General features: G+C 61.3%; 97 protein-coding genes, 2 tRNA genes, 1 pseudogene and 1 riboswitch (1 of these 101 running past the window's edge). Of the genes and pseudogenes, 52 read left to right on the forward strand and 48 right to left on the reverse strand.

Features of this window, described 5'->3' with window-relative positions; translation table 11 throughout:
• Positions 1-253, reverse strand: a 253-nt coding sequence (locus BN1133_RS13245) for a TraB/GumN family protein (protein WP_197273678.1), incomplete at its 3' end; no start/stop codon positions are given.
• A 57-nt stretch (positions 254-310) separates the two neighbouring features.
• On the opposite strand from BN1133_RS13245, the gene BN1133_RS13250 reads away from it, so the two are divergent.
• On the forward strand, positions 311-643 hold the full coding sequence (locus BN1133_RS13250) for a DUF1904 family protein (protein ID WP_050666988.1): 333 nt from the start codon (positions 311-313) through the stop codon (positions 641-643).
• Between the two features lie 3 nt (positions 644-646).
• Here the strand turns inward: BN1133_RS13250 and BN1133_RS13255 are convergent, their stop codons facing one another.
• Both BN1133_RS13255 and BN1133_RS13260 read right to left on the reverse strand, forming a co-directional pair.
• Positions 647-1,477 carry an SDR family oxidoreductase gene (locus BN1133_RS13255; protein ID WP_050666989.1) on the reverse strand — a complete coding sequence of 277 codons (831 nt, stop codon included), beginning with the start codon at positions 1,475-1,477 and terminating at the stop codon, positions 647-649.
• Between the two features lie 90 nt (positions 1,478-1,567).
• The gene (locus BN1133_RS13260) at positions 1,568-3,016 is read right to left on the reverse strand and encodes an OprD family outer membrane porin (RefSeq protein WP_050666990.1); all 1,449 of its coding nucleotides are present in this window, start codon (positions 3,014-3,016) and stop codon (positions 1,568-1,570) included.
• A gap of 542 nt (positions 3,017-3,558) precedes the next feature.
• On the opposite strand from BN1133_RS13260, the gene phoB reads away from it, so the two are divergent.
• The 9 genes from phoB to BN1133_RS13305 all read left to right on the forward strand — a co-directional run bounded on the left by phoB (position 3,559) and on the right by BN1133_RS13305 (position 10,966).
• Positions 3,559-4,248 (forward strand): phosphate regulon transcriptional regulator PhoB, encoded by a 690-nt coding sequence (phoB, locus tag BN1133_RS13265; RefSeq protein WP_050666991.1) that lies wholly within the window; start codon positions 3,559-3,561, stop codon positions 4,246-4,248.
• 9 nt (positions 4,249-4,257) lie between these two features.
• Entirely contained in the window at positions 4,258-5,565 is a 1,308-nt protein-coding gene (gene phoR / locus BN1133_RS13270; RefSeq protein ID WP_050666992.1) for a phosphate regulon sensor histidine kinase PhoR, read from the forward strand.
• 166 nt (positions 5,566-5,731) lie between these two features.
• Positions 5,732-6,706 carry a PstS family phosphate ABC transporter substrate-binding protein gene (locus tag BN1133_RS13275; protein WP_050666993.1) on the forward strand — a complete coding sequence of 325 codons (975 nt, stop codon included), beginning with the start codon at positions 5,732-5,734 and terminating at the stop codon, positions 6,704-6,706.
• 121 nt (positions 6,707-6,827) lie between these two features.
• Complete coding sequence (locus tag BN1133_RS13280) at positions 6,828-7,640, forward strand: M48 family metallopeptidase (protein ID WP_050666994.1); 813 nt, start codon at positions 6,828-6,830, stop codon at positions 7,638-7,640.
• 35 nt (positions 7,641-7,675) lie between these two features.
• Positions 7,676-8,122: a GNAT family N-acetyltransferase gene (locus BN1133_RS13285; protein ID WP_050667159.1), complete on the forward strand. Its 447-nt coding sequence runs from the start codon at positions 7,676-7,678 to the stop codon at positions 8,120-8,122.
• A 94-nt stretch (positions 8,123-8,216) separates the two neighbouring features.
• Positions 8,217-9,125 carry an ROK family protein gene (locus BN1133_RS13290; protein WP_050666995.1) on the forward strand — a complete coding sequence of 303 codons (909 nt, stop codon included), beginning with the start codon at positions 8,217-8,219 and terminating at the stop codon, positions 9,123-9,125.
• 25 nt (positions 9,126-9,150) lie between these two features.
• Positions 9,151-9,870 carry a copper homeostasis protein CutC gene (locus BN1133_RS13295; RefSeq protein ID WP_050666996.1) on the forward strand — a complete coding sequence of 240 codons (720 nt, stop codon included), beginning with the start codon at positions 9,151-9,153 and terminating at the stop codon, positions 9,868-9,870.
• 67 nt (positions 9,871-9,937) lie between these two features.
• Positions 9,938-10,549 carry a BamJ family beta-barrel-assembly machinery protein gene (locus BN1133_RS13300; protein WP_050666997.1) on the forward strand — a complete coding sequence of 204 codons (612 nt, stop codon included), beginning with the start codon at positions 9,938-9,940 and terminating at the stop codon, positions 10,547-10,549.
• Between the two features lie 93 nt (positions 10,550-10,642).
• Positions 10,643-10,966, forward strand: a complete 324-nt coding sequence (locus BN1133_RS13305) for a DUF2845 domain-containing protein (RefSeq protein ID WP_153006721.1) — start codon at positions 10,643-10,645, stop codon at positions 10,964-10,966.
• Here the strand turns inward: BN1133_RS13305 and BN1133_RS13310 are convergent.
• Positions 10,963-11,169 carry a DUF1107 family protein gene (locus BN1133_RS13310; protein ID WP_050666998.1) on the reverse strand — a complete coding sequence of 69 codons (207 nt, stop codon included), beginning with the start codon at positions 11,167-11,169 and terminating at the stop codon, positions 10,963-10,965. The two genes, BN1133_RS13305 and BN1133_RS13310, sit on opposite strands and share 4 nt — an antisense overlap.
• Before the next feature lie 163 nt (positions 11,170-11,332).
• Here BN1133_RS13310 and yfcD point away from each other — a divergent pair, with 163 nt between their 5' ends.
• The 3 genes from yfcD to BN1133_RS13325 all read left to right on the forward strand — a co-directional run bounded on the left by yfcD (position 11,333) and on the right by BN1133_RS13325 (position 13,366).
• The gene (yfcD, locus tag BN1133_RS13315) at positions 11,333-11,836 is read left to right on the forward strand and encodes an NUDIX hydrolase YfcD (protein WP_050666999.1); all 504 of its coding nucleotides are present in this window, start codon (positions 11,333-11,335) and stop codon (positions 11,834-11,836) included.
• 3 nt (positions 11,837-11,839) lie between these two features.
• A complete protein-coding gene (locus BN1133_RS13320; RefSeq protein ID WP_050667000.1) occupies positions 11,840-12,313 on the forward strand; it encodes a peroxiredoxin in 474 nt (157 codons plus the stop codon).
• A gap of 87 nt (positions 12,314-12,400) precedes the next feature.
• A complete protein-coding gene (locus BN1133_RS13325; protein ID WP_050667001.1) occupies positions 12,401-13,366 on the forward strand; it encodes a calcium/sodium antiporter in 966 nt (321 codons plus the stop codon).
• A 51-nt stretch (positions 13,367-13,417) separates the two neighbouring features.
• On the opposite strand, the gene BN1133_RS13330 is transcribed toward BN1133_RS13325, so the two are convergent.
• Positions 13,418-14,569: a type III PLP-dependent enzyme gene (locus tag BN1133_RS13330; protein ID WP_050667002.1), complete on the reverse strand. Its 1,152-nt coding sequence runs from the start codon at positions 14,567-14,569 to the stop codon at positions 13,418-13,420.
• Positions 14,570-14,985: 416 nt separating this feature from the next.
• A riboswitch (glycine riboswitch) is annotated at positions 14,986-15,089 on the forward strand.
• Between the two features lie 103 nt (positions 15,090-15,192).
• Between BN1133_RS13330 and BN1133_RS13335 the strand changes: the two genes are divergently transcribed.
• Both BN1133_RS13335 and BN1133_RS13340 read left to right on the forward strand, forming a co-directional pair.
• On the forward strand, positions 15,193-16,569 hold the full coding sequence (locus tag BN1133_RS13335; protein ID WP_050667003.1) for an alanine/glycine:cation symporter family protein: 1,377 nt from the start codon (positions 15,193-15,195) through the stop codon (positions 16,567-16,569).
• A 130-nt stretch (positions 16,570-16,699) separates the two neighbouring features.
• The gene (locus BN1133_RS13340; protein WP_050667004.1) at positions 16,700-17,818 is read left to right on the forward strand and encodes a GGDEF domain-containing protein; all 1,119 of its coding nucleotides are present in this window, start codon (positions 16,700-16,702) and stop codon (positions 17,816-17,818) included.
• Positions 17,819-17,820: 2 nt separating this feature from the next.
• Here the strand turns inward: BN1133_RS13340 and BN1133_RS13345 are convergent, their stop codons facing one another.
• The gene (locus BN1133_RS13345) at positions 17,821-18,069 is read right to left on the reverse strand and encodes a YciN family protein (protein ID WP_050667005.1); all 249 of its coding nucleotides are present in this window, start codon (positions 18,067-18,069) and stop codon (positions 17,821-17,823) included.
• 62 nt (positions 18,070-18,131) lie between these two features.
• Positions 18,132-19,508, reverse strand: a complete 1,377-nt coding sequence (locus BN1133_RS13350) for an MATE family efflux transporter (protein ID WP_050667006.1) — start codon at positions 19,506-19,508, stop codon at positions 18,132-18,134.
• Positions 19,509-19,630: 122 nt separating this feature from the next.
• Between BN1133_RS13350 and BN1133_RS13355 the strand changes: the two genes are divergently transcribed.
• Entirely contained in the window at positions 19,631-20,491 is an 861-nt protein-coding gene (locus BN1133_RS13355; protein WP_050667007.1) for a helix-turn-helix transcriptional regulator, read from the forward strand.
• Positions 20,492-20,532: 41 nt separating this feature from the next.
• On the forward strand, positions 20,533-22,227 hold the full coding sequence (locus tag BN1133_RS13360) for an NAD-dependent malic enzyme (RefSeq protein ID WP_050667008.1): 1,695 nt from the start codon (positions 20,533-20,535) through the stop codon (positions 22,225-22,227).
• A 70-nt stretch (positions 22,228-22,297) separates the two neighbouring features.
• On the opposite strand, the gene BN1133_RS13365 is transcribed toward BN1133_RS13360, so the two are convergent.
• The 6 genes from BN1133_RS13365 to BN1133_RS13390 form a co-directional block, all read right to left on the reverse strand.
• Positions 22,298-23,263 carry an alpha-L-glutamate ligase-like protein gene (locus tag BN1133_RS13365; protein ID WP_050667009.1) on the reverse strand — a complete coding sequence of 322 codons (966 nt, stop codon included), beginning with the start codon at positions 23,261-23,263 and terminating at the stop codon, positions 22,298-22,300.
• Between the two features lies 1 nt (position 23,264).
• Positions 23,265-24,800, reverse strand: a complete 1,536-nt coding sequence (locus BN1133_RS13370) for an inactive transglutaminase family protein (protein WP_050667010.1) — start codon at positions 24,798-24,800, stop codon at positions 23,265-23,267.
• 3 nt (positions 24,801-24,803) lie between these two features.
• On the reverse strand, positions 24,804-25,586 hold the full coding sequence (locus tag BN1133_RS13375; protein WP_449500898.1) for an ATP-dependent zinc protease family protein: 783 nt from the start codon (positions 25,584-25,586) through the stop codon (positions 24,804-24,806).
• A gap of 61 nt (positions 25,587-25,647) precedes the next feature.
• Positions 25,648-26,625, reverse strand: a complete 978-nt coding sequence (cmoB, locus tag BN1133_RS13380; RefSeq protein ID WP_050667012.1) for a tRNA 5-methoxyuridine(34)/uridine 5-oxyacetic acid(34) synthase CmoB — start codon at positions 26,623-26,625, stop codon at positions 25,648-25,650.
• Entirely contained in the window at positions 26,622-27,353 is a 732-nt protein-coding gene (gene cmoA, locus BN1133_RS13385) for a carboxy-S-adenosyl-L-methionine synthase CmoA (RefSeq protein WP_050667013.1), read from the reverse strand. The genes cmoB and cmoA overlap by 4 nt, the downstream gene beginning before the upstream one ends.
• 183 nt (positions 27,354-27,536) lie before the next feature.
• Positions 27,537-28,397: a DUF72 domain-containing protein gene (locus BN1133_RS13390; protein WP_050667014.1), complete on the reverse strand. Its 861-nt coding sequence runs from the start codon at positions 28,395-28,397 to the stop codon at positions 27,537-27,539.
• A 97-nt stretch (positions 28,398-28,494) separates the two neighbouring features.
• On the opposite strand from BN1133_RS13390, the gene BN1133_RS13395 reads away from it, so the two are divergent.
• From BN1133_RS13395 to BN1133_RS13405, 3 genes are all read left to right on the forward strand, one after another.
• Positions 28,495-28,746, forward strand: coding sequence for an FmdB family zinc ribbon protein (locus tag BN1133_RS13395; protein ID WP_050667015.1), 252 nt, complete (start codon positions 28,495-28,497; stop codon positions 28,744-28,746).
• A 32-nt stretch (positions 28,747-28,778) separates the two neighbouring features.
• Positions 28,779-30,545 (forward strand): aspartate--tRNA ligase, encoded by a 1,767-nt coding sequence (gene aspS / locus BN1133_RS13400; protein ID WP_050667016.1) that lies wholly within the window; start codon positions 28,779-28,781, stop codon positions 30,543-30,545.
• A gap of 87 nt (positions 30,546-30,632) precedes the next feature.
• Positions 30,633-31,373, forward strand: a complete 741-nt coding sequence (locus BN1133_RS13405; RefSeq protein WP_050667017.1) for a YebC/PmpR family DNA-binding transcriptional regulator — start codon at positions 30,633-30,635, stop codon at positions 31,371-31,373.
• 64 nt (positions 31,374-31,437) lie between these two features.
• Here the strand turns inward: BN1133_RS13405 and BN1133_RS13410 are convergent, their stop codons facing one another.
• From BN1133_RS13410 to adhE, 5 genes are all read right to left on the reverse strand, one after another.
• On the reverse strand, positions 31,438-32,862 hold the full coding sequence (locus BN1133_RS13410) for a carbon starvation CstA family protein (protein WP_050667018.1): 1,425 nt from the start codon (positions 32,860-32,862) through the stop codon (positions 31,438-31,440).
• Positions 32,863-32,980: 118 nt separating this feature from the next.
• Entirely contained in the window at positions 32,981-33,688 is a 708-nt protein-coding gene (btsR, locus tag BN1133_RS13415; protein WP_050667019.1) for a two-component system response regulator BtsR, read from the reverse strand.
• Positions 33,685-35,355 carry a sensor histidine kinase gene (locus BN1133_RS13420; RefSeq protein WP_050667020.1) on the reverse strand — a complete coding sequence of 557 codons (1,671 nt, stop codon included), beginning with the start codon at positions 35,353-35,355 and terminating at the stop codon, positions 33,685-33,687. Before BN1133_RS13420 ends, btsR begins: the two co-directional genes overlap by 4 nt.
• 223 nt (positions 35,356-35,578) lie before the next feature.
• Positions 35,579-36,811: a cyclic di-GMP phosphodiesterase gene (locus BN1133_RS13425; RefSeq protein WP_050667021.1), complete on the reverse strand. Its 1,233-nt coding sequence runs from the start codon at positions 36,809-36,811 to the stop codon at positions 35,579-35,581.
• A gap of 98 nt (positions 36,812-36,909) precedes the next feature.
• A complete protein-coding gene (gene adhE, locus BN1133_RS13430) occupies positions 36,910-39,588 on the reverse strand; it encodes a bifunctional acetaldehyde-CoA/alcohol dehydrogenase (protein ID WP_082178011.1) in 2,679 nt (892 codons plus the stop codon).
• Between the two features lie 681 nt (positions 39,589-40,269).
• Between adhE and BN1133_RS13435 the strand changes: the two genes are divergently transcribed.
• The 7 genes from BN1133_RS13435 to BN1133_RS13465 all read left to right on the forward strand — a co-directional run bounded on the left by BN1133_RS13435 (position 40,270) and on the right by BN1133_RS13465 (position 47,945).
• Positions 40,270-40,905, forward strand: a complete 636-nt coding sequence (locus BN1133_RS13435; RefSeq protein ID WP_050667023.1) for a YchE family NAAT transporter — start codon at positions 40,270-40,272, stop codon at positions 40,903-40,905.
• A gap of 279 nt (positions 40,906-41,184) precedes the next feature.
• The gene (locus BN1133_RS13440) at positions 41,185-42,798 is read left to right on the forward strand and encodes an ABC transporter substrate-binding protein (RefSeq protein ID WP_050667024.1); all 1,614 of its coding nucleotides are present in this window, start codon (positions 41,185-41,187) and stop codon (positions 42,796-42,798) included.
• Between the two features lie 95 nt (positions 42,799-42,893).
• Complete coding sequence (gene oppB, locus BN1133_RS13445; RefSeq protein ID WP_050667025.1) at positions 42,894-43,814, forward strand: oligopeptide ABC transporter permease OppB; 921 nt, start codon at positions 42,894-42,896, stop codon at positions 43,812-43,814.
• A 14-nt stretch (positions 43,815-43,828) separates the two neighbouring features.
• A complete protein-coding gene (gene oppC, locus BN1133_RS13450; RefSeq protein ID WP_050667026.1) occupies positions 43,829-44,737 on the forward strand; it encodes an oligopeptide ABC transporter permease OppC in 909 nt (302 codons plus the stop codon).
• A gap of 9 nt (positions 44,738-44,746) precedes the next feature.
• Complete coding sequence (oppD, locus tag BN1133_RS13455; protein WP_050667027.1) at positions 44,747-45,727, forward strand: ABC transporter ATP-binding protein; 981 nt, start codon at positions 44,747-44,749, stop codon at positions 45,725-45,727.
• Complete coding sequence (gene oppF, locus BN1133_RS13460; protein WP_050667028.1) at positions 45,724-46,719, forward strand: murein tripeptide/oligopeptide ABC transporter ATP binding protein OppF; 996 nt, start codon at positions 45,724-45,726, stop codon at positions 46,717-46,719. Before oppD ends, oppF begins: the two co-directional genes overlap by 4 nt.
• A gap of 278 nt (positions 46,720-46,997) precedes the next feature.
• Positions 46,998-47,945, forward strand: a complete 948-nt coding sequence (locus tag BN1133_RS13465) for a TerC family protein (RefSeq protein ID WP_396021082.1) — start codon at positions 46,998-47,000, stop codon at positions 47,943-47,945.
• A 32-nt stretch (positions 47,946-47,977) separates the two neighbouring features.
• Here BN1133_RS13465 and alr read toward each other — a convergent pair whose 3' ends face one another.
• Complete coding sequence (alr, locus tag BN1133_RS13470; protein ID WP_050667030.1) at positions 47,978-49,204, reverse strand: alanine racemase; 1,227 nt, start codon at positions 49,202-49,204, stop codon at positions 47,978-47,980.
• Positions 49,205-49,353: 149 nt separating this feature from the next.
• Between alr and BN1133_RS13475 the strand changes: the two genes are divergently transcribed.
• Positions 49,354-49,830: a methyltransferase family protein gene (locus BN1133_RS13475; RefSeq protein WP_050667031.1), complete on the forward strand. Its 477-nt coding sequence runs from the start codon at positions 49,354-49,356 to the stop codon at positions 49,828-49,830.
• Here the strand turns inward: BN1133_RS13475 and BN1133_RS13480 are convergent.
• From BN1133_RS13480 to BN1133_RS13535, 12 genes and pseudogenes are all read right to left on the reverse strand, one after another.
• Entirely contained in the window at positions 49,827-50,156 is a 330-nt protein-coding gene (locus BN1133_RS13480) for an MGMT family protein (protein ID WP_050667032.1), read from the reverse strand. The two genes, BN1133_RS13475 and BN1133_RS13480, sit on opposite strands and share 4 nt — an antisense overlap.
• Positions 50,157-50,244: 88 nt before the next feature.
• On the reverse strand, positions 50,245-51,798 hold the full coding sequence (locus tag BN1133_RS13485; protein WP_050667033.1) for a methyl-accepting chemotaxis protein: 1,554 nt from the start codon (positions 51,796-51,798) through the stop codon (positions 50,245-50,247).
• Positions 51,799-51,915: 117 nt separating this feature from the next.
• Positions 51,916-53,466 (reverse strand): methyl-accepting chemotaxis protein, encoded by a 1,551-nt coding sequence (locus BN1133_RS13490; protein ID WP_050667034.1) that lies wholly within the window; start codon positions 53,464-53,466, stop codon positions 51,916-51,918.
• Positions 53,467-53,629: 163 nt separating this feature from the next.
• Entirely contained in the window at positions 53,630-55,495 is a 1,866-nt protein-coding gene (locus BN1133_RS13495) for a beta-N-acetylhexosaminidase (RefSeq protein WP_050667035.1), read from the reverse strand.
• Positions 55,480-56,361 (reverse strand): glucosamine kinase nucleotide-binding domain-containing protein, encoded by an 882-nt coding sequence (locus BN1133_RS13500; RefSeq protein ID WP_050667036.1) that lies wholly within the window; start codon positions 56,359-56,361, stop codon positions 55,480-55,482. Before BN1133_RS13500 ends, BN1133_RS13495 begins: the two co-directional genes overlap by 16 nt.
• Positions 56,354-58,060, reverse strand: coding sequence for a glycoside hydrolase family 9 protein (locus BN1133_RS13505; protein WP_050667037.1), 1,707 nt, complete (start codon positions 58,058-58,060; stop codon positions 56,354-56,356). The genes BN1133_RS13500 and BN1133_RS13505 overlap by 8 nt, the downstream gene beginning before the upstream one ends.
• Before the next feature lie 7 nt (positions 58,061-58,067).
• Positions 58,068-59,060, reverse strand: a complete 993-nt coding sequence (locus BN1133_RS13510) for an ABC transporter ATP-binding protein (RefSeq protein ID WP_050667038.1) — start codon at positions 59,058-59,060, stop codon at positions 58,068-58,070.
• 11 nt (positions 59,061-59,071) lie between these two features.
• Entirely contained in the window at positions 59,072-60,082 is a 1,011-nt protein-coding gene (locus tag BN1133_RS13515) for an ABC transporter ATP-binding protein (RefSeq protein WP_050667039.1), read from the reverse strand.
• Positions 60,079-60,990, reverse strand: coding sequence for an ABC transporter permease (locus BN1133_RS13520; RefSeq protein ID WP_050667040.1), 912 nt, complete (start codon positions 60,988-60,990; stop codon positions 60,079-60,081). Before BN1133_RS13520 ends, BN1133_RS13515 begins: the two co-directional genes overlap by 4 nt.
• A 1-nt stretch (position 60,991) precedes the next feature.
• Positions 60,992-61,975, reverse strand: a complete 984-nt coding sequence (locus tag BN1133_RS13525; protein WP_050667041.1) for an ABC transporter permease — start codon at positions 61,973-61,975, stop codon at positions 60,992-60,994.
• Between the two features lie 113 nt (positions 61,976-62,088).
• A pseudogene (locus BN1133_RS13530) lies at positions 62,089-63,774 on the reverse strand (ABC transporter substrate-binding protein).
• Positions 63,775-64,140: 366 nt separating this feature from the next.
• Positions 64,141-67,506 carry a hybrid sensor histidine kinase/response regulator gene (locus tag BN1133_RS13535; RefSeq protein WP_153006722.1) on the reverse strand — a complete coding sequence of 1,122 codons (3,366 nt, stop codon included), beginning with the start codon at positions 67,504-67,506 and terminating at the stop codon, positions 64,141-64,143.
• Positions 67,507-67,789: 283 nt separating this feature from the next.
• Here BN1133_RS13535 and BN1133_RS13540 point away from each other — a divergent pair.
• Both BN1133_RS13540 and BN1133_RS13545 read left to right on the forward strand, forming a co-directional pair.
• Positions 67,790-67,865 (forward strand) — tRNA-Gly (locus BN1133_RS13540).
• A gap of 18 nt (positions 67,866-67,883) precedes the next feature.
• Positions 67,884-67,957: transfer RNA gene (locus tag BN1133_RS13545), tRNA-Cys, on the forward strand.
• Between the two features lie 50 nt (positions 67,958-68,007).
• Here the strand turns inward: BN1133_RS13545 and BN1133_RS13550 are convergent.
• Positions 68,008-68,289 (reverse strand): hypothetical protein, encoded by a 282-nt coding sequence (locus BN1133_RS13550; protein ID WP_050667043.1) that lies wholly within the window; start codon positions 68,287-68,289, stop codon positions 68,008-68,010.
• A gap of 213 nt (positions 68,290-68,502) precedes the next feature.
• On the opposite strand from BN1133_RS13550, the gene BN1133_RS13555 reads away from it, so the two are divergent.
• Entirely contained in the window at positions 68,503-68,703 is a 201-nt protein-coding gene (locus BN1133_RS13555) for a YbfA family protein (RefSeq protein ID WP_050667044.1), read from the forward strand.
• A 373-nt stretch (positions 68,704-69,076) separates the two neighbouring features.
• Here the strand turns inward: BN1133_RS13555 and mltF are convergent, their stop codons facing one another.
• Entirely contained in the window at positions 69,077-70,531 is a 1,455-nt protein-coding gene (gene mltF, locus BN1133_RS13560; RefSeq protein ID WP_050667045.1) for a membrane-bound lytic murein transglycosylase MltF, read from the reverse strand.
• Between the two features lie 181 nt (positions 70,532-70,712).
• Here mltF and purL point away from each other — a divergent pair, with 181 nt between their 5' ends.
• A complete protein-coding gene (purL, locus tag BN1133_RS13565) occupies positions 70,713-74,600 on the forward strand; it encodes a phosphoribosylformylglycinamidine synthase (RefSeq protein WP_050667046.1) in 3,888 nt (1,295 codons plus the stop codon).
• A gap of 42 nt (positions 74,601-74,642) precedes the next feature.
• Here purL and BN1133_RS13570 read toward each other — a convergent pair whose 3' ends face one another.
• A complete protein-coding gene (locus BN1133_RS13570) occupies positions 74,643-76,973 on the reverse strand; it encodes a putative bifunctional diguanylate cyclase/phosphodiesterase (RefSeq protein WP_050667047.1) in 2,331 nt (776 codons plus the stop codon).
• A gap of 262 nt (positions 76,974-77,235) precedes the next feature.
• On the opposite strand from BN1133_RS13570, the gene uhpT reads away from it, so the two are divergent.
• On the forward strand, positions 77,236-78,636 hold the full coding sequence (gene uhpT / locus BN1133_RS13575) for a hexose-6-phosphate:phosphate antiporter (RefSeq protein WP_050667048.1): 1,401 nt from the start codon (positions 77,236-77,238) through the stop codon (positions 78,634-78,636).
• A 49-nt stretch (positions 78,637-78,685) separates the two neighbouring features.
• Here uhpT and BN1133_RS13580 read toward each other — a convergent pair whose 3' ends face one another.
• Positions 78,686-79,900 (reverse strand): pyridoxal phosphate-dependent aminotransferase, encoded by a 1,215-nt coding sequence (locus tag BN1133_RS13580; protein WP_050667049.1) that lies wholly within the window; start codon positions 79,898-79,900, stop codon positions 78,686-78,688.
• A gap of 359 nt (positions 79,901-80,259) precedes the next feature.
• On the opposite strand from BN1133_RS13580, the gene BN1133_RS13585 reads away from it, so the two are divergent.
• Positions 80,260-80,478 (forward strand): DUF1653 domain-containing protein, encoded by a 219-nt coding sequence (locus tag BN1133_RS13585; RefSeq protein ID WP_224159665.1) that lies wholly within the window; start codon positions 80,260-80,262, stop codon positions 80,476-80,478.
• A 43-nt stretch (positions 80,479-80,521) separates the two neighbouring features.
• Here BN1133_RS13585 and serA read toward each other — a convergent pair whose 3' ends face one another.
• From serA to BN1133_RS13605, 4 genes are all read right to left on the reverse strand, one after another.
• Positions 80,522-81,754: a phosphoglycerate dehydrogenase gene (serA, locus tag BN1133_RS13590; RefSeq protein WP_050667051.1), complete on the reverse strand. Its 1,233-nt coding sequence runs from the start codon at positions 81,752-81,754 to the stop codon at positions 80,522-80,524.
• A 203-nt stretch (positions 81,755-81,957) separates the two neighbouring features.
• A complete protein-coding gene (rpiA, locus tag BN1133_RS13595; protein WP_050667052.1) occupies positions 81,958-82,614 on the reverse strand; it encodes a ribose-5-phosphate isomerase RpiA in 657 nt (218 codons plus the stop codon).
• Positions 82,615-82,702: 88 nt separating this feature from the next.
• On the reverse strand, positions 82,703-83,293 hold the full coding sequence (locus BN1133_RS13600) for a 5-formyltetrahydrofolate cyclo-ligase (protein ID WP_050667053.1): 591 nt from the start codon (positions 83,291-83,293) through the stop codon (positions 82,703-82,705).
• A gap of 69 nt (positions 83,294-83,362) precedes the next feature.
• Positions 83,363-84,688: a Na+/H+ antiporter NhaC family protein gene (locus BN1133_RS13605; RefSeq protein ID WP_050667054.1), complete on the reverse strand. Its 1,326-nt coding sequence runs from the start codon at positions 84,686-84,688 to the stop codon at positions 83,363-83,365.
• A gap of 758 nt (positions 84,689-85,446) precedes the next feature.
• Between BN1133_RS13605 and dapB the strand changes: the two genes are divergently transcribed.
• The 5 genes from dapB (at position 85,447) to katG (ending at position 95,188) form a co-directional block, all read left to right on the forward strand.
• Positions 85,447-86,259 (forward strand): 4-hydroxy-tetrahydrodipicolinate reductase, encoded by an 813-nt coding sequence (gene dapB, locus BN1133_RS13610; RefSeq protein ID WP_050667055.1) that lies wholly within the window; start codon positions 85,447-85,449, stop codon positions 86,257-86,259.
• A 594-nt stretch (positions 86,260-86,853) separates the two neighbouring features.
• Positions 86,854-87,990, forward strand: a complete 1,137-nt coding sequence (gene carA, locus BN1133_RS13615; RefSeq protein WP_050667056.1) for a glutamine-hydrolyzing carbamoyl-phosphate synthase small subunit — start codon at positions 86,854-86,856, stop codon at positions 87,988-87,990.
• A 21-nt stretch (positions 87,991-88,011) separates the two neighbouring features.
• Positions 88,012-91,236, forward strand: coding sequence for a carbamoyl-phosphate synthase large subunit (gene carB / locus BN1133_RS13620; protein ID WP_050667057.1), 3,225 nt, complete (start codon positions 88,012-88,014; stop codon positions 91,234-91,236).
• Between the two features lie 158 nt (positions 91,237-91,394).
• A complete protein-coding gene (locus BN1133_RS13625) occupies positions 91,395-92,543 on the forward strand; it encodes a DUF1615 domain-containing protein (protein ID WP_050667058.1) in 1,149 nt (382 codons plus the stop codon).
• A 458-nt stretch (positions 92,544-93,001) separates the two neighbouring features.
• A complete protein-coding gene (katG, locus tag BN1133_RS13630) occupies positions 93,002-95,188 on the forward strand; it encodes a catalase/peroxidase HPI (protein ID WP_050667059.1) in 2,187 nt (728 codons plus the stop codon).
• A gap of 53 nt (positions 95,189-95,241) precedes the next feature.
• Here katG and BN1133_RS13635 read toward each other — a convergent pair whose 3' ends face one another.
• On the reverse strand, positions 95,242-96,687 hold the full coding sequence (locus tag BN1133_RS13635; protein WP_050667060.1) for a hypothetical protein: 1,446 nt from the start codon (positions 96,685-96,687) through the stop codon (positions 95,242-95,244).
• Between the two features lie 9 nt (positions 96,688-96,696).
• A complete protein-coding gene (locus tag BN1133_RS13640; RefSeq protein ID WP_050667061.1) occupies positions 96,697-97,158 on the reverse strand; it encodes a CesT family type III secretion system chaperone in 462 nt (153 codons plus the stop codon).
• Between the two features lie 488 nt (positions 97,159-97,646).
• On the opposite strand from BN1133_RS13640, the gene BN1133_RS13645 reads away from it, so the two are divergent.
• Positions 97,647-99,620 (forward strand): methyl-accepting chemotaxis protein, encoded by a 1,974-nt coding sequence (locus BN1133_RS13645; protein ID WP_050667062.1) that lies wholly within the window; start codon positions 97,647-97,649, stop codon positions 99,618-99,620.
• A 37-nt stretch (positions 99,621-99,657) separates the two neighbouring features.
• On the opposite strand, the gene BN1133_RS13650 is transcribed toward BN1133_RS13645, so the two are convergent.
• The gene (locus BN1133_RS13650) at positions 99,658-100,665 is read right to left on the reverse strand and encodes a sterol desaturase family protein (RefSeq protein ID WP_050667063.1); all 1,008 of its coding nucleotides are present in this window, start codon (positions 100,663-100,665) and stop codon (positions 99,658-99,660) included.
• A 158-nt stretch (positions 100,666-100,823) separates the two neighbouring features.
• Between BN1133_RS13650 and BN1133_RS13655 the strand changes: the two genes are divergently transcribed.
• The 9 genes from BN1133_RS13655 to BN1133_RS13695 all read left to right on the forward strand — a co-directional run bounded on the left by BN1133_RS13655 (position 100,824) and on the right by BN1133_RS13695 (position 107,361).
• Positions 100,824-102,404: a CHASE4 domain-containing protein gene (locus tag BN1133_RS13655; RefSeq protein WP_050667064.1), complete on the forward strand. Its 1,581-nt coding sequence runs from the start codon at positions 100,824-100,826 to the stop codon at positions 102,402-102,404.
• 101 nt (positions 102,405-102,505) lie between these two features.
• Positions 102,506-102,763 carry a BufA1 family periplasmic bufferin-type metallophore gene (locus tag BN1133_RS13660; protein WP_050667065.1) on the forward strand — a complete coding sequence of 86 codons (258 nt, stop codon included), beginning with the start codon at positions 102,506-102,508 and terminating at the stop codon, positions 102,761-102,763.
• Positions 102,764-102,809: 46 nt separating this feature from the next.
• Entirely contained in the window at positions 102,810-103,652 is an 843-nt protein-coding gene (bufB, locus tag BN1133_RS13665; protein WP_050667066.1) for an MNIO family bufferin maturase, read from the forward strand.
• Entirely contained in the window at positions 103,636-104,415 is a 780-nt protein-coding gene (locus tag BN1133_RS13670) for an HvfC/BufC N-terminal domain-containing protein (RefSeq protein ID WP_050667067.1), read from the forward strand. Before bufB ends, BN1133_RS13670 begins: the two co-directional genes overlap by 17 nt.
• Positions 104,399-104,857 (forward strand): DoxX family protein, encoded by a 459-nt coding sequence (locus BN1133_RS13675; protein ID WP_082178012.1) that lies wholly within the window; start codon positions 104,399-104,401, stop codon positions 104,855-104,857. Before BN1133_RS13670 ends, BN1133_RS13675 begins: the two co-directional genes overlap by 17 nt.
• Positions 104,858-104,940: 83 nt before the next feature.
• Entirely contained in the window at positions 104,941-105,606 is a 666-nt protein-coding gene (locus BN1133_RS13680; RefSeq protein ID WP_050667068.1) for a DedA family protein, read from the forward strand.
• A gap of 183 nt (positions 105,607-105,789) precedes the next feature.
• A complete protein-coding gene (locus BN1133_RS13685; RefSeq protein ID WP_050667069.1) occupies positions 105,790-106,431 on the forward strand; it encodes a DedA family protein in 642 nt (213 codons plus the stop codon).
• Positions 106,432-106,525: 94 nt separating this feature from the next.
• Positions 106,526-106,786, forward strand: coding sequence for a Rossmann-fold NAD(P)-binding domain-containing protein (locus tag BN1133_RS13690; RefSeq protein ID WP_050667070.1), 261 nt, complete (start codon positions 106,526-106,528; stop codon positions 106,784-106,786).
• The gene (locus tag BN1133_RS13695) at positions 106,783-107,361 is read left to right on the forward strand and encodes an O-methyltransferase (protein ID WP_050667071.1); all 579 of its coding nucleotides are present in this window, start codon (positions 106,783-106,785) and stop codon (positions 107,359-107,361) included. Before BN1133_RS13690 ends, BN1133_RS13695 begins: the two co-directional genes overlap by 4 nt.
• Here BN1133_RS13695 and BN1133_RS13700 read toward each other — a convergent pair.
• The 6 genes from BN1133_RS13700 to BN1133_RS13725 form a co-directional block, all read right to left on the reverse strand.
• Positions 107,358-108,716, reverse strand: a complete 1,359-nt coding sequence (locus tag BN1133_RS13700; protein ID WP_050667072.1) for an ATP-binding protein — start codon at positions 108,714-108,716, stop codon at positions 107,358-107,360. The two genes, BN1133_RS13695 and BN1133_RS13700, sit on opposite strands and share 4 nt — an antisense overlap.
• A complete protein-coding gene (locus BN1133_RS13705) occupies positions 108,707-109,381 on the reverse strand; it encodes a response regulator (protein ID WP_050667073.1) in 675 nt (224 codons plus the stop codon). The genes BN1133_RS13700 and BN1133_RS13705 overlap by 10 nt, the downstream gene beginning before the upstream one ends.
• A 135-nt stretch (positions 109,382-109,516) precedes the next feature.
• On the reverse strand, positions 109,517-110,041 hold the full coding sequence (gene fldA / locus BN1133_RS13710; RefSeq protein WP_050667074.1) for a flavodoxin FldA: 525 nt from the start codon (positions 110,039-110,041) through the stop codon (positions 109,517-109,519).
• Positions 110,042-110,082: 41 nt separating this feature from the next.
• Complete coding sequence (ybfE, locus tag BN1133_RS13715; RefSeq protein WP_050667075.1) at positions 110,083-110,376, reverse strand: LexA regulated protein; 294 nt, start codon at positions 110,374-110,376, stop codon at positions 110,083-110,085.
• 12 nt (positions 110,377-110,388) lie between these two features.
• A complete protein-coding gene (locus BN1133_RS13720; RefSeq protein ID WP_005347875.1) occupies positions 110,389-110,610 on the reverse strand; it encodes a DUF2788 domain-containing protein in 222 nt (73 codons plus the stop codon).
• A gap of 55 nt (positions 110,611-110,665) precedes the next feature.
• Complete coding sequence (locus tag BN1133_RS13725) at positions 110,666-111,436, reverse strand: alpha/beta fold hydrolase (protein ID WP_050667076.1); 771 nt, start codon at positions 111,434-111,436, stop codon at positions 110,666-110,668.
• A 259-nt stretch (positions 111,437-111,695) separates the two neighbouring features.
• Between BN1133_RS13725 and seqA the strand changes: the two genes are divergently transcribed.
• From seqA to BN1133_RS13740, 3 genes are all read left to right on the forward strand, one after another.
• A complete protein-coding gene (seqA, locus tag BN1133_RS13730; RefSeq protein WP_050667077.1) occupies positions 111,696-112,202 on the forward strand; it encodes a replication initiation negative regulator SeqA in 507 nt (168 codons plus the stop codon).
• A 25-nt stretch (positions 112,203-112,227) separates the two neighbouring features.
• The gene (gene pgm / locus BN1133_RS13735; protein ID WP_050667078.1) at positions 112,228-113,877 is read left to right on the forward strand and encodes a phosphoglucomutase (alpha-D-glucose-1,6-bisphosphate-dependent); all 1,650 of its coding nucleotides are present in this window, start codon (positions 112,228-112,230) and stop codon (positions 113,875-113,877) included.
• Between the two features lie 110 nt (positions 113,878-113,987).
• Positions 113,988-114,371: the beginning of a phosphoethanolamine transferase gene (locus BN1133_RS13740; RefSeq protein ID WP_050667079.1), read on the forward strand. It continues 1,233 nt past the right edge of the window; the window shows 384 of its 1,617 coding nt (coding positions 1-384); it begins with the start codon at positions 113,988-113,990; its stop codon lies beyond the right edge, outside the window.

A 114,371-nucleotide genomic window follows, 5' to 3' on the forward strand; every position in this document is an offset into this window, starting at 1 on the left:
GGCCCATGGTGGCCAGATCTTCGGGGGGGATGCGAGTGAGATCCACCTCGACCACCAGCTGCCGGCTCTGGCGCCAGGCTGCCTCGACGGGGGCGGGAAGGGGGTAGAGCGCCGGGGTCCCCGCATGGACAGAGCCGAGCAGCCAGAGGGTTTGATCGCCCTTCTCGAGGCGGTAGAAGGCGGGATCGGCCAGCAGCAGGTGGGACCAGGTCAACAGGGGCAGCAGCAGCCACAGACGCAGGGATTTGATCATGAAAAACCTTATGTTGCACACTGGGGGCGCCTCACACTAACACAAAGGGAAGTTTGTATGCCTCACCTGCGTTGCCGCGCCATGTCCCAACCGGATGTGGAGCGACTGAGCCTGACCCTCATCACAGAGCTTTCGGCTCTACTGGGGGCCGACCCGGCCCACTTCACCCTGGAGCGGCTCGAGAGCACCTTCGTGGCCGACGGCTGGCCCGTCCATGGCTCTCCCATGGTGGAGGTTCACTGGTTTGCCCGCCCTCAGGAGCAGCAGGATGCGGCGGCGCGCCTCATCACGACGCGGGTGCGTGACATCGTGGGAGAGGGGGTCAAGATTGCCGTGCTCTTCTTCCCCCTGGCGCGCCACGCTTACTACAGCGATGGCGCTCATTTTTGACACTCAGGCCGCCTTGGCCAGCAACCGATCCAGTAGCCGGGTCGGCAGCAGGCGCCGCAACCAGGAGAAGAGACGGGTCGGGAAGGTGACCGGGTAACGGGCTCTGGGGCGGCGACTCGAGAGGGCATGCACCAGGGGCGGGATGCAGGATTCGGGGGGCAGGGTGAAGCGTCCGCTCGGTCCCTCCCGCTCCAGCCGCTCCAGGGTCTGGCGATAGGCTTTTTTGTGGCGGCTCCCCTTCACATCGATATGACGCAGGAAGGCATCCCGGGCATGCTCACGAAAACGGGTGTCGATAGGGCCCGGTTCGATGAGGCTAACGTGGACGCCGCTGCCAGCCAGCTCGAGGCGCAGGGTGTCGCTGTACCCCTCCAGGGCGAACTTGCTGGCGTTGTAGGCGCCGCGAAACTTCATGGCCACCAGCCCCAGCACAGAGCTGTTTTGTACGATACGCCCCTCTTTGGCCTCGAGCATGGCCGGCAGTACCAGACGGATCAGATGGTGCCAGCCGATGAGGTTGGTCTCGAGCTGATCACGCAGGGCCTGGGTCGGCAGATCCTCCAGCGCCCCTGGCTGGCCATAGGCGCCGTTGTTAAACAGGCCATAGAGGCGTCCACCGGCGAGGTAGAGCGCCTCGGCCGCCCCCTCATCGATGCTGGCGGGATCGCTTAAGTCCAGACGCAGGGCGGTGAGCCCCTCCTTGCGCAGGCGGGCCGCATCCTCTTCCGTGCGGGTCGAGGCAATCACCGAGAAGCCGTGAGCGCGCAGGGCGCGGGTCGCGGCCAGACCAATGCCGCTGGAGCAGCCGGTGATGAGTACGTAACGGTTGGCCATCATGGGGTCCTTGAGATGAAGAGGGCTCAGGGTAGCGCAAAATGAAACCGGGCCACAGGGGCCCGGTTGGATTGCATGGCGTTCGCGCAATTACATGATGGTGAACGGCATGATGACGTGGAACTTGACGTCATGCTCGGAGGCGAAGATGTTCGGATAGTGAGTCCAACCACCGCCCTGAGTGATGTCGTTGTTGTAGTCGGTGTAGTGCAGCTTGAACAGGGTGCCCTTGAGCTTGCCATCCTGCACGGTATAGCTGACGTCGAAGTTGACGGCCCACTCGGTGTCTTCACCGTTGGCGGCCTTCTTGCCCTGGCCATCCTCGATATCCCAGCCGTAGGCACCGGAGACACCCACGGACCAGCCCGGAGCGCCCACCAGATCATCCAGGGAGCGGGTCACGCCGGCAAACAGGGCCTTCTCGTTGTTGGCGTTCCAGTCGGAGCGGGAATCCCACCAAATCTCGTTGGCGCCCTGGGAGTTGGCGTAGCCACGGGTCAGACGGGGCAGATAGTTACCCTCGGCACCCTCGGCCTTGGTCCACATTCCTTCCAGACGGAAACCGTAGTGGCCGGCATTCCAGGCGGCGGTCAGAGCCTGCTGCCATGCCAGACCGTCGTAGGTCTCGATCTTGCTACCACCCTTCTCATAGGTGTCGGTCTCGGAGCCGTAGAACTGGTAGCTGGTGGAGAGGCCACCGAGCACGTCAAACTTGTGAGCCAGTTTGAAGTGGTAGCTGTCCATGTAGCCTTCGGACTGACCGAAGGCGGCGGTCACGGCGGTGCCGTTTTCGAAGGTGTAACGAGCGGCCAGACCGTGGATATAGTCGATGACGTTCTCGGAAGCGAACGGATCCATCCATGCCTTGGCACGGGAGAACTTCTGGGTCTGCTTGTACCAGGGAGCCTTGTACTCGTCAGCGATGGCATAGGTCAGGTAGAGACCGCCGAAGTTACCTTCGATCTGGCCACCACGGTAGGTACCCGGTTGATAGGACCAGTTGACGCCCATGATACCCGGAACATAGAGCTGGGTCAGACCACCCTTGGCGGTGATGGCACCGTCCATGAATTTCAGCTTGAGGGCTGCGTTGGAGAGGCTGACGCCACCTTCGGGGGAGCCATCGGCGTAGTTTTCACCCCACTTGCCACCGGCGAAGGAGAACTCGTTTTCCTGATTGACCGGGTGATTCTCGGTCACGGCCAGGTCATAGGCACCAAAGCCGCCCAGATCCAGACCGACGGTGTCCCAGGCATAGCCGGAGTTGAAGTTCAGAGCCATCTGGGTGGTGGCGTGGCTCAGGTTGGATTGGTACTTGCCTTCCTTGTTTTTGGCAGTGGGGTCACCGTCGATACGCTGACGATCACGCTGGAAGTAGAAGAGGCCACCGGTGATCTTGGCATCGTTCACAAACGCTTCATAAGACTTGCCGTATTCCGGGCTCATCATATCCTGGGCGGCCACAGCCAGACCCGGGGCCACCAGTGCGGCAACGACAGCGGCGCTCAAAGCGGCACGCTTGAAGATCACTCTTTCCATTGATAATGCTCCTGATTTTATGGACTTAGCATTTTTCGGGCGGCCGGGTCACAGCCCGCCGCTCGGTGATGGCATCTGGCCTTTCGGCCTGCTCTTTATCTTGTTTATGTCGCTCTCCCGGGTCTTGGCCCCCGTGGATGCAAACACTTCATCGATTCTCTTTAATCTCGTTCCGAACTTGGCCTTCGGACACCTCAAGAGTACTTTCGCACCGCGAAATATCAATCGCCTGATGGCCTCAATTTTCAAAAGTATGACAGAGTGCAAAAAAATCAGACCTTCCCGGGGAACTTTCGTGAACAGGCCGCGATAAAAGGGCTGGCAACGTTTTCCAGTGCGCCTTTTTGTCGTCTTTGGTCGCTTTTTTACCCTTTGCCAGGCGCACTCTTGGTGCCGGGCAGGGTTAAAATAATTTGCACTCAAAAAAAACAATGGGATGGCGCCGGGTCCCCGAATGGGGAGCTTGTCCCCCAAGTCATAAAAGTGTCATAAAAGGTTCCAATAATTGGCGCACGTTTCTTAACGCGGGAGAGTAGAGGGAAATGGCAAAGCGAATTCTGGTGGTCGAGGATGAGGCCCCAATCCGCGAGATGCTCAGCTTCGTGCTGGAGCAGAAGGGATATGATGTCATCGAGGCCCAGGACTTCGACGATGGGCTGGTCAAGTTGAAAGAGCCCTATCCCGAACTGATCCTGCTGGACTGGATGTTGCCCGGTGGCAGTGGTATCCAGTTTCTCAAGCAGCTCAAGCAAGAGGAGCTGACCCGTCAGATCCCGGTGGTGATGCTCACCGCCCGTGGTGAGGAAGAGGACAAGGTGCGCGGTCTCGAGGCCGGTGCCGACGACTACATCACCAAACCCTTCTCCCCCAAGGAGCTCACCGCCCGCCTGCATGCCGTGATGCGCCGGGTGTCGCCTACCTCGGTGGAGGAGGCGATCGAGGTGCAGGGGCTGCGTCTTGACCCCCTCTCTCATCGGGTCAGCGTGGAGGAGAAGCCTCTCGACATGGGGCCAACCGAGTTCAAACTGCTCCATTTCTTCATGACTCACCCGGAACGGGTTTACAGCCGTGAGCAGCTACTCAACAATGTGTGGGGCACCAACGTCTATGTGGAAGACAGGACGGTTGATGTGCATATCCGCCGCCTTCGCAAGGCCATCGAAGAGACGGGCCACGACCGCCTCATCCAGACCGTGAGGGGGGCGGGCTACCGCTTTTCGACCCGGCTGTAGGAACACGCCATGTTGCAACCGTACAGTTGGCGCCGTCAGCTCTGGCGCATGATTGGGTTTTATATCCCCTTCGCCCTGCTTGGCTGGCTGCTCGACCACGTGGCCGCAACCCTGTTGGTTGCGACCACCCTTCATCTCGTCTGGCACTATCAGCAGCAACACCGGCTGGCCCACTGGCTGTGGCATGATCGCAGCCTGGTGCCCCCCTCCGGCAGCGGTAGCTGGGAGTACATCTTCAACGGCATCTACAAGCTGCAGCAGCGTCAGCGCGGCCGCCGCCGGGAGCTGGCGGGCCTCATCCGCCGCTTTCGCGAGGGGGCCGAGGCGCTGCCCGATGCGGCCGTCGTCTATCGGGAGGATGGCTCCATCCTCTGGTGCAACAAGTTGGCGGAGAAGATGCTCGGCTTTCGCTGGCCCGAAGATGCCGGTCAGCACATCGGTAACCTTATTCGCGCGCCGGCCTTTACCGCCTACCTGGCCAGGGGGGACTACGAGGATCCCCTCGAGCTGCACTCACCGGTCAACGACGACAAGTTGCTGGAGTTTCGTATCATGCCCTATGCCCTGGATCAGGCGATCCTGGTGGCCCGGGATGTGACGCGTCTGCGCAGCCTCGAGAAGACCCGCAAACACTTCGTGGCCAATGTCTCTCACGAGCTGCGTACACCGCTTACCGTGCTCAAGGGATATCTGGAGATGACCGAGGAGCTGCCGGCTCCCGGTATGTGGGGCAAGGTACACAGGGTGATGCATGAGCAGACCCTGCGCATGGACAATCTGGTCAACCAGTTGCTCACCCTGTCGCGTATCGAGGCGGCGAGCGAGGTGGATCTGGCCAGGGTGGTGGATATACCGGCCATGCTGGCCCTGCTCGAGCAGGAGGCCAATGCCCTCTCCGGAGAGCGGGCCCATCTCATCCGCTTCCAGGTCCAGCCCGACTTGAGGGTGCACGGGGATCCGGATCTGCTGCGCAGTGCCGTTTCCAATCTGGTCTATAACGCGGTGCACTATACCCCGCCCGGCAAGGGGATTCTGGTGGAGTGGCGGCGTCAGGGGCAGTATGCCCTGTTTGCCGTGACCGATGAGGGGGAGGGCATTGCTCCCGAGCACCTCTCGCGCCTTACCGAGCGTTTCTACCGGGTGGATCGGGCACGCTCGCGCCACACCGGGGGGTCGGGATTGGGGCTGGCCATCGTCAAGCATGCCCTGAGCCATCACGATACCCATCTGGAGATAGAGAGCCGACTCGGCCGGGGGAGCCGTTTCAGCTTCCTCATGCCTCCCCAGCTGATTGCCGATCAGCGTAAGAGCGCCTGACCAACCATACAGAGGGCTGCCCGGGCAGCCCTCTCTCTTTCGTGCGTTGACCGATAATGGCTTGGCATGTCATGAAAGTGTCACAGATTGTCCATATCTTTGTCATGGCACGGCCAGATACTGGCGCCGTCTTGGAACAGACCCTCGTTACTTTTGGAGAGATTGGATGAAACTCAACAAATTGGCTGGCGTTATTGCTGTCTCTGCCGTGACCCTGTTTTCTGCCCACAGCATGGCAGCAGGTGTCGACAAAAATCTGCAGGAGTATCAGCCTGTTAGCGGTATTTCCGGTAACTTGTCTTCAGTTGGATCTGACACCCTGGCCAACATGATGACCCTGTGGGCCGAAGAATTTAAGCGCATGTATCCGAACGTCAACGTTCAGATCCAGGCCGCCGGCTCCTCCACCGCCCCCACCGCCCTGACCGAAGGGGTCGCCCAGTTTGGCCCCATGAGCCGCGAGATGAAGGCCGGCGAGATCGAGGCCTTCGAGAAGCGTTTTGGCTACAAGCCGGTCGGGATCCCGGTCGCCGTGGATGCCCTGGCGGTGTTCGTCAACAAGGACAACCCCGTCAAGGGGCTGACCATGGAGCAGCTCGACGCGATTTTCTCCAGCACCCTCAAGTGTGGTGGTGCCCAGCAGGCTTCCCGTTGGGCCGATGTGGGCCTCGAAGGGGGTTGGGCGGCCAAGGATATCCAGCTCTACGGTCGTAACTCCGTCTCCGGTACCTATGGCTACTTCAAGGAACACGCCCTGTGCAAGGGTGACTTCAAGAGCGGTGTGAACGAGCAGCCGGGCTCTGCCTCCGTGGTGCAGTCTGTCTCCTCCTCCCTCAATGGCATCGGTTACTCCGGTATCGGCTATGTCACCTCCGGTGTGCGCGCCGTGCCCCTCTCCAAGGATGGCAAGAGCTTTGTCGAGGCGACCGAGCAGAACGCCCTGACCGGCAAGTATCCGCTCTCCCGCTTCCTTTACGTTTACGTGAACAAGCACCCCAACAAGCCCCTCTCTCCCATGGAGCAAGAGTTCATCAAGATGATCCTCTCCAAGAGCGGCCAGACCATAGTCGCCAAGGATGGTTATATCCCGCTCCCGGCCAAGGTGGTCGAGCGTGACCTCAAGACCCTGGGTCTGATGTAAGATCTGTGCTGTCAAAAGCGGGCCCGTCGGGCCCGCTTTTTATTTATCCACTCCCTGATGACTTGCGCAGCGCCCCCCCTTTTTTGACAATAGAGTGAAGTCGTTTCCCAAAGGATGCTTCATGTCGCTCACCACCCGCTCTGTTCGTCTGCTCTCCTTGCTGTGCGGGGCCACCCTGCTGGCCGCGTGTGCCCAATCCCCGACCGGACGCAGTCAGATGCTGCTCTACTCCCCCCAGCAGATGAACCAACTGGGCGCCAGCTCCTTCGAGGAGATGAAAAAGCAGGCGAAGATCAGCACGGACAAGAAGGTAAACGCCTATGTGCAGTGTGTCGCCGGCGCGGTGACTGCCCAGGTGCCGGCCCACTACGGCATCAAGAGCTGGGAGGTGGTGGTGTTTGACGATAAACAGGTCAATGCCTTCGCCCTGCCCGGAGGTAAAATCGGTGTCTATACCGGGTTGCTCAAGGTGGCGGCCAATCAGGATCAGTTGGCGACCGTCATCGGCCACGAGATCACCCATGTGCTGGCCCAGCACTCCAACGAGCGCCTCTCCCGCAGCCAACTGGCCGGTATCGGTCTGGCGGCGGCCGACGTGGCGCTTGGCTCCAGCGAGTATGGGGGGGCCACCATGGCGGCGCTGGGACTGGGGGTACAGGTGGGTTATCTGCTCCCCTATGGCCGTGCCCAGGAGAGCGAGGCCGACAAGATGGGGCTCGATCTGATGGCGAGTGCCGGTTTCAACCCTGCCGAGTCGGTTGCACTGTGGCAGCGCATGAGTGCCCAGAGCGGTGGCAACAAGCCGCCACTGCTGCTCTCGACCCACCCGAGTGACACCCAGCGTATCGAGGCGCTGCAGGCCGACCTGGCCCGGGTTGATCCCATCTATCAGCAGGCCCGTGCCGCAGGCAGGAGCCCCCAGTGTCGGAAATAAGCCTGCGCATCGCCCGTCTCGAGGACGTGGCGGCCATGGTCCGGTTACAGCGTGCCAGCTGGCGCATGGCCTATGGCAGCGTGCTGGGTGAAGACGTGCTCGAGCAGATGGATGAGGCGGCCCACCACAGGGTGTGGGAGCGTCGCCTCACCGAGACCGACCCCCGCCCCATGTTGATCTGCCTGGAGGAGCAACCGGTCGGGCTGCTCTACTGGCAGCAGGAAGGGGATCTCGCCTGGCTGCGCGCCTTCTACCTCGATCCCGACATCTGGCGTCAGGGGTTGGGTCGTCGTCTGTGGCAGGTGGTGATGGTGCAGATGCGCCGGGCCGGTTGTCGTGAGGCGCGCCTCTGGCTGCTCGGTGGTAACCGCATCGGTGCCGGTTTCTATTTCAAGCACGGGTTTCGTCCAACCGGTGAGCGCCGAACCCTGCAGACACTCGGACGAGACTGTGTGCAGCATCAACTGGCTCGCCCCTTGTGACCCCGTTTTACGCCCCTCGTCACTTTATTTTTTTTGCGAATTAATACAATAGAGCCTCTTGAGGATTGGGTTGCTCCATATCAGGGAGGAAGGCATGTATTACGGATTCGATATCGGTGGCACCAAGATAGCGTTTGCCGCTTACGATGGCGGCCTGGCACTGCGCCACGAGCTGCGTCTGGCGACCCCTAAGGACGACTACGAGGGACTGCTCGATCTGCTGGCCGAGCAGGTGCGCCAGGCCGATGTGCGCTTCGGGGTTCGCGGCTCGGTGGGGATCGGCTTCCCCGGTATCATCAACGCCCAGGATGGCAGCGTGGTGGCCGCCAACCTGCCCGCTATCAATGGTCGCCATCTGGGGAGGGATCTCGGCGCCAGGCTGGATCGTCCGGTAGCCGTCGACAATGACGCCAACTGTTTCCTCTGGTCCGAAGTTCAGGAAGGCAGCGCCGACGGCGCCGCCTCGGCCCTTGGCATGACCATAGGCACCGGCATTGGTGGCGGTATCTACCTCAATGGCCGCATTCATCAGGGCCGTAACTGGCTGGCCGGCGAGATAGGACACTACCCGTTGCCGGGCACTCTGCTGCTGAAATATCCGGATCTGCCCCGCCTGCGCTGTGGCTGTGGTCGTCTCATCTGCTTTGAGACCCTCGCCTCGGGCAGCGGCCTGGAGCGCCTCTATCACCATCACACCGGTGAGCGCCAGAGTGGTCAGCAGATTGTGGCCCGCCTTGAGGCGGGGGAGGCCGCGGCTCGGGCGGTGATCGACGGTTGGCTCGACGTGCTGGCCGCCGGGCTGGCTTGTGCCCTCTCCACCCTGGATCCCGAGGTGGTGGTGCTGGGGGGGGGACTAAGCGGGCTACCCATCCTCTATGAACAGCTGCCCTTGCGCCTGCCCGGCCATCTGCTGCCCGGGGTGGCGCTGCCGGCCATTCGCCAGGCCCGCTTCGGCGGGGCCGGCGGGGTTCGTGGGGCAGCTCTCCTTAACCTGACCAGATGAGAGCGGGCCATACCCGCACCAAGCCATGACGAGACTCGAAGTTTGTATCGATAACCTTGAATCCCTGCACACGGCCCAAGCGGCCGGAGCAGATCGCATCGAACTGTGCAGTGCCCTGGGGCTGGGGGGGCTCACCCCCTCCCATGGCCTGATGCAGCTGGCTGCCCGCCTTGCCCGTGTCCCTGTCTACGCCATGATACGACCCAGGGCCGGGGATTTTTGCTTCTCCGAGGAGGAGATGGCGCTGATGGAGCTGGATATCGCTGCGGCCCGCTCGGCCGGTCTGCAGGGGGTGGTGGTGGGGCTGCTCGACGAGCGAGGCCGGGTGCCGGGTGAGCGGCTCAGGCGTCTGGTGCAAGCCGCGGGTCCGCTTGGCGTGACCTTTCACCGGGCCATCGATCTCTCGAGTGACTGGCGCGCCGATCTTGAGATCATCATAGCCGCCGGCTGCGAACGCATCCTGAGCTCGGGCCAGGCGGCCAGCGCCGAGGCGGGGCTGGTGACCTTGCGCGAGATGCAGGCCCAGCTCGCCGGGCGGGCCAGCCTGATGCCGGGGGCCGGGGTCAATGGGGACAATGTGCTGCGGATCCTGGCCGAGAGCGGGGCCGCTGAGGTGCATATGTCCGGCATGGGCTGGCGTGGCAGCGCCATGGCGAGGGGCGTATCCATGGGGAGTGCCGACGATGGCCGCATCAATGTCACCGATGCCGGCAAGATCGCCGCCGTGCGTCGACTGCTCGGCTGACACGACAGGGGGCGTCGGCTCTGTTATCATCGGCCCCTCATTTACCCTCGAGACAAGCGAGAGCGACATGTCCCAATACAACACCACCGAACAGAAGGCCAGCTACGGCGTCGGCCGTAACATGGGCGAGCAACTGGCCCAGCAGGCGTTCAGCGGTCTGGATATTCCGGCCCTGCAGCAAGGTCTGGCCGATGCCCTGAACGGCCTCGAGTTTGCCGTCAGCCGCGACGAGATCAACGAAGCCTTCGGTATCATCACCGAGCGCATGCAGGCCGAGCAGGAGGCCACCGCCAAGGCCGCCGCCGCCGAGGGTGAGACCTTCCTGGCTGACAACGCCAAGCGTGCCGAGGTGCAGGTGACCGACTCCGGCCTGCAGTATGAAGTGCTGGTAGAGGGTAACGGTGAAACACCGGTTGCCGGTCAGTCCGTACGTGTTCACTACCACGGTACCTTCACCGATGGTCGTGTCTTCGACAGCTCCGTCAGCCGTGGCCAGCCGGCCGAGTTCCCGGTGACCGGTGTCATCAAGGGTTGGGTTGAGGCGCTGCAGCTGATGCCGGTGGGTTCCAAGTGGAAGCTCTACATCCCGCAGGATCTGGCCTATGGTGCCCGCGGTGCCGGCTCCATCCCCCCCTACTCTGCACTGGTCTTCGAAGTCGAGCTGCTGGATATCCTGTGATCCACACCAAGCGGTAGACCCTGACGGCGGCCCCTGTGGCCGCCGTTCTTTTTGGGGTTATAGTGGTCATCATGACAGCAAGGGGAGGGGATGATGAGAGAGTGTCTGTTGGTGTTCTGGCTGCTGGGTATGGTGCCAGCGGCGCTGGCCGATACGGTGCGTTGCAAGGATACCCTGATCACGGAGGGGGACAGCACGGCCCTGCTGCTGATCAAGTGCGGCGAACCCCTCCTCAAAGAGGATCTCACCCGTTTCGAGGAGAACGGCTTCGGGGCGAAGATCACGGTCAAATACGGCGAGCGCTGGACTTATAACTTTGGCAAGCAGCGTTTCATGCAGATGGTGACCGTGGTCAACGGCGAGGTTGTCGAGATCGAGAATGGCCCGCCGGGAGAGTCGTCGCGAGCCATCCCTTAGCAGGGGGCGAGACCCGGGCGCAGGGTGCGCAGCAACTGGTTGATCTGGCCGGCCAATGCCCGCTGCTCGCGCTGCCCTTCGAGCCTGACGCGCCCGTCGCAGAAACGAAATTCACCCACCGACTCCACCGCGAAGGCACCCCGGTGGAAGCTTTTTACATAACGGGCGATCTGAACCGGTGAGAAGCGTTTGAAAATTTTCATCTGTTCCTCGACAGTTTGATTAGTCATTCTCACTATAACAGTATCAGATGACGGTAAGATGAACGGTCTCGTCGCCCTTTGTTAATCATTCATGGGGAGATGTCGCCTGCAGAATAATGGCTTTATACTGCAACTCTTTTCATGCAGTCAGGAATAATCAGGGATGGAACTGGTCGAGGTGGTGGACGAGCAGAACAGGGCTGTGCGGGTTGCTCCCAGGGACGAGATCCGGCGGGATAATCTGGCTCACAGAGCCACCTATATCCTGGTGCGGCGAAGCGATGGCCGGGTGGTGGTACAGCGTCGGACCCTTTGCAAGGATTTTTGTCCCGGTATGCTCGATGCCTGTTGCGGCGGTGTGGTGAGTGCCGGTGAGCAGTATGACGAGAGCGCCCTGCGCGAACTGGCCGAGGAGCTGGGGGTGCAGGGGGTGCCTCTGCACGGTTTTGGTACCTTCTACTCACGCAGTGACCTCTACCATGTCTGGGGGGGGCTCTATCTGTGCACCTATGATGGCGAGCTGACGTTGCAGGCCGAAGAAGTTGAGTCTATCGAGGAGCTCACCCTGGAGCAGATTGCCGCCCGGGCCGGCGAATTCACCCCGGACTCCCTCATTGCCATCGCCGAGCTGCGCCGACGCGGCGCCTTCACCCAACTCAAGGAGTAGCCCATGATCGCCATCGGAAGCCGATTGCCAGAGCACGATTTCACCTTTATTACCCCGGAGGGGAAGGTCACCCGTAGCAGTGCCGATCTCTTCGGCGGCAAGCGCGTCGTGCTGTTTGCCGTGCCGGGGGCCTTCACGCCGACCTGCTCCAACGCCCATCTACCGGGTTATGTGGTCAAGGCGCAGGCGTTTGCGGCTGCCGGGGTCGATAGCCTCTGCTGCCTCTCGGTCAACGATGCCTTCGTGATGGCAGCCTGGCAGCGGGAGCAAAACGCCGAGGCCATCACCATGCTGGCGGACGGGGATGGCGCCTTCGCCAGTCAGTTGGGGCTGGCCAAGGAGACGGGCACCTTTGGTGGTCTGCGCGCCCAGCGTTTCGCCCTCATCGCCGAGGATGGCGTGGTGACGGCACTGCGGGTCGAGGCGCCGGGCAAGTTCGAGGTGTCGGATGCCGAGAGCCTGCTGGCCCTGCTGTAATTTAAACGCCGACCGTTTACACTAACGGCAACTTGTGAGGCCTGCAGTCAGCAGGCCATTTTTTATGCGTAGAGGATGTAAAACGAGATGACCTTGTCCCTGTTGGCCATCGTAGCCGGACTGGCCCTGCTGGTGTGGAGCGCGGATAAATTTGTGGATGGGGCGGCGGCGACCGCCCGCTATGCCGGTATGCCTCCCTTGCTTATCGGCATGGTGATCATCGGCTTTGGCACCTCGGCCCCCGAGATGGTGGTGTCGGCCCTGGCCGCTTCTCAGGGCAACCCGGGCCTTGCCCTGGGCAATGCCTATGGCTCCAACATCACCAATATCGCGCTCATTCTGGGTCTGACGGCCCTGATCAGCCCCATTGCCGTCGCCTCTCAGGTGGTACGCAAGGAGATCCCCGTCCTGCTCGGTATCACACTGCTTTCGGGGGCGCTGCTGCTCGATGGGCATCTGGGGCGCGGGGATGCCCTGATCCTGATCGTGGTGTTCTTTGTGTTGATGGGCTGGTCCATCTGGCAAGGGATGACGGGTCGTGGGGATGCCCTCGATGCGGAGGTGAGCGAGGATATCGAGAGCGAGGGGATGAGCCTCAAACGTGCCCTCTTCTGGCTGGTACTGGGGTTGGTGCTGCTGGTGGGCGCCTCTCGCCTGCTGGTGTGGGGGGCGGTCGAGGTAGCCCATAGCCTGGGGATCAGCGATCTCGTCATCGGCCTCACCATAGTGGCGGTGGGCACCTCCTTGCCGGAGCTCGCCTCGTCCCTGATGGCCATCAAGAAGAAGGAGCACGACCTGGCTCTTGGTAACGTGCTGGGCTCGAACCTCTTCAATACCCTGGCGGTTGTGGGGATTGCTGCCGGCATTCACCCGCTGGATGTGGATCCGGCGGTGCTCTCGCGGGACTGGAGCGTCATGATGGGGCTGACCCTGGTGTTGCTGTTTATGTGCGTGGGCCGCAAGGGACAGGGTCGCATCAATCGGGCCGAAGGGGGTTTGCTGCTGGCCGCCTATGTGGCTTATACCCTCTGGTTGCTGGGCACTCAGTTCTGAGTCTTGGCAATAGAAGAAGGGGAGCCATCGAGGCTCCCCTTTTCGTTGGGGTCAGGCGACGGCGGTGAGTCGCAGCTCTTGCTGGCTCGAGTCGATCACCAGGATGTCGGCCTTGGGGAAGAAGTTGAAGGTGGAGGCGGAGGCCCAGGTGTAGGCACCCATGACGCGGCCGACCACCAGGTCCCCTATCTCCAGCTCGGGCAGCGGGATCTCATCGCGGATCACATCCACGCTGTCGCAGGTGGGACCGGCCAGCACGCTGCGGTGCGGATCGCCACTGACATAGGGCACACTCACCGGGTAGGTGACGTGGTCGTACATCTGGCCGTTGTAGCTGCCATAGAGGCCATCATCTAGGTAGTACCAGATCTTGTCGCCGCGATGGGCCTTGCCCATGACGCTGGCCACCGAGGTCATGGCCGGGGCCGAGATGAAGCGGCCGGGCTCGGCAAGCTTCTGCACCGTGGCGGGGAGCCTGGCCAGGGCATCACGAATGGGGGCGCAGAAGCCGTCGATATCGAACTCCCCCCCCTCATAGTCGACCGGGAAGCCGCCGCCGACATCCAGCACCCAGGGCTTGAGGCCGAGATCCCACGCCTGCTCCAGGATGGCGCGGCAGGCATCGATGGCCTGCACGTGGCGCCTGGGGTTGGGCACCTGGGAGCCGACGTGGAAGGAGAGCCCCATGACCTTGAGCCCCTTGGCCTGGGCCAGCTGCATCAGGGGCAGGGCCTGCTCCGGGGTGCAACCGAACTTCTTGGAAAGGTCCACCTTGGTCTCGGGGTTGGGGAAGCTGATGCGCAGCAGCAGTTTGACCTCGTCCTTGTAGGGGAGAAACTTGTCGAGTTCCCAGGGGTTGTCATAGACAAACACGGTGCAGCCGTACTCCAGGGCGTGGCGAATATCGCCGTCACGCTTGATGGGGTGGGTATGGATGCAGCGCCCGGGGCGTACCCCCTGGCTCTTGACCAGATCCACTTCGCCGTTGGTCGCGAGATCGAAACAGGCTCCCTCTTCCTTGAGCACCTCGACCAGCGCGGGGTGGGGAAGGGGTTTGAGTGCATAGTGCAAACGCACATCGGGGAGGGCGGCGGCCAGTGCCCGGTACTGTTTGCGGACGCTGGCCTTGTCGAGGAGCAGCAGAGGGGAGCCGTGTTGTTCAATCAGTTGGCGGTAATCCAGAGCCTGAGAGGTCTCGTTCATTGTCGTGTCATCATCCTTAGGGGGCGCAGTGCCCAGTCCAGTCACAGTGAACCGGCGGCGGCCGGCTCAGGCGCGAACCAAGCTCGCGTGGGTGCTTGGTTATGCGCGTGATTATGGTCTCATTGCATTTTTGTGCAATATGCGTGGGTGGGTATGTTGTTGAGTTTTTCTGATTGAGACGACAGAGGAAACTGCATGGTTTCCGGGGGAGGCTGATGCCAGGTTGTGTGATTGTTAATGAAGGTAAACAAGACGAAAAAGCCGGCATGAATGGGAGACAGTTCACGTTTTTTTGATTACCATGCGCCGGCCTAATCCAAATTTAGTTCGGATGAAGGTGGCAGGAGAGCGATGGGAAACCATCCACCGAAGAAGTGAATCTTTCAGGTACCGGGCAACCGGTGTGGACTGCCACTGGACGATACTCTGGAGAGACCCGTTAAATCGGGCGCCGAAGGAGCAAGGCTGCCGACCCGTGCGGCAGCCGGAAACTCTCAGGCAAAAGGACAGAGGGGATGGGATGGTTGTACCCGGGCTTTGGCCCTTCGCATCGCCTCTGCGATCGTATTGCTATTGGGAAGATCATCCTTCTCCTCCTTAATTTTTCTGTTTAAGGAGGATGCATGTCATCAATTCAAGCGGCCTTGTTGGCCATCGACAGTTTCATCTGGGGGCCTCCCCTGCTTATCTTGCTGGTCGGTACCGGCATCTATCTCACCGCCCGTCTCGGACTGTTGCAGGTCTTGCGGCTGCCCCTTGCCCTGCGTCTGGTATTTGGCCGCGATCAGGGACAGGGCAAGGCGGGGGATGTGTCGAGTTTCGCGGCGCTGTGTACCGCTCTCTCCGCCACCATAGGTACCGGCAACATCGTCGGGGTCGCCACCGCCATCAAGCTAGGCGGTCCGGGTGCCCTGTTCTGGATGTGGATGGCCGCCTTCTTTGGCATGGCGACCAAGTATGCCGAGTGTCTGCTGGCGGTGAAGTACCGGGTGACCGATGCCAATGGCCAGATGGCCGGTGGCCCCATGTATTACCTCGAGCGTGGTCTCGGCTCCAGGCCGCTGGCCAAGCTGTTTGCCCTGTTTGGCATCGGAGTGGCCTTCTTTGGTATCGGCACCTTCCCTCAGGTCAATGCCATCTCCGACGCCATGACCCTGTCGTTTGCGGTGCCCCGTGAGGCGACCGCCGTAGTGCTGACCCTGCTGGTCGGGCTGGTGACGCTGGGGGGGATCCGCTCCATCTCCAGCGTGTCGAGCAAGGTGGTGCCCTTCATGGCCCTCTTCTATATCGTCTCTTGCCTCGGGGTATTGGTGGCCAATGCCTCGGCACTGCCTGATGCGGTCTCCCTGGTGCTCACCTCGGCCTTCACCGGTCAGGCGGCGACCGGCGGATTCGTCGGTGCCGGCGTGATGCTGGCAATCCAGTCCGGGGTGGCGCGCGGTGTCTTCTCCAACGAGTCGGGCCTTGGCTCGGCCCCTATCGCAGCGGCGGCGGCCAAGACCGACTCTTGCGTCGAGCAGGGGCTGGTTTCCATGACCGGCACCTTCTTCGACACCATCATCATCTGCACCATGACCGGCCTCACCCTGGTGGTGACCGGGGTGTGGAGCGGCGATCTGAGCGGTGCGGCCATGACGAGTGCTGCCTTCGCCCAGGGACTTAACCCCCATGTGGGCCAGTACCTGGTGAGCATAGGCCTGCTCTTCTTTGCCTTCACCACCATCCTCGGTTGGAACTACTATGGTGAGCGCTGCACCGAGTATCTGTTCGGGGTCAAGGCCATCAAGCCCTATCGCCTCACCTATCTGGCGCTGGTGGCCAGCGGCGCCTTCCTCCACCTGGATCTCATCTGGTTGCTGGCAGATATCGTCAATGGCCTGATGGCGGTACCCAACCTCATCGGTCTTATCGGCCTGCGCCATGTGGTGGTGGCCGAAACCCGGGCCTTCTTTGCCCGGCGCGATAGCGCTGAGCCGGAAGGGGAGACTCAAACGGCCTGATTTCTAGAGCGAGCCCGGTTTCGACCGGGCTCACTGCATGATTTAACTCTCGGATTACTGACTCCTTGCATGATAATCTGGCCGGACCGGATTAGAATGACCCCTTTCGACGAGCGGTGTGAGGTTGTCTGTGCTGAGGATGTCCGAGATATGGAGTGCCAGGAATCACTCCGAAGACTTCACCATGACTCGTATCGAGTTTATGACGGTGCGGTTTCGCTGGCTGGTGTGCCTGCTGATGGTCGGCTTGCCGGCCTGGTCTGTGGTGGATTGGTTGACCCTCAGTGCCGGGCAGTATGCCTTCTTGCTCAAGGTCAGGATGACCACCTTTCTGGCTCTCTCTCCCTTAATTCCCTTTTCGTTTTTCATTAACTACCGCCTCTCGCGAATGCGGGCGGCCCTCGGTTACCTGATGAGCGTCATGCTCGCCTTCGCCCTGATCTGCATGGCGGGGCTCGGTCACGTCGAGGGGCTGCAGATGGGTTATACCGTCTTTCCCTACCTGATGATCAGTCTGTTTGCGGTCTTTCCCATCCCTCTGATGATCGGTTTTGGTGTTGCCCTCTTCATCTTCTGTGTCCTGTTGCTGGGGCGCAGCATACTGCTCGATCAGGCGCTCTTTGGCATGGAGACCCTCAACCAGCTCTGGTTGCTGCTGCTCTTTACCCTCACTGCCGCCTGGGTGCAGGCGGGCCAGCTCAACATGTTGCTGCGCCTCTACCGGGAGTCCACCACGGACGAGCTGACCGGCATGATGAACCGTCGCCTCTTGATGAAACAGCTGGAGCAGGCCAGGGCCGCCCTGATGAGCCGGGATCGCCCCTTCGCCCTGCTGCTGCTCGATCTCGATCGCTTCAAGCGGATCAACGACAACTATGGCCACCTGGCCGGGGATGCGGTGCTTCACACTGTGGCGACCACCCTCGGAGAGCAGCTCGAGAAGCAGCATGTGCTCGGCCGCTACGGGGGAGAGGAGTTCGCCATCCTGTTACCCCGTTGTGCGACCCTGGAGCAGGCACGGCAGATTGCCGAGCGTCTGCGCCTGTCGGTGGAGGCGAGGGCGGTCAAGAGCCCCGCTTCCGATGAGATGATCGAGGTGACGGTGAGTATCGGGGTGGCGCTGGCCAAGCGGGGGGAGGGGGTGCAGGCGCTGCTCAACCGGGCCGACGAGTGTCTCTACCAGGCCAAGATCAACGGGCGAAACTGTGTGGTGGTGACACCGCCATCGAGCCAGTCGATGGCGGTCTGAGATCAGGCGAGACGGTACTTGTCAGAGAGCTGGTGAGCCAGATACTTGAACATGTTGAAGACCGCCATGGTCTTGGGAGTGGGGGTGCCATCTTCGGCGAGGAAGTACTCCCCCTTGAACACCAGCACATCGCCCCGCTGCTCGACATCGTCGGCCTGCATGCCGTGGATGAAGTCTTCATGTTCACGGATCATTTGATTGGCGATGGTGAGCAGCGCCTCCCGACCGATAGATTCTCTTTGCGTATGCATACAACTCTCCTCATGGTGCGAGGCCGAGGATGATAGCGCAGTCGTGAGCCCTGTGCATCGGGTTACTCCAGGATCAGGTTGCGCAACCAGCGGCGGCGCCCGATGCGGCGCAGCACCAGCAGACACTTGGCGATCTCCTCGAGCAGCACCAGGGCGACCACGGCCGGCAGTGGCCAGCCCAGCCAGACGGTGAGGGCGGCCAGGGGCAGACCGATGCACCACATGCTGACGATGTCGATGAAGATGGTGTAGTTCACATCACCCCCAGAGCGCAGTACCCCGACGATCCCCACCATGTTGAACACCTTGACCAGCATGCCGATGCAGACAATGGCCAGCACCTGGCTGGCCAGAGAGCCCGGATCGCTGTGCAGATTGCCGATGGCACCGAGTAGCGGTGCTTGCAGCAGCCAGACGACAGCCCCCACCAGCAGGGCGCCAAAGGGAGCGAGCAGCAGAAAGAGCTGGGAGTGCTGCCAGGCGCGCTGGTACTCCTGAGCGCCCAGCTGGTGACCGAGCAGGGTGGCGCAGGCCACCGCCAGACCAAAGAAGAGGGAGATGAGGATCCCCTCCAGGGCACCCAGGGTGGTCATGATAGCGAGCTCGTCGACCCCCAGATGCGCGTAGAGAAAGCCGTAGAGCATCATGCCAAAGGCCCACAGTCCGTCGTGCAGCAGCAGCGGCAGGGCGATGAGGGCAAAGCGGCGCGTCTCGACCCGGGTCAGAGCCCGGTGCCAGTCGGCCCGGGTCGGTAGCAGATCCCGGCGGGCACGCCAGAGGTAGACCAGCAGCAGCACCGTTTGCAGGCAGCGTGACAGCGTGGTGCCCCAGGCCGACCCCGCCACCCCCATGGCCTCGAATCCCCAGTGGCCGAAGATAAGGGCATAATTGAGCAGTACGTTGGCGAGGATGGCGACGAGGCCGATTCGGGTCGGCGCCGCGGCCTGACCCACGGCGCGCAGGGCTGACTCCAGCGGTACCACTATGGCGGTACAGAGCACAGAGCCCCCGGTGATTAGCAGGTACTGCACCGCCAGAGGAATGAGTCGGGGGTCGTTGGTTGCATGGCGGATGATCCACTCAGGGTGGGTGAGATAGAGCAGGGCGAAGGGGAGTGTCACCAGCATGGCGCCGAGCAAGGCCAGGGCGAGGGAGCGGCGCACACCGGCCAGATCCCCGCGACCGAAGTATTGGGCCGCCAATACCGAGACCCCGCCACACAGGCCGGCGATCACCAAGAGGTTGAAGAAAAAGATCCGGTTGCCAAGACCCACCGCCGCCACCTCTGTGGTGCCGAGCTGGCTCACCATCATGATGTCGATGAGGCCGAGCAGGGAAAACATCATGGATTGTAGCGATACCGGCAGCGCCAGTCGCCACAGACGCCTCATGAAGTCGCGGTCGGTGGTTTGTTTTAAAATTGCTTGCCAATGAGTCATTAAGAACAACCGGATCGAAAAAAGTGACTTTCAGTGCTTATATGATAAGGAACTGTGTGGATGGAGACGCTGTGGCAGACTCTCCATTTTATTGTTTGAAACTATCATTGTGAGCGAGGGCTATGGCATTTTTACGAGAGTGTCTCGACATAGCACCCACCTGTGTGGAGCGGATGGTGGGGCGTGAGGGCTACCCTTTGCTGGGGGAGGCCGGGCTCTTCCTGACCGGGCTATCGGAGCTGCGGGATCACTATCTCATTCGCCGCAACCGCCCCGATTTTCATATCTTGCTGATGAGTCATGATGAGGGAGGGGCCCTGTTGTTGCCCGAGGGGGCTCAGCCTATCCCTGCCGGCAGCCTGGTTTTTCTGCCTGCCAGGGTGCCGGGAGGGCTGGCCCTGACCGGTGCCAGCTGGCAGACCAGCTGGGTGCTGCTCGACGATGTGCCACGCTGGCACCATCTGCATCGACTCGGTCATCTGGTCCGTCACAGCGATCAGGTCGAGACGCTGCATCATCTGCTCGCCCTGCTGCATGGAGAGCGGCCCGATTCCCCCCTGCTACCGGATCTGCTCACCCTGCTGCTGAGCGTCATCGAGCGCTCGCTCAAGGAGGAGGGACAGGAGGCACCGGAGCGCCGGTTGCACCATCTGTTTCGGGTGGTGGAGGGGCGCCTGGCCGAACCCTGGAGCGTGCGTACCCTGGCGGCCTTGCATCCCTGCTCTGTGCCTCATCTTCACCGCCTCTGCCAGCTATGGCTCGGCTGTGGTCCCATGGCTCACCTCACCCGGCTGCGCATGGAGAAGGCGAAGCAGTGGCTGCTCTACACCGACTGGTCCTTGAGCGAACTGGCGGCTCGGGTCGGTTACAGCGATGGGGCCAACTTTGCCAACCGCTTTCGTCGCCACACGGGTGTGACGCCGGGCGAATTTCGCAGGAGTGGCCGCCTCCCGGTCTGCAAACCCTTTGAAATTGAGGAGTGAAGCCCCTAGGATCGGCGGGCAACCACAGCAAGGTGAACACCATGTTTGAAGATAATAATCAGAAACGTCCCCTCTATATTCCCTACGCCGGTCCGGCACTGCTCGAAACGCCCCTGCTCAACAAGGGGAGTGCCTTCACCGCCGAGGAGCGAGCCTCCTTCAACCTCGAAGGATTGCTGCCGCACAACATCGAGACCATAGAGGAGCAGGCGGAGCGCGCCTATCGCCAATATCAGGCGTTTGGCAACGACATGGACCGTCATATCTATCTGCGCAACATTCAGGACACCAACGAAACCCTCTTCTACCGCCTGTTGGCGAATCATCTCAAGGAGATGATGCCGATCATCTATACCCCGACCGTGGGACAGGCGTGCCAGGAGTTTTCCAATATCTATCGCCGTGCCCGCGGCCTGTTTATCTCCTACCCGGATCGGGAACGGATCGACGATCTGCTGCAAAATGCCACCAAGCAGAACGTCAAGGTGATCGTGGTGACCGACGGGGAGCGGATCCTGGGTCTGGGGGATCAGGGGATCGGCGGCATGGGGATCCCCATCGGCAAGCTCTCCCTCTACACCGCCTGTGGCGGCATCTCACCGGCCTACTGCCTGCCGGTGGTGCTGGATGTGGGTACCAACAACCAGCAACTGCTCAATGACCCCTTCTACATGGGGTGGCACAACCCGCGCATCACGGGGGAAGAGTACGCCGAGTTCGTCGATGCCTTTATCCAGGCGGTCAAACGCCGCTGGCCGGATGTGCTGCTGCAGTTCGAAGACTTCGCCCAGACCAACGCCATGCCGCTGCTCGGCCGCTACAAGGACGATCTCTGCTGCTTTAACGACGACATCCAGGGCACCGCCGCCGTGACCCTGGGCAGCCTCATCGCCGCCTGCAAGGCCTCCGGTGCCAAGCTCTCCGAGAAGCGGGTCGCCTTCCTCGGCGCCGGCAGCGCCGGCTGCGGCATCGCCGAGCAGATCGTGGCCCAGATGAAGGCCGAGGGGCTGAACGACGGTGAGGCCCGGGCCCGGGTCTTCATGGTGGATAGATTCGGCCTTATCACCGACAAGATCCCCAACCAGCTCGAGTTTCAGCGCCGGCTCTCCCAGCCGCTGGAGCGGGTCGCCGACTGGCCGGTGGGGGATAACATCTCCCTGCTCGAGGTGATGGAGCATGGCCGTCCGGATATTCTCATCGGTGTCTCCGGTCAGCCGGGTCTCTTTACCGAGGAGGTGATCCGCACCATGCACAAGCACTGTGCCCGTCCCATTGTCTTCCCCCTCTCCAACCCCACCTCCCGGGTCGAGGCGACCCCGGCGGATATCCTGCGCTGGACCGACGGTCAGGCCCTGGTGGCCACCGGCAGCCCGTTTGCGCCGGTGGACGTGAAGGGCAAGCTCTACCCCATCGCCCAGTGCAACAACTCCTACATCTTCCCGGGGATTGGATTGGGGGTGCTGGCGAGCGGTGCCAAGCGGGTGACTGACGCCATGCTGATGTCGGCCAGCCGTGCCCTTGCCGAATGTTCGCCGCTCGCCAAGGGAACCGGTGAGTCCCTGCTGCCGGATCTGGCGGATATTCAGCAGGTCTCCCGTCACATCGCCAAGATGGTGGCCAAGACGGCCATGCTGCAAGGCAAGGCGGTACAGACCCCGGATGAGGTGATCGACAAGGCGATCGAAGCCAACTTCTGGCACCCCGAGTACCGTCGCTATCGCCGCACCTCTTTCTAAGGGCGGCATAAAGAAAAAACCGGCACCCGTCAGGGTGTCGGTTTTTTTATGGCGGTAGCCTGCGCCGGGATCAGTCGTCGAAGACGCCGAAGTGCTCCTTGGAGAAGGCGATGCGCTGGGCCACATTCATCTTGCTGCTGCCCAGACGCTCCACCGCCTTGAGGTTGGGCACCAGGCCACGACCGTTGGCGATCTGGATAGAGAGACCCGGGCGGGCGTTGAGTTCGAGCAGCATGGGACCGCGTTGCTTGTCGAGCACCATGTCGGTGCCGATGTAGCCGAGCCCCGACATCTCGTAGCAGGAGGCGGCCAGGGTCAGCAGGGTATCCCAGTGGGGCACCTTGAGCTCATAGAGATCGAGGCCGGTATCCGGATGGTGGCGAATGGGCTGGTTGAACTGCACGGCGCGCAGGGCCCGGCCGGTACGCAGGCACAAGCCCACCCCCACGGCGCCCTGGTGGAGGTTGGCCTTGCCGTCCGAGGCGGCGGTGGAGAGGCGCATCATGGCCATCACCGGGAAACCCTTGAAGATGATGACCCGCGAATCGGGCACCCCTTCAAAGGAGTAACCATCGAACACGTCATCGAAGTTGATGAGGTCTTCGACCAGCACCTTGTCGGGCTTTCCCCCTAGGGAGTAGAGACCGGCCAGGATGTTGGAGATGTGACGCTCCAGGTCCGGCACCGTCTCGGCCTTGCCGTTGGGTTTGTAGTAGAGGCCATCCTCGTGGCGCAGGATCACCAGGATCCCCTTGCCCCCGGAGCCGCGTGCCGGCTTGATACAGAAGCCGGGCCAGTCACGGACCATGTCGGCAATCTGGCTCACCTCGTGCTGCTCACTGATGGTGCCGATAAGTTTCGGCACCGTCACTCCCGCATCCAGCGCGATCCGCTTGGTCTGCAGCTTGTCATCCACCAGCGGGTAGAGGCGGCGCGGGTTGTAGCGGCTGATGTAGGAGTGGTTGCGCTTGTTCATACCGAGGATGCCCGCTTCCGAGAGCTTCCAGGGCCAGGTGTACTTTTCCCAGAACGCCATCTTAGTGCTTGTCCCCGTTGCCCTTGCCGGCACTCATCTCATCCACCAGCGGCTTGAAGCGCTTGAGCTCGCTTAGCTTGTAACCGGTGTAGTTACCCATCAGCAGTACGGTGGCCATCAGCACCAACTGCAGGCCGAGGAAGTTGAAGGTGAGGTGACGAATGAGCTCGTTATCCATGGCGAGATAGGCGATGACCGCCACCATCAGGGAACCGCCCCCCTGCTTCATCACCTCTTTCGGGCCCTCTTCCTCCCACAGGATCGACATCCGCTCGATAGTCCAGGAGAGGATGATCATGGGGAAGAAGGTGATCTTCATGCCATCGGTCAGCCCCAGCTTGAAGGCCAGTGCCGAGAAGATGCCGATCATCGAGATGACCATGATGATGACCGCCGATATCCGGGCCACCAACAGCAGGTTGAGCCTGGAGAGATAGGAGCGGATGACCAGACCCGTGCCGACGATGAGCAAGAAGCCCACCAGGCCGGTGAAGAGCTGGGTCTGGATAAAGGCGACGGCAATCAGCACCGGCATGAAGGTGCCGGAGGTCTTGATGCCGACGAGTACCCGCAGGAACACCACCATCAAGACACCGATGGGGATGAGCAGCAGCCCCTTGAACAGGGTTTGCTCCTCGAGCGGCAGGCTGTGGATGGAGAAGTTGAGCCAGTCCGATTTCTCGTACTTCTTGGCCAGGGCCACGCTCACCGGCTGCTCCTGCTCAATCATGGAGAAGGTGACGCGAGAGTTGTGACCGCCGGTTACATCCAGCAGGGCGCCCGAGTTGTACTCCCACAGCAGCAGATTATTGGGTTGTCCCTGCTGGCCCGTCTTGGGATCGAACAGCAGGAAATCCTTGCCCTTGAACACCTGCAGATAGTCCACCAGCTCCTGGCGGCGACGACCGTCTTCCAGCTTCAGGGCGTGTACCACCCGGGCCGGAACCTCGGCATTGTTGAGCAGTTGGGCTATCAGGGTGGCACGGCGCTTGTGGTTTTTCAGCAGCTCGGCGTTCTGACTCTGGTTGTCCATCTCCTTGATGATCTCGCGAGTCAGGGTATAGGCATCGGCGGAGCGCTCCTGGGCCCGCTCGAGGATCTGGGCCATGGCGGTGGCATAAGGCTCGCTCTCGATCTCCTTCTCGATGGCCGGAGGTTGGGAGATCGCAGCCGGCTTGGCAAAGCTGTCGGCCATCATATCGACGCGATAGTAGAGCTCCTGACGACCGGTGGCCGAGCGAATCGACCACTCGGCGCGGGCATCCCCGTCTTTTTCCACAAACGAGAGACCATAGCCCGGGCTGGCGGCGTTCTCGTTCATCAGGGTGAAGCCCTTCTGGGTGCCGGGGATGGCCAGAGAGGCGATCACCGGCTCACCGGTGGCATCAAATTCCAGCTTGGCCTCGATAGACCAGATCTGACGCTTCTCCCCCGGAGTCAGGGGAACGTCCAGCGCAATATGGTGATAGATGGTCATGCCCAGGCCGACCAGATAGAGCAGGGCGACCAGCAGATAAAACGGCTTGCGAGAAACCATGGATTACTTCACATCCTTGAGCTGGGGTTTGGGCTGGATATATTCGCGGGCCACGTCGACCACGGCGATGTCTTTGAGGTACTCACGGCCGAGCAGCACGGGGAAGGCCATGTCGCTGCGATCCTTGAGGGTGAATTCGGCCTTCTCGGTCATGTCGCCCAGACGAACGGCCAGCCGCACCACGGGACGGCGATCCAGCTCGTCGGCAGAGGCCTGACGCACCCGAACGTGACGCACCAGCGGTGCCTCGATCTGGATGCGGTCATCCATCTCCTGGTGACTCAGGTAGAAGCGTACCCAGTTCTTGCCGTTGCGCTCGAAGATGGTGATGTCCTGGGCGCTGATGGAGGAGGTGGTGGCGCCCGTGTCAACCCGGGCCTGGAAGGCGTCGTTGGCGGCATCCACCCAGAGCCACTCGGCTTCGCCGACCAGCAGTTTGCCATCCAGAGTATGGCCCTGGGCGGGGGCGGGACACTTGGCAGTGGGGATCACCACCGGCTTGGGTTCGGTGCCCGGCAAGTTATCGAGCTTGTCGTCCACCTTGCTGACGGTCTGTTTCATACGCTTGAGGTCGCTGGTCAGTTGAGCAATGAGATCGGATTGCTGCTGGATCAACTGCTTCTGCTGCTGCATCAGGTTGGACTGGAGCCGCTGCTCGCTCAGGGAGAGCTCGCTCTTGATCTCGGCCAGAGTGGCGGGCGGCGTCTGGGGGGCCTTCTCCATGGCCACACAACCACCCAAGGTGAACAGGGAGAGCAGGGTCATGCCTTTGATTGTGCTGTTCATGTGCTTCATTTTATTGGGCTTCCAAGAATGGAGTCAGTGTAACTGTCCTTGAGTTCATCGGCTAGTCTTTGGCCTTGCGGGCGATCAGTACGGCCCGTTTCGGGGCCGGGTAACCCTCCACCGTCAGGGTGGGGTTGGCAGGGTCTAGATAGTCACCAAGGGACTCATTAATCATCCAGTCGGTACGACGTTGTTCGTCGGTGCTGGTCACATTTTCATCGACGATGCGTACGTCGACGAAGCCACAGCGCTCAACCCAGCGCTTGAGGGCCTGGCTCGAGGGGATAAACCAGACGTTGCGCATCTTGCCGTAGCGATCTTCGGGCACCAGCACCTGATGCTCGTCACCATCGATGACCAGCGTCTCGAGCACCAGCTCACCCCCGTCCACCAGCTGACTGCGCAGCTGTTCGATGTGCTCGATGGGGGACTTGCGGTGATAGAGCACCCCCATGGAGAAGACGGTATCGAAGGCGCGCAAGGGAGGCAGCTCCTGAATGCCGAGCGGCAGCAGGTGGGCGCGCTGGTCGCCGCCAAGGAAATGGCGAATAGCTTCGAATTGACACAGGAACAGTGGGCTAGGATCGATGCCGACGGCCAGCTTTGCCCCTTCACCCACCATGCGCCACAGGTGATAGCCACTGCCACAGCCCACGTCCAGCACATGGCGACCGGCGAGCGGCGAGAGATGGGGCAGCACACGCTCCCACTTCCAGTCGGAGCGCCACTCGGTGTCTATGTGGATGCCGTGGACTGTGAAGGGTCCCTTGCGCCAGGGCATGAGTTGGCGCAGCAGGCTCTCTACCTTCTTGCGCTCCCCGTCGGCGAGACTCTGTGCATCGCCGACGCTCACGGCGTGGGCCAGGTCCATGGACGTTGCCGGCACCCGGGGCAGCTTGGCCAGGGCGCGCTCCCAGCGCGGCAGATCCCCGTGTTGATTGTCGTGGCGCCAGGTGTGGAGCTGGGCCGGCAGGGTGTGCAACCAGTGGCTGAGACGGGTCTTGGCGATCAGCTGATAGAAGTTGGCAAAGTCGATCATGATTGCTTGATGGCTACCAGGGAGCCGAAGTTGAAACATTGGAACCAGAGATCCACGTGGCTGAAACCGGCCTCCAGGAGGCGTGCCTTGTGGGTCGGAATGGAATCGGTGCGCATCACGTTCTCCAGCGCCGTGCGCTTTTGACTGATCTCGAGTTCGCTGTAGCCGTTGGCGCGCTTGAAATCCAGATGCAGATCGATGAGCAGGTCGTTGACGGCGTCGTCTTCGAAGCGGAACTTCTCGCTCAGCACCAGCAGGCCACCCGGCACCAGACCATCGTGGATGTGCCGGAGCAGGGTCAGACGCGCTGCGGGTTCGAGAAACTGCAGGGTAAAGTTGAGCACCACCACGGAGGCGTTCTCGATGGGGGTCTCGCAGATGTCCCCCTGCACTAGCTCCACCGGCAGCCCCTTGAAGGCGGCCAGATGCTTGCGGGCGCGCTCTATCATGGGGGCGGAGAGATCCACCGCCGTGATGGTGCAGCCTTCGGCGCTGACATGGCGGCGCATGGACTGGGTTGCGGCCCCGAGGGAGCAGCCCAGATCATAGAGTCGGGTGTGGGGGCGGGCGTAGCGGGCGGCCATCATGCCGATGGCGGAGATGATGTTGCTGTAGCCCGGGATGGAGCGCTGGATCATGTCCGGGAAGACCTCTGCGACCTGTTCGTCGAAGCAGAAGTCCCCGAGCCGGTCGATCGGAGCGGCAAAAATCTGATCTTTGGAGTGCATGTTGTGCAGCCTGGTTGCCGCAAGAGGGCAACCCATGTTCGGGTAATGTGCGCAGTCCTGCCCACCTCGGGATCTGTCCCGGTAAAGGATGGGCAACGGGGCGCATTTTAGAGGATTGAACCCGGTTTGTCTTGGGAGGTGACCGGGCTCACAGTAAAAAAAGTGCTGCCCGTGACCGCCTCGTCACAGGTCGAGACGCCCTTGCCGCACCGAATCGTTTTCCCCCACGAACGGGGGGAGGGGGTGCCCGAGGAGCTGTGCCACCTCTCGTGCCAGTATCGGGGCATGGGCGTTGTCGGCGGTGTGGATAAAGAGGTAGAGGGACTTGCCCTCATCGAGCCACTGGCGCCAGCGCGGCAACCAGGGCTGCAGGAAGGGGTGGTTGTCGGCGGGATGGGGTAAACCGATGAAACGCACCACGGGGGCGTCGGCGGTGGCCAGCAGGTGCACCGGCAGCCTTGGCTTCTTGCCCTGGGCATCGATCATGGCCGCACTCTTTGCCGCGACACTGGCTGCCACCGAGAAGAGCGGACGGCTGTCGAGCATGATGCGATTGACCCCGCGCGCCATCAACAGGCGGTTGAGGGCTCGCTCGGCTTCCCCCTTGGCGAAGAATGCCGGGTGGCGCACCTCGACCGCATAGGCAAAGTCGGCCGGCAGGCGAGCGAGGAAGGCCTCTAGCCGTGGCAGGCTCGCTGGCCCGAAGCCGGCCGGCAGTTGCAGCTTGAGCAGACCGAGGCGTGCGTGCAGGGGGGCAAGCAGTGCGATGAAGGCGCTCGCCTCCCGATCCACGTCGAGCAGGTCGCTCTGGTGGCTGATGGTTTGGGGAAACTTGAAGGTGAAGCGAAAATGATCACCCGTGGCGTCATGCCAACGCCGTATTGTCTGCGGGGTGGGAGTGGCGTAGAAGGTGGTGTTGCCCTCGATGGCATTGAACACCTGTGCGTAGTCGGCCAGATGGTCGGCAGGACGGGTGGCGCGACCGAGCAGCTGGCCGGGCCAGGCGGGGTGACTCCATTGGGGCAGACCGAGATAGAGTGGCATGGGACGATTCACGATGGGAGATGCATCGGGCCATTTTACCCGGAGCGGGCTTTTCCTCTATAATGTGCCCCCTTTTGTTACCAAATTCTTGTGACCCATGCCTATCTACGAATATCGTTGCGATGACTGTGGCCATGAATTGGCAAAACTGCAAAAGCTCTCCGATGCCCCCCTGACCGATTGCCCCGCTTGTCACAAGAGCGCCTTGGTCAAACAGATCTCCGCCGCCGGCTTCCGGCTCAAGGGGTCGGGGTGGTACGAGACCGACTTCAAACCGGGCAAGAAAAAGAATCTGGCCAGCTGCGAGACAGACGGTGCTTGCCAGTCGTGCCCGGCGGCTCAGGGTTAACCGTCTCTCATTATTTCCGAAGGAAGAAGTCCATGCGCACACATTATTGCGGACAGGTCAACGAGGCCCATGAAGGGCAGACCATTACTCTCTGTGGCTGGGTGCACCGCCGTCGCGATCTCGGTGGTCTCATCTTTATCGACATGCGTGACCGTGAGGGGCTGGTTCAGGTCTTCTTCGATCCGGACAGGCCCGAGGCCTTTGCCCTGGCCTCCGAGCTGCGCGGCGAGTTCTGTATCCAGGTCAAGGGTGTGGTCCGTCTGCGTCCTGAGTCCCAGCGCAACGGCGAGATGGCCACCGGTGCCATCGAGGTGTTCGGCCACGAGCTGACCATCATCAACCGCGCCGAGCCCCTGCCGCTGGACTTCAACCAGGTCAACAGCGAAGAGGTGAGCCTCAAGTATCGCTACCTGGACTTGCGTCGCCCCGAGATGGCCAGGTTCCTGAAGACCCGTGCCAAGGCCAGCGCCTTCGTGCGCCGCTTCATGGACGAGCACGGCTTCCTCGACATCGAGACCCCGATGCTGACCAAGGCCACCCCGGAAGGGGCTCGTGACTACCTGGTACCGAGCCGTGTGCACAAGGGCAAGTTCTACGCCCTGCCCCAGTCCCCGCAGCTGTTCAAGCAGCTGCTGATGATGTCCGGCTTCGACCGTTACTATCAGATCGTCAAGTGCTTCCGCGACGAAGACCTGCGTGCCGACCGCCAGCCGGAATTCACCCAGATCGACGTGGAGACCTCCTTCATGACCGCACCCCAGGTGCGCGAAGTGATGGAAGAGATGATCCGCAAACTCTGGCTGCACATCCTGGACGTGGATCTGGGCGACTTCCCCATCATGACCTTCGACGAGGCGATGCGCCGCTATGGCTCCGACAAGCCGGACCTGCGTCTGCCCATGGAGCTGGTCGATGTGGCAGATCTCTTGTCTGCCGTCGAGTTTGCCGTGTTCGCCGGCCCGGCCAACGATCCGAAAGGCCGTGTGGCTGCCCTGAAGGTGCCGGGCGGCGCCGAGCTCTCTCGCAAGCAGATCGACGACTACACCAAGTTCGTCGGCATCTATGGTGCCAAGGGTCTGGCCTGGATGAAAGTCAACGAGGCCGCCAACGGTCTCGAGGGCGTGCAATCCCCGGTAGCCAAGTTCCTCTCTGACGCCATCGTGCGCGAGATCCTGGCCCGTACCGGTGCGGCCAACGGCGATATCATCTTCTTCGGCGCCGACTCCAGGAAGGTGGTGTGCGATGCCATGGGCGCCCTGCGTCTGAAAGTGGGCCGCGATCTGGGCCTGCTGGAGAACAGCTGGAAGCCCCTGTGGGTCATCGACTTCCCCATGTTCGAAGAGGATGGCGAAGGCGGTCTGGCGGCCATGCACCACCCCTTCACCTCTCCGCGCGACATGAGCGCGAGCGAGCTCAAGGCCAACCCGCTGGCGGCTTATGCCAACGCCTACGACATGGTCATCAACGGCTATGAAGTCGGTGGCGGCTCGGTGCGTATCCACAACGGCGAGATGCAGTCTACCGTGTTCGATATCCTGGGCATCGCCCCGGACGAGCAGCGCCAGAAGTTCGGCTTCCTGCTCGACGCGCTCAAGTACGGTACTCCGCCCCACGCGGGCCTGGCGTTTGGTCTGGACCGCCTCAGCATGCTGCTGACCGGCACCGAGAACATCCGCGACGTCATCGCCTTCCCGAAAACCACGGCGGCCGCCTGTCTGATGACCGACGCCCCGAGTTTTGCCAACCCGGCCCAGCTGGGCGAGCTGGCCATCGCCAGCACGGCCCAGGCCGACGAGTAAGGCACGTGGCCGCGCATTGCGCGGCCCGTTCAGTGGTTGCTGAACGATTAAATCATTGAAATTCAAAGAGTATAACGGAGAGTTTATATGGCAGGTCACAGTAAATGGGCCAACATCAAACACCGTAAGGCGGCTCAGGACGCCAAGCGTGGCAAGATCTTCACCAAGTTGATCCGTGAGATCACCACCGCAGCCCGCATGGGCGATGCCGACCCTGCCAACAACCCGCGTCTGCGCGCCGCGGTGGCAGCTGCCCTGTCTGGCAACATGACCCGTGACACCATCAACCGTGCCATCCAGCGCGGCGCCGGTGGTGGTGACGGTGAGCAGCTCGAGACCATCGTCTACGAAGGCTACGGCCCGGCCGGCTCAGCTGTCATGGTGGAGTGCCTGACCGACAACCGTAACCGTACCGTAGCCGAAGTGCGTCACGCCTTCAGCAAGTGCGGCGGCAACCTGGGTACCGACGGCTCCGTCGCCTATCTGTTCACCAAGAAGGGGGTACTGACCTTCGTGGGTGCCGATGAGGATGCCCTGATGGAAGCGGCCCTGGAAGCGGGCGCCGACGATGTGGTGAGCGAAGAGGATGGCACCATCGAGGTGTACACCACCCCGAACGACTTCGGCACCGTGCTCGATGCCCTGGAAGCCGCCGGCTTCAAGGCCGAGAACGCCGAAGTGACCATGATCCCCTCCACCGAAGCCGAGCTGGACGCCGAGACCGCGCCCAAGCTGATGCGCCTCATCGATATGCTGGAAGATCTGGACGACGTGCAGGAGGTGTACCACAACGGCTCCATCTCCGACGAGATCGCCGCCACCCTGTAAGGGAAGAGGCGAAGAGAAGCAAAGAGGGCTGCCCATGGGCAGCCCTCTCTTTTATGGCTGGATATCAGGCGTTTTCCTCTTCCCGGGCCAGGGCGGCCGGTCGGAACTTCACCAGGAAGGCGGTGGTGATGGCCAGGGTGGAGCCTACTCCGATCAGAGTGGAGAGGGTCATCCCCAGGCCGAAGCCGATGGGGGCGTTGGCCAGATAGGTGATGCACACAGTGGTCATGAACATGGCCGGCAGGGTGCAGATCCAGTGCAGTTTGCCCTCCTTGATGAGGTAGGCCGCCGCCGTCCACAGCATGATGACTGCCGTGGTCTGGTTGGCCCAGCCGAAGTAGCGCCAGATCACCCCAAATTCAGCCTTGGAGATGATAAAGCCGATGATAAACATGGGGATGGCGATGAGCAGTCGCTTGGCCATCGGCTTCTGGGTCAGGTTCAGGAAGTCGGCGACGATGAGGCGGGCGCTGCGAAACGCGGTATCACCCGAGGTAATGGGCAGGATCACCACGCCGAGGATGGCCAGGATGCCACCGACACTGCCAAGCAGGCTGGTGGAGACCTCGTGTACTACGGCAGAAGGGCCGCCATTGGCCAGCGTGGCGTTGAGGGCATCGGTGCTCTCGTAGAAAGAGAGGCCCAGGGTACACCAGATGAGGGCGATGATCCCTTCACCAATCATGGCGCCGTAGAAAATGAAGCGGCCGGATTTTTCGTTCTGCATGCAGCGCGCCATCAGCGGGGACTGGGTGGCGTGAAAGCCGGACACGGCGCCGCAGGCGATGGTGATGAAGAGCAGGGGCCACAGGGGCAGCTCGGTCGGGTGCAGATTGGAAAAATCCATCCCTGTGTTGTAGAAACCCTTGCCCGAGGCGATGAGGCCGATGATGAGGCCGACCGACATGAAGACCAGCAGGGCGCCGAAGATGGGGTAGAAGCGACCGATGATCTTGTCGATGGGGACTATGGTCGCGAGGATGTAGTAGGCGAAGATGGCGCCAATCCAGTAGACCAGATCGATGGAGGTGAGGTTGGCGAGCAGACCCGCCGGGCTCAGTACGAACACCACGCCCACCAGCATCAGAAGCAGCACGGCGAAGAGGTTCATGAAGTGCTTGGCGGCCTTGCCCAGATGCTCACCGACCACGGTCGGGACCGACGCGCCTCTGGCCCGTACCGACAGCATGCCGGAGAAGTAGTCGTGTACCGCGCCGGCGAAGATGCAGCCGAAGACGATCCAGAGCATGGCAACCGGGCCATAGAGGGCACCCAGGATGGGGCCGAAGATGGGACCGACGCCGGCGATGTTGAGCAGCTGTACTAGGTAGACCTTCTTGTCCGACATGGGGACGTAATCCACCCCGTCGGCCATGGTGACTGCCGGGGTAGCCTGTTCGGGCCGGGGCCCGAAGATGTTTTCTACGAACTTGCCGTAGAAGAAGTAGCCGGCCACGAGCAGACCGACACAGAGGAAGAACCAGATCATTTCGACGCTCCTTTTCTTTTATCGTGTCTCGCATAGTAGGAGCGTGCAGACCAGGGGGCAGCCACTTTGCCGTGAGCGGCGATCTGGCTCGATAAGCGGTCATCGCTTGTGATCTGCCTCACGCCAGGCCGAGTTGCTCACGGATGGGGCGCAGGAAACGACGGCTCACCGGCACGGCCTGATCGCCGGGTGTGATGAGTTCCACCTGATGACCATCGGTGCGCAGCTCCCGAATGGCGGCAGGGTGGACCAGATACTGGCGATGGCAGCGTATCAGGGGGGTGCGCTCCTCCAGCGTCTTGAGGGTCAACTGCGTGTGCAGCAGCTCCCCTTCACGGGTGTAGATATGAACGCCGCCGGGGTCGGAGAAGGCGATCGCCACCTCATCGAGGGGGACGACCCTGACCCTGTCGTGGCAGTATGCGGGCAGGCGGGTGAGGGGCGGCACCAGGGGGGCGAGAGCCTGGGGGGTAAGATCCTGACGCAGCCGCTGCAGGGTCTTCTCGAGACGGCACGGCTCTATGGGTTTGAGCAGATAGTCGAAGGCGTTCTCCTCGAACGCCTGCACCGCATAGTCGTCGAAGGCGGTGACGAAGACGACCCGGGGCAGGGGGGGGGTGAGCAGGGCCAACAGTTCCATGCCGCTTAACTGGGGCATCTGGATATCGAGAAACAGCACATCGGGTCTGTGCTGCTGGGTCAGGGCGAGGGCCTCGATGGCGTTGGCCGCCTCGCCGAGGATCTGGAAGTCGCTCTGCTCGGCCAGCAGTGTCCTGAGCTCGGCACGGGCATAGCGTTCGTCGTCGATGATGAGGGCGGTGATCATGGGTGCTCTCTGGGCAGGCTCAGTATGATGCGAGTATGACAGTCGGGTTGGCACTCCACCGTCAGGGCGGCACGGGGACCACAGGCGCTCTTGAGGCGACGCTCCACCAGCGTCATGCCAAGTCCCTCTCCCCCCTCATGTTGGCGCCACAGGCCGGCGTTGTCCTCGATGATGAGTGCTATCTCCTCCCCCCTCTCTTCGCTGGCGATGAGGATCTTTCCCTGGGTGAGCAGTTGCGCCGTACCGTGCTTGATGGCGTTCTCGATGAGGGGCTGCAGGGTAAAACTCGGCAGTTTCAACGTCAGATGGGCGGGATCGATGTGGCGCTCGACGCTCAGATGATCCCCGAAGCGGGCCAGCTCTATCTCCAGGTAGTCGTCACAGTGCGCCAGCTCCTCGGCCAGGGTCGAGAGTCCCTCCGGACGTTTGAGGTTTTTGCGAAAGAAACGGGAGAGGTGCAGCAGCAACTCCCGCGCGCGCTGGGGGTTGCTGCGGGTGATGGCGCCTATGGTGTTGAGGGTGTTAAAGAGGAAATGGGGATTGACCTGGGTGTGCAGCACCCTGAGCTCGGCCTGCATCAGCTGATGTTTTTGTTGCTCCAGACGGCCGCTGAGCAGCTGGTGGGAGAGCAGAGTGGCGATGCCCTCACCCAGAGTCCGGTTGAACTTGAGAAAGAGTCGCTGCCTGGGTTCATAGAGCTTGATGGTGCCGATCACCTCCTGCTCCCCTTGCAGCGGGATCACCAGCACCGAGCCGAGGGGGCAGCGACTGGCCAGCGAACACTGATAGGGCGTGCTGTTGCCATCGGCGAACAGTACCCGGTTTTGGGCCATGGCATCCAGGGTGAGGGGCGAGGAGATGGGCGTGCCGGGCAGGTGGTGATCCTGGCCGATACCGGTGAAGGCGAGGATGGCATGTCGATCCGTGATGGCGACGGCGCCAACGCCTGTCTCTTCGTGCACGATGCGGGCGATGGCGCGGCTCGCCTCCGGGGTAAAGCCGTCGTGGAGCAGCCCCACAGTGCGCTGGGCGATACGCAGGGCCTTGGCCGACGAATCGCTCGAGAACTTCTCATACATCCATTTCTGATCGCGGATCATGCTGATAAAGAGGGCTGCCCCCAGCGCATTGGCGGTCAGCATGGGGATGGCGATATGGCGCACCAGCTCCAGGGCCTCACCGGAGGGTTTGGCCACCAGCAGTATGATGATCATCTGCAACGCCTCGGCCACGAAGGTGGTGATGAGGGCTACCTGAGGGTGAAACAGGGCATCGAGACGATCCCGACGCAGCAGATACCAGTGCACCAGGCCACCGAGCAGTCCCTCAACCGTGGTGGAGATGGCGCAGGCCACATCGGTAAACCCGCCCAGGGTCCAGCGATGCAGACCACCGGTGAGACCCACCAGCAGGCCGGTGAGAGGGCCTCCGAGCAGGCCTCCCAGCACGGCTCCGACGGCTCGGGTGTTGGCGATGGCCCCCTGGATCTCCAGGCCAAAATAGGTGCCCATGACGCAAAACGAGGAGAAGAGAAAGTAGATGACCACCTTGTGGGGCAGGCGCACCGAGTAGTTGACCAGGGGGTGGAAGAGGGGCGTCTTGGAGAAGAGGTAAGCGATGACCAGAAAGACGCTCATCTGTTGCAGCAGGGAGAGAACCAGCAGCATCTTATTCATCCTTGCTGAAAACCGGCGCCATGGTACGCACTGGGGTCAGCAGTGGAAGCGTGGGGATGCCATAACGGGATCCCTCTCACACTTCCCCCCTTCGGCGATAACGGGCTCAAGACCAGTCGATTTTTTGCGCACCCCTTCTCGGGGCTGGAAATGAGAGGTCAGGGCTGATTATTCATGGTTGTCCAATGAGTTATCCCCAGCTTCTGGGGATAACTCAGAAAGCAAAATAATAACTGAAGCGACGGGTCAGGTTGAAAAACTGGCGCTGCGCCTCGTCGAGCTCCTCGATGAGGCAGGCTCGCACTATGGTGCGCTCATCCTCTTTGAGGTCCACCATGGCAACCCCCTCAGGCCTCTGTCCCTTGATGTAGGGCAGGATCTTGGGTTTGAGGGTGGAGGAGGGCTCGGAGGAGAGCACCAGTGCAATACTCTCGTCCGAGAGCTGAACCAGGGTCCCCGGGGGATAGATCCCCAATATCTTGATGAGCAGCTTGACCTGGTCTGGCTCGAACTTGCCTTGCGACTGCTTGAAGAGCTGGCTGACCACCTGGTTGGGTGGGGCCGGAAAGCCACTCATGCGCGGATGGAGCAGCTCGTCATAGTAATCGACCAGACCGATGAGGCGCGCCAGTGGGGAGATCTCCTCCCCCTTGAGCCCCTTGGGATAGCCGCTACCGTCGAGTCGCTCGTGGTGCTGAATGGCGACGGCACGCACCTTGGGTTCGAAGGCCTTGAGTTGGGCCAGCATCTCGAAGCCGTACTGGGGATGCATGCGCAGGAAGTTGATCTCGGCCTTGCTGAGCTCGCCGCGCTTTTGGGTGATCTGGGTCGGGACCCTGAGCTCTCCGATGTCATGTATCAGGCCCGCTAGCCCCACCTCCTCGATCTCGACCGGATTCATGCCGAGCTCCCTGGCGATCAACATGGCCAGATAGGCGACGTTGAGGCTGTGCTGCAGCAGGACGTCCGTGTGAGTCGAGCGGATAAGGTGCAGGCCGAGGGGGCCCTCGTGCAGGGCGATCTGGGCGGCTGCATTGCGCACTATCTGTGCCGTGTTGGCCAATCCTTCGTCGGGCTTGAGGTTGAGAGCACCAAGCGCATCGCGCAACTCGGAGACCGATTGGCTGAAGGCCTTCTCGGCCACTCGCATGGAGCGACGAAACGCCTTCTCGTCGAAAGGGGGAGGCCCGGAGGGCTCATCGATCTGGGGTGGGGGAGGCGCCTCTTCGATCACCTCACCGCGGATCAGTGGCTCGAGGGGGAGATCACTTTTGTCTGTGTCCACCATCACCAACATGGTGGAGTCCAGATGGCGAATGATGTTGAGCTGATCCTCATCCTTTATCTTGAACGCATTGAACATGAAGGGGTGGTTCTTCCATCCCCCGGGGAGATGGACGAAGTGACCGACTCTCAACTGCTCAATGGAGGCCTGGATCAGTGGCATGGTGTTATCCCTTTGCGCGATATAGCTAAACCTAGCAAGGAGATAGCAGAAAAGAAAAGCCCGCGCTGTGCGCGGGCTTCCATTTGGGGCCAAGAATATTAGGCTTTGGCCTTTTTCTTGCTGTCAGCCTTCTCTACCTTGGGGGCTTCGGCGGCGGCGACGGTGCCTTCGGTGAAGGGACGACCATAGTAGGAGTCCAGCAGCACCTGCTTGAGTTCGCTGATCAGCGGGTAGCGCGGGTTGGCGCCGGTGCACTGGTCATCGAAGGCTTCAACGGCCAGCTGGTCAACGGCAGCCAGGAAGGCCTCTTCCTGCACACCGGCTTCGCGGATGGAGGCCGGGATGCCCAGAGTGGCTTTCAACTCGTCCAACCAGGTCAGCAGCTTCTCTATCTTGACGGCGGTACGGTCACCGGCGGCAGTCAGACCCAGATGGTCGGCCACTTCGGCGTAACGACGGCGAGCCTGCGGACGGTCGTACTGGGAGAACGCGGTCTGCTTGGTCGGGTTGTCATTCGCGTTGTAGCGAATGACGTTGCTGATCAGCAGGGCGTTGGCCAGGCCGTGCGGAATGTGGAACTCGGCACCCAGCTTGTGGGCCATGGAGTGGCACACACCCAGGAAGGCGTTGGCAAACGCGATACCGGCGATGGTGGCGGCGTTGTGCACCTTCTCACGGGCGATCGGGTCGTTGGCGCCGTTCTGGTAGCTGGAGGGCAGGTAGTCCTTCAGCAGCTTCAGGGCTTGCAGAGCCTGACCGTCGGAGTACTCGTTGGCCAGCACGGAAACATAGGCTTCCATGGCGTGGGTCACGGCATCGATACCACCGAAGGCACACAGGGATTTCGGCATACCCATGACCAGGTTGGCGTCAACGATGGCCATGTTCGGGGTCAGCTCGTAGTCAGCCAGCGGATACTTCACGCCGGTAGCGTCGTCGGTCACCACGGCGAACGGAGTCACTTCGGAGCCGGTACCGGAAGTGGTGGTGATACAGACCAGCTCGGCCTTCACACCCATCTTCGGGAACTTGTAGATACGCTTGCGGATGTCCATGAAGCGCATGGCCAGGTCTTCGAAGGCGGTGTTCGGGTGCTCGTACATCACCCACATGATCTTGGCCGCATCCATCGGAGAACCACCGCCCAGGGCGACGATCACGTCCGGCTTGAAGGAGTTGGCCATCTCGGCACCCTTGCGCACCACGGTCAGGGTCGGGTCGGCTTCCACTTCGTAGAAGACTTCCACTTCCATGTTCATGCCCTTGAGCAGGCGAACCACTTCATCGGCATAGCCGTTGTTGAACAGGAAACGGTCGGTCACGATCATGGCGCGCTTCTTGCCTTCCAGGTCGCCCAGGGCGATCGGCAGGGAGCCACGACGGAAGTAGATGGATTTCGGAAGTTTGTGCCACAGCATGTTTTCTGCCCGTTTTGCGACTGTCTTCTTGTTGATCAGGTGCTTGGGACCCACGTTCTCGGAGATGGAGTTACCACCCCAGGAGCCGCAACCCAGAGTCAGGGACGGAGCCATGGCGAAGTTGTACAGGTCGCCGATACCACCCTGAGTGGTCGGGGTGTTGATCAGAATACGAGCGGTCTTCATCTTGTCGCCGAAGTACTTGATACGGTCGGCGTTGCGATCCTGGTCGGTGTAGAGGCCGGAGGTGTGGCCGATACCACCCAGGTTGACCATGTCACAGGCCATTTCGACGGCTTCTTCGAAGGTCTTGGCACGGAACATACCGAGCAGCGGGGAGAGTTTCTCGTGAGCGAACTCTTCCTCTTCACAGATCTTGAGGCCTTCGCCGATCAGGATCTTGGTGTCGGCAGGCACGGAGACACCGGCCATTTCGGCGATCTTGGTCGCAGGCTGGCCCACGATGTTGGCGTTCAGGGCACCGTTGATCAGGATGACCTTGCGAACCTTGTCAGCTTCGTCCTTGGCCAGTACATAGCCCTTGTGGGAGGCGAAACGCTCTTTGACCTGGTCGTAGACGGCGTCAACCACGATGACGGCCTGCTCGGAGGCGCAGACTACGCCGTTGTCGAAGGTCTTGGACATCAGCACGGAGGCGACGGCACGCTTGACATCGGCGGTTTCGTCGATGACCACCGGTACGTTACCGGCACCCACACCGATGGCCGGCTTACCGGAGGAGTAAGCAGCCTTCACCATGCCCGGGCCACCGGTGGCCAGGATCAGGTTGATGTCGTTGTGCTTCATCAGGGCGTTGGAGAGCTCGACGGAGGGTTGGTCGATCCAGCCGATGATGTCTTTCGGGGCACCGGCAGCAATGGCGGCATCCAGCACCAGCTTGGCGGCGGTGTTGGTGGCGTTCTTGGCGCGGGGGTGCGGAGAGAAGATGATGGCGTTACGGGTCTTCAGGGAGATCAGGGACTTGAAGATCGCGGTGGAGGTCGGGTTGGTGGTCGGTACGATACCGCAGATGATGCCCACCGGCTCGGCGATGGTGATGGTGCCCATCTCGTCATCCTCGCTCAGGATGCCGCAGGTCTTCTCTTCTTTATACTTGTTGTAGATGTATTCGGAGGCGAAGTGGTTCTTGATCACCTTGTCTTCGATGATACCCATGCCGGACTCTTCGACGGCCATCTGGGCCAGAGGGATACGGGCGTTGTTGGCGGCCAGGGCGGCGGCGCGGAAGATCTTGTCGACCTGCTCTTGAGAGAAAGTAGCGAACTCACGCTGAGCTTCCTTCACACGGGCGACCAGTGCATCCAGTTCTGCCAGGTTGGTTACTGCCATAGATGTCATCTCCTGATGATTTTTGAAAACTGTTTAACAAAACGTTGTGAGATTTTTTCAGGCCCGGCAATTATAGCCACAGCCGCGTTATCCATTCACCCCATCGGGGTATTGCATGCCTTGTTAAACTGCTTTCGACACCGATTATAGGGGGGAGGGATGCCTCAAAAAATTGATCGCGATCAAATGTAACAAAAGAACAAAAGAAATTTTTTTTCATGGGCGGGTTCATCGTGTGACCCCTGGCGCTCCAGCCGGTGATATATGCGACATACGTTTTTTTTGTTCTTTCAAAACAATGCATTATTGCTGTTTTTATCCCCTTTATCAGTATTTGCCTCCCCTCTGGCTAGAGAGTGTGCAGGGGCAGAGGGAGAAAGTCGTCAGAGATTTTCTCTTCCAATATGTCTTAAAGAGGGTGAATTTGTCTGCCTGGGCGAGGGCGATGACCCTGCTTCGGGGAGAGGCCAGGGGGTCAGGGGAGGAATGTGGGGCCCTTGTTGCGCATTTGTTCCGGATGTAGTGGTGGGTGGGCGGTTGTTAACGCACGCTGTGTTGCATATTTGTGTGTTATTAGCCGGATTATCTGGAACGGGGGGAGATGACCCAGATTAACTAATTGGTAGAGACGGGTGGCTTGATGTAAATTTACGCACGATTTAATCGTGCCCTCAGTGTGAACAGGATGCCATGGCTGAACTCGACTTCTCCCTCTACCTGAAATTTTTCATCGGCCTTATCGCCATCATCAACCCGCTCGGGTTGCTGCCTGTCTTTGTCAGCCTGACCAGCCACCAGAGCCCGGCCGAGCGGATGAAGACCAATACTACCGCCAACCTGGCCGTCATGGTGATCCTGTTGGTCTCCATGTATCTGGGGCAGCTCATTCTCGACGGGTTTGGTATTTCCCTGGCCTCGTTTCGTATCGCCGGCGGATCGCTCATCACTCTGATCGCCTGGTCCATGCTGCAGGGCAAACTCGGCGAGGTAAAACATAACAAAGAAGAGAAGGGGGAGCTGGCCGCCCGTGAGTCGATTGCTGTCGTACCCCTGGCTCTTCCCCTGATGGCGGGCCCCGGTGCCATCTCCTCGGTCATCGTCTACGCCAGCCAGAGCCACTGGCAGCAGCTGATTGGCATGTCCATCGTGGTGGTGATCTTCTCATTCTGCTCCTGGCTCATCTTTCGCGCCGCGCCTCTGCTGTTCAAGCTGATGGGCAACACGGGTATCAACGTGGTGACCCGTATCATGGGTCTTATCATGATGGCCCTGGGCATCGAGATCATGGTGGCCGGAATCAAGGCGATGTTTCCTGCCCTGATGTGATCGCTTTCACCAATAAAAAACCGGCCTTCTGGCCGGTTTTTTATTTGTTTCCTTTTGGGGGGCGATTCCCTACAATCGAGCGGATTTGTATAAAAAAGCGCCATTTTCGCGTTGAGAAATTCTGCCAGGATTGGGATTTGATGGTTTTTCATCCATGAAAAGCCAGAGTGTGCGCACGAAACTATTGCATTATTCAATAGTGCAGGGAATCATGCGCCAAGCGGGATTCTTTTCTCGTGAATGGATGTAAGCATGGAATGTTCTTGTTGGAGTATGGAAATGACTCACCAAAAAACGATTATAAATACCCTGTTGGTTGCAGCCCTGTTTGGCGGTTCGGTTCAGGCCGCCGAGGTTCCCGCCGGTACCAAACTGGCGGATGTGCAAGAGTTGGTGAAGGGGAACGGCTCCGAGCCTGCCACCCTGGACCCGCACAAGACTGAAGGAACGGTCGAATCCAATATTCTGCGCGACCTGTTTGAAGGACTGGTCGCCTCCGGCCCCAACGGGGAAGTGCTGCCTGCCATGGCGGAGTCCTGGGAGACCAAGGACAACAAGCACTACGTCTTCCACCTGCGTAAAAACGCCAAGTGGTCCAACGGTGACCCGGTCACTGCTCACGATTTTGTCTTCGCCTTCCAGCGCGCCGTGGATCCCAAGACCGCCTCTCCCTACTCCTGGTATCTGGAGATCCCGACCATCGTCAACGCCTCCGACATCATCGCAGGCAAGAAACCGGCCGACACCCTGGGCGTCAAGGCGACCGATGACTACACCTTCGAGGTGCAGCTCGAGAAAGCCATTCCCTACTTTGTCAGCATGCTCTCCCACACCACCACCTACCCGGTGCCGAAGAAGGTGATCGCGCAGTTTGGTGACAAGTGGACCCAGCCTGGCAACATGGTATCCAACGGTGCCTACGTGCTGAAAAACTGGGTAGTCAACGAGAAGGTTGAGCTCGAGCGGAACAAAAATTACTGGAATGACGCCAAGACCGTCATCAACAAGGTGACCTATCTGCCGATCCAGTCCACCAATGCCGAATTGAACCGCTATCTGGCCGGTGAAGTGGACATGACCTACAACCTGCCTATCGAGCGCTTCAAGCAGATGAAGAAAGAGAAAGGCGATGAGTTGAAGGTGACCGGCTATGTAGGAACTTACTACTACCAGTACAACTTCAAGAAGAAGCCCTTTGACGACGTGCGCGTGCGTACCGCCCTCTCCTACGCCATCGATCGCAACGTGATCGCCGACAAGGTGATGGGTCAGGGGCAGACCCCGGGCTACACGCTCGTGCCGGACTTCGTCGACGGTTTCAAACCGGTCGCTCCTGCATGGTCCAAGCTGACCCAGGCCGAGCGTGATGCCAAGGCCAAAGAGATGCTGACCGAGGCTGGTTTCGGTCCGGGCAACCCCCTCAAGTTCGAGCTGCTCTACAACACCGATGACAACCACAAGAAGGTGGCGGTGGCCGTGGCCTCCATGTGGAAGAAGCTCGGCGTGCAGGTGAGCCTGGTCAACCAGGAGTGGAAGACCTACCTGGAGACCAAGAAGCAGGGGCAGTTTGACGTGGGCCGTGCCGGCTGGATCGCTGACTACAACGAAGCCTCCTCCATGCTGGATCTGATGCAGACCACCCATGGCAACAACGACGGCAAGTACTCCAACCCCGAGTTCGACAAGCTGATGAGTGAGTCGCGCAACCAGGTGGATAGCGAGTCCCGTAACAAGCTCTATGTCCAGGCCGAAGAGATCCTGGCCAAGGATATGCCCATCGCCCCCATCTACCAGTACGTGACCGCTCGTATGGTCAAGCCCTACCTGGGCGGTTATCCGGCCAACCCGCTGGACAACCTCTACAGCAAGGACATGTACATCATCGCCCATTGATGGGTCGAGTCGCATAACAAGCAGGGGGTCCACCCGCCGGGTGGGCCCCTCATTACAAAGCGACCCTTTGGAAGCAGTTAGGACAGGTATTGTCTATGTTGAAATTTATCTTCAAGCGTCTTCTGGAAGCGATTCCGACGCTGCTGGTGCTCATCACCGTCTCCTTTTTCATGATGCGTTTCGCGCCGGGTAACCCCTTTAGCAGCGAACGCTCCCTGCCGCCCGAAGTCATGGCCAACATCGAGGCCAAGTACGGGCTCGACAAACCGATCGGGGTGCAGTACCTCACCTACCTGGGTAACCTGGTGCAGGGTGATCTCGGTCCCTCTTTCAAGTACAAGGACTTCTCCGTCAACGATCTGGTGAGTGAGGCGCTGCCGGTCTCTGCCAAGATCGGCTCGGTGGCCTTCCTGTTTGCCGTGCTGCTCGGGGTGACCTTCGGCACCATAGCCGCTCTCAAGCAAAACACCCTTATCGACTATCTGCTGATGTCGTCGGCCATGGCGGGGGTGGTGATCCCGGGCTTCGTGCTGGCGCCCTTGCTGGTGCTCTTCTTCAGTATCCACCTGGGCTGGCTGCCGGCCGGTGGCTGGCAGGGGGGCGGTATCCAGTTTATGGTGCTGCCGGTGTTTGGCATGATGATGTACTACATCTCGGCTATCTCCCGCATCATGCGTGGCAGCATGATCGAGACCATGAACTCCAACTTCATCCGTACCGCCCGCGCCAAGGGGCTGCCCCTGCGTTACATCATACTGCGCCACGCCCTGCGCCCGGCCATGCTGCCGGTGGTCTCCTACCTGGGCCCGGCGTTTGTGGGCATCATCACGGGGTCTGTGGTGATCGAGACCATTTTCGGCCTGCCGGGAATAGGTCAGCTGTTCGTCAACGGAGCGCTGAACCGTGACTACTCCATGGTGCTTGGCCTGACCATTCTGGTCGGTGCACTCACCATCACCTTCAACGCCGTGGTCGATATCCTGTATGCCTTTATCGACCCGAAAATCCGTTACTGATCAGGGAGTAGATCATGGTTGTATCAACAGAAAAGCGTGCTGCGGTTGAAACGTTCGCCCAGCAGATGGAGGTTGAGGGACGCTCCCTGTGGCAGGATGCACGGCGGCGTTTCTTCCGTAACAAGGCGGCGCTCACCAGCCTTATCATTCTGGCCATCATCTCGGTGGCGGTCATGGTGGGTCCGCATCTCTCCCAGTACACCTTCGATGATCCGGACTGGAATGCCATGCAGTCCGCTCCGGACATGGAGACGGGTCACTGGTTTGGTACCGACAGCCTGGGACGTGATCTCTTCGTGCGTACCCTGCTCGGTGGGCGTATCTCGCTCATGGTCGGCATCATGGGGGCCCTGGTGGCCGTCATCATAGGTACCCTGTATGGCGCCGCATCGGGCTTTATCGGCGGACGCGTCGACAGCCTGATGATGCGACTGCTCGAGGTGCTCAACGCCTTCCCCTTTATGTTCTTCGTCATCATGCTGGTGACCTTCTTCGGCCGTAACCTGGCGCTTATCTTCCTCGCCATCGGGGCGGTGAGCTGGCTCGACATGGCCCGTATCGTGCGCGGTCAGACCCTGAGCCTTAAGAGCAAGGAGTTTATCGAGGCAGCCCATGTTTGCGGTGTGTCGAAGTGGAAGATCATCACCCGCCATATCGTGCCGAACGTCCTCGGCATCGTGGCTGTCTACGCCACCTTGCTGGTGCCGGGCATGATCATGTTCGAATCCTTCCTGAGTTTCCTTGGCCTCGGGGTCCAGGAGCCGATGACCAGCTGGGGTGCCCTGCTGGATGAAGGCTCCAAGGCGATGGAAGTCGCCCCCTGGCAGCTCTTGTTCCCCGCCAGCTTCATGGTGGTGACCCTGTTCTGCTTCAACTTCCTCGGGGATGGTCTGCGTGACGCCCTCGACCCGAAAGATCGCTAAGGAGTTCTTATGCAGTTGCTCGATGTGAAAGATCTGCGGGTCGAGTTCAAGACCCCGGACGGCAATGTGGTGGCCGTGAACGACCTCAACTTCTCTCTGGCGGCCGGAGAGACCCTCGGCATCGTGGGTGAGTCCGGCTCGGGCAAGTCCCAGACCGCATTTGCCATCATGGGGCTGCTTGCCAAGAATGGCATCATCACCGGTTCGGCCAAGTTTCAGGGCGACGAGATCCTGAACCTGCCCGAGTCCAAGCTCAACCGTATTCGCTCCGAGAAGATCGCCATGATCTTCCAGGACCCCATGACCTCCCTGAACCCCTACATGAAGGTGAAGGATCAGCTGATGGAAGTGCTGATGCTGCACAAGGGGTTGACCCGGGCTGCGGCCTTCGAGGAGTCGGTGCGTATGCTCGATGCGGTGAAGATCCCCGAGGCGCGCAAGCGCATGGGCATGTACCCCCACGAGTTCTCTGGCGGCATGCGTCAGCGGGTGATGATCGCCATGGCGCTCTTGTGCCGGCCCCAGCTGCTTATCGCCGACGAGCCGACCACGGCGCTGGATGTGACGGTACAGGCCCAAATCATGGAGTTGATGGCAGAGCTCAAGCGTGAGTTCAACACCGCCATCATCATGATCACCCATGATCTCGGGGTGGTGGCCGGCATCTGCGACAAGGTATTGGTGATGTACGCCGGCCGTACCATGGAGTACGGCAAGGTCAATGACATCTTCTACCGCCCGAGCCACCCCTATACCGAAGGCTTGCTGCGCGCCATTCCCCGCCTTGACACCGAGGGTGAGGTGTTGCCGACCATACCGGGCAACCCGCCCAACTTGCTACGTCTGCCCGTGGGCTGCCCCTTCCAGGAGCGTTGCCACCGGGTGAGCGACCTCTGTCGCAGCCAGTCCCCCGTGCTGACTCCGTTTGGCGATGGGCGCCAGCGGGCCTGCCACTGGGTCTCTGAAGTCATGGGCAAGGAGGCGGTATGACAGTCGAGAAGAAATTGCTGCTCGAGGTCTCCGACCTCAAGGTTCATTTCAGCATCAAGAGCGATCGGGCCTGGCCCTGGGCCAAACCCTCCACTCTCAAGGCGGTAGACGGGGTGACCCTGCGCCTCTACGAGGGGGAGACCCTGGGTGTGGTGGGGGAGTCGGGCTGCGGCAAGTCGACCTTCGCCCGTGCCATCATAGGCCTGGTGCCGAGCACCGCGGGCAAGGTGGTGTGGCTCGGTAACGACCTGACCAAGCTGGATCACCAGGCGCTGCGCGAGAAGCGCAAAGAGATCCAGATGATCTTTCAGGACCCGCTGGCCTCGCTCAATCCGCGCATGACCATAGGTGACATCATCGCCGAGCCGCTTATCACCTTCTACCCGAACCTGACCCGGGATGAGGTGAAGGGCCGCGTGCGCGCCATGATGAGCAAGGTGGGCCTGCTGCCGAACCTGGTGAACCGTTATCCCCACGAGTTCTCCGGTGGTCAGTGCCAGCGTATCGGCATCGCCCGGGCGCTCATCCTCGAGCCCAAGATGATCATCTGCGACGAGCCGGTCTCGGCGCTGGATGTGTCGATTCAGGCTCAGGTGGTCAACCTGCTCAAGTCCTTGCAAAAGGAGATGGGGCTGTCGCTTATCTTCATCGCTCACGATCTCTCCGTGGTCAAACATATCTCGGATCGGGTGCTGGTGATGTATCTGGGCAATGCGGTGGAGCTCGGTGAAGGCAAGGAGATCTACGCCAACCCCCTGCACCCCTATACCAAGGCCCTGATGTCGGCGGTGCCGATCCCGGACCCGGACCTGGAGCGCAGCAAGACCATCCAGATCCTGGAAGGGGACCTGCCCTCTCCCATGAATCCCCCGTCGGGCTGTGTGTTCCGCACCCGCTGCCCCCAGGCCGGCCCCGAGTGCGCCAAGACCCGCCCCGTGCTGGAGGGGAACTTCAGCCATGCGGTCTCCTGCCTCAAGGCCGATCCGCTCTGAGCATGAAAAGAGGGGAGCCTGGCTCCCCTCTTTTTTATGCGGCGTCACAGATACCTCTTGGCGCCCTCTCGGGCGCCTGTTATTCTCCGCGCCATCAAGGGGAGTAACTTCTTTGCCGGTCTATCGTCAATTCGATGTGCTTAGCACATCCGGTAACCGGGCGGACACGAGTCCGTAAGTGAGACCTTGCCGAAAGGCGAGGTCTATCTGCTCCAAATGCAAACCCACGCCTTTCGGACGTGGGTTTTGTCGTTTTGGAGGACTGAAAAATGGAACAAATGTGGTTGTGGGGCGGTTTTTTCGCCATCGTCCTGATCCTCTTGTGGGTGGATATTCGCTTCGTCGGGGGTGGCAAGGCGCACAAGGTTTCCCTGAAAGAGGCCGGCATCTGGTCGCTGGTGTGGTTTGCCGTGGCCATGCTGTTCAACCTTGCCATCTGGTGGTGGTATCAACGCAACGGGGGAGAGGCCGTCGCTCATCAGAAGGCGGTGGAGTTCTTCACCGGCTACCTCATCGAGAAGGCGCTGGCGGTCGATAACGTCTTCGTCTGGTTGATGCTGTTTGGCTATTTCGCCATCCCGGCCGAGCTGCAGCGCCGTGTGCTGCTCTACGGTGTGCTGGGGGCTATCGTCATGCGTGCCGGTATGGTGTTTGCCGGCAGCTGGCTTATCAGCCAGTTCCACTGGATCCTCTATCTGTTCGGGGCCTTCCTGCTGCTGACCGGTGCCAAGATGTTGTGGGCGGCGGACAAGGAGCCGGATCTCGAGAACAACGCCCTGCTCGGCTGGATGCGCCGCCGCTTCAAGGTGACCGAGACCCTGGAGGGGGAGAAGTTCTTCGTGATGCGTGACGGGGTGCGCTACGCCACGCCACTGCTGCTTATCCTGGTGCTGGTGGAGGTGAGCGATCTCATCTTCGCGGTGGACAGCATCCCGGCCATCTTCGCGGTGACGACCGATCCCTTCATCGTGCTTACCTCGAATATCTTTGCCATCATGGGGCTGCGGGCCATGTATTTCCTGCTGGCCGGCGTGGCCGAACGCTTCGCCCTGCTCAAATATGGCCTGGCACTGATCCTGATGTTTATCGGGGTGAAGATGTTGCTGCTCGATGTCTTCAAGATCCCGACCGGCATTGCGCTGGGAGTGGTGGCCGCCATTCTGGCGCTCTCCATGGGGCTGAGCCTCTGGGTGACGCGCAAGCAGAAGACGGCCACAGCCGAGTAATGAGAAGGGCTCCCGCGGGAGCCCTTGTTGCATCAGCGCTTGATGATACGTGGATTGGTGTAGCCCCAGATGGTGTACATGTCCGCCAGGAGGGCGCCGTTGTACTCCTCGAGATCGGACTGCTTCACCTCGGCGTTGCCCTGGCGGCCAAACAGCACCACCTCGTCACCCGGTTTGACCCCCTTGATGTCGGTCACGTCCACCATGATGGTGTTCATGGATGTCTTGCCCACCACGGGGGCCTTCTGGCCATTCACCAGCACATAGGCCTTGTTGCTCAGCGCCCGGCGGTAGCCGTCGGAGTAGCCCAGCGGCAGGTTGGCGAGCCAGGAGTCGCGTGCCAGGGTGAAGGTGCGGTCATAGCCGACGCTATTTCCCTTCGGGTAGTGATTGACCGAGGCGACCCGGGTCTTGAAGGCCATCACTTTCTTGTATTCGGTGTAGGAGGGAATGGTGTCGCCATAGATGATGCCGCCCGGGCGGACCATGTCCAGATAGGCCTCGGGCACCTCCAGGGTGGTAAAGGAGTTGGCACAGTGCAGGGTCAACTTGCTGCGATCCAGACGAGCGGCTTCGATGAGCCACTGGGTGTCGAGCTGAAACTGGGCGAAGCCCATCTTCACGTCCTCTTTCTCCTCGACCGGGAAGTGGGTCATGATGCCGACCACCTGCAGCCCCTTGAGCTTCATCAGGTCGAGTGCGTCGCGCTTGGCGTCGGAGAGGCGCAGATCCAGGCCGTTGCGGCTCATGCCGGCGGAGTTGAGCCCCAGATGGTACGCAATGGTGGTGTGGTGACGCAGGGCAATCTCTGACATCAGACGGGCGCTCTCCAGGCTGCCGACCAGCTCCTCCATCTTGTAGGGGAGGGCGGCTTCCACTTCTTGCGGGGTGGCGGCGCGCACCCGCATCAGACGGCCTTCGAAGCCCTTCTCACGGGCGACGCGAGCCTCTTCGTTGCTGGCGATGCCGATGCAGGGGATGCCGGCCTTGATCACGGAGGGGACCAGCAGATCGATGCCGTGACCATAGGCATCGGCCTTCATGATGGCGCAGATCTGCGGGCCCTTGTCGCCCAGGCGATCCTTCAGGGTCTGGATGTTGTGCTCGAAGGCGGCGACATCCACCTCGAGCCAGGCGTTGGCGGCGGCAAACTCCTGGCCGTTGCGATGGTCGCTGTCGAGGGGGAGGTAGGGGGCGGCCATGGTGGGGGCGGCAAGAATGCCGAGGATCAGGCTGGCCAGCAGCGTCTTCTTGTTCATTATTGTTCCTGTTATTGTCGTTGAGGTGGATGCATCACCGGAGTCATCAAGAGGCTAGCCGAAGTGCGGGCCCTGTGCATGCCCGAGGCCAGCTCAACGCTGGGACCCCAGTGAGGCGCTAAGTGTAACTGCCTAAAAGAAAAGAGAAAATGAAGCAGATCAGGTTTTCAATAGAGGCTGTTCATCACGGTCTGGCTCGGCTTCCTCCTCCGCTGATCTTCTTGTTCAGCCTGGGTGTGATGTTCCTGTCCGGTGGCGTGGGCCGCGACCGCGGCATCCCCTGGCTGCTGCTGGTTGTCGGCCTCTTCTCGGTGGGCCTGTTGATCGCACTCTGGGCCTTGTTGGGCCTCAGGTTGCACCACACTACGCTCGACCCCATTCATCCGGAACAGAGTCGTACTCTGGTCACCACCGGGGTCTATCGCCTTAGTCGCAACCCCATGTACCTCTCTTTGCTGCTGTGGTTACTGGCCTGGGGCTGCTGGCTACAAGGGGGATGGTGGGGTGTGCTGCCGTTTTGGCTGTGGATGGACAAGGTGCAGATCCCCAGAGAGGAGCGTGCACTAGGGGCACGCTTCGGTCACGATTACCGCGATTATTGCCGCCGGGTCCGCCGCTGGTGTTAAAAGGGGAGTAAAAACAGCAGCTCGGCCAGATCCGGCTGCCACTGCCACTCCTTGAGCCGGACGCGCCCTCCCAGCACCACAACCCCCTCCTGTTGCAGTCGCCCCACCTGCTCTTCGTGTGCGGCCGAGCCGATGGGTAGTGAGATGCGGCCACTGGCCCCCACTATTCTGTGCCAGGGAAGCTCGCGTTCACTGCTTTTGAGCACCCTGCCGACCAAGCGGGCCCGCCCGGGAAGGCCGGCGAGATCGGCCACCTGCCCATAGGTGGCGACCCGACCCACCGGGATCAGGGTGATGAGGGTTTCGATGCGCTGCGCGGGTGTCATGGGGTGGCTCCGGCCAAAAGCCCATTGTGATCTGCGTGGCCGGGAGAGACAAGAGAAGGGGAGAGTATCGCCTCTCCCCCGGAGCCGCTTAGCCGAAGGTGCGGGTCAGCTCCTTGAGCTGGTTGGTGCGCCCCAGCAGGGAGGTGCTGCTTTGGGTGACCTCCTCTATCTTCAGGCTGTTGTCGTGGGAGAGAGAGGAGATTTGATTGACGTTGCGGCTGATCTCCTCGACGACGGTCTGTTGCTCCATGGCGGCGGCCGAGATCTGGGTGGAGAAGTCCGAGATTTTGTCGATCTCCTCCAGCATCCGGTGCAGATTGTCGGAGCCGGCTCGGGTGGTTGTCAGGCAGTGGGCGGTCTGCTCCAGATTGCGGTGCATCACATCGCGCCACTCGTTGAGGGTCTTCTGGATATGGCCGATGCTCTCCTGGATCTGCTCGGTGGCGCCGTGGGTCCGGGTCGAGAGGCTGCGTACCTCGTCGGCCACCACCGCAAAGCCACGCCCCTGCTCTCCGGCACGGGCTGCCTCGATGGCGGCGTTGAGGGCGAGCAGATTGGTCTGATCGGCGATGCCCTGGATCTCGCTCATCACATGGCCGATGCGGTCGGCCTCATTGGCCAGGGCGACGGCCGAGTCGAAGGCATCCTTGGCCTGAGTGGCCAGCTTGTCCATCTCTTGACCCACCTCACCCAACTGCCCATCCGTCTGCTGGCAGTGACGGCGAGCCTCGTCTATCTGGGAGCTGGTCTCCTGGATATTGCGGGTGATCTCGTTGGCGGTGCTCGCCATTTCCGTGATAGCGGTGGCTACCTGCTGGATCTGCTGGTCCTGATCCGTGATGGCCTGGCTCGCGAGTCGGGCCGAGCCGGTCAGATCATCGGCCAGCCCTTTGAGGGAGTAGGTGGCATCATCCACGCGGCCCAAGACGGTGCGGATGCGGGCCTGCCACAACTTGATATGGAAGTCGGCGATGCTGTGAGGGGAGTTACCCGAGAAGATAAGGCGGCTGACGCTGTCATATTCTCGGCTCAGGCTCTGCAAGAAGCGTGGGGTGGTGATGAGGGAGTCACGCATCAGCACAATGCCGGCCACGAGGGGCAGCAAGACCCAGAGTGCGGTGAGGGGGCCTGCCAGCCAGAAGAGGGCCCCTGCCGAGGCGGCCATGAGGCCCTTCGCCAGCCAGGGGGAGAGGGTTTTCAGCAGGCCGGCCCCACGTTTTGTCTGACGCTCCTGGCGCTTGAGATCCCCATAGAGGCGGGTTGCGATCGCCTTGCTCTCGGGGGTGGTTCGGCAGCGCACCGACTGGAAGCCGCAGATAGTGCCGTTTTCATAGATGGGGGTGACATAGGCATCCACCCAGTAGTAGCGACCATCCTTGCAACGGTTCTTGACCAGCCCGCGCCAGGGCTCTCCTGCCTTGAGATGGTGCCACAGGTCGCCGAATGCGGCCTTTGGCATATCCGGGTGGCGTACCATGTTGTGGGGCTTACCGATCAACTCCTCCCGGGTGTAGCCGGCAACCCGGCAGAAGTGATCGTTGGCGTAGGTGATGATGCCGCGCAGATCCGTGGTGGATACCAACTGTTCGTCGTCGGCAAAATCCACCTCTTGATCCACCAGTGAGCTGTGTCCAATGCTCATGTTTGTCTCCCTGATTATCCCGTTTGTTGTTAAGGCCGTCGGTACCCGCTCCATGGGGTCAAACGGCTCGAGGATCAGTGTAGACAAACTGGAGAAAATGATAGATTTGACAGTTGCTCAACCAAAAGTGTGGCCGAGCCCGGCCAGTTGCCCAGCCCGCCGCTGCAGCTCTTGCCCTGTGTCGCGTACCTCGCCGAGCTTGGCGCTGTTGAGGCTGCTGTGGTGGGAGACCTGTTGCAGCGCCTCGCACATCTGCTCGATCACGCTCTGTTGTTCGGCCGTATTGACACTGATATGACCGGCGCTGCGGTTGACCTCCGCCAGTGAATGTTGCACCTCCTCCAGGGTATCGGCCCCCTCCCGGGTGAGTTCGGCGCAGTGACGGGTCTGGGCCAGATTGGCCTGCATCAGACCCTGCCAATGGAGCAGTGTCTGCTGAATACCTTCCATGCGCTGCTGGATCTGTACGGTGGCATCCTGGCTTCGCTTGGAGAGTGCCCTCACCTCCTCAGCCACTACCGAGAAGCCGCGTCCGTGCTCCCCGGCGCGGGCGGCCTCGATAGCGGCGTTGAGGGCAAGCAGGTTGGTCTGCTCGGCAACGGCGCCGATGGCCCCCATGATGTCATCGATGCGGCGTGACTCCTCGCTCAGGCGCTGGGCCATCTGGTGTGCCTCCTGCGCTTGATCGGCCAGGGCCTCGACTGCCTGGCGTGTCTGGCGCAGGGTCTGGGTTGCCTGCTCACTGCGCCGGGTAATCCCCTCAATCTGGGTGGCGCAGTGGTGGATATGGCGTGTCACCTCGGTGGCACCACTGCCGAGCTGGTTCATGGCCGCTGCCAGTTGGCGGGTCTGATCCTCCTGTTGGCGCATCGCCTGGCTGGCCGCTTCGCTGGAGTGATCGAGCCGCTCTGCCAGTCGGTGCAGGCTGGCGGTGGCATCGTCGACGCGTCCCAGCACGGTGCGGATCCGCGCCTGCAGCATCTTGATATGAAAGTCGGCCACGGCCCCCGGCCGTTTTCCCGAGTAGATGAGGCGGGTCAGGCTGTCATATTCCCGGGCCAGATGGCGCAGGTAGCGTGGCAGGGCGAAGAGCTCGTGTCGGCAGAAGATGGCGACCAGCAGCAGAGGGAGAAGCAGATAGGGCAGGGCATCGATCCCTTCGTGAAAGGTACCCAGTGCCAGACTGGTCAGCAGCAGGAGCGGGAGTAGCCAGGGGCGAAGCCGCTGCAGTGAGAGGGGAGGACGCCGCCCATCCCGCTCCATGGCGAGCAGCAGGCGATAGCTCTGCTCGGCCTTTTGCACCAGCTCCGGTTCCGGTTTGCTGCGCACCGATTGATAGCCGACCACCTGGCCTTCCTCCATCAGGGGGGTCACATAGGCATCGACCCAGTAGTAGCGGCCATCCTTGCAGCGGTTTTTGACCACGCCACGCCAGGGCTTGCCCTGCTTGAGCTGTTGCCAGAGATCCCCGAAGGCGGCCCTGGGCATATCGGGATGGCGCACCAGATTATGGGGCTGACCGACCAGCTCCTGGGGGGCATAGCCGGCGATCTGGCAGAAGGCATCGTTGGCATAGGTGATGTTACCGGCAAGGTCCGTGGTAGAGACCAGTTGCTGACTGGCATCGAAGGTGACCTCTTGGTCGAGCAGGGGGGCGGCGCGCAGCATGAACCGATTGAGAACCATTTTGTGATGGAAATGGGGCGGGATTGTGCCAAAAGTTGTCGCAAAGTGGCATTGCGTGTAGCGGCAATGTTGTCATTATTTTTGTGATTATGTGACGGCCATGACAAAAAAGGCGGCCAGAGGCCGCCAACAGGAAAGGACAACATCAGGTCCGAAGCGGGCGATAGCCAACCCCCAGTCGGTCGAGCATCTTCAACTGGCCCGGCAGCCGGGCACACAGCGCCTGCCAGGAGCGTTGTGGCATCATGCTCCAGGCCACCTCAGCCGCGGCAAGCAGGCGGGGGTAGAGCATGTAGTCCAACCGCTCCCGGGAGGTGATGTGCTCGCTCCACAGGGGGCTCAAAATGCCGAGTATGTTGTCATGGGCATGGAAATCGGTAGGCGCGGGATCGCAGCCATAGAGGGTGCGCAGATCCAGGGTGCCGGCCCAATAGAGACCCGGTTCGTCGATCTCTTCGCTCCAGGCCAGATCCAGGTAGAGGTACTGTGCCGGGGCCATGATGACCGGATAGCCGGCCGAGGCCGCCTCCAGGCCAGCCTGAAACGAGGTCCAGGCGCAGACGGTGGCCTGCTGGCTCACCTTATCCCCGTGCAGGATCTCCTCCCACCCCATCATCTGTTTCCCCTTGCCGGCCAGGTAGCGTTGGCAGTGGCGCAGCAGGTGTCCCTGTAACTCCCTGGTATCCAGATACCCTTGGTCGCGCATCAGGGCATGGCAGGCCGGGCTGTCGCGCCACACCCCTTCCGGCACCTCGTCTCCCCCCATGTGGATCCAGGGGCCGGGGAAGAGCTCGCACACCTCGTCGAGCACGGCCTCGAGGAAGGTGTAAGTGCCGGGGAGCGCCGGGTTGAGCACATTGTCCTCAAAAAACTGGACCGAGCGGTAGCGGGAGCCGTCGGCGGGCTCGGTCAGCAGCTCGGGCAGCGCCTTGATAGCCGCATGGCAGTGGCCCGGGATGTCGATCTCGGGGATCACGGTGATCCCGAGCGTCGCCGCATGGGCCACCACTTCCCGTACCTCGCTCTGGGTGTAATAACCCCCGTAAGGGCCCGGACCGCCGCTCAGCTGGGGGGGGATCGGCAGATCGTGGCCGCGCCAGGCTCCCACCTCGGTCAGGGCCGGAAAAGCATGGATCTCCAGGCGCCACCCCTCGTCATCGGTCAGATGCCAGTGAAAGCGGTTGAACTTGTAGAGCGCCATCTGGCCGAGCAGCCGCTTGATGGTCTCTACCCCGTGGAAATGGCGGGCGCAGTCGAGAAAGAGGCCGCGAAAACCAAAGCGCGGCGCATCTTCCACCTCGATGCAGGGCAGTGACTCTCCGTGTTGCAACACCCATTGGGCCAGGCTCATCAGGCCGTGACGCCAGCCCAGGCTCGAGGCGGCGACAATGTCGATACCGGCCGGAGTGATACGCAGGCGATAAGCCTCCTCGGCCATGGGCTCGAGGCTGAGCCGGATCAGGGGGTCATGATCCTGGCGCAGGGAGAGGCCGGTCTGCTCGTTGAAGGGGCGCAGCAGAGCGGTGACCGGCTCCGGGGCCGCCACATGGGCCTGTTTGGGCAGGCGAAACTCCCCGTCGAGCAGCCGCCAGTGGCGGGGGGCGGGCACCAGGCCGGCCTGCTCCTCGGCAGGATCCAGATCCGGTGTGGTGCGTGTGGTGGGAGGGAGCCTCAACTCCCGCTGGCCTATGGTCAGGGGCAACAGGGCCGAGTGTGAGTCGGCGCCGCAGTAGCCGAGATAGCACCCTTGCGGCAGATCGGAGAGGCGCTGGAGGGGGGCATCCGGGCAGCAAAACTCGACGCTGAGGCTGTTCGGGGCGAGGGCGATCACCTTGTAGCTGCCCACCTGGCGCTGCAAGGTACCCCCTTGCACACTGTCTGGCGCCAGGTAGCGGGCCAGGCAGAAGTGGAGCGTGGCGTCCAGCGGAGGACGCTCGGTCAGGGTCATGCGTAGCCAGATATCGCGCCCCTCCCGGCGAATCACATCCAGATCGATCAGGGGTGCAGACATGGCAGCTCCTTGTTGTTGATAAAGAGAAGAGCCCCCTCCAGGGCATCGGCCCGGGGGGGAACCAGCAGGTCCGGGCAGCTCCGGGCGAGACGCGGGGCCATGGCCTGCCCTATGCCTCCGAGCAGGGCAATGGCGGGGGCTCCCAGCCGCTGCATGCCGCGCAGCAGGGTCGTCAGGGTGGCCAGCAACTCCTCCTCCAGCCCCTGAGCCAGTTCGTCTCCATCCCGTGCGGCTTCGATGACCCAGGGGGCAAAGCGGCCATAGTCGGCAGGAATGGCCTGGCTTGCCCAATGCACGGCCTCTACCTGATCGCGACCGAAGTGATCCATGATGCGCACCGCCAACAGGCTGGGCGGTAATATGCCGTCGTGGCTGAGTAGGGCGCTCTGGAGCGCGCGCAGGCCGAGCCAGGCACCGCTGCCGAGATCCGAGATGGGGAAGCCGCGACCCGAGCAGGTCCTGATTTCCCCTTTCTGATAGATGAGTCCCACTGAGCCGGTCCCTGCGATAAGGATGGCTCCCTCTTGGCCTCCGAAGGCGCCGAGGCAGGCACCGAAGGCATCGGAGGTGAGGCGCACCTCGGCAAAGGGGAGTGGCTCGGCCAGGAAGGCGCGGTAGCAGTGGGGCAGTTCGGCCGAGGCCAGCGCCAATCCGGCATGGAGGCGCCCGTAGTCATGCGAGCCCAGGCCCGCCTCGGCCAATGCGCCGTCGATGGCGGCCATGACAGCCCCCTTAGCGGACTCGATACCGAGTTCCAGATTGCTGCCGCTGGCTCGCCCCTCACCGAGCAGTCGTCCGGTCACATCGCGCAGGCGAGCCCGGGTGTGAGTGCCACCGCCGTCGACCCCGATGAAGATCTTACTCATGAGGCACCCCCTGCAGGGTGATCGCCAGAGCAAACCAGGCGGCGTGCGGGATCCACTGCTCACCCCAGCGCCAGTTCTGATCCAGCCGCTCCCGGTAGGGCTCGGGGATGAAGGCGATATCCGCCTCGTCGTCAAACCCTGAAGTGATACCGTTGCAGATCCCCCCGGCGGCGTTGGGCCAGCCGGCGGTATAGGCCGGGTTGTTGATGCCGTGGCCGTCCAGCATGCAGGCATTGAACGGGTTGGCGCCGAGGATCCAGTCGAGCTGACGCTGGCCGTGCGCCTCGAGACGTGCCGCCAGTTGCGGCAGCAGGGGACGGGCGGCGAAGGCGAGGGCCGCGAGCGAGGCGAGCCGCGCGTTCTCCCCCTGCCACCAGTAGCCCGATTCGTTGCGATGGGGCATGAAGAAGGCGAGGTGGGCCTGCTCATCGACCCCCTTCACATACTGGCGAGCCAGGGCAAAGGGGTTGCCCGGCGCCGCACACCAGGCCAGCTCGCTCGTGAGCGAGCGCTCAATGGTGCGCAGTGCCCCCTGCAGGCGCTCGTGTTCCGGCTCTATGCCGAGGTATTCGATAAGTGCCAGTGCCGGCAATCCCGCTTCCACCGCGTGGTAGTAGGGGCGCGAGCCATCGTCGTTGGCGCTCCAGTAGTGGCCCCCGTCCGGATGGGGCCGCAGGCGCCGCTCCAGCTGGGTAGCCCAGTGACGGGCCTCTCCCAGCCAGTCGCCGCCGAGGGTGCGGGTCAGCTCGACGGCGGCCAGCAGGGCGCAGTACTCGTCGATGATGTTCTCCCGCCCGTCATCGAGATAGTGGAGGTTCATCTCGCGCAGATGGCGATAGCCGAGCTCGGCTGCGGCGGCGTAGTGGGCATTGGCAAACTCCCCCGGCTCACTCTCGCGGGCGGCCCGGGCAAGGGCGGCGATGGCCATGCCGCCCCCCTGGCGAAAGCCCGCCTGCCAGTTGGTCGACTTGTGCCCCTGTTGGGTGGCGTAGGCGCACAGCTCCCGCTGCTCGGGGTCTTTGCTCCACTTGTCGAACAGGGTCATGTAGAAAAAGCCCGACTCGTGTTGCATGCGGCAGAGAAAATCGGCCCCGTGCAGCGCCTCGTCCGTGAGGCGCTTACACAGGTGCTGACTGTCGATATCCCCTTGGCGCGCCAGCAGGGCACGGCACTTGAGCAGGGACCAGACCACCAGGGGGGTCTGCTGGGGATTCATGTAGTTGGCGTAGGAGAGGTGGCTCAAGTACTTGCTCACATCGCCACTGGCGTCATACCAGCCGCCGTGCACGTCGCGGCGCTCTTCACTGCCCAGAATGCGGGCCGAGCGATCGGCGCGCTCGAAGCGGCCGCTGCAGCGCTGCCCCTTGAAGTAGTGGATAAGATCCGAGAGGCAGCGGCGGCGCAGCAACTGCTCACCGACCCGAAAGCGGGTCGAGCGGAGTATGCCGTGGCGGGTGACCGCCTCGAGGCGATACTCCCCCGGCGCGCCGAGGGCCGAGAAGTCTCCTTGCCAGAAGAAGCGTCCCTGCCACCCCGGGACGGTGCCTGCCGGCTCCAGAGGCACCTCGAGGACCACGGCGTCGTCATCGAGACGGCGCACCCTCAGGGTGCCCTCGAGAGGGGCATCGCTCGCCTTTTGCAGCAGTGCCCGTTTGAGGGCACCGCACTCATAGCCAAGCTGGTTGATCAGCAGCTCCATGGGGCCCTCACTCGAACAGATAGCAGCGCACGAAGTGGTTGTCGGCGAGTCGGGTCACCGGCGGCAGGGCCGTCCTGCAGCGCGGCTGGGCCGAGTTGCAGCGTCCGGCGAAGGGGCAGCCGCACGATTCGGGCGTCCACAGCGGGATCTCTCCCTTGCGCCCCCCCTCCAGGGCCGAGTGGATACTCTTCTCGGGGTCGGGCACCGCCGAGATAAGCAGCTGGGTATAGGGGTGTTGGGGGTGGTGCAAAATTTCGTCCACCTCGCCCCACTCCACCATGTGACCCACGTACATCACCGCCAGGTCCTCGGCTACATAGCGGGCGGTGGCGATGTCGTGAGTGATGTAGAGCATGGAGATGCCGAGCTCGTTCTTCATCTGCTCCATCAGGTTGAGGATGCCGATGCGGATGGAGACGTCGAGCATGGAGGTGGGCTCGTCGGCCAGCACCACCTCGGCCTCCACCGCCAGGTTGCGGGCGATGTTGACCCGCTGGCGCTGACCGCCGGAGAGCTGGTGGGGATACTTGGCGGCGGTCGCCTTGGCCGGGGTCAGCCCCACTTTTTCCAGCAGACCATGGACCATGTCAGGCAACTCTTTCTTGTCGACGACTTTGCTGTGCAGCAGCAGGGGGCGGGCGATGTGGTGGTAGATGGTATGGGTGGGATTGAGCGAACCGAACGGGTCCTGCCACACCATCTGCACACTCTGGCGGTAGTCGAGCAGGGCGGTGCCCTTGTTGAACTCTTCCAGATCGCGTCCCCGGTAGAGGATGCGGCCGCTGCTCGCCTTGTACATCTTGGCAATGATCTTGGCCACCGTGCTCTTGCCCGAGCCCGATTCGCCCACCACCGCCAGGGCCCGCCCCTTGGAGAGGGTGAAGCTGATGTCGGAAAGCGCCCGCATCTTGTCGCTCTTCAGAGCGTTGGAGTTGATGGGGAAGTCCTTGTAGAGGTGCTGCACCTCGATGATGGCTTCCTGTCTGTGTGCAATCGTCATGGCTTACATCCTCAAGCGCCAGCGGCCCGACTGAAGTGAATGATCTGATCCTCTGCCTGGGGGGGGAGGTGGCAGGCGGCGAGCTGTCCCGGCCGCACCTCGTGCAGGGCCGTGTACTCCTGCTTGCAGCGGTCGTGTACCCGGTTGCAGCGCGCCTGGAAACGGCAGCCGACCGGCACCTCCAGCAGGTTGAGCGGGGTCCCCGGGATCCCCTCCAGCACAGTTTTCGGGCCATGCAGGGGAGGGAAGGAGTTACCCAGCCCCCGGGTGTAGGGGTGCAGCGGTGCAGTCAGGATCGCCTTGGCCGGGGCCACCTCCACCAGCTCGCCGGCGTACATGATGCCGATGCGATCGCAAAACTCGACCATGAGCGAGAGATCGTGAGTGATGAAGAGGATAGAGAAGTTGAACTTCTCTTTGAGCGCATAGACCTTCTGCAGGATCTCCCGCTGCACCACCACGTCCAGGGCCGTGGTCGGCTCGTCCATGACAAGCAGCTCGGGGTTGAGGGCGAGCGCGATGGCGATCACCAGGCGCTGGCGCATGCCGCCGGAGAACTGGTGCGGATAGTCGAGCAGCCGGCTCGGGTGGATGTCGACGATCTCGAGCAGCTCCTGGGCACGCTTGATGGCCTCATAGCGGGTCATTCCCGGGTTGTGGGCCAGCAGCACGTCGCAGAACTGTTCCTCCATACGCAGCACCGGGTTGAGCGCGTTCATGGCGGACTGGAACACCACCGACACCTGTTGCCAGCGGTAATCGCGCAGGCGGCGCTCGCCGTAGTGCAGTATGTCTTCCCCCTTGAACAGGATCTGGCCACCACTGATGTAGGCGGGCGGCTTGTGCAGCCGGGCTACCGAGAAGGCGACGGTGGACTTGCCGCAGCCCGACTCGCCGGCGAGGCCGAAGATTTCGCCGCGCTGGATATCAAAGCTGACCGAGTTGACGGCGCGCACGTCGCCGCTCTCTGTGATGTAGTCGACGCAGAGGTTTCGCACCGACAGCAGGGGTTGGGGGCTCATGCGGTCTTCTCCTCGGTCAGGACTGGGGTGGGGGCAGCCAGCTTCTTCCAGCGGGCCAGCCCCTTGTGAGAGCGCAGCTGCGGGTTGGCTATCTCGTCGATGGCGAAGTTGAGCAGGGCAAGGCCGGCACCGAGCGTTGCAATGGCGAAGCAGGGGGCCAGGATCTCCCACCAGGCGCCGACCAGGATGGCGCTCGAGGTCTGGGCGTTGTAGAGCATGATGCCCCAGCTCACCACAGTGGGGTCACCCAGGCCCAGGAACTCCAGAGTCGCCTCGGTGACGATGGCGTAGATGATGGAGCCGATGAAGCTCACCCCTATGATGGAGATGAGATTGGGCAGGATCTCTACCAGTATGATGCGCCAGGCCGGCTCGCCCAGCACCTCGGCGGCGATGACGAACTCCTTCTCGCGCAGGGCCAGGGTCTGGGCGCGGATGACGCGCGCCCCATAGGCCCAGGAGGTGAGCCCTATGATGAGGGCGATGACCCAGGGGGAGGCCTCCCCGATAAAGCTGGCGAGCACCAGTAGCAGGGGGAGGTTGGGGATCACCAGCACCACGTTCATCAGGAAGGTGAGGCACTCGTCCACCAGACCGCCGAAGTAGCCGGCGGTGATGCCGATGGCGACGGCGAGAGCACACACCAGCAGGCCGGCGCTGAAACCCACCATGAGCGAGATGCGGGCACCGTTGGTGAACTGGGCCCAGATATCGTGCCCCATGCGGGTGCTACCCATCACATGCTCGGTGCTGGGGGGCTGGTGGGGGCGGGCGACTCGCTTGGTGGGCTCATGGGTGGCGAGCAGCGGGGCGAACAGAGCCATCAGCACGAAGGTGAGAACGATGATAAGGCCGAAGGTCGCCTTCTTGTTGCCGAGCAGGATCTTGACGATGGCAGGCATACGCATCTTATTTGCCTCCTTTGCGCAGACGCGGATCGAGGAAGACGTAGAGCACGTCGGCGAGGAAGTTAAAGGTCAGCATGGTGATGGTCATGATGAGCAGTTGCCCCTGGATGAGGGGGTAGTCGCGCGCCAGGATCCCCTGATAGAGGGTGAGGCCCAGGCCGGGGTAGTTGAACACCACCTCGGTGATGAGGGAGCCGCCGATGACGTAGCCGAGTGCCATGGAGAGGGCGGTGACGCTCGGCAAGATGGCGTTGCGCGCCCCGTAGTTGAAGATGACCCGGGTGGTGGAGAGCCCCTTGGCCTTGGCCATGGTGATGTAGTCCTCACCGAGCAGGTTGATCATGTTGTTGCGCATGGTGATGAGAAAACCGCCTATCTGCACCAGCGCCAGGGTCCCCACCGGCATGATGGCGTGGGTCAGGACGCTCTTGATGTGCTCCCATCCCCAGTCGGCCGGGATCTCCGGGCTGTAGGCGTAGCCGATAGGCAGCCACTCCAGGCTTACCCCGAACAGGAAGAGGGCCATCAGGGAGACCACCACGGGGGGGATCGCCTGCATCACCAGGGTGAGTGGGGAGAGCACGCTGTCCATGCGACCGCCCCGATACCAGGCGGCGAAGATGCCGATGACAGAGCCGATGGCAAAGCTCAGCACGGTGGAGGTACCGACCAGAAACAGGGTCCAGCCCAGGGCGCGGCCCAATACGTCGGCTACCGGCTGCGGGTAGAAGCGCACCGAGGTACCAAGGTCCCAGGTGAAGACGCTCTTCACATAAGTCAGAAACTGGGTGCCGATGGGGCCATCCACGAAGCCGAAGGTGGCCTTGAGGGCCTCGAGAGCGGCAGGCTCCATCATGGCGCCGGCGCGGGCAAACATGACCGAGACAGGATCGCCGGGCATGGCGCGAGGCAGCAGAAAGTTGATGATGGCGGCCACCAGGAAGGCGACCAGGTAGAAGGAGAAACGTCTTAGTACGAAGCCCATGATGACACCTTTTTACAACCGATCCCCTGGCGGCCGGCAACAGCAACCCAACCCATGGGGATGGGGAGAGGCCGGAGAGGGGAAGAGGCCCCCCGCAGGGGGCCGGGTGTGGTTTAGCTGTTGGGTTTGAGCGACAGGACGTGCAGCAGGCGCTCGGGGGTGTCCGGGTGGACTTGCGGCTTGGCAACCGGGTTGTCGGCACTGAACCAGCCGCTGAAGCGCTTGGTGCTGTACTCATATCAGGTCGGGTTGTTGAACACAGGGATGATGGTCTGGTTGGCGCCGACCTTCTCCTGGATGGCGAACATGATCTCCTTCTGCTTGGCGGCGTCGGCCGTCTGGGTGAAGGCGTCGATCAGCTTGTCCAGCTCCGGATCCTGATAGCGGCTGGCGGCGAAGCGGTTGCCACGCTCACCCATGTTGCGGGAGTGGAAGGCGGTCTCGAAGTACTTGTGCGGGTTGGCACCGGCAAAGTAACCCTGCAGGGCCGCGTCGAAGTCGCCGGTTACCAGGGCTTCGGTCCAGACGGTCGCCTCCGGGGTAGAGGTCTTGGCATTGATGCCAAGGGCCTGCAGACCCTCCACACCGATCTGTACCGTGTTGACCCAGTCGGTCCAGCCGTTTGGCACCAGCACCTTGAATTCGATCTTCTTGCAGCTCGGGGTGTCGAGGAACTTGTCGCCGTCACAGTCCTTGTAGCCCGCTTCCTTCAGCAGCGCCTTGGCCCCTTCCAGATCGAACTTGTTGAACTTGCCGTACTGCTTCTCCACATCCGGATTGTCCCAGGTCTCGAAGGCCCGGCCCAGGCCCGACGGATATTCGTTAATGGTCGGGTAACCGTAGCCGGCGATGTCCACCATGGACTGGCGGTCCATGGCCATGGAGAAGGCCCGGCGGAAGTTAACGTCGTTAAAGGCCTCGTGGTTGCCCGGGTGCTTGGTCTTGAAGTTGACGTTGAAGGCCACGGTGCCGGAAGCGGGGAACCAGTACTTGTTGTTCTTGGGATCGTTGCCCACGTAGAGGCGCTCGATGTCCGGCACGAAGGAGCCGAACCAGTCGACATCGCCCTTCATCACGGCGGCCAGCACCTGGTCGTTGGTGGCCATCTGGGGCATGCGCAGACAATCGATGGAGAGGCTGGCGTTATCCCAGTAGTGGGGGTTGCGGCACTGGGTATAGAGCTGGGCCGAGAAGTTCTCCACCTCGGTGAAGGGGCCGGTACCGACCGGCTTGTCGTTGGTGAAGGCCACCGGATCTTTCACCGATTTCCACTGGTGCTCCGGCACTATGGGCACCAACACCAGATCGTTGACCACGTTGGTGTTCACTTCGCTCAGGGTGAACTTCACCTTGTTGGGAGCCAGCTTCTCGACGCCGGTGATCTGGGTCCAGATGGAGCGTTCATCCAGGGCCTTGTTGGCCTTGACCAGGTTGAAGGAGAAGAGCACATCGTCGGCATCAAACTTCTCGCCGTCGGACCACTTTACCCCGTCGCGCAGGTCAAAGGTGACCGACTTGAGGTCATCGCCGAAGGTGTAGTTGGTCGCCAGACGGAAGACAGGTTTGCCCCCTTGCATGTCATTGAAGATGACCAAGGGTTCGTAGATGAAGTGACGGGTGGTGTGCAGCAGACCAGCCTGCAGGAAGGGGTTGAAGTTCTTCACCCAGGCCGTTTCCTGCTGGGCCACCAGGGTCAGCACGGTTTTATTGTCGGCCGCCATGGCGGTGCCGGCAGTACCGGCCACCATCAGGGTACCCAGCATGACCGAGGCAGAGAGTTTGGACAGTTTGGCAAGCATAGTTATTCCTTTCTTCTTTTATTCCTTGTTGGGGTGAGCACCGAGCCTCGCATGCTGGTGAGGTCGGCCCTCTGTCGTTGGTGTGGTCTTGCGCCACATTTGCTATCCAACGTCTCTAGCAAAGCAGAGGTGAGGGCAGAACCCAAGTGGCGAGATCGTCGTTTTCGTAAAAAACACCATCGCTTCGTCAAATTCGTCAAATAATCTTTTTATTCTTTTAAAATCATGATGTTAAATTAATTCATTTAGCGTGATAAGCGTCGGTAAAAAGCCGGTTTTTACAAAAATGTGACAAGGGTCCTGCGGTCGGAAGGGGGCTTTCCCGGGGCTTGTTTTTTCCGTGAAAAAAAAGAGCCCCCCAAGGGCTCAGGGACGTCGTCCGGCGAGCTGGCGCAACTCCTGACTGCACTGATGCAGCCGCTGGCGGGAGGCCTCATCGAGGGGGCAGTGATGGAGTACATACTCGGCGGTGGCCACCACCGTCTTCCAGCGTGGCGTCTGGGGCAGGGTATCCAGATGCAGGTACTTGTCGAGGGTGCGGGTCTGGGGGCTCGACTTGTCGAGATAGACGCGCCACAGCTTGCTCTTCTCGGCCAGCGCCACCTTGCCCTTGCCGGTGGCGCTCTGCCATGCCTCCAGTGAGAGCTGCATGGTATCGACCAGGGTGCGGCGCAGGGGGTCGTCATCCTGCTGGCGGATCAGGGTGTCGGCCAGGGTGCGGAACTCGCCGCCGAGGCGACTGAGCTCACCCAGCAGGTGCGGATCTTCGATGATGGCCTGGCGCGACAGGGTGCGCAGGGCATTCTCCAGAGCCAGCACCCGCTCCGGGGTGGCCGTCTCCTGGGGCAGCAGGCAGAGGGCAAACGCCTCCTGCCCCTGGAACCGGGTCGCCACAAGATGTGCTGTCACTGGCGTCGCTTGCCCGGCCAGGGAGAGAGTGAGGGTCTGCTCCCCCTCCTCAAGCTCGGGAACAGGGGTGACCAGCAGCTCCCCCAGAGGCAGGGGGTCGGGCAGTGTATCAGGCAGGCCGAGCAGCTCGCTGGCAGCCCGGGAGGCGAAGAGCACTATGCCGTCCGGGTTGACGAACAAGAGCGGGTCGCGTCCCTGGGTGAGCAGGCTTAGCAGTTGACGCTGGTCCTCCTGCAGGGCCTGCTGCAGGGAGAGCCGGCGCTCGACTTCGCGTTTGAGCAGATCGTTCTCCACCAGGGTGTCGCGTCCACGCTTGGCGTCGAGCAGGGCGTTGACCCGGGCCAGCAGCTCCTCCCGGGCGAAGGGCTTGACCAGATAGTCATTGGCCCCGGCGCTGAACCCCTCTTCGATATCCTTGGGGGCGCCGAGGGCGGTGAGCAGCAGCACCGGCAGGCGATCCCGGGGGATCTGCTCACGCAGGCGGCGGCAGACATCAAAACCCGACAGGGTCGGCATCATGACATCGAGCAGCAGCAGATCCACCGGCTCCTCCTCGAGGCGGCGCAGGGCGTCGTGGCCATCTCCGCTGGTCAGGATGCGATAACCGCAGGGGGCGAGCAAATGCTGCAATATGTGCAAGTTGATGGGCTCATCATCGACCACAAGCAGGCAAGGGGCATCCTCGGGGAGGGGGGCCGCTTCGTAGTCGGGGAGCGGCGCCGGTTGGTGGCGCAGCAGCTGATGCTCCATGGGGCGGGCATCCGGCGTCGCCGGGCTGGCGCCGGCGCGGGCCAGGGGAAGGGTGAAGGAGAAGGTCGAGCCCACGTCCCGCTCGCTGGTGACCTCCAGGCTTCCCCCCATCAATTGCACCAGCTGGCGGGTGATGGTCAATCCCAGACCCGATCCTTGTTTCACACCCTCCAACTGCACCAGGGGTTCGAAGATGTGCTCCAGATGCTCCTGTCCTATGCCTATCCCAGTGTCTGTGATGCGAAAACGCAGCCGATCCCCCTCGATGGCGGCGCTTAGCACCACCTTGCCCTCCGGGGTGTACTTGATGGCATTGCCCACCAGATTCCAGAGTACCTGCTCCAGGCGCTGCTCGTCCGCCATGACGGCGGGGAGATCCGCTGGCGTCAGGTCCACCAGACGCAGGGGTTTGGCCTGCACCAGATGGTGGCAGAGGTCGAGCACCAACCGGATCACCCCCTTGGAGGAGACCGGGGTGGTATGGATATCGAGCTGGCCATGGCGCATGCGGTGGTAGTCGAGCAGATCGTCAACCAGGCGGGCCAGGCTGTCGGCGCTCTTGATGATGAGGTTGAGCTGATCCTGCTGGCGTTCGCTCAGGGCGTCCTGTCGGGTGAGCATGGCTTCTGCCATGCCTCTGATGCCATGAATCGGGGTGCGCAGCTCGTGGGAGGTGTTGGCCAGCAGCTCGTCTTTGAGCCGGTCGGCCTGCTGCAGGCTTAAGTTCTGGTGATGCGTCAGCTCGACCTGCTCCTGCAGCGCCTCCGTCTGGCGGGCAATCAGGGCCAGCTTCTCCCGAAGGGAGGATTGCATATGGGCGAAGGCTCGGGAGAGGGTGGCTATCTCGTCATCGCCTCTGGGTGGGGAGATGGGATGATCCAGATCCCCGTTGGCTACCCGTTCTGCCGCCTGGGCCAACTCCCGCAAGGGTGCCGTGATGGTGCCCGAGAGCCAGCGGGAGAGGAAGATGGCGAGTATGATGGAGCCCAGAGCCAGGGTAATGGTGAAGGTTTCGAGCTGGCGGATCCGGGCATAGGCCTCCCGGGTCGAGATCTCGGCGATCAACGCCCATTCGGAGCCAAACACCCTGACCGGGGTGTAGGCGGCCAGCACCTCGTCTCCCAGGTAGGAGGTAAAGAGTCCAACCCCCTGCTCTCCCGCCAGGGTTCGCTCTACCAGCGGCGTGTTCATGGGGCGCGCAGCCGGGGAGAAACTCTGGGCCACGCTGTAACGGGGATCGAGCCAGGCATCGGCACGCATGCGCCGATCCGGCCCCACCAGTATGGTCTCACCGGTCTCCCCGAGCCCCTCACGCTCTCCCATGATCTCGCTGATCTTGTCGGTGCGCAGCTCGAAGATGACCACGCCACGCACATAGTCGTATTGCATCACGGGCGCGGCCAGGTAGGCGACGACCTCGCCGCTCAGGGGATTGAGACCGAAGTCGCTGAATTCAAAGATCTGTTGGGGAGAGAGCCCCCCGTCCAGGCTGCGTTTGACCCGGCGAAAGGTACTGGCCAGGGCGCTGGTTTGATAGGGGCCCGAGAGCAGGTTGGTGGCAAAATTGGGGCGCTTGGTCACCGAATAGACCACGTCACCGCTGAGATCGACCAGATAGATGTCCGAGTAGTGGCTGCTGCGTACTATGTCCGCATAACCCCGGTGGAAGCGCTGATGGACCCGGCCGTACATCTCGTCGGCGAGGATAAGGGCGCTGATCTCCGGCAAGGCGGGGAGTTCGGGATCGGGTTTTTGCAACTTGTCCCAACTGCCGGCCTGATAGCGCTGGGCTGCCCGTTGGCGTGCCGCTTCCGGGGTGGTGCCGAGTTTTTCAAAGGCGCCGGTAAAGCCGTAGAAGCGTCCTATGCTGTTGCCGGCAAAGTCCTGGCGGGCGAAGGTGACGATCTGCTCCTTGAGATTGCCAAAATAGTCCTCGAGTTGGGATTTCTTGATGTTGCGAGCCGAGACCAGATGGTTGGAGGTCTGCTCGGTGAGATCCTTGCCGTGAGAGTGCAGAAAAAGCATGGAAACGGCCAGGAATGGCACCATCCCCAGCAGGAAGAAGACCAACATCAGTCGAGGCCGAAGGCCGGTTGCGCGCGAAATCCCTGTCATGCCAACGATTGCATTGAGTCGATTTTGAATATCTAGCCACATCTTGACCAAAAATGTCTGTTTTTCAATGTACTTAAGCCCAAATCGCCCGCCGGCTCACAAACAGGAGTGCTCTTTTTGGACGCTTTGCGTGAAGTGTGAGCAAACGAGTCGAAAGGGAAGGATTCGAGCTAAAAAACACTTGTCTCATCCCGTCGCACCCGTATAATGCGCCTCGTTGTCAGGCAGCTGTCTGCACAAGGCGGGAATAGCTCAGTTGGTAGAGCACGACCTTGCCAAGGTCGGGGTCGCGAGTTCGAGTCTCGTTTCCCGCTCCAAACTCTCTTCGAGAGCATGGCGCGTTAACAAAGCGGTTATGTAGCGGATTGCAAATCCGTTTAGTCCGGTTCGACTCCGGAACGCGCCTCCATTTTTCAACAAAAAGCCCGCTCATCGAGCGGGCTTTTTGTTTTATTCCTGCTATTGCAGTGTCATATCACATGCCTTCTCCCGCCACTGTTTCAACAGATGGTGGCTCACCTCGTCGAATGTCCGGCGATCCTTGACCCGGGTTGCCGTTGCCATCAACTCCTCGATGTCGGCCATCCGGCTTTTGAGCACCCCACATTGCCACATGGTGCCATTGATGGGGACTCTGTCACTCAGTTGAACCAGGTCGTCGTGATTGGTTTGCCAGTCTTGAGCTTCGGGCCACAGCAGCAGACCGGCGATCAGGATCAGTACAAGCTCGCTCAGATGCATGACTCCTCCCTGTGTCAGAAAGCAGGACACCTTAACTGTGGCCAGCATGTGGTGAGAGGGCAATGTGTGTTTTTTATGTAATTAAATTGTGTTTTTGGCTTTCCTTTTTTGATTTGCAACTCAGTAAATAGGGTTTTTTACGATTTTATGTAGTAAAAGAACATTGATGGCGCTATGCTAACTCAAGTGGTCCAACCAGTGAGGTGTAGAGTCATGTTCCAGCCTTTTACTCTGACCCGGATCGTACTGCGTCGCTGCTTCGTACTGCTTATCGGGTTGTTGGCATTTCCTGTCATGCTGTTTCGTCGTGACAGGGCTCGTTTTTATAGTTATCTCCATCGTGTTTGGTGCAAAACCAGCAGCAAACCGGTCTGGCTTAAACAGAGCGAGCGTGCCGAGCGCATCTTCTACTGATGTGCCGCCCATACAAACAATCCCGCCATGGCGGGATTGTTTGTATGTACAGCGCAGGAAAACGTGAGGCCCGGCAGATGCGGGCCTCGTTTCGAATAAAGCTGACAGTCGTTACGCTGCCAGCGGGGCGGGGAGCAGGAAGTCCGAGCGTTGTCTGCGGTGACGCTGGCGTTTCTCGGCACTGAGCTTCAACCGGCGTCGTTGATTCCAACCACTCTTGATTTTGCTGCTCACCAGGCTTGCTCGTCTGCGTCTTGGCATCCTGACCTCCTAGTGGTGCAGGGCCTGAATTCTGGTGGAACTGTTTGATTTAAAAAGTGAACCCTTCAGGCCATGGGTCGATACTAACAGAAGAAGGCGAGGAGTAAACAGCTTAGCCCGAGAGGGCCGTCAGCAGCGTATTGGCAGCGGAAGTCGATTTGACGGGTTCGGCCGCCAGTGCCTCATCCTGATCCAGCAGGCTCTCCCGCTGCCTGAGCTTCTGCTGCTCGTTGTCGAGCCAGAGCAGGCTCTGGTAGTACTGGCGCACGTTGTTGACGTAGTTGCGTGCCTCACCGCCGCGGGCGTAGCCATAGCGCACCTTGCGGTGCCAGCGGGACTCTTGCAACAAGGGCAGCACATCCTTGACGTCGCTCCAGCTGTCGGGGTTTTTACCCCGCATCTTGGCCAGCCGACGAGCGTCCATCATGTGGCCGTAGCCTATGTTGTAGGCGGTCAGTGCAAACCAGAACTTCTCATCCTCGGGGACCGAGTCCGGTACCTGTTCGATAAGCTGGTGCAGGTAGCGGGCACCTCCGGCGATGCTCTCTTCGGGATGGGTTCGATCCTTGACTCCCAGAGACCTGGCGGTATTTTCGGTCAGCATCATCATACCGCGCACCCCGGTGTAGGAGCGGGCATCCGGGTTCCAGTGAGACTCCTGATAGCTGAGGGCCGCGAGCAGACGCCAGTCGAGCTTGCCGGCATGAGCCTTGAAGAGCGACTGATACTTGGGCAGCAGTGTCTTGGCACGCTTCAAGAAGGTGCGAGTGTCGACGAAGTCGAAGTTCTGCACGTGGCCGAAGTACTTCTCGTCGAGCTGGGCTATGGTGCCGTCGAGAAAGCGCTGGCCAAAGAAGTCGATGACGCTGGCGTAGAGAGTGTCATCGGGCAGCTTGGCCATGGCCCACCCCACCTGATAATCGTTCTCCAGGGTCAGCCCCTCGGCGAGATCGGGATAATAGCGCTGGATCCGCGCCAGTATAGTGTCGTGGACTATGGTGTAGTCGATCTTGCCCTCGGCGACCTGGCGCAGCAGCTCCTCGTGGTCGGCAGTTCGGCTCACTTCCCAGGTGAGATTGGGGTAGCGCGCCTTGAGCTGGCGCAGCTGCTCTTCGCTGGCCGAGCCGGCGGCAATCACCAGCCTGCCCTTGAGATCGGCAAAACTCTTGGGTTTGGCCGTGCCCTGGCGATAGACCAGCTTGGGTGACACCTGATAGTACCCCGGACCGAAGCGCATCCCCTTGCGACGCTCGGGGGTGATGGCGATGGCCCCGGCGGCCAGATCCAGGTCCCCGTGACGGAGCCCCTGCTCGATGGCACTGGCAGAGTCCATGGGACGCATGTCGAGCCTGACGCCCAGCCAGTCGGCATAGGCTTTGGCCAGCTCGTAGTCATACCCCTGAGCGATATTGTCACGTTGATAGTAGGAGGTGGGCCCGTAGACGGTGCCGACTCTCAGCTCCCCTCGGGCGCGGATCTGCTCCAGCTGGCTGGTGGGTTGGCTGAGGTTGCAGCCAGTCAGCAGCAGGGCAATCGACAGAATGAACCATTTGGCTAGTAGTCTCAAACAGACCTCTCTGGTTGTCTAAAAAATCAGCACTAGTCAAAAAAGAAGCACCTTTATACCAGAGAGTGTGCGCCCTGTCACATCGACGGAGGGGTGAAAAACGTTTGTCCGTGGTCGGGCCCCTCCCTATAATACGCGCGTCTTCAACCCCCCACTCTTGATACAAGGTGAGAAAGGCCATATGGAAATCTTGCGCGGTGCTCCCGCTCTGTCTGAGTTTCGTGTCCAGAAATTGATGCAAACCCTGGCAGAACGAGGAGTCGAGATAACGGGCATCTATGCCGAATTCATGCACTTTGCCGAGCTTGTCGACCCCCTCTCACCGGATGAGCGAGCGACCCTGGACCGGCTTCTGCGCTACGGTCCCACCATCCCCGAACATGCTCCCCAAGGTCATCTCTTCCTCGTTACTCCCCGCCCCGGCACCATCTCCCCCTGGTCTTCCAAGGCCACCGACATCGCCCACAACTGCGGCCTGACCAAGGTCAAACGCCTCGAGCGCGGCGTCGCCTATTATGTCGATGGGCAGGTGACCGATGCCAACCGGAGCCAGATCGCCGCTTTGCTGCACGATCGCATGATGGAGACAGTCTTTGACGCGATGGAGGCCGCTTCGGCTCTGTTCGCTCATCATGAGCCCCGCCCCTTCACCCAGGTGGATGTGCTGGGCGGTGGTCGCGCTGCCCTGGCGCAGGCCAACCTGAGTCTTGGCCTGGCCCTGGCCGAGGATGAAATCGACTATCTGGTGGCGAACTTCCAGCGTCTGGGTCGCAACCCGAACGACATCGAGCTCTACATGTTCGCCCAGGCGAACTCCGAGCACTGCCGCCACAAGATCTTCAATGCCGACTGGATCATCGACGGGGAGGCCCAGCCCAAGTCCCTGTTCAAGATGATCAAGAACACCTTCGAGCAGACCCCGGATTATGTGCTCTCCGCCTACAAGGATAATGCCGCCGTGATGGAGGGCAGCCAGGGGGGCCGCTTCTTCCCGAGCCCGGCCAGCGGCGAGTATGACTATCACCAGGAGCAGGTCGATATCCTGATGAAGGTGGAGACGCATAATCACCCGACCGCCATCTCCCCCTTCCCGGGGGCGGCGACCGGCTCCGGCGGCGAGATCCGCGACGAAGGCGCCACCGGTCGCGGTGCCAAGCCCAAGGCGGGCCTGGTGGGCTTTAGCGTCTCCAACTTGCGTATCCCCGGCTTCGAGCAGCCCTGGGAGCAAGACTTTGGCAAGCCGTCACGTATCGTCAGCGCTTTTGACATCATGCAGGATGGGCCGCTCGGCGGCGCTGCCTTTAACAACGAGTTCGGTCGCCCGGCCATCCTCGGTTACTTCCGTACCTTCGAAGAGGAGGTGGAGAGCCACAACGGCCGCGAGGTGCGTGGCTATCACAAGCCCATCATGCTGGCCGGCGGTATCGGTAACATCCGTACCGATCATGTCCAGAAGGGGGAGTTCCCGGCGGGATCCGCCCTCATCGTACTGGGTGGCCCGGCCATGAACATCGGTCTCGGTGGTGGCGCGGCGTCGAGCATGACCTCGGGCCAGTCGGCCGAGGATCTCGATTTTGCCTCGGTGCAGCGCGACAACCCGGAGATGGAGCGCCGCTGCCAGGAGGTGATCGACCGCTGCTGGCAGCTCGGTGACGATAACCCCATTCTCTTTATCCACGATGTCGGTGCCGGTGGCCTCTCCAACGCCATGCCGGAGCTGGTGAGTGACGGGGGGCGCGGTGGTCGTTTCGACCTGCGTGCCATTCCGAACGACGAGCCGGGCATGAGCCCCCTCGAGATCTGGTGCAACGAGTCCCAGGAGCGCTACGTGTTGGCGGTCGCCCAGGACAAACTGCCCCTGTTCAAGGCCTTGTGCGAGCGCGAGCGTGCCCCCTATGCGGTGATCGGTACCGCCACCGAGGAGCCGCACCTGACCCTGTCGGACAGCCACTTTGACAACCAGCCTATCGATCTGCCGCTCGACGTGCTGCTCGGCAAACCGCCCAAGATGCTGCGCGATGTGACGACTCAGCAGGCTGACGGGCAAGCCCTGCGCCTCGACGGCGTCACCCTGGGGGAGGCGGCCCTGCGGGTGCTGCGCTTGCCGACCGTGGCCGAGAAGAGCTTCCTCATCACCATCGGCGATCGCAGCGTGACCGGTCTGGTTAACCGCGACCAGATGGTCGGTCCCTGGCAGATCCCGGTGGCCGATTGCGCCGTCACCGCCGCCACCTACGACAGCTACCATGGTGAAGCCATGTCCATGGGCGAGCGCACCCCGCTGGCCCTGCTCTCCCATGCCGCCTCTGCGCGCATGGCGGTGGCCGAGGCCCTGACCAATATCGCCCCGACCAACATCGGTAGCCTCAAGCGCATCAAGCTTTCCGCCAACTGGATGGCGGCCGCCGGTCACCCTGGGGAAGACGCCGGCCTTTACGAGGCGGTCAAGGCGGTGGGCGAGGAGCTCTGCCCGGCCCTGGGGCTGACCATCCCGGTTGGCAAGGACTCCATGTCCATGAAGACCCGCTGGCAACAAGATGGCGAGGAGCGCAGCAACACGGCGCCCCTCTCCCTGGTGATCTCCGCCTTCGCCCGGGTCGAGGATGTGCGAAAGACCGTCACCCCCCAGCTGCGCAACGATCTGGGCGAGAGCGATCTCATCCTCATCGATCTCGGTAACGGCAAGCAGCGCCTCGGGGGCTCGGCTCTGGCCCAGGTCTATCGTCAGCTTGGGCAGAGTGCCCCGGATCTCGATAACCCGGTGCTGCTCAAGGGGTTCTTCAACGCCATCCAGGCTCTGGTTTCCGATGGCCGCCTGCTGGCCTACCACGATCGCTCCGACGGCGGCCTGCTGGTGACCCTGCTGGAGATGGCTTTCGCCGGTCACTGCGGCCTCAACATCGAGCTCGACCGCGTCGGTGGCGAGGTGCTGCCGGCCCTGTTCAACGAGGAGCTGGGGGCCGTCATCCAGGTGCGCCGTGAGGACAAGGAGGCGGTGATGACCCTGCTGGCCGGTCATGGCCTGGCCACCTGTGCTCACGTCATCGGTACCGTCACTGAGGGGGATGACATAGTGCTGCGCCGCGCCGGCGATGAGCTGTGGCGCGAGAGCCGCACCCACCTGCGTACCCTGTGGGGCGAGACCAGCTGGCAGATGCAGCGCCTGCGCGACAACCCCGAGTGCGCCGACAGCGAGCATGCCGCCCGCCAGGACGCCACCGATCCGGGCCTGCAGGCCACGCTGACCTACAATCCGTCCGATGACGTGGCCGCCCCCTATATAGCCCGAGGGGCCTCACCCCGTCTGGCGGTGCTGCGCGAGCAGGGGGTCAACTCCCACGTGGAGATGGCGGCGGCGTTTGACCGCGCCGGCTTCACCGCGGTCGACGTGCACATGAGCGACATCCTTGGTGGTCGCATCGCCCTGGATGGCTTCCAGGCCCTGGTGGCCTGTGGCGGCTTCTCCTACGGCGACGTGCTGGGGGCGGGCGAGGGTTGGGCCAAGTCTATCCTGTTCAACGGCGGCGCCCGCGAGCAGTTCCAGCGCTTCTTCGAGCGTGGTGACACTCTGTCGCTTGGGGTGTGCAACGGTTGCCAGATGATGTCCAACCTGCGCGAGCTGATCCCCGGCGCCGATCTGTGGCCACGCTTCGTGCGCAACCGCTCCGAGCGCTTCGAGGCACGTTTCAGCCTGGTCGAGGTGCAGGACTCGCCGTCCGCCTTCTTCGCCGGTATGAGCGGCTCTGTGATGCCGATCGCCGTCTCCCACGGGGAAGGACGGGTCGAGCTGCGTGACGAGGCGCATCTGGCGGCCCTCGACGCCTCCGGTCTGGTGGGACTGCGCTTCGTCGACAATCGTGGCGGTGCCACCGAGCGCTACCCGGCCAACCCGAACGGCTCGCCACGCGGCATCACAGCCGTGACCACCGCAGACGGTCGCGCCACCATCATGATGCCGCACCCGGAGCGGGTGTTCCGCACCGTCGCCAACTCCTGGCACCCGGATAACTGGGGCGAGGATGGCGCCTGGATGCGCATGTTCCGCAACGCCCGGGTGGCTCTGGGCTGATAAGGGACAAAAGAAGAGGGAGGCGCAAGCCTCCCTCTTCTTTTATGTGGGCTTGACATCGCCAGTGGGAAAAGAGGCCGGTTTGAGGTGCGCGTCCAGGCTCTCTGGCTCCCGGTTACTCATCCACTCCATCAAGGCTTCCAGCTTCATCGGCCTGGCAAAGAGATACCCCTGCATCAGATGGCATCCGAGCGCCAGCAGGCGGCTCATCTCCTTGCTGGTCTCGACCCCTTCGGCGATCACCTCCATCTTCATCTCCCGGCTGATCCAGATGATGGCCCGTACCAGCCGTTCATCACCTCGTTCCAGAGTCTGGGTGAAGCTGCGATCGAGCTTCAGCGTATCGACCGGGAGATTGAGCAGGCGCTCTAGCGAGGAGTAGCCGGTGCCAAAGTCATCCAGATGAACCTTGAAGCCAGCCTCGGTGAGCTGACACAGGTGCTGCACCAGCACCTCGTTTTTCTCGGCAAACAGGCTCTCGGTAAGCTCGAAATGAACCGCATCGCGGGGCAGGCCACTGGCGTCGGCCAGTTGACACAGACGCTCGACCAGTGCGGTCTGCATCAGCTGGAGTACAGAGAGATTGATGTTGAGCTTGAGCTCGGGGTTGAGGGTGCGCAAGGTGGGCAGGTCGGTCATGGCCTTCTGGGCTATTTGATAACCGAGGGGAACGATGAGTCCGGTATCTTCAGCCAGGGGGATGAAGTCATTGGGCATCACGTACCCCTCATCGGTCGGCCAGCGCACCAGTGCTTCGATCATATCGACCCGTTGGCTGCGTACATCGATAATGGGCTGGTACCACACCTCGAGCCTGTCGTCGGCAATGGCCTGGCGAAGCTTATGCTCCATATGAAGTCGGTTGCTGACGTTCTGATGCAGATTGTCCGAATAGGTCTGGATACCGTGTTTGCCGTGGTGTTTGGCCTCATACATGGCCAGATCCGCGTTGCGGATCAGGTCATTGCTCTCCAGTTGCCCATGGTTGTAGGCGATACCGATGGAGGCACTGAGCTGGACCTGGACCCCGTCGACATCCAGTGCTCTACCGAGTCCGCTCAAGATCCGGCCCGCCAGTCGCTCGGCACCCTGGCTGCCACGAGGCAGTATGCACAAGACGGCAAATTCATCTCCCCCCAGTCGAAACAGCACATCGGCGCCCCTGGCCAGTGCCGTCAATCGCTCGGCCACGCACACCAGCACCTTGTCTCCCCGTTCGTGTCCCAGGCTGTCATTGATGACCTTGAACTCGTCGAGATCGATGAGAATGAGGGCGAGATCCAGATGATGGTGCCGGCACAAGAGCGGTGCATAGCGCTCGATCAGCTCCAGCAGCAGGGTCCGGTTGCCGAGGCGGGTCAGGGGATCGCGGCGTGCTTCGTTAAAGAGGCTCTTTTGGGAGAGTTTGAGCTGATTGACCATATCATTGAGGGAGCTGGCCAGGTTATCGAGTTCATCTTTCCCCTCGACCGGCCAGAGGGGGGATGTTTCAAGCAGATCTTTGGGATGCTGTGCCAGCTGGGAGAAGCGGCTGAGCCGACGCATGACCATGCGGTCAAACAGAAAGGCCACCACCAGAAAAGAGATGATGACCAGAGTGACGACGTTACCGACCAGCATGCGTTTGGCCAATATGCTCTCCCTGGGCAGGGAGCTCTCATCCACCACCGAGAAGTGAACGCCCGAGGGGGCCCCCATACTCTGAAGCGTACCGACTGGGGGGAACTGATGGGTATTGTCTGCGGCACGAAGGAAGTGGACCTCGCTCTTGAGCATGGTCTGCAAGCGCTCAAGGTTGCCTGCATCCATCAGGCGTCCCATGGCGAGCCAGCCATTGGCGGTAGCACGATCTTCCCCATCCCAGACGGGCTCTATGGCCAGCAGAAGCGGTGTTCCATCTAGCCAGATCGCCAGGTTGCCTCCTTCCTTACCATGGGGCCAGTAAGCCTCCAGGGCGCCAGAGATGGTATGCCAGGTGACGAGATCATTGGAGGGGGCCACGCCGGTCTCTCCAAGTTGCAGCGCTAGCTTCAGCTGGCGCGAGTGATCGATAAAGAGCACCAGATTGACACTTAGGTTTTCAAGAGAGTCCTTTGTGTAGTTTGTATTGAGATAGTTCTGTCCCCCCTGCTCCATAAAGGTCCAGGTATCCAGCCATGCGGCATAGTCATTGGCCATGGTGCTAAGGGCTTGCTGCTGCGAGGCAAGGTAGAGGCTGGCACGATCCAGACTCTCCTGATGATGATGCGCCTGCCACCGGGAGAACTGGAGGTCGATAAAGGTGCTGCTGAAGTAATAGGCGACCCCGCCCGACAGGGAGACCAGCACCAATAGATAGAGTGAGACCCTGGTTCTCAAACTATTGATATTCATTATATATGGTCTCGTTTGTGAATCCCGTTGGGTAAAGGATAGGTTCCCCCTTGGTGGGGGGCAAATGAGTAATGACTGAATAGGGGGAGGGGCAAGGTGTGACTTGACTCAAGATTTTGTATCGAGAGAGGCAAAACTAGGAAATATTCCTAACCCCTCTAGGCGTCAGTCTCAGGCCTGCACGCGCGCAGGTCCCTACAATGCCAGCCATTATCGCCGGGATCGCCTGGCGACAGTTCAGGCATTGTAATAGGAGACTAAAATGCTGGCTTTCCTGAACCAGGTGCGCAAGCCGACCCTGGATATCCCCGTCGAAGCCCGGCGCAAGCTGTGGTTCAAGCCGTTTATGCAGTCCTATCTGGTGGTCTTCATCGGCTATCTGACCATGTATCTGATCCGCAAGAACTTCAACATTGCCCAGAACGACATGATCTCGACTTACGGGCTCAGCATGACCGAGCTCGGCATGATTGGCCTGGGTTTCTCCATCACCTACGGGGTGGGCAAAACCCTGGTCTCCTACTACGCCGACGGCAAGAACACCAAGCAGTTCCTGCCCTTCATGCTGATCCTCTCGGCCATCTGTATGCTGGGCTTTAGTGCCAGCATGGGCACCGGCTCGGTCAGCCTGTTTATGATGATCGCCTTCTACGCCCTGAGCGGTTTCTTCCAGAGCACCGGCGGATCGTGCAGCTACTCCACCATCACCAAATGGACTCCCCGCCGCAAGCGTGGTACCTACCTGGGTCTATGGAACATGTCCCACAACGTGGGTGGGGCTGGCGCGGCAGGTGTGGCACTGTTTGGCGCCAACTACCTGTTTGATGGCCATGTGATCGGTATGTTTGTCTTCCCTTCCATCATCGCCCTCATCGTTGGCTTCATCGGCCTGCGCTTCGGTAGCGATTCGCCGGAATCTTATGGCCTGGGCAAGGCCGAGGAGCTGTTCGACGAAGAGGTGAGTGAAGAAGATCTTGAGACCGATAACAACGAGATGACCAAGTGGCAGATCTTTGTGGAGTACGTGCTCAAGAACAAGGTGATCTGGCTGCTCTGCTTTGCCAACATCTTCCTCTATGTGGTGCGTATCGGTATCGACCAGTGGTCCACCGTCTATGCCCACCAGGTATTGAACCTGCCCAAAGAGGTTGCCATCCAGGGTTTCACCCTGTTTGAAGTGGGCGCCCTGGTCGGTACCCTGATGTGGGGCTACCTCTCTGATCTGGCCAACGGCCGCCGTGGCCTGGTGGCCTGCGTGGCGCTGGGTCTCATCATTGCGACTCTCGGGGTCTACCAGCACGCCAGCAACCAGTATGTCTATCTGGCCTCCCTGTTTGCCCTGGGCTTTCTGGTGTTTGGCCCACAGCTGCTCATCGGTGTTGCCGCCGTGGGCTTCGTGCCGAAGAAGGCCATCGGTGCCGCCGACGGCATCAAGGGCACCTTTGCCTACCTCATCGGTGACAGCTTTGCCAAGCTGGGCTTGGGCATGATTGCCGACGGCACCCCTGTGTTTGGCCTGACCGGCTGGGCTGGCACCTTTGCCGCCCTCGACACCGCCGCCATCGGCTGTATCTGCCTGATGGCCATGGTGGCCGTGATGGAAGAGCGCAAGATCCGCCGCGAGAAGCGTGTCAAGTTGATTCCGGCTGGTGCCGAGGCGTAAATCGACCCCATGAAGAAGGCCACCTTGCGGTGGCCTTTTTTGTGTCTGCTTACTGGCGGTAGCCTTTGAGGAAGCGGGCGAGGCGGCCGATGGCCTCCTCCAGCTCTTCCTCGCGGGGCAGGAACACCAGTCGAAAGTGATCCGGTGCCGGCCAGTTGAAGCCGGTTCCCTGCACCAGCAGCAGTTTCTCCTGCTGCAGCAGGTCGAACACCATCTTCTGGTCGTCCTTGATGTCATACACCTTGGGGTCGAGGCGCGGGAACATGTAGAGCGCCCCCTTGGGTTTGACGCAGGAGACGCCGGGGATCTCGTTCAAGAGCTCCCACGCCTTGTCGCGCTGACGGCGCAGGCGGCCGCCCGGCAGGATCAGCTCGTTGATGCTCTGGTAGCCGCCCAGCGCCGTCTGGATGGCGTGCTGCATTGGCACGTTGGCGCACAGGCGCATGGAGGCCAGCATCTCCAGCCCCTCGATGTAGCCGCGGGCTCGTCCCTTGGGCCCGGTCACCACCATCCAGCCCTGGCGGAAGCCGCAGGCACGGTAGGCCTTGGAGAGGCCATTGAAGGTGACGACGATGACATCGTCACACAGGGTGCAGACGCTGGTGTGGGCGATGTCGTCGTAGAGGATCTTGTCGTAGATCTCGTCGGCGAAGATGATGAGGTTGTGCTGACGGGCAATCTCGATCACCTCCAGCAGAAACTCGCTGCCGTAGACGGCGCCGGTCGGGTTGTTGGGATTGATGAGCACGATGCCGCGGGTGCGCGGCGTGATACGGGCGCGGATGTCGTCGAGATCCGGATACCAGTCCGCCCCCTCGTCGCAGCGGTAATGCACGGCGTGGCCACCGGAGAGGGTGACGGCCGCAGTCCACAGGGGATAGTCGGGGGAGGGCACCAGCATCTCGTCGCCGTTGTTGAGCAGGGCCTGCATCGCCATCACGATGAGCTCGCTGGCACCGTTGCCGATGTAGATGTCGTCGATGTCGACGTGGCGCATCCCTTTTTGCTGGTAATACTGCATCACCGCCTTGCGGGCGGAGAAGAGCCCCTTGGAGTCGCAGTAGCCCTGGCTTTGGGGCAGATTCAGGATGACGTCCTTGATGATCTCTTCGGGGGCGTCGAATCCAAACGGCGCCGGGTTGCCGATGTTGAGCTTGATGATGCGATGGCCCTCGTCTTCGAGACGACGGGCCTCCTTGTGCACCGGGCCGCGGATGTCGTAGCAGACATCGTCGAGCTTGTGCGACTTGTCGATGGTGGACATGGTCGGGATGAATCCTTGCCTGTTGTGGCTTATGGGGCGGGAGTGCCCATTTAGAATCAAATCTGTTTTACCCTATTCTTCACAGAATTCAATTCCACCACAATCCTATTTTTAGAAGATCCGGCTAATTCTACCTGGCCTGGCAGAGTTTCCGGATAACCCGTTCTAGCAGGATTGTTTGTCTGAATATGCCTCACCAGAAGATTCTCATGCGCTCCCCCTGAAGTGGCCCATGCTGCACCACATTCGTCGTGGAAGATGGCATGAAACCCTCGTCGTAAAAAAGTGTGGAGTCCCCGTCAGGGCGGTGGCACAGTGAGCCCCTTGCCACCGGTTTTGAGCACAGGAAGGAGGAGAGGGTGGTTGGAAAACCCTTGCGCACCGGGTTGTGGCGCCACTACAAGGGGGGCCTCTACGAGGTGCTGACCGAGGCGCGTCACTCGGAGCGGGACGAACTGCTGGTTATCTATCGCAGTGTGGAGGACGGTACCTGTTATGCCAGACCCAAGCCCATGTTTGTGGAGTGGGTTCGTCACGATGGACGCCTGATGGCCCGCTTCGCTCCCATTGAGGAATAACAAAAAGCCCTGATCACTCAGGGCTTTTTTCATTCATGTCGACTCAGTGGAGGATCCGGGCGCGGATGGTCCCTTCGATATCCTTCAGCTTGGCCAACGCCTTGTCGCTGTGTTCGGTCTCGACGTCGATCACCACATAGCCGATTTCGCTGCTGGTCTGCAGGTACTGGCCGGCGATGTTGATCCCCTCTTCGGCAAAGGCCTGGTTGATCTTGTTCATCACTCCGGGTTGGTTACGGTGGATGTGCAGCAGGCGGCTGGCATCGCGATGGCCCGGCAGGGAGACCTCGGGGAAGTTGACCGCCGACAGGGTTGAGCCGTTGTCGGAATACTTGATGAGCTTGTTGGCCACTTCCAGACCTATGTTCTCCTGGGCCTCCTGGGTCGAGCCGCCGATGTGAGGGGTCAGGATCACATTGTCAAAGCCACGCAGCGGGGTCATGAACTCCTCCTCGTTGGACTTGGGCTCGACCGGGAAGACATCGATGGCGGCTCCTGCCAGATGGCCGCTTTTGAGCACATCGACCAGGGCGTCGATGTCGACCACGGTACCACGGGAGGCGTTGATGAAGATGGCGCCCGGTTTCATCATGCGCAGCTGCTCGGCACCGATCATCTCCTTGGTGGAGGGGGTCTCGGGCACATGCAGGCTGATGACATCGGACATGTTGAGCAGCTCGGCCATGGTAGGAACCTGAATGGCGTTACCCAGAGAGAGTTTGTTCTCAATGTCGTAGTAGTAGACCTTCATGCCGATGCTCTCGGCGATGATGCCGAGCTGGGTGCCGATATGGCCGTAGCCTATGATGCCAAGCTTCTTGCCGCGTGCCTCGACACTGCGGTTGGCCAGTTTCTCCCAGATACCGCGATGGCATTTGGCACTCTTCTCGGGCACACCGCGCAGCAGCAGCAGGATCTCGCCCAGGACCAGCTCGGCCACCGAGCGGGTATTGGAGAAGGGGGCGTTGAAGACAGGAATGCCGCGGATCTCGGCCGCCTTGAGTTCGACCTGGTTGGTACCGATGCAGAAACAGCCGATAGCCACCAGCTTGCCGGCGGCATCCAGCACCTTCTCGGTCAGCTGGGTGCGGGATCGAATGCCGATAAAGTGCACGTCACGAATGCGCTCGGCCAGCTCCTCTTCGGAAAGCGAGCCCTTGAGATACTCCACGCTGGTGTATCCGGCCGCCCGAAAGGTCTCCACCGTATTGGGGTGAACGCCCTCGAGCAGCAGCACCTTAATCTTGTCCTTGTCCAATGAAAACTTGACTGTCATGACGATCCCTTTGCGTTACTGATGGTGCGAGAAGAGTTTGTAAATTAACAAAAACCCGAGGCACAGGGAATAAGTGTGATGAAAGTCAAATTTTTTGAAGTTTTCAACGAATTACACAAGCAGAGTGGGGGCCGGAGCGGGAGCATCACGGGCAAATAAAAGGCGCCCGAGGGCGCCTTGTTCCGCATAAGATATTGATCAAATCACTTCAGAGTGACGACCCCATCGGGGGTACCCATCACCACCACATCGGCACCGCGGGCGGCAAACAGGCCGTTGGTCACCACGCCGACGATGGCGTTGAGGCGAGCCTCGAGCTCCTTGGGGGCCGTGATGGCCATGCCGTGTACATCGAGGATCTGGTTGCCGTTGTCGGTGACCACCCCTTCACGCCAGACCGGGTTGCCACCGAGAGCGCGGATCTCGCGGGCAACATACTCGCGTGCCATGGGGATCACTTCGACCGGCAGGGGGAAGGTGCCGAGCACCTCGACCGTCTTGGTGTTGTCGATGATACAGATAAACTGATCGGCCACGGCGGCGACGATCTTCTCGCGGGTCAGGGCGGCGCCGCCTCCCTTGATCATGTCGCGGCTGGCATTGATCTCGTCGGCACCATCCACATAGACGGAGAGGCTGTCGATCTCGTTGAGATCGAAGACCTTGATGCCGAGGGCCTGCATACGCTCGGTGGAGGCGATGGAGCTGGAGACGGCGCCCTTGATCCGATCCTTGATGGTGCCGAGGGCATCAATGAAATGGTTGACGGTGGAGCCGGTACCCACCCCGACTATGGTGTCGGGAACCACGTATTCCAGGGCTGCCCAGCCGGCGGCCTTTTTCATTTCATCTTGAGTCATGAGTGATCCTTGGGAACAAAAGCGGGCGCATTATAGCCAAGCCAGCCGCTCGGGGCGACCGCCTGGCGTCTGCAGGATGAGGGTTATCTCACGTTTTTTCAAAGTGCCAGTGGTGTGACGGGGTGAGCAGCTCGGGCAGAGGGACATCCCACTCTTCGCGGGGGATCTGTTCCACCAGTTGGCAGTCGTGGGCGACGCCTATGGGTTTGGGACCGAGTCTGTGCTGCTGCCAGCAGGCGAGGGTTCGGTCGTAATAGCCTCCGCCCATGCCGAGCCGGTTACCGTCGGCATCGAAGGCCACCATGGGGGTGAACATCAGATCCAGACCGCTATAGGGGAGCACGCGCTCCATATCGAGCTCGGGCTCTTCGATATTGAACTTGTTGCGCACCATGGGAGAGGTGGGGGTGTAGTGCAAGAAGAGCAGATGACCCGGGGTAAAGGGGTGCACCACCGGCAGGTAGATCTCTTTCTTCTGAGCCCAGAGCCAGTGAATGGTCGGCAATGGGTTGATCTCGCCGTCGTTGGCCAGGTAGAAGGCGATGCGGCGGGCGCGGGCCACATCGGGATGGCTCTTGATGCGCTCAAGCAGGGCCTGGGCCGCCAGATGTTGTTGCTCGGCACTCAGCGCCCGGCGGCGTTCACGGATCTGCTGACGCAGGGTATGGCGTTCTGACATGGTAACTCCTTGTGACTACCGGAGCATATCACTGCGGGGCCAGCCTGTGCATGGCCCCGTGTGCCGGGATCAGCGGGCGCGCATCTGGTGTTTGATAAAGACGGCCAGGATGGCGGTCAGGGCCAGGGCCATGGGGTAGAAGCTCATGCTGATGACGGCCAGCGGCGACAGGCCGAAGATGGAGCCAAGCAGCAGCGCCTGGGCACCCCAGGGGATGAGCCCCTGTACCACGCAGGAGAAGATGTCGAGCAGAGAGGCGGCACGGCGCGGCGTGACCCCGTGTTGCTCGGCCAGCTCTCTGGCTACCTTGCTCGCGACGATAATGGCCACCGTGTTGTTGGCGGTACAGGCGTTGGTGAGGCTCACCACAGAGGCGATACCAAGCTCGGCGGCTTTCTCGTTCTGGTCTGTGTCATGGCCACGACTGAAGTGCTGGATAAGGGCGGCGATATGACCCGTGATCCAGGCCAGACCCCCCTGGCGCTCCATCAGGGCACCAAGACCACCGATCAGCATGGAGAGCAGGAAGATCTCCTGCATGGAGGTAAAACCCTTGTAGATATCCTGGGTAAATTGACCCAGCTGATAGCCGTTGCCAGCCAACCCGACCAGACCGGCGGCCAGGATACCGGTGCCCAGTACCAAAAAGACGTTCATGCCCGAGAGCGCCAGCCCCAGGATCAGCAGGTAGGGGAGCACCTTGACCCACTGGTCCAGCTGCTGCGCCGGTACTTCAGCCACATGGCCGAGCAGCAGATAGCCCATCATCACCAGCAGGGCGGCCGGGGCGGCGATCATCAGATTTTCGCGAAACTTGTCCTTCATCTCGCACCCCTGGCTGCGGGTCGCCGCTATGGTGGTATCCGAGATGATGGAGAGGTTGTCGCCAAACATGGCGCCGCCCAGCACGGCGCCGGCCACCAGCACGGGATCGAGCCCGGCGCTCTGGGCGACACCCAGAGCCACGGGCGCGACGGCGCCTATGGTGCCCATGGAGGTGCCCATGGCGGTGGCGATAAAGGCAGAGATCAGGAACAGACCCGGCAGCAGGGCCCAGCCCGGGATGAGCGACAGGCCCAGAGCCACGGTGGCATCCACCCCACCGGTCGCCTTGGCCACACTGGCAAAGGCGCCGGCCAGCAGGTAGATGAGGCACATGGCCATGATGTTGCTGTCGCCCACCCCCTTGAAGAAGGTCTCGAGGTTCTTGCTCAGCCCCTCGCGGCCGATGAACAGAGCGAGCACGACGGCAGGCAGTGCGGCCACCGGGGCGGGGAGCTGGTAGAAGGCAAACTCGACCCCTTGCAGGGTGAGCCAGGTGCCGGTACCGATAAAGAGGGCAAGAAAGAGCAGCAAGGGGAGCAGGGCCCGGGCGCGGGGTTGGGTCTGGATCATGTGTTCCTCTGAAATTGAACAATGACCTCCTGTCGTGAACTGCTTTGTGCCTTTATCGGGTCGGGATAGGGGAAAACAGGGCGGGCATCCTGCCGCATTGGGGGGCCCACAGTAGTGAGTCAACTCATTGGGGTCAAGATAGCCGTCCAGATGGATACGCCTTTTTATGGTGTGATTTCGAAGTCATAGATTAATCCGTCATATATTCGTTTATATCTGAAAAACCCGGGTAATATTCGATTTGTGGTGGGTTTCATATGAGGTCCAGGCTGTTGGCCTCGGCCGATTGATAGACCACAACTTGGGCCTCGTTGTCTTGGTTGGTATTCATTTGAGTTGTGGCTCGGCGCCCATTTATCAGACCCGTGCTGGCTATGATAGAGGGCTTGTCTCGGCGCTATCCCGGTGTTGGGGATGGGCTCGCAAGGAAATCAAATGACTCCTGTTATGGAAAGGTGTATCGAACGCCACTACTGCGCCTATTGCGGGATGTAGACCGACCATATTCTGGTATTGGTCAGAAAACCCAGCCCGTTTAAGGATGCGCCGAACCGCTCTCGCAAGGAATTTATCGCCGGCTTGATCAAGGGCTGGGCGGTGGGGCCCTTTATCACCTCAATGGATAAGTTTTCACGGCACCTTATCTGTGAAAAGTGCGGTAACACGCAAATCGAGGAGTAGGCTCGGGGCTTTGCAAACCGGGAGCCGGCTGGTAAAACAGAGAGCTTCTCAATGCATAACGAAAGATGAGGATGGCGATGGAGACTCCGATCCGCGTGGCCGTGATGGGCTGCCAGGGACGTATGGGCAAGGTACTGCTGGAGGCTATCCAGGAGCAAGAAGGGGTGGTGCTGGGGGCGGCGCTGGAGCGTCCCGGCTCGACCGTGACAGGCCTCGATGCCGGTGAGCTGGCAGGGCTTGGCAAGCTTGGCGTGGCCATCACCGACAACCTGGCATCATGTATCGATGCGGTCGACCTTATCATCGACTTCACCCGCCCCGAGGTGACCCTGCAAAATCTCGCCGTCGCCCGTGCCCATGGCAAGATGATGGTCATCGGCACCACCGGCTTCGACGAAGCCGGTAAAGCCACCATCGAGCAGGCGGCCCGGGAGATCGGTATCGTCTTCGCCTCCAACTACTCGGTCGGGGTCAATCTGGTGTTCAAGCTGCTCGAGCAGGCCGCCAAAGTGATGGGGGAGTACACCGATATCGAGATCATCGAGGGGCACCACAGGCACAAGGTGGATGCGCCGTCCGGCACCGCCCTCTCCATGGGTGAGGTGGTGGCCAAGACGCTGGGCCGGGATCTGAAAGAGTGCGCCGTCTACGGTCGCGAGGGGATCACCGGCGAGCGGGATCGCAACACCATCGGGTTTGCCACCATTCGCGCCGGCGATCTGGTGGGGGAGCACACCGTCATGTTTGCCGATATCGGCGAGCGGGTGGAGATAAGCCACAAGGCCTCGAGCCGTCTTACCTTTGCCAATGGCGCCGTGCGCGCGGCCCGTTGGCTCAGGACACAACCAGCCGGGCTCTATAACATGCAGGATGTGTTGGCGCTTAACTGAGCTAAAACATGTGAAAAAAGGCGGCTTTGCCGCCTTTTTTATTGAGTGCATCAAAATTGGCTGAGTTGTCCATCCCTTCCCGTCACCTTGTTAATCTTATCGTCTGCTCCCTGTCATCGCGATGTTATCAAACGGCCAACAAACAACCATCAACCCGGCGGTGCCAAAAAGATTAAAAATGCATAACCAGTAAAACGTTTTTCTTCTGTTTTATAAATTTCCAGTGCCTTTCAGGGCTGTTTTTTGGTTTTGTTCTCGTGTTTTTGTGTTTTTAAGTGCATGAAAGAAATGAATTAAATCGAATTTGTTTTTGTATTTGTGGCGCATGACTTCATCTGCGTTTGTGGGTGGCAAAAAAGTTTGGATGTGGGGGTTGTATCGTGTCCAAATGCATAGATAATGACTGAAGTTGCTTTTTTATAGAATTTTAATGCATTGCCGCTGAGATTGTTGGTTGAAATGCCACAAGTTTTCAGTAGAATGCGCGCAATTTGCCCGAAATCTGCCGGCCCAGGCGGGTCCCACAGACCCGAAGGAAGGCCCGCAACACCCAGGTAAATTGCTGAATTTAAAGCTAAAAAACTGGAGGTTGTCTTGAGTCACACTGCATTGTTAGTGCTGGAAGACGGAACTGTCTTCAAGGGCGTATCGATTGGCGCCGAGGGATGTTCCGTTGGTGAGGTGGTGTTTAATACGTCGATGACGGGTTACCAGGAAATTCTCACCGACCCCTCCTATTCTCGTCAGATCGTCACCCTCACTTATCCCCATATCGGTAACACCGGTACCAACGCAGAAGATGAAGAGTCCACCCAGATCCACGCCCAGGGCCTCATCATCCGGGATCTTCCCATCCTCGCCTCCAACTTCCGCAATCAGCAATCCCTCTCCGACTATCTCAAGGCCCACGGCATCGTGGGGATCGCCGATATCGACACCCGCAAGCTGACCCGTATCCTGCGCGAAAAGGGTGCCCAGAACGGCTGCATCCTGGCCGGCAAACAGCTCGACGAAGCCCACGCCCTGAGCCAAGCCCGTGCTTTCCCGGGTTTGAAGGGGATGGACTTGGCCAAGGAAGTGACCGTCGCTGAGACATACAGCTGGACTGAGGGGAGCTGGCAGCTTGGCAAGGGGCATGTCACCCCGGATGCCGACCAGCTCAAATACCACGTGGTGGCCTACGACTTCGGCGTCAAGCGCAACATCCTGCGTATGCTGGTGGATCGTGGCTGCCGCCTGACCGTGGTGCCGGCCAAGACCCCGGCTGCCGAGGTGTTGGCGATGAACCCGGACGGCATCTTCCTCTCCAACGGCCCCGGCGACCCCGAGCCGTGCGACTACGCCATCAATGCCATCAAGGCCTTCCTTGAGACCAATACCCCGGTGTTTGGCATCTGCCTGGGTCACCAGTTGCTGGGCCTGGCCTCCGGCGCCAAGACGGTGAAGATGAAGTTTGGCCACCACGGCGCCAACCACCCGGTCAAGAGCCTCGATGACAATACCGTCATGATCACCGCCCAGAACCACGGTTTTGCGGTGGACGAGCAGACCCTGCCCGAGTGCCTGCGCGCGACCCACGTCTCCCTGTTCGATGGGTCACTCCAGGGCATTCATCGCACCGACCGTCCGGCCTTCAGCTTCCAGGGTCACCCCGAGGCGAGCCCGGGTCCGCACGACTGTGCCGGTCTGTTCGACCACTTCATTGAATTGATTAAGCAGTATCGCGCCTAAGGAATAAGAGGAAAGAGTTTCATGCCAAAACGTAACGACCTTCAGAGCATCCTGATCCTCGGCGCCGGCCCCATCGTCATCGGCCAGGCCTGCGAATTCGACTACTCCGGCGCCCAGGCCTGCAAGGCCCTGCGCGAGGAGGGGTACCGCGTCATCCTGGTCAACTCCAACCCGGCCACCATCATGACCGACCCGGAGATGGCCGACGCCACCTACATCGAGCCCATCACCTGGGAAGTGGTGCGTGAGATCATCAAGAAAGAGCGTCCGGACGCCGTACTGCCTACTATGGGTGGCCAGACTGCCCTCAACTGCGCCCTGGATCTGGAGCGCCACGGGGTGCTCAAGGAGTTTGGTGTCGAGATGATCGGCGCCACTGCCGATGCCATCGACAAGGCCGAAGACCGTCACCGCTTCGATCAGGCCATGCGCAAGATTGGCCTGGAGTGCCCGCGCGCCGGCATCGCCCACAACATGGAAGAGGCGTGGAAGGTGCAGCAGATGGTCGGTTTCCCCTGCATCATCCGTCCCTCCTTCACCATGGGCGGCTCCGGTGGCGGTATCGCCTACAACACCGAAGAGTTCGTCGAGATCTGCGAGCGCGGCCTGGATCTGTCGCCGACCAAGGAGCTGCTCATCGACGAGTCGCTGATCGGTTGGAAAGAGTACGAGATGGAGGTGGTGCGCGATCGCAACGACAACTGCATCATCGTCTGCGCCATCGAGAACTTCGATCCCATGGGCATCCACACCGGGGACTCCATCACGGTCGCACCGGCCCAGACCCTGACCGACAAGGAGTACCAGATCATGCGCAACGCCTCCATGGCGGTGCTGCGCGAGATCGGCGTCGAGACCGGCGGCTCCAACGTTCAGTTTGGTATCAACCCCAAAGATGGCCGCATGGTCATCATCGAGATGAACCCGCGGGTGTCGCGCTCCTCTGCGCTCGCCTCCAAGGCGACCGGCTTCCCCATCGCCAAGGTCGCGGCCAAGCTCGCCATCGGTTATACCCTCGACGAGCTGATGAACGACATCACCGGTGGCCTGACGCCGGCCTCCTTCGAGCCGGCCATCGACTACGTGGTCACCAAGGTGCCGCGTTTCAACTTCGAGAAGTTTGCCGGCGCCAACGACCGTCTGACCACCCAGATGAAGTCGGTCGGTGAAGTGATGGCCATCGGGCGCAACTTCCAGGAGTCCCTGCACAAGGCTCTGCGTGGCCTCGAGACCGGCAAGAGCGGCTTTGACCCCATGGTGGATCTCAACGCCCCAGACTCCCTGACCCGCATCCGCTACGAGCTGCAAGATGCCGGCAGCGATCGCATCTTCTACATCGCCGATGCCTTCCGCGCCGGTCTCTCCATGGATGGCGTGTTCCGCCTGACCAAGATTGACCCCTGGTTCCTGGTGCAGATTGAAGAGCTGGTCAAACTCGAAGAGCAGGTGAAAGAGCGCGGCATGGCCGGCCTCGATGCCGACTTCCTGCGCAGCCTCAAGCGCAAGGGCTTCGCCGACGCGCGTCTGGCCAAGATCCTCGGCGTGGCCGAAGGGGAAGTGCGTAAATTGCGTGCCCGTCACAACATCTTCCCGGTCTACAAGCGGGTCGATACTTGCGCGGCCGAGTTTGCCACCAACACCGCCTACATGTACTCCAGCTATGACGAGGAGTGCGAGGCCAACCCCACCAACCGCGACAAGATCATGGTCATCGGTGGCGGCCCGAACCGTATCGGTCAGGGCATCGAGTTCGACTACTGCTGCGTGCACGCGGCCCTGGCCCTGCGCGAAGACGGTTACGAGACCATCATGGTCAACTGCAACCCGGAAACCGTCTCCACCGACTACGACACCTCCGACCGCCTCTACTTCGAGCCGGTGACCCTGGAAGACGTGCTGGAAATCGTGCGGGTCGAGCAGCCCAAGGGGGTCATCGTCCAGTACGGTGGCCAGACCCCGCTCAAGCTTGCACGGGCATTGGAAGCCAACGGCGTGCCGGTGATTGGCACGAGCCCCGATGCCATCGACCGCGCCGAAGATCGCGAGCGCTTCCAGTCCGCCGTGGAGCGTCTGGGCCTCAAGCAGCCGGAAAACGGCACCGTCACCGCCCTGGAGCAGGCCGTCGCCCTGGCCTCGCGTATCACCTACCCGCTGGTGGTCCGCCCCTCCTACGTGCTGGGTGGCCGCGCCATGGAGATCGTCTATGACGAGCAGGACCTGCGCCGCTACTTCGCCGAGGCGGTGAGCGTCTCCAACGAGTCGCCTGTGCTGCTGGACCGCTTCCTGGACGATGCCACCGAGGTGGACGTGGACGCCATCTGCGACGGCGTGGACGTGGTCATCGGTGGCATCATGGAGCACATCGAACAGGCCGGCATCCACTCCGGTGACTCCGCTTGCTCCCTGCCGCCCTACACCCTCTCCAAGGCCATTCAGGACGAGATGCGCGAGCAGGTGCGAAAATTGGCCCTGGAGCTCGGCGTAGTGGGTCTGATGAACGTGCAGTTCGCGGTCAAAGACAACGAGATTTACCTCATCGAGGTAAACCCCCGTGCCGCCCGTACCGTGCCGTTCGTCTCCAAGGCTACCGGTGCGCCGCTGGCCAAGATCGCTGCCCGCGTGATGGCCGGTCAGAGCCTCAAGAGCCAGGGCTTCACCACCGAGATCATCCCGCCCTACTACTCGGTGAAGGAAGTGGTGCTGCCATTTGCCAAGTTCCCGGGTGTCGATCCGCTGCTGGGGCCGGAGATGCGCTCTACCGGCGAAGTCATGGGGGTGGGTGCCACCTTCGCCGAGGCCTATGCCAAGTCCCAGCTGGGTGCCGGTCACCAGGTGCCGCGCGAAGGTCGCGCCCTGCTCTCGGTGCGTCACGGCGACAAGGAGCGGGTGGTCAACCTGGCCGCCAAGCTGCTCGAGCTCGGCTACGATCTCGACGCCACCCACGGCACTGCGGTGACCCTGGGGGAGGCGAGCATCAACCCGCGCCTCGTTAACAAGGTGCACGAGGGGCGCCCGCACATCCTGGATCGCATCAAGAACGGTGAGTACACCTACATCGTCAACACCGCCGAGGGGCGCCAGGCCATCGAGGATTCCAAGCAGCTGCGCCGCGGCGCTCTGCAGCACAAGGTGGCTTACACCACCACCCTCAATGCCGCCTTCGCCGCCTGCATGGCCATCACGGTCGATGCTACCGCGAGCGTCGCCTCGGTGCAGGAGCTGCATCAGCAGGTCAATGCCCGTTAAGCGAGTCTGAGCGTCACCAACACCCCGCCCCGGCGGGGTGTTTTTTATCGGTGCTCGCCTGGGGGGGCAGAGGAAGGGTGCGAAAGAGGCTCCCCTTCCACTACAATGGCCCGATTTGTTTCTCGCACCCTTCGTCGGTGCCTGACAGGGAGCCCCCGATGATCCGATTGCCACGCCTGCCGCTGGCTGCCCTCTCTCTTGCCTTGTTGCTCGCCGGTTGTGCCAGCGAGCCGCCGGCACCGACCGCCCCTGTGACGCCGGCGGGACGCCCGACTCCCAAGGCGATGCAGCCGCAAAAGCCGGCCGACATGAAGAGCCGCATCGTCAAGTTCCTGCCACGCAATGTGGCGGACAAACCAGGCTGGGCCAACGATGTGGTGACGGCCCTCACCACCCAGGGGTTGACGGTGAGCGATCACAACGTCTGCACCGTGCTGGCGGTGGCCGAGCAGGAGGCCACCTACCAGGCCGATCCCGTGGTACCCAATTTAAGCAAGATCGCCTGGAAGGAGATCAATGCCCGCGCCGGCAAGCTGCTCATCCCTGAATTCATGGTGCGCACCGCACTCTCCATCCAATCTCCAACTGGCAAAACCTATGCCGCACGCATCGATGCGCTTCGCACCGAGCGGCAGATGAGCGAGATTTTTGAAGACATGATCGGAGAGGTACCGATGGGCAAGCAGCTCTTTGGCAACATGAACCCGGTGCGTACCGGCGGTCCCATGCAGGTGAGTGTGGCCTTTGCCGAGGCCAATGCCCGCGGCTACCCCTATCCGGTCAAGGAGTCCATCCGTCATGAGGTGCTCACCCGCCGTGGCGGCATCTGGTTTGGCACCAAACACATCTTCGGCTACCCGGCCGACTACCCCGATACCCTCTATCGCTTCGCCGACTTCAACGCGGGCTGGTATGCGAGCCGCAATGCTGCCTTCCAGGCCGCAGTGAGCCGGCTAAGTGGCAAGACCCTGGCGCTGGATGGGGATCTCATTCGTTACGATACCGACAAGCCCGGCAACACCGAGCTGGCCGTCTACACCCTGGCCGGCCGGCTCAAGATGAGCAAGACGGCCATCCATCAGAGCCTCAGGCTTGGCGATAGCAGCGAGTTTGCCCAGAGTGCCCTCTATCACAGGGTCTTCACCCTGGCTGACCAGAAGGCCGGCAAGCGGCTGCCGCGCGCCATCCTGCCCGGCATCCAGCTCAAAAGCCCCAAGATCACCCGCAACCTCACCACCGCCTGGTTTGCCAAACGGGTGGATGAGCGCGAACAGCGCTGCGTCAGGAAGATGGCGACGATCCGCTGATTGCTAAAAGTAACAAGGGCGGCCAATTGGCCGCCCTTGTTACTTTACCCGGAGTTCATCCGGACGCATAAGGAACTGAAGATGATACGTGCAGCCCTGTTAAGCCTGCTTCATACGGGCGCCGCCGGTGCGGCCAGCCTCAGCGTACAGCCCCTGGAGGCGCACAGTGACTATGTCGAGATCTCTGCACGAAAGAGACCCGTTTGGGGCTTTAGCGTGAAGGGAGTCCATCGAGGTGATGAGGGATAGCGAACAGGGTGTGACTGTGTATCTCATCTCGGTTGCCCCGGGTGGAGAAAAGGAGTGATCGTATTCGGATTGTGGGGGGGCTTAATCTTAAAAAGCGATTGATGTGAGCTTTTTAATTCAATGTTCAAGGTGTTTTAGCGGGCGTAGGCTAGTCTCATCAGCGAAGCGAAGGGTTTCGCCGTTATGACGACCACATGAGGATCTGATAGATGGACAAACACGCCAGCGGGGCCGGTCAATGCCCCATCGCCCACGGTGCCGCCACCTCTGCCAGCCAGGAGACCCCAATCTGGTGGCCCAATGCCCTCAATCTCGACATCCTGCACCAACACGACAGCAAGACCAATCCGATGGATGAGTCTTTCAATTATGCCGAGGCGTTTCACAGCCTCGACTACGACGCCCTAAAGGCCGATCTCCATGCCCTGATGACCGATAGCCAGCCCTGGTGGCCGGCCGACTGGGGGCACTACGGCGGCCTGATGATCCGCATGGCCTGGCACTCCGCAGGCAGCTATCGCGCCACCGACGGCCGTGGCGGTGCCAACACCGGCAACCAGCGCTTCGCCCCCCTCAACAGCTGGCCCGATAACGGCAATCTGGACAAGGCGCGTCGTCTGCTGTGGCCCATCAAACAAAAATACGGCAACAAGATCTCCTGGGCCGACCTGATGATACTGGCGGGCAACGTTGCCTATGAATCCATGGGGCTCAAGACCTTCGGTTTTGCCGGCGGCCGCGAGGATATCTGGCATCCGGAAAAAGACGTTTACTGGGGCTCCGAGAAGGAGTGGCTGGCGCCAAGCGGCGGCGAAGGGAGTCGTTACAGCGGCGAGCGGGATCTGGAAAACCCGCTGGCGGCAGTGATGATGGGGCTGATTTACGTCAATCCGGAAGGGGTGGACGGCAATCCCGATCCCCTGAAGACGGCCCAGGACATGCGCGTTACCTTTGCCCGCATGGGGATGAATGACGAAGAGACCGTCGCCCTCACCGCCGGTGGCCACACCGTCGGCAAGGCGCACGGCAACGGCAGCGCCGCCCGTCTGGGCCCGGCCCCGGAGGGCGCCGATCTGCACGAGCAGGGGCTGGGGTGGATGAACCACGAGACCCGTGGCATCGGCCGCGATACGGTCACCAGCGGCATCGAGGGGGCCTGGACCAGTAATCCGACCCGTTGGGACAACGGCTACTTCAAGATGCTGCTGGGCCATGACTGGTGGCTCAAGAAGAGCCCGGCCGGCGCCTGGCAGTGGGAGCCCGTCGTCATCAAGGAGGAAGATCGCCCGGTGGACGTGGAAGATGCCTCTATCCGCTGCAACCCCATCATGACCGATGCCGACATGGCCCTGCGCTTTGACCCCGTCTATCGGGAGATCTCCGAGCGTTTCGCCGCCGATCAAGCGCTCTTCTCCGACGCCTTTGCCCGCGCCTGGTTCAAGTTGACCCACCGCGACATGGGGCCGCGCAGCCGCTACCTGGGCCCGGAAGTGCCGAGCGAGGTGCTGGTGTGGCAGGACCCGGTACCGGCGGTGGATTATCAACTCTCTGATGAGGAAGTGAGCGAGATCAAGGGCAAGTTGCTGGCCTGCGGGGTGGCGCCAAGCGATCTGATTGCCACCGCGTGGGACAGCGCCCGCACCTTCCGTGGCTCCGACTATCGTGGCGGTGCCAACGGGGCCCGTATCCGCCTCGCTCCCATGAAGGCGTGGGAGGGCAACGAGCCTGCTCGCCTCGAGAAGGTGCTTAATGCCCTGCTTGCCTTGCAGGCTACCCTCGGCAAGCCGGTCAGCATCGCCGACCTGATTGTGCTGGGCGGCAGCGCGGCGGTAGAGCAGGCGGCCAAGCTGGCCGGCGTTGATATCGTCGTACCCTTTGCACCGGGCCGGGGCGATGCCAGCGCCGAGCAGACCGATGCCGAGTCGTTCGCCTTCCTGGAGCCGCTGCACGACGGGTTTCGCAACTGGCAGAAGGGGCACTACAAGGTGCAGCCCGAAGAGATGCTGCTCGACCGCGCCCAACTGCTGGGGCTTACCGCCCGCGAGATGACAGTGCTGGTCGGCGGCATGCGGGTGCTTGGCACCAACCATGGCGGCTCGGCCCACGGCGTCTTTACCGACCGGGTCGGGGTGCTCAGCAACGACTTCTTCGTCAACCTGACCGACATGGCCTATAGCTGGAAGCCCACCGGGCGCAACAGCTACGACATAGTGGATCGCCAGAGCGGCGCCGTGAAGTGGACTGCCACCCGGGTTGACCTGGTGTTTGGCTCCAACTCTGTGCTGCGTGCCTACGCCGAGGTCTATGCCCAGTTTGATGGCAAGGAGAAGTTTGTCCGCGACTTCGTCAAGGCCTGGGTCAAGGTGATGAACAACGACCGCTTCGACCTGAAATAAGCCCCCCAAGGGGAGAGCGCCAGCCGCAAGGCTGGCGTTTTTTATAGTGCAGGCTAGAGCCAGCCCTCCGCCAGGTAGAGGAGCTTGAGCTGGCTGGGCGCCCCCGTCTCTTTGAGGGCCTCAAGTTGCTCCTGGCTCAGCCGGGGGCTCTTTTCCAGATAGACGGTCCCGTTTTCTGCCTGCAGGGGAAGCCGGTAGGCAAGCTTCTGGTTAAGGTCTTCCCCGGTTCCCTTGTCGAGCACGCTCACCGCAGGCAACAACCAGTGGTAGTCCTCATCGAGTAGCTTCTGATAGGCCTGATGGCTGAGTTTGAGCGCCTCGGTGGGGGCATTCTCCTCGTGGCGACCGGGGAGTAACTGCTCATCGGGAGGGGAGCCGAGTTGTCCCTTGAGGGCCAGCCTGGCCTGCTCCATCTCCCTGAGATTGGCCGGAGCCTCTGGAGTGAGCAGTGCAGGATCTGCTGCCGGTCCCAGATAGGTGAGCAGGGCGCGCACTGACCCCTTGTCCAGCATGCTGAAACTAAACGCGCCCATCTCGTTACTCACCTCGAGGCGTGGCAAGACATCCGAGAGTCGTTGGTCTGTCAGTGTGTCGTCCGCCTCCTCTCCGATGAGATAAGCGGCCCCCTGATTCACGGCGGTGGGCAGCGCCGAGGTGAGGGCCTTGCTGGCAACCATGGGCAGAGCCTTGGCGGCTATCTTGGCCACGCCATGGGTCGCAACACCACTCACCCCGAAGTTGCCAATCCCCGAGAGGGCGACCCCCAGGGTCGCGTTGGTCGCCCCCTTGGTGGCGATCAGGGCATGCTCTTTACTGAGCACATCGCCGCTGATGTGCCCCAGGCGGCTGCCCCTGCCGGGGAGTTGACCAATCTGTTGGACCTGGTGGTGATGGGCTTCCCTGTCACATGCCTTGGTGACCTGATAAAACTCCCGACCGGCGGCAATCATGGCTCCAATCCCGGGTAGCAGCATGCTGATGGTCACGTTGACCCCGGTGGTGCGTGCCGTCTCTTTGGCCTGGTGCAGCAACGCCTTAAACAACCCGTCCATCTTGCCCGGATAGTGCAGCTCGAGACAGGCTTGCAGCCTGGGATCCTGACTCACCTTGTCGAAGCGCTGTTTGAGCTCGGCGTAGCTCTGGCTATCGAGTTTTAGCTCCTCGAGCAGGGTGGTGACCTCAAGCAACGCCTCTCGGGTGAGAGGTTCACCGCGATAGGCCGCCGGGCTCAGCAGGGAGAAGGCCTGCAAGGCGATCTCGAGTGGTGCGGCCTGTTTCAGTGCCTCCTTGAGGTCTAAATGAGTCTTTATGTTCTCCTGGGCAAAGCGTTTGAACTCGGTATGAAGCAGGTGTTGGCTCAGCAAGGCATATTTGTGGCCACGGTGTAGCAGGCCGGCCGTCGTGACCTCTCCTTGCTTGCTCAGGATACGTTCGTCACCGGGGGCCGCTTTGGCCGCGAAGCGGGCCAGATCCGGGATGGAATGAAGTGAGGTGGGCATGGGACTCTCCTAGATTCGGATGGCGTCGCGTTGTGCCGGGGCGGGGGGCTCGGCCGGGATCTGCTGTTCCTGCATGGCGAGTCTGGCTTGCCACTCCAGGGCTTGCCCGGTCAGTTGCTCGAGCCAGGCACCCAGTGCCCCGGCACTCAGTTGTGACAGAGGACGCTTGCCAAAGAGCACCAGCTGGCGGCCATCCGGCGACAGGGCAAGGGTCTGTCCCCCGGTGGCGATGCCGGCATAGTTCCCCTGGGCCAGCAGTTCCAGGGTCTGCAGGCGTCGGGCCGGCTCGCGAGAAAGTATCCCTATGCTGGCCATCAACATCAGGGTCGTCTCGTCATCGGATTCCTGTTCGAAGAAGAAGAGCGGCAGCTTGTCGTCGACAAGCAGTTGGCAGCGCCTCGTCTCATCGAGTCGCAGTGGGGGAAATCCCCAGCGGGTGCTGAAATCGTCGAGCACGGCTTGTAGCGTCATCGTCTACTCCTTATTGGGTGTGGCTCTATTGGGAACCTATCTCACCCTCTACGCTGTCACTGATGGTCGTATTTTTGTCAGCCATCACGGGAGGAGAGTGGGAGTGTGAGCCGACGCATATGGAGAGCCGGAAGTGGCAATCCTTGCCGCCCCGGGGATAAGGCTGCCGCCTCCTGGAGTGGCGGGTGACGGGAGAGTGGCGATGACACGCCCCGTGAGGCGGTATGTTGAGGTGCAGATAAATTGGCCTGTTTTTTGCTCAGCATGGTTGGGTCCGTCAGAGACCCGGCGTCGGCCAACGATGCACTAAGCTCAGGAGAATGATGACAGTGGTCATCAGAGGAGGGGACCCCTGGGCCTTCTCCCCGGATACCGGCCTTCGGGCCGGTATTTCTTTATTTACTCAAACCATGAGGTGGCTCATGCAGAACATGGATACGGTCGCCTAATCTGTTAGTTGACCTTTCGGTAAGTTAATGAGGTGAGGGATGAAAAAGCTTGGGCTGACCGGCAAGATGCTGCTGATCGTCTGTCTTCCACTCCTGGCGCTGCTCTTTTTCTCGGGCCGCTTCGTGTTGGAGCGTTATCAGAGCGGCGAGCGGATGGGAGAGGCATTGGCACAGCTGGCTATTGTGCAGGAGACGGCGCAACTGGCCCACGAGCTGCAAAAAGAGCGCGGCATGTCGGCAGGATTTGTCGGCTCGAAAGGGAGCAAGTTTGCGGGGGCCCTGCCCGAGCAGCGCGCCCGGGTTGACGCCCTGCTTGGCCGCTTTGCCAGCGAGCCCTCCCTGCGGGCCCTGAGCGACGTACAGCAGGCCTTGCAAGGGTTGACGGCCATGCGTGAGCGGGTTTCGGCCCTCTCGGTGCCGGTCGGGGATATGGTCTCCTTTTATACCGGTCTGATTGGCCATCTGCTGGGGGCTGTCGATGGGGTCAGTCAGCGCAGCGAAGATGCGGATCTTGCGCTGCAGACCAGCGCCTATGCGGCCTTCTTGCAGAGCAAGGAGCGCCTGGGGCTGGAGCGTGCCACGTTAAGCAATGTCTTCGCCAGTGACGCCTTCACTCCCGTGCTGCTGCAGAAGTTTATTGCCTTGCTATCGGCCCAGCAGACCTATCTGGAGCGATTCAATGCCCAGGCCACCGAGGCACAGCGCACCCTGCTGGCCACTACCTTGCAGAATCCTGTGGTGGGCAAGGTAGCCGAGCTGGAGCAACTGGCCCTCGGCAAGGCCAATGAGGGGCAGTTCGGGGTCGATCCGGAGCAGTGGTTTGCCCTCAGCACCCAGAAGATAGAGCTGCTCAAGGGGGCGGAGGATAGCCTCTATCGGGAGCTCAATCAGGGGGTGACCCGGCTCTATGAGGCCACTTGGCGCCAGTTCTGGTGGGCGGCAGGGGCCGTGCTGCTCTGCCTGCTGGTGACCATGGTGGTGAGCTGGAAGATAGTCACCGACCTGCATCAGGGCTTTACCCGTCTGCACCGAACCTTCCGCAGTCTGGTTCAAAACAACGACCTGAGTGTGCGGGTGAACTGGCACTCCGGTGATGAGCTGGGGGCCCTGGCCCGGGATCTCAACCATTTCCTCGAGCATCTGGAGGGGCTGATGGTCGAGGTGCGTCGCTCCTGCCATGTGCTGACGCGCAGTGCCGCCGATTCGGCCCGGGTGATCGCCGAAGTCAATGAGGGGGTGGCTCGCGGCTTTGGTCAGGTCGATCTGGTGGCCACGGCGGCTACCGAGATGGCCAGTACGGTCACCGAGATAGCGCGCAATGCGACCGAAACCTCCCAGGCGACCCAGCAGGCAATCGGGCGGGCCCGTCAGGGCGACGAGGAGGTGGATCAGACCATCGCCGCCATTCAACGGGTCTCCTCGACCCTGGCCGAGACCCAGTCTCTGGTCGACAGCCTCAATGCGGAGACCGAATCGGTTGCCGCGGCGCTGGATCTTATCAAGCAGATCTCCGATCGCACCAACCTGCTCGCCCTCAATGCCGCTATCGAGGCGGCCCGGGCCGGGGAGTCGGGGCGTGGTTTTGCGGTTGTCGCCGAAGAGGTGAGAGCGTTGGCGGCACGCACCCAGCAATCGGCCGATGAGATAGAGCAGATGCTCACGAGATTGCGCAGTGGCGCCCGTCAGGCGGTGGCGGCCATGCATTCGGGCAGTGAGCAGGCCGATCGCTGCGTGCATGAGGCCAAACGGGCCGGCGGTGAGCTCTCCGGGATCGTCAACGAGGTTCGCCGGGTCAGCGACATGACGGCCCAGGTGGCCACAGCGACCGAAGAGCAGCGTTATGTGACCGATGATATCCAGAGCAATGTGCTCGGAATAAGGGAGCTCTATGAAGCCCATCGCCAGCACTCTGCAACGCTGGAGCAAAGCAGTATGGAGCTCGATGCCCTGGCCCGTGAGCTCTCGAGCCGCCTCGAGCGCTTTCGCCTTCGCGACGAAATGACGCCCCACTAAAGACCAGAGGCCATCGCAGACGCGGTGGCCTCTTCCTTTACGGGGTCGACTCCTGCTGCCGTCCCTGGCTTCGGGTGGCTCGCCACAGTTTGCAGGCAGTAACCCAGAAGGGACGCATGATCAGATTATGCAGGCGCATATAGCGTTCGTTGTCCTTGGGGCCGACGCCGAACTCCAGCGACTCCGGCACCGGCGTCGTGACATAGAGGGTGCCGAACATCCAGTCCCACAGGGAGAGATTGGTGCCAAAGTTGCGGTTGAAATGCCTGGGGTCCCGACTGTGGTGGATCTGGTGCTGGGCCGGGCTGTTGAGGATGTGTTCGATGCGGGGGCCGAAGGAGAGCCAGATATGGGTATGGCGCAGATTGGCGGCCAGGGAGTTGAAGATAAGCACCATATAACTCACCCCGAACAGGGTGTATTTATCCACTTCACCGCCGCATAACCAGTAGACCACCCCCGCATAGAGGGCGAGCAGGGTCCCTTTGAGGATCATCTCGCACAGCTTCTCCATCACATGGATACGGCTGGCGGTTGGCGGCACCATGACGGTGGCGCTGTGGTGCACCTTGTGAAACTCCCATAGCCAGCGGCCATGGAAGGCGCGATGCAGCCAGTAGTGGGCAAAGTCGCTCACCAGGAAGGCCCCCAGGCCATAGAGTGCCATGAGAGTGAGATTCTCCCCAAGGCGCGGGCGGGCACCCCACAGTCGCTCCAACAGTGCCTGCACATCCCCGCTCTTGAGCAGCAGGGGATCGAGCCAGCCCAGGACAGGGAGGATGAAGACGACATGGAGGATGGCCCGCACGAAGTAGTACTGGTAATCGACCAGCGCCGAGCGGTGTAACCAGATTCGCCGTCCTCCCAGAAAGGCACCGAAACTGTGCGCCTGGCTATACCCTTTGCGTGTCTGGTGGCGATAGAGCAGGAAGGCGACCAGCAAGGAGATGGCCAGAAAGGGGAGGCCGAGACGACCGTTAAAGTCGAGCAACCCCTCGGCCTTGTGCCAGAGCGGGGAGAGGAAAAACTGGGTCAGGCTATCCATATTGGGGTCCACTACGGCATTGGGATGCCATTTTAAATGCTAATGGAAATCACTTCCACACGTCTCTCGCCCCCTGTAAACAGGTAAGTGCCAGGCGCGGCGCGCAGTGCTATGGTGGTGTTTTAGACTCAAGGTGCCACCCTCTGCCGGAGCTCACCATGAAGATTAGCCGCCGAATCACCCTCTCCATCCTGTTGGTGCTGCTGTTGCTGCTGACCTCGGGCTATCTGGGGCTGCATCTGCTGGTCGAGGAGCGCTTCGCCGAGCTCGAGCGCGGGGCCATTGACCGCAACCAAAATCGGGTGGTGCAGGCCATCGGTGGTGAGGTAGGCAATCTGCTGCGCCTGACCCGGGACTGGGCCGAGTGGGACGACACCTATCACTATATGGCCGATCGGGATCCCCGCTATCTGGCCTCGAACATCAATGCCCGTACCTTTGAAACACTGGGGTTTGACCATATTGCCATCTATGACGGTGCTCGCCACCTGCTGTTTGCCCAGGGTTATGAGCAAGGGCGCGTTGGCCCCCTGTCTGCCGAGCAGTTGGCACGGCAGGAGCGCCTGTTGGCCCGTCAGCCCGTGGGGCGGGAGTTCTCCGGCCTCTGGCTGGATGGAGAGGAGCGTCTTTTGATTGCTGGCGCCCCCATTCTCACCAGCGAGGGGGAGGGGCCCAGCCGTGGCATCTTGTTGCTCGCCAGGCATCTGGACGATCCCTTGTTGGTGCAGCTGAGAAAGCGCCTCTCCCTGACTCTGGTGCTACCCGATGAACAGGCCCTGGCTTCGGCCCTTAACGAAGAGCAGAGGCGCAACCTGATGCTGGGAGAGCGGGCCCTCAAGGTGGCGGGGCAGGAGATCACCGTCTTCGGAGCTCTTGAGGGGCTGGAGGGGCAGATGATCCCCTTCTCGGTCACCCAGGGGCGTATGTGGCGGGAAGAGGGACGCGCCATCGCCAATCGCCTGATCCTGTGGGGAGGGGGAGCCGTGCTGCTGTTTGGTGCCCTGGTGCTGCTCATCCTCAATCAGGGGGTCACGGCCAGGCTGGAGCGGCTGGCCGCCAACCTGCGGCTTATCACCAACGAGGGGACGGTGCGACGGGTGTTGGTGGAGGGGAGAGACGAGTTGGCGCAGGTTGCGCTCGACTGCAATCAGATGCTCGATACCCTGGAAACGCTGCGCGAGGAGCAGCTCATGGCCCAACGGCGCCTGCGCGGTCAGCTCGATGCCCTGCTGGCCCTGGCGAGCAGCGATGCCCTGACCCGGGAGGATGCCAGACGCGCCGCCGGAGTCGTGACCCGTGCCATCTGTGAAGGGACGGGGGCGGTGCGCGCCAGCCTCTGGTTTTGCACCGAAGGGGAGGAGCGTCTCTACTGCCAGGATCTCTATCTCGCCTCCAAGCAGGAGCATCAGCAGGGTTTCTCTATGCCCATGGCCATGTTGCAGGGGCGCTACGAGCAGTCCCGTCAGGGGGATGAGCCCTGCCTGGTGCTCAGTGACCCCTATGACCTCGCCCGCTTCAGCGCCATGCTCACCCAGCTTGGCCTCACCCCCTTTGCCGGTCGTGTCCTGATGGCCCCCTTGCACCATGAAGGGGAGCTGCTCGGCTTTATCATTGCCGAGCATGAACGTCCCCAGCAGGCCTGGCAGGCAGACGAGCTCACCTTCGTGCTCTGCGTCTGCGATTTTTCCACCCAGACCTTGCTGACCTTGAGCAAACTCATTCGTCTCAACGGACATTAAAAAAAAAGTTTGTTGGGGTGAAATTTATCGGCCGTGATCCCGGTTTTATCTGTGAGCGTGTCATGAGGGCACGTTAACCACAGTAAAAAAGGAAACTGATCATGAGCAAATCTATCGCAATCGCCTCCGTCGTTACCGGTCTGCTGGCCCTGGGTGCCCAGATGGCAGCTGCCCCCGCCTTTGCCGCAGACGAGAAAGAGAAGTGCTATGGGGTGGTCAAGGCCGGCAAGAATGATTGCGCCACCAAGTCCAGCTCCTGCGCCGGTACTGCCAAGGAAGATGCCATGAAGGATGCCTTCGTCGTCGTCCCCAAGGGGCTGTGCGAGAAGCTGGCCGGCGGTAGCCTCAAGCCCATGTAAGCGGAGGGCAGGGGGCCTGCGCCCCCTGCCGTCTCAGGAGCGACCGATGAATAGCGCGTATCACCCTCTGGTCGGCATAGGCTGGCGTCCCCCCCACTACCAGGCTCTGCTCACCGAGCGTCCTGCGCTGGGGTGGCTGGAGGTTCATAGCGAAAACTACTTCAACCCTCACGGCGAGGCACGGGAATGGCTGCGGCAGGCCGCTCGCCACTACCCGATCAGCCTGCACGGAGTCGGCATGTCGCTGGGATCGGCCGATCCCCTCGATCGCCATCATCTGCGTCAGCTACAGCAACTGATCGACGAGACGAAGCCGATCCGGGTCTCCGAACATCTGAGCTGGAGCTCGGTGGATGGCCGTTTCTTTAACGATCTCTTGCCCATGCCCTATACCCGGGCGGCGCTGGCTCACTTTGCCGACAAGGTGAGCGCGGTACAAGATGCTCTGGGGCGCCGCCTGCTGATTGAGAATCCCTCTTCCTACTTTATGTTTGCCGCACCGGAGCTGACCGAGTGGGAGTTTCTGGCCCGCTTGCAGCAGCTGACCGGATGCGGGCTCTTGCTCGATCTCAACAACCTCTATGTGAGTGCCCATAACCACGGTTTCGACCCGGAATGCTATCTGGCGGCCCTTGACCCGGATACGGTCGAGGAGATCCACCTGGCCGGATATACCGAGAAGGTGCTGCCCGAGGGGCGCATTTATATCGATACCCACAGTGCCCCCGTCGTCGATGGCGTGTGGCAACTCTACCGCCAATGGGTTGCCCACCACCCCGTGCTGACCCTGATCGAATGGGATCTCGAGATCCCCTCCTTCGATGTGCTGCTGGCTGAGGCTGGCAAGGCCGCCACCATACTGGAGGCATCGCATGAGCGCGCTGCATGAGTGGCAGCAAGGGGTCGCCAGAGCCCTGCTGACCGAGGGCGATGAGGTGGCGATGACCCTGCAGCAGGGGGCGATTCCGGCCGAGGCGCTGCTGCAGATCTACCGTAATCACTTCATCTTGAGCCTGAGTGAGGCACTGGCGGCAACCTATCCGGCGGTAGCCGCCATGGTGGGGGAGGAGTATTTCGCCGTCGCCGCTCGCGGCTTTGTGTTGGCCACCCCCCTCAACCACGGGGCGCTGCAAGATTACGGAGAGGGGTTTGACGGCTGGTTGGCGAGCCTGCCGACGACGGCTCATCTCCCCTGGCTGGCCGACTTGGCGCGGTTTGAATGGGTGCGCGAGCGCTGTGCCTTGCGCCCCCACGATCCACGCCACTTCGATCCCGACTCGCTGGCGGGCCTGGATCCCGTCCTCATTGGCAAGGGACATCTGGTGCCGGTGCAGGATCTCTGTCTGTTTCGGGCAGAGGCACCGGTGGCGGCACTCTGGGCGATGGCCCTCTCTGACGGGGCGGCACCGGATGCGCTGGATAGCCCCTGCTGGCTGGCTTTGCGCAAGGGGGCGGATCACCGGGTCGTGGGGATCCCCCTCACCCCCGAGCAATGGCAACTGCTGGTCAGCATTGAGGCCGGCGACACCCTGGATACCCTGGCCAGTGAGCAGAGCGACCTGCTCGCGACTCTGGCCACCCTGCTGCCCCATCGACTGATTGCGGGGTGGCAACCGAATAATAAGGAGTCCCTTGATGAATCCCCTATTTGAATCGGCCCTGCGTTGGCAGGCCCGCCTGCAGCCGCACCTTCTCGATCTGCTCCTGCTGCTGGCCAGAGTGACCGTCGCCGCCGCCTTCCTGCGGGCCGGGATCCTGAAGATCAGCAGCTGGGACAGCACCCTCTACCTGTTCGAGTTTGAGTATCAGGTACCTCTGCTGCCCTGGCAGTGGGCCGCCTGGATAGGTACCGGCACCGAGCTGCTGCTGCCCCCCTTGCTGTTGCTGGGGCTGATGACGCGCCCTGTGGCTCTGCTGCTGTTTGGCTTCAATGCCATGGCCGTGCTCTCCTACCCCGCCTTGTGGGAGCAGGGTTTCTACGATCACCGCCTGTGGGGATGGCAACTCTTGACCCTGGTTATTCTGGGAGGCGGCCGTTGGTCGTGGGACCGACTGCTGTGGCGCGGCAAGGGGATTTTGCAACCGGGTCATTAATGGTTTATTCAGTTGCCTTACCCTATAAGGGAGCCCGGGAGCCGGGCTCCCTTCATCTTTTTTCCCATTCGGAGTCGCAGTAGATGCAGGAGATGCTGGTCGCCATCTGGCAGCAGGATTATGAACAACTGAGCCATCTTGGCGCCGTCGGCCTGCTGGTCACCTGCCTGGTCGTCATCCTCTTTCTCGAATCGAGCTTCGTCTTTCTCCCCCTGCCGGGGGACAGCCTGGTGTTGCTGGCCGGTGGCCTGGTCGGCCTTGGGGTGCTGGGTCCCGAGGTAACCCTGCTCTATCTGCCGCTGGCTGCCGGGTTGGGGAGCATGGTGGCTTATTGGCAGGGGCATGCGCTGGCCGGTACCCGCTTCATGCACCATATCGAGCGCCTCATTCCCGAGGGGAGTGTGGAGCGGGCCGGCGGCCTGCTCAAGCGCTATGGCTTTCTGGCCATGTTTCTCTCCCGTTTCATCCCCTTTGTGCGCGTGCTTACCCCCATGCTGATGGGGGTCTCGCGGCTGCACCTGCCCCGGGTGGCGCTGGTCAGCTTCGCCAGCGCCTTTCTCTGGAGCCTTGCCCTTAGCCTCATCAGCAAGGGGATGATGCAGGTGCCATTGCTGGCCGAGTACCACCATCTCTTCGCCAAGTGCCTGTTGGTCACCTCCCTGCTGCTCTTTATGGTGGCCATCATCACCATAGGGCTGCGTCTCTATCGGCGCCGGCAACTGGGGCGGGCGGCCAACCCCGGTGAGTAAAATCGGGTCGAAATTGGAGCATCCTCACGTCTTGACGGGAATTTGGCTTCCAATGGGGCTGTTCATGGGGGCCGTAGCGCGGTAGGCTTCTGCCACTGTGTTTGATTGGCCCCGGGGCCAACCCTTGCTTGCGTTGGCCCTCTGGTCGACGGGGGCCGGCATGACGAGGAGCGATAGCGCATCATGCATGAGTTGCTGGTGGCCATCTGGCATCAAGACTACAACCAACTGATCCATATGCAGGCCATGGGGCCCCTCATCGCCTGCCTGATGGTGATCCTCTTTCTCGAATCGAGCTTCGTTTTTCTCCCCCTGCCGGGGGACAGCCTGGTGCTGCTGGCGGGGGGGCTGACCGGCCTCGGTGTGATGGGGCCTGAGGTGGCACTGTTCTACATGCCCCTCGCCGCCGGTCTCGGCAGCCTTATCGCCTATTGGCAGGGGCACGCCCTGCACGGCACCTCCTTCATGGGGATGATAGAGAGAGCCATCCCCGACGAGAGCCTGCCCAAGGCCTCCCGGCTGCTCAACCGCTACGGCTTTCTCGCCATGTTCTCTTCGCGCTTTATCCCCTTCGTGCGGGTCCTGACTCCCATGTTGATGGGGATGTCGCGTCTGCGTCTTGGCGGCGTCATGGTCTCGAGTTTTGCCAGCGCCTTTCTCTGGAGCATGCTGCTGGCGCTGTTTGGACGGGCCGTCATGACCATCCCCTTCTTCGCCCAGCATCAGCAGCTACTGACCAAGAGCCTGCTTATCTGCTCCGGCACTCTCTTTATTGCCGCCATGGTGGCCATCGGCCTGCGCCTCTACCGTCGCCGTTACGGTTAACCATGCCTCCCACTGCCGGCGGGTGCGGTGCTTGCCGGGGAGGGCGGGTAAGTGGCACCCTGTCGTACTCTAATGAATACGGCAGGGAGGCCAAATGCGAATTGCCATTCTCGATGACTACCAGCTCAGCAGTCAGACCATGGGGTTGCCCGAGCCCCACCGGTTGACACGTTTTACCCGTCCGGCACCGGATCGACAGACCCTGATCGAGCGGCTCTTGCCCTTTGATGCGTTGATCCTGATCCGCGAACGCACCCGGCTCGACGGCGCGCTGCTCGCCGCCTTGCCCAATCTGAAGGTGATAAGCCAGACCGGACGCGTCAGTGGCCACATCGATCTGGAGGCCAATCCATGACTCTTGAAGCCCTCAAGCGAGAGCTGGAGCTCTTTGGTGAACGCCACGACGCCGAGACGGCCCATCATGGCCAGCGAATGCTCAACATCACCCGGGACACGGGGGAATTTCTGGGGGTACTGGTACGCGCTACCGGTGCCAAGAGGGTGCTTGAGGTGGGTACTTCGAATGGCTATTCGACCCTCTGGCTGGCCGAGGCGGTGCGTGATGCGGGCGGCAAGGTGATGACCCTGGAGCTACAGGAGAGCAAGCGCATGCTGGCGCTCGCCAACGTCGAGCGGGCCGGGCTCTTGCCCTGGATTGAGCTGGTGGGGGGCGATGCTGAGGCGACGCTGGAGAAGCTGGCCCCGGGGAGCATAGACCTGCTGTTTCTCGACGCCGACCGCAGCCGTTATCAGGGCTGGTGGCCGCAGTTGCAACGCCTGCTTGCCCCGCGGGGTCTGCTGGTGGTCGATAACGCGCTCTCCCACGCTCATGAGCTGGCCGACTGGCGGGAAGAGGTTGAGGCCAACCCCCGATTCGCCACCAGCCTGGTGCCGGTGGGAAAGGGGGAGTGGCTGGTGACGCGCCGTTAGGGGAGCGTGAGGGTAAAGCGGGCACCGCCGAGAGGGGATTCGTCCACTCTGATGGTGCCGCCGTAGGAGTCGACTATCTCGGCCGCGACGGCGAGACCTATCCCTTGTCCCCCCGAGCTGTCGGCGCGTACCCCGCGCTGGAAGATCTGCTCGCACTTGCCCGGCTCGATGCCGGGGCCGTCATCCTCGATAAGGATCAGCAGGCGCTTCTCCTTGTAGCGCAGGGTCACCTGCACCTGGGAGATGGCGAACTTGCAGGCGTTGTCGAGCAGGTTGCCCATCAGCTCCATCAGATCGCCCTGATCCCCGGAGAAGAGGGCATCGTCGTCGAAGTAAAAACGGGTCTGCAGCTTTTTGTGGCGATAGACCTTGGCCAGACTGGCGAGCAGCTTCTCGATGAGGGGCACAGGCTCGGTACCGCGTTTGGAGAGACCCTGGCGACCGGTCACGGCGCGCCGCAGCTGATACTGGATGATCTGATCCATGGTGAGGATCTGGTCGTTGAGACTGTCGTTGGCCTCACGTCCAATCCCCGCATCCTGCGCCGTGATCTGGATGAGGGCGAGGCGGGTCTTGAGGCTGTGGGCGAGATCGTTCAGGGCGTGCTGATAGCGCAGGGTCTGCTGGCGTTCGTTCTCCAGCAGCTGGTTGACCGATTCGGTCAGCGGCAGCAGCTCACGCTCATATCCGCTCGAGAGGGCCTCACGCTTGCTCTCCCTGATCTCGTCTATCTCCTGGCGCAGGGTGTAGAGGGAGCCGAGAGTCCAGCGGGTGGTGAGCAGCAGCAGGCCAAACAGCAGCAGGTAGCCGGCCACTGCCTGGCGGATCCGCTTGCCGAGGTAGGCGCGGGTTGCCTCCAGATAGCGTTTGGCCGTGTCGATCATCACCACATAGTAGGTGACCGGCAGCCCCTGCTCACTGCGGGAGAAGCGCATGCTGTAGATGAAGTAGTTCCCCTTGGTCAGCGCCAGATAGCGAAACAGGTAGTCCTTGTCCTCCTTGCCCAGGTAACGGGTGAGATCGTCACAGATCTTCTCTTTGACGGCCAGCACCTCGGGCATATAGAGATTGGACCAACTCATCTGGCCATCGGCACGGCAGATCAGGGTATCGAGGGAGGGATCGATAGCCTCCCGGTTGATCAGGATGGCATTGGGATCATTGCCCTTCTCCTTGAGCCCGCTCGCCGAGAGCAGCCGGGAGAGGTTCTGGTTCATCCGGGTGCTGTACTCCTGGGTCAGCTCTTCCGAATAGGTGCGATAGAGGGCGTAGACGGCCACGGCGGTGATGAGACCTATCACCACCATGGAGCTTAAGAGTAACTTGAGATGCAGGGAGCGGCGGATCAGTTGCATGAGAGGTTAAAGATATAGCCCTGGCGCCGAATGGTCGAGATGGGCTGGATATCGCCACTGGGGTCGAGCTTCTTGCGCAGGCGGCTCACCATCACCTCTATGGTGTTGGGATCCCCCTCGCCATCCCCGTAGAGCTGGTCCAGAAGCTGTTGCTTGGAGACCACCTGGCGGGCGTTGCGCATCAGGTATTCGAGGATCAGGTACTCGAAGCTGGTGAGGGTCACCACCTCGCCCGCGACTTTCAGCTCCTTGCGTGACAGATCCAGCTCATAGTCGCCGGCGCACACCCGCGGGGAGATAAAGCCGGCGCTGCGGCGCACCAGGGCATTGAGTCGGGCCAGCAGCTCATCTTTTTGAAACGGCTTGACCAGATAGTCGTCGGCCCCCGCCTCGAGCCCTTCCACCTTGTCCTGCCAGTTTCCCCGGGCGGTGAGAATGATGATGGGGAAGGGGATCTGCTGTTCGCGCAGGCGGCGGATCAGGGTCAAGCCATCCATGCCGGGCAGGCCGAGATCGACGATGCCCACATCGATGGGATAATTGTCCGCAAAGTGGAGCGCCAGTTCACCGTCGTGGGCGTTGTAGATCTGATTACCTGCCTCCCCCAGCACAGTGGTGAGGTGGTGGTTGAGCAGCTTGTCATCTTCAACGAGAAGGATCTTCATCTTGGTATCCAGCGAATCGGTTTGGCGTCTATCTTATGCAGACTCGGGGGGAAGGGGTCAATCCGGAGGGTATCAAACAAGCCTGAACCGTGACTGGACGCAAACAAAAAGCCCTGCACTTGCAGGGCTTTTGGCTTATTCCAGCTCGGAGAGGCACATCTCTTCGTGCAGTTGCTTGCACCACTTCTGAACGCGCTCGGCGGTCAGTTCGGGCTGGCGATCCTCGTCGATGCCCAGACCCACGAAGTGCTTGTCGTCGACCAGCGCCTTGGAGGCCTCGAACTCGTAACCTGCGGTTGGCCAGTGACCGATGATAACGGCGCCGCGTGTTTCAACCACGTCACGCAGGGTTCCCATGGCGTCGAGGAAGTACTCGGCGTAGTCCTCCTGATCGCCACAACCGAAGATGGCCACCAGCTTGTTGTTGAAGTCGATCTCTTCGAGCTCGGGGAAGAAGTCGTCCCAGTCGGCCTGGGATTCGCCGTAGTACCAGGTCGGGATGCCAAAGATCAGCAGATCGAAGTTCTCGATATCTGCCTTGCTGCTCTTGGCGATGTCGTGGACCTCGATCAACTGCTTGCCCAGCTCTTTCTGGATCATCTTGGCGACAGCTTCGGTATTACCGGTATCGCTGCCAAAAAACAGACCTACACTTGCCATGGTGTCTCGTTACCCGTTTGTGGTGTTGATTCTGGAAATCATCAGACGGCCGCCTCGGGGAGGAGGGTATCCATCTGCTGCTTCAGGATAGATTGGATCAGCTCGGCACGGCTGACATTCTGGCGCTCGGCCAGCTGGTTCAGGCGTTCCAGCAGGTCGGCCTCCACCTTCAACTCGACTCGCTTGAGCCCATTCTCGCGATCGCGCTTCAGCTGGTTGCGCTTGTTGATCTTGAGCTGTGCCTCGCGGGGGAGTGGGTTGGTTTTCGGCCGGCCCGGGCGTTTTTCGTTGGCGAACAGATCCAGAGTGGTGCGATCAGCTTGCTGCTTGGCCATACAACTTCTTTTTTAGCCGATCCCTGCGCCTTCCCAGCTCAGTTCGATCAGCCCCTTGGCGACAAAACCCGCGCACCCCAGAAACAGTACCAACCAGACGATAAAGCGGCCAAACTTGGGCACGTTGCCCCGTTTGAGCACGTCATGGATGGCGAGACCGATCAACAGAAATACGGCCAGAAAGAAGATCTTTAGGCCGAGACTTTCAATTAAATCAATATGTTCACTCAACATGGGATGCGCACACTCCTTATGACCGGCGCACTATAGCATAAAGGCCTTCGTACTGTTAACCGCCTGTCGACAGGAAATCCACAACCAAGCGGTTGAACAGGGAGGGTTTTTCCGCGTGCAGCCAGTGCCCCGCCGGACTCACCACCCTGGCCCTGGCCGCCGGGAACTGGGCCGTGACCGATGCCTGATGGGCGGGCAGCAGATAATCCGACTCCGACCCCTTGATAAAGAGGGTGGGGCCGTCGAAGCGGGAGAGGGGATCCGGCCAGCCCATGATATCCCCGTAGGCCCCTATGATGGCGTTCACGTTGAAGCGCCACTCCCAGCCATGCTCCCCCTTGGCGAACGACTTGAGCAGAAACTGGCGCACCCCGGCCTCTTCCACATGGGCGGCGAGGATGGCATCGGCCTCGCTGCGCCCGGCAGGCGCCGCGGCGATCACCGCCTGCAGGCCGGCGAAGACATGCTGGTGGCGAGCATGGGGATAGGCGACCGGCGCCATATCCACCACCACCAGGCGGCTCACTCGTGCTGGTGCCTGCTTGGCCACCTGCATGGCGATCTTGCCCCCCATGGAGTGGCCGATAAGGGTGGCCTGAGCCAGCCCGAGCGCATCCATCAGGGCGAGGATGTCGTCGGCCATCTCCGGGTAGCTCATGCTCTCTCGATGAAAAGAGGCGCCGTGGTTGCGCACGTCGACGCTGATAACATCGAACCCCTCGCTCAAGGGACGGGCCAGCAGGCCGAGGTTGTCGAGGCTGCCAAACAGGCCGTGGATCAGGATGACCGGCTCACCGGTGCCCTGACGTTTGAAATTAAGTAGCAAAATTACCTTCCTGCCGCATGTTCATTGATTCGATGATTGTTGTAATGTGCTGAAAGAAAACAGTTTCGATCAACTTTTAGGTAAATTGATGTGGTAATGTTCCAACAAAATACCCCAGAGGGTGCACAGGATCACATACCGGCCTCGCCATTATGCCTTATTCTTGGCCCATTGCCGCGCATGCCCCTTCCCTTGGGCTGGCGGGGCTGCCTATGTATAATCGCCGCATCCGTTTTCCCATGAGCCCAGTGCCAACCCTATGAAAACCATCGAGCTTGATGACGATCTCTACCTCTACATCGCCAGCCAGACCCGCCATATCGGTGAGAGTGCCTCGGATATACTGCGCCGCCTGCTCGCCCAGCCGGTCGCCACTGGTGAGACCGGGGCTGCGGTGACCAGAAAGCCGGCCCAGGCGAGCGCCTCGGCCAGCGGTCTGCTCGCCCTGCTCGAGGGCGGTGAGTTGGCCCAGGAGGAGCGCTCCATCCAGCGTTTCATGCTGATTCTGGCCAGCCTCTACGGGGAGAACCCGGTGGCCTTCACCCAGGCTGCCGAGATCAAGGGGCGCAAGCGGATGTACTTCTCCCGCGATCCCGAGGCCCTGCGCGCGAGTGGCAGCACCACCAAACCCAAGCCGGTACCCGGTACCCCCTTCTGGGTGATCACCAACACCAACACCAGTCGCAAGCAGAACATCATCGCCCAGCTGATGAGCAGCATGGGTTATGAGGAAGAGCTGACGACCCGGGTATGTGCCGCCATCTGATTCATCGTTAGCAAGGAAAGACGACATGGCCCTTCATTCTCACGCCGGTCAACCGGCTCGCGCCGAAGACCTGACCAACATTCCCCGTCTGGTCAGCGCCTACTACCTCAACAAGCCGGATATGAGCCGTCCCGAGCAGCGGGTCGCCTTCGGGACCTCAGGTCATCGGGGCAGCAGCTTCGACGGCGCCTTCACCGAGTCCCATATTCTGGCGGTGACCCAGGCGCTGGTGGAGTATCGCCAGCAGGCCGGCATCCGTGGACCCCTGTTTGTGGGCATGGATACCCACGCGCTCTCCGAGGCGGCGCTGGCGAGCGCCGTCGAGGTGCTGGCAGCCAACGGCGTCGAGGTGCGTATTCAGGCCGGTCTCGGCTACACCCCGACGCCGGTCATCTCCCATGCCATCCTGGCCTACAACGGTGCCGGTCACGCCGAGCAGGCCGATGGCGTGGTGATCACCCCGTCCCACAACCCGCCGCGCGATGGTGGCTTCAAGTACAACCCGCCCCACGGCGGTCCGGCCGAAGGGGAGATCACGGCCTGGGTCGAGGCTCGCGCCAATGCCATTCTCGAAGCGGGCCTGGTGGAGGTGAAGCGGGTGCCGTTTGCACAGGCGCTGACCCTGGCCAACGTGGTTGAGCACGATTATGTGACCCCCTATGTGGACGATCTCGAACAGGTCATCGATGTGGAAGCCATCAGGAAGGCAGGCATCAAGATAGGCGTCGATCCGCTCGGTGGCTCCGGCGTGGCCTATTGGGATGTGATCGCCAAGCGCTATGACCTCGATATCGAGGTGGTCAACTACCGGGTCGACCCCACCTTCTCCTTCATGACCCTGGACAAGGACGGCAAGATCCGCATGGATTGCTCCAGCCCCTATGCCATGGCAAGCCTGATTGCGCTCAAAGACAAGTTCGACATCGCCCTGGGTAACGACCCGGACTACGATCGTCACGGCATCGTCACCAAGGCCGGGTTGATGAACCCGAACCACTATCTGGCGGTGGCGATCCAGTATCTCTTCACCCACCGTACCGGCTGGCCAGAGGCCGCCGCCGTGGGCAAGACGCTGGTCTCCTCGTCCATGATCGATCGGGTCGCCGCCGATATCGGCCGTACCCTCAAAGAGGTGCCGGTCGGCTTCAAGTGGTTCGTCGATGGTCTCTTCAGTGGCGACTTCGGCTTTGGGGGTGAGGAGAGCGCCGGCGCCTCCTTCCTGCGCAAAGACGGCCGCGTCTGGACCACCGACAAGGATGGCTTCATCCTGGCGCTGCTGGCCGCCGAGATCCTGGCGGTCACCGGCAAGGATCCCCAGGCGCACTACGACGCCCTGGAGGCGCGCTTTGGTCGCTCCAGCTATCGCCGTATCGACGCCCCGGCCAACACGGCCCAGAAGGCGGTGCTCTCCAAGCTCGATCCGAGCCTGGTCGAGGCCTCCAGCCTCGCCGGCGAACCCATCCTGGCCAAGCTCACCGCCGCCCCCGGCAACGGGGCGGCCATCGGTGGTCTCAAGGTGGTGACCGAGAACGGCTGGTTCGCGGCGCGCCCCTCCGGCACCGAGTCTATTTACAAGATCTACATGGAGAGCTTCCGGGGTGAAGAGCACCTGGATCTCATCCAGAAAGAGGCCCAGGAGATCGTCTCCGCCGCCCTGGCCAAGGCCGGGGTCTGAGCCTCTTGCGTCTCGGGGCCGCCTGCGGGCGGCCCTCTTTTTTTCTCCCTTAAGGTCTTCTTAAGTTTGCTGCGGCACCCTCACTCCATCCTTTTTGATGGGGAAGTTCCATGCCGTTTCGTCTTTCCATGTTTCGTCTGCACCTCTTGCTGGTGCTCTACTTTGCTCTGGTGCTCAACTGGCCCGTGTTCTTGCACATGGCCGATATCCTGCAGCGTCTGGAGCATGTCAAGGTTGGCTTCGCAATCTCAATTCCGCTGTTTCTGGTCGCGGCCCTGAACCTGGTCTTCTTGCCGTTCTCCCTGCGTTTCGTGCAAAAACCCTTCTTTATCCTGATGCTGTTGACCGGCTCTCTGGCGAGCTTCGCCATGCTCAAGTACGGGGTTCTGTTTGACAGCTCCATGGTACGCAACATCATAGAGACCAACTCGGGGGAGGCTGGCTCCTATTTGAGTCTGCCGAGTACCCTCTGGTTCTTGCTGACCGGTCTGTTG

It is taken from the genome of Aeromonas schubertii, from assembly GCF_000820105.1.
Classification (GTDB): domain Bacteria; phylum Pseudomonadota; class Gammaproteobacteria; order Enterobacterales; family Aeromonadaceae; genus Aeromonas; species Aeromonas schubertii.

What these genes read in the sequence shown, in the direction of transcription:
- BN1133_RS13650 (WP_050667063.1), bottom strand. Translation starts at nt 100,665, where the DNA reads ATGGATAGCCTGACCCAGTTTTTCCTCTCCCCGCTCTGGCACAAGGCC.
- bufB (WP_050667066.1), top strand. Translation starts at nt 102,810, where the DNA reads ATGAATAGCGCGTATCACCCTCTGGTCGGCATAGGCTGGCGTCCCCCC.
- BN1133_RS13435 (WP_050667023.1), top strand. Translation starts at nt 40,270, where the DNA reads ATGGCTGAACTCGACTTCTCCCTCTACCTGAAATTTTTCATCGGCCTT.
- BN1133_RS13705 (WP_050667073.1), bottom strand. Translation starts at nt 109,381, where the DNA reads ATGAAGATCCTTCTCGTTGAAGATGACAAGCTGCTCAACCACCACCTC.
- BN1133_RS13720 (WP_005347875.1), bottom strand. Translation starts at nt 110,610, where the DNA reads ATGTTGAGTGAACATATTGATTTAATTGAAAGTCTCGGCCTAAAGATC.
- BN1133_RS13480 (WP_050667032.1), bottom strand. Translation starts at nt 50,156, where the DNA reads ATGACACCCGCGCAGCGCATCGAAACCCTCATCACCCTGATCCCGGTG.
- BN1133_RS13335 (WP_050667003.1), top strand. Translation starts at nt 15,193, where the DNA reads ATGTCATCAATTCAAGCGGCCTTGTTGGCCATCGACAGTTTCATCTGG.
- BN1133_RS13605 (WP_050667054.1), bottom strand. Translation starts at nt 84,688, where the DNA reads ATGATCCAGACCCAACCCCGCGCCCGGGCCCTGCTCCCCTTGCTGCTC.
- BN1133_RS13420 (WP_050667020.1), bottom strand. Translation starts at nt 35,355, where the DNA reads ATGCTGCTGGTTCTCTCCCTGCTGCAACAGATGAGCGTCTTTCTGGTC.
- BN1133_RS13405 (WP_050667017.1), top strand. Translation starts at nt 30,633, where the DNA reads ATGGCAGGTCACAGTAAATGGGCCAACATCAAACACCGTAAGGCGGCT.
- BN1133_RS13500 (WP_050667036.1), bottom strand. Translation starts at nt 56,361, where the DNA reads ATGAGTAAGATCTTCATCGGGGTCGACGGCGGTGGCACTCACACCCGG.
- BN1133_RS13690 (WP_050667070.1), top strand. Translation starts at nt 106,526, where the DNA reads ATGCGAATTGCCATTCTCGATGACTACCAGCTCAGCAGTCAGACCATG.
- carB (WP_050667057.1), top strand. Translation starts at nt 88,012, where the DNA reads ATGCCAAAACGTAACGACCTTCAGAGCATCCTGATCCTCGGCGCCGGC.
- BN1133_RS13535 (WP_153006722.1), bottom strand. Translation starts at nt 67,506, where the DNA reads ATGTTGGTCTTCTTCCTGCTGGGGATGGTGCCATTCCTGGCCGTTTCC.
- BN1133_RS13670 (WP_050667067.1), top strand. Translation starts at nt 103,636, where the DNA reads ATGAGCGCGCTGCATGAGTGGCAGCAAGGGGTCGCCAGAGCCCTGCTG.
- BN1133_RS13570 (WP_050667047.1), bottom strand. Translation starts at nt 76,973, where the DNA reads ATGAATATCAATAGTTTGAGAACCAGGGTCTCACTCTATCTATTGGTG.
- BN1133_RS13645 (WP_050667062.1), top strand. Translation starts at nt 97,647, where the DNA reads ATGAAAAAGCTTGGGCTGACCGGCAAGATGCTGCTGATCGTCTGTCTT.
- oppF (WP_050667028.1), top strand. Translation starts at nt 45,724, where the DNA reads ATGACAGTCGAGAAGAAATTGCTGCTCGAGGTCTCCGACCTCAAGGTT.
- btsR (WP_050667019.1), bottom strand. Translation starts at nt 33,688, where the DNA reads ATGATCACCGCCCTCATCATCGACGACGAACGCTATGCCCGTGCCGAG.
- BN1133_RS13360 (WP_050667008.1), top strand. Translation starts at nt 20,533, where the DNA reads ATGTTTGAAGATAATAATCAGAAACGTCCCCTCTATATTCCCTACGCC.
- BN1133_RS13635 (WP_050667060.1), bottom strand. Translation starts at nt 96,687, where the DNA reads ATGCCCACCTCACTTCATTCCATCCCGGATCTGGCCCGCTTCGCGGCC.
- katG (WP_050667059.1), top strand. Translation starts at nt 93,002, where the DNA reads ATGGACAAACACGCCAGCGGGGCCGGTCAATGCCCCATCGCCCACGGT.
- BN1133_RS13325 (WP_050667001.1), top strand. Translation starts at nt 12,401, where the DNA reads ATGACCTTGTCCCTGTTGGCCATCGTAGCCGGACTGGCCCTGCTGGTG.
- aspS (WP_050667016.1), top strand. Translation starts at nt 28,779, where the DNA reads ATGCGCACACATTATTGCGGACAGGTCAACGAGGCCCATGAAGGGCAG.
- dapB (WP_050667055.1), top strand. Translation starts at nt 85,447, where the DNA reads ATGGAGACTCCGATCCGCGTGGCCGTGATGGGCTGCCAGGGACGTATG.
- BN1133_RS13250 (WP_050666988.1), top strand. Translation starts at nt 311, where the DNA reads ATGCCTCACCTGCGTTGCCGCGCCATGTCCCAACCGGATGTGGAGCGA.
- BN1133_RS13700 (WP_050667072.1), bottom strand. Translation starts at nt 108,716, where the DNA reads ATGCAACTGATCCGCCGCTCCCTGCATCTCAAGTTACTCTTAAGCTCC.
- BN1133_RS13370 (WP_050667010.1), bottom strand. Translation starts at nt 24,800, where the DNA reads ATGGTTTCTCGCAAGCCGTTTTATCTGCTGGTCGCCCTGCTCTATCTG.
- BN1133_RS13505 (WP_050667037.1), bottom strand. Translation starts at nt 58,060, where the DNA reads ATGGAGCTGCTGATCAACCAGCTTGGCTATGAGTGCGGTGCCCTCAAA.
- rpiA (WP_050667052.1), bottom strand. Translation starts at nt 82,614, where the DNA reads ATGACTCAAGATGAAATGAAAAAGGCCGCCGGCTGGGCAGCCCTGGAA.
- BN1133_RS13280 (WP_050666994.1), top strand. Translation starts at nt 6,828, where the DNA reads ATGTCGCTCACCACCCGCTCTGTTCGTCTGCTCTCCTTGCTGTGCGGG.
- BN1133_RS13695 (WP_050667071.1), top strand. Translation starts at nt 106,783, where the DNA reads ATGACTCTTGAAGCCCTCAAGCGAGAGCTGGAGCTCTTTGGTGAACGC.
- BN1133_RS13425 (WP_050667021.1), bottom strand. Translation starts at nt 36,811, where the DNA reads ATGCCACTGATCCAGGCCTCCATTGAGCAGTTGAGAGTCGGTCACTTC.
- BN1133_RS13300 (WP_050666997.1), top strand. Translation starts at nt 9,938, where the DNA reads ATGTCCCAATACAACACCACCGAACAGAAGGCCAGCTACGGCGTCGGC.
- BN1133_RS13350 (WP_050667006.1), bottom strand. Translation starts at nt 19,508, where the DNA reads ATGACTCATTGGCAAGCAATTTTAAAACAAACCACCGACCGCGACTTC.
- alr (WP_050667030.1), bottom strand. Translation starts at nt 49,204, where the DNA reads ATGAACAAGAAGACGCTGCTGGCCAGCCTGATCCTCGGCATTCTTGCC.
- BN1133_RS13525 (WP_050667041.1), bottom strand. Translation starts at nt 61,975, where the DNA reads ATGGGCTTCGTACTAAGACGTTTCTCCTTCTACCTGGTCGCCTTCCTG.
- seqA (WP_050667077.1), top strand. Translation starts at nt 111,696, where the DNA reads ATGAAAACCATCGAGCTTGATGACGATCTCTACCTCTACATCGCCAGC.
- BN1133_RS13375 (WP_449500898.1), bottom strand. Translation starts at nt 25,586, where the DNA reads ATGAACAGCACAATCAAAGGCATGACCCTGCTCTCCCTGTTCACCTTG.
- BN1133_RS13355 (WP_050667007.1), top strand. Translation starts at nt 19,631, where the DNA reads ATGGCATTTTTACGAGAGTGTCTCGACATAGCACCCACCTGTGTGGAG.
- fldA (WP_050667074.1), bottom strand. Translation starts at nt 110,041, where the DNA reads ATGGCAAGTGTAGGTCTGTTTTTTGGCAGCGATACCGGTAATACCGAA.
- phoR (WP_050666992.1), top strand. Translation starts at nt 4,258, where the DNA reads ATGTTGCAACCGTACAGTTGGCGCCGTCAGCTCTGGCGCATGATTGGG.
- BN1133_RS13520 (WP_050667040.1), bottom strand. Translation starts at nt 60,990, where the DNA reads ATGCGTATGCCTGCCATCGTCAAGATCCTGCTCGGCAACAAGAAGGCG.
- yfcD (WP_050666999.1), top strand. Translation starts at nt 11,333, where the DNA reads ATGGAACTGGTCGAGGTGGTGGACGAGCAGAACAGGGCTGTGCGGGTT.
- BN1133_RS13550 (WP_050667043.1), bottom strand. Translation starts at nt 68,289, where the DNA reads ATGCATCTGAGCGAGCTTGTACTGATCCTGATCGCCGGTCTGCTGCTG.
- BN1133_RS13440 (WP_050667024.1), top strand. Translation starts at nt 41,185, where the DNA reads ATGACTCACCAAAAAACGATTATAAATACCCTGTTGGTTGCAGCCCTG.
- BN1133_RS13290 (WP_050666995.1), top strand. Translation starts at nt 8,217, where the DNA reads ATGTATTACGGATTCGATATCGGTGGCACCAAGATAGCGTTTGCCGCT.
- BN1133_RS13680 (WP_050667068.1), top strand. Translation starts at nt 104,941, where the DNA reads ATGCAGGAGATGCTGGTCGCCATCTGGCAGCAGGATTATGAACAACTG.
- cmoA (WP_050667013.1), bottom strand. Translation starts at nt 27,353, where the DNA reads ATGCACTCCAAAGATCAGATTTTTGCCGCTCCGATCGACCGGCTCGGG.
- BN1133_RS13485 (WP_050667033.1), bottom strand. Translation starts at nt 51,798, where the DNA reads ATGAGCATTGGACACAGCTCACTGGTGGATCAAGAGGTGGATTTTGCC.
- BN1133_RS13625 (WP_050667058.1), top strand. Translation starts at nt 91,395, where the DNA reads ATGATCCGATTGCCACGCCTGCCGCTGGCTGCCCTCTCTCTTGCCTTG.
- BN1133_RS13305 (WP_153006721.1), top strand. Translation starts at nt 10,643, where the DNA reads ATGAGAGAGTGTCTGTTGGTGTTCTGGCTGCTGGGTATGGTGCCAGCG.
- BN1133_RS13285 (WP_050667159.1), top strand. Translation starts at nt 7,676, where the DNA reads ATGGTCCGGTTACAGCGTGCCAGCTGGCGCATGGCCTATGGCAGCGTG.
- BN1133_RS13475 (WP_050667031.1), top strand. Translation starts at nt 49,354, where the DNA reads ATGAAGCAGATCAGGTTTTCAATAGAGGCTGTTCATCACGGTCTGGCT.
- BN1133_RS13395 (WP_050667015.1), top strand. Translation starts at nt 28,495, where the DNA reads ATGCCTATCTACGAATATCGTTGCGATGACTGTGGCCATGAATTGGCA.
- cmoB (WP_050667012.1), bottom strand. Translation starts at nt 26,625, where the DNA reads ATGATCGACTTTGCCAACTTCTATCAGCTGATCGCCAAGACCCGTCTC.
- BN1133_RS13275 (WP_050666993.1), top strand. Translation starts at nt 5,732, where the DNA reads ATGAAACTCAACAAATTGGCTGGCGTTATTGCTGTCTCTGCCGTGACC.
- BN1133_RS13330 (WP_050667002.1), bottom strand. Translation starts at nt 14,569, where the DNA reads ATGAACGAGACCTCTCAGGCTCTGGATTACCGCCAACTGATTGAACAA.
- pgm (WP_050667078.1), top strand. Translation starts at nt 112,228, where the DNA reads ATGGCCCTTCATTCTCACGCCGGTCAACCGGCTCGCGCCGAAGACCTG.
- BN1133_RS13390 (WP_050667014.1), bottom strand. Translation starts at nt 28,397, where the DNA reads ATGCCACTCTATCTCGGTCTGCCCCAATGGAGTCACCCCGCCTGGCCC.
- BN1133_RS13465 (WP_396021082.1), top strand. Translation starts at nt 46,998, where the DNA reads ATGTGGTTGTGGGGCGGTTTTTTCGCCATCGTCCTGATCCTCTTGTGG.
- BN1133_RS13580 (WP_050667049.1), bottom strand. Translation starts at nt 79,900, where the DNA reads ATGTCCACCATCGACAAGTCGCACAAGCTCGACGATGTCTGCTACGAC.
- BN1133_RS13495 (WP_050667035.1), bottom strand. Translation starts at nt 55,495, where the DNA reads ATGTCTGCACCCCTGATCGATCTGGATGTGATTCGCCGGGAGGGGCGC.
- BN1133_RS13660 (WP_050667065.1), top strand. Translation starts at nt 102,506, where the DNA reads ATGAGCAAATCTATCGCAATCGCCTCCGTCGTTACCGGTCTGCTGGCC.
- BN1133_RS13640 (WP_050667061.1), bottom strand. Translation starts at nt 97,158, where the DNA reads ATGACGCTACAAGCCGTGCTCGACGATTTCAGCACCCGCTGGGGATTT.
- BN1133_RS13345 (WP_050667005.1), bottom strand. Translation starts at nt 18,069, where the DNA reads ATGCATACGCAAAGAGAATCTATCGGTCGGGAGGCGCTGCTCACCATC.
- oppB (WP_050667025.1), top strand. Translation starts at nt 42,894, where the DNA reads ATGTTGAAATTTATCTTCAAGCGTCTTCTGGAAGCGATTCCGACGCTG.
- BN1133_RS13310 (WP_050666998.1), bottom strand. Translation starts at nt 11,169, where the DNA reads ATGAAAATTTTCAAACGCTTCTCACCGGTTCAGATCGCCCGTTATGTA.
- phoB (WP_050666991.1), top strand. Translation starts at nt 3,559, where the DNA reads ATGGCAAAGCGAATTCTGGTGGTCGAGGATGAGGCCCCAATCCGCGAG.
- BN1133_RS13255 (WP_050666989.1), bottom strand. Translation starts at nt 1,477, where the DNA reads ATGGCCAACCGTTACGTACTCATCACCGGCTGCTCCAGCGGCATTGGT.
- BN1133_RS13260 (WP_050666990.1), bottom strand. Translation starts at nt 3,016, where the DNA reads ATGGAAAGAGTGATCTTCAAGCGTGCCGCTTTGAGCGCCGCTGTCGTT.
- BN1133_RS13365 (WP_050667009.1), bottom strand. Translation starts at nt 23,263, where the DNA reads ATGGCGTTCTGGGAAAAGTACACCTGGCCCTGGAAGCTCTCGGAAGCG.
- oppC (WP_050667026.1), top strand. Translation starts at nt 43,829, where the DNA reads ATGGTTGTATCAACAGAAAAGCGTGCTGCGGTTGAAACGTTCGCCCAG.
- oppD (WP_050667027.1), top strand. Translation starts at nt 44,747, where the DNA reads ATGCAGTTGCTCGATGTGAAAGATCTGCGGGTCGAGTTCAAGACCCCG.
- BN1133_RS13490 (WP_050667034.1), bottom strand. Translation starts at nt 53,466, where the DNA reads ATGCTGCGCGCCGCCCCCCTGCTCGACCAAGAGGTCACCTTCGATGCC.
- BN1133_RS13410 (WP_050667018.1), bottom strand. Translation starts at nt 32,862, where the DNA reads ATGATCTGGTTCTTCCTCTGTGTCGGTCTGCTCGTGGCCGGCTACTTC.
- purL (WP_050667046.1), top strand. Translation starts at nt 70,713, where the DNA reads ATGGAAATCTTGCGCGGTGCTCCCGCTCTGTCTGAGTTTCGTGTCCAG.
- BN1133_RS13655 (WP_050667064.1), top strand. Translation starts at nt 100,824, where the DNA reads ATGAAGATTAGCCGCCGAATCACCCTCTCCATCCTGTTGGTGCTGCTG.
- BN1133_RS13295 (WP_050666996.1), top strand. Translation starts at nt 9,151, where the DNA reads ATGACGAGACTCGAAGTTTGTATCGATAACCTTGAATCCCTGCACACG.
- BN1133_RS13515 (WP_050667039.1), bottom strand. Translation starts at nt 60,082, where the DNA reads ATGAGCCCCCAACCCCTGCTGTCGGTGCGAAACCTCTGCGTCGACTAC.
- BN1133_RS13675 (WP_082178012.1), top strand. Translation starts at nt 104,399, where the DNA reads ATGAATCCCCTATTTGAATCGGCCCTGCGTTGGCAGGCCCGCCTGCAG.
- uhpT (WP_050667048.1), top strand. Translation starts at nt 77,236, where the DNA reads ATGCTGGCTTTCCTGAACCAGGTGCGCAAGCCGACCCTGGATATCCCC.
- serA (WP_050667051.1), bottom strand. Translation starts at nt 81,754, where the DNA reads ATGACAGTCAAGTTTTCATTGGACAAGGACAAGATTAAGGTGCTGCTG.
- BN1133_RS13510 (WP_050667038.1), bottom strand. Translation starts at nt 59,060, where the DNA reads ATGACGATTGCACACAGACAGGAAGCCATCATCGAGGTGCAGCACCTC.
- ybfE (WP_050667075.1), bottom strand. Translation starts at nt 110,376, where the DNA reads ATGGCCAAGCAGCAAGCTGATCGCACCACTCTGGATCTGTTCGCCAAC.
- BN1133_RS13555 (WP_050667044.1), top strand. Translation starts at nt 68,503, where the DNA reads ATGTTCCAGCCTTTTACTCTGACCCGGATCGTACTGCGTCGCTGCTTC.
- adhE (WP_082178011.1), bottom strand. Translation starts at nt 39,588, where the DNA reads ATGACATCTATGGCAGTAACCAACCTGGCAGAACTGGATGCACTGGTC.
- BN1133_RS13320 (WP_050667000.1), top strand. Translation starts at nt 11,840, where the DNA reads ATGATCGCCATCGGAAGCCGATTGCCAGAGCACGATTTCACCTTTATT.
- BN1133_RS13600 (WP_050667053.1), bottom strand. Translation starts at nt 83,293, where the DNA reads ATGTCAGAACGCCATACCCTGCGTCAGCAGATCCGTGAACGCCGCCGG.
- BN1133_RS13685 (WP_050667069.1), top strand. Translation starts at nt 105,790, where the DNA reads ATGCATGAGTTGCTGGTGGCCATCTGGCATCAAGACTACAACCAACTG.